The organism is Pelagerythrobacter marensis, assembly GCF_036700095.1.
Classification (GTDB): Bacteria; Pseudomonadota; Alphaproteobacteria; order Sphingomonadales; family Sphingomonadaceae; genus Pelagerythrobacter; species Pelagerythrobacter marensis_A.
Map to the genome: position 1 here is coordinate 1,930,928 of NZ_CP144918.1, position 111,712 is coordinate 2,042,639.

Consider the following 111,712-nt stretch of genomic DNA (forward strand, 5'->3'; position numbering starts at 1 on the left):
GCGAGATCGGGCGGGCTTTCCAGAAGCGCTTTCAGCGCGGTCTCGCCATCCGAATAGAGGCGCGTGGCGTATCCTTCCGCTTGCAGCGCGATCGATACGGTCGTCAGGATATTGCGATCGTCGTCGACCAGGGCGATGATCGGTTCTCCGCCCGCCTGCGAACGCTCTGCTTCGGCCATTTCGCCTCCGTGATCAGGGTCCAACTGGAACGAGCCGACGGTTAGACGCTTCCTGCGGTCGAGACAACGCACACCGCGGCGGCCGGTGTTTGACGCGGGCGCGGTGCGCGATTATGCGCTTGCGGACATTCCGTGCATTCGTATGCGAGCGACTCGCCGGTGCCGCCCCGCCACGGGGCCGCAGCCAGGCGCGATCAGGAGACCAAAGTGAGCATCCCGCTGTCCTACCCGCTTTCCGCCCAGAACATCGAGACCCGGGCAACCGTTCATGCCAACTTGTCCGCGGCCGAACTGACCGAACATGCCCTGAAGAACGGCGAAGGGCGCCGCGCCAAGCACGGGCCGCTGGTGGTCGAAACCGGCAAGCACACGGGGCGCAGCGCGAAAGACAAGTTCATCGTCCGCGATGCGGAGACCGAGGATACGGTCTGGTGGGACAACAACGCCTCGATGACCAGCGAGCACTTCGCCGCGCTCAAGGCCGATTTCCTGGCCGCCCTGGCGGACAAGGACACGCTCTATGTTGCGGACCTGTTCGGCGGCTCGCAGCCGGAATACCGGGTCAACGTGCGAGTCATCAACGAACTGGCCTGGCACAACCAGTTCATCCGCACGCTGCTTGTCCGCCCGACGGAGGCGGAGCTGGAAGGCTTCGTGCCCGAATACACGATCATCGATCTGCCCAGCTTCCAGGCCGACCCGGAGCGGCACGGATGCCGCAGCGAAACGGTCATCGCGGTCAACCTGAGCGAGAAGCTGATCCTGATCGGCGGCACCAAATATGCCGGCGAGATGAAGAAGAGCGTGTTCGGCGTTCTCAACTACTTGCTGCCGACCAAGGGCGTGATGCCGATGCATTGCAGCGCCAATATCGGCCCCGATGGCAGGAGCGCGGTGTTCTTCGGCCTTTCGGGCACCGGCAAGACCACGCTTTCCGCCGACGCAAGCCGCACGCTGATCGGCGACGACGAGCATGGCTGGTCCGACACCGCCGTGTTCAATTTCGAAGGCGGTTGCTATGCCAAGATGATCCGCCTCGACCCGGAAGCCGAGCCGGAAATCTACGCCACCACGCGCATGGAAGGCACCGTGCTCGAAAACGTGGTGATGGACGAGGACGGCGAGATCGACCTCGACGACAACACCCTGGCCGAGAACACGCGCGGAGCCTACCCGCTCAGTTCGATTCCCAATACCTCGGAAGAAAACCTGGGTCCGCCGCCGTCGAACGTGATCATGCTCACGGCCGATGCCTTCGGCGTCCTCCCGCCGATCGCGCGGCTGACGCCCGACCAGGCGATGTACCACTTCCTGTCGGGCTATACCGCGAAAGTCGCGGGGACCGAGATCGGGGTGACCGAGCCCGAAGCGACGTTCTCGACCTGCTTCGGCGCACCCTTCATGCCGCGCCATCCCAGCGTTTACGGCAATCTGCTGAAGAAGCGCATCGCCGAGGGCGGGGTACAGTGCTGGCTGGTCAACACCGGCTGGACGGGCGGCAAATACGGCGTGGGCCGGCGCATGCCGATCAAGGCGACGCGCGCGCTGCTCAACGCCGCGCTCGACGGAACGCTTGCCGATGCGGATTTCCGCCGCGATCCCAACTTCGGTTTCGAAGTCCCGGTCAGCGTGCCGGGGGTCGACGACGGAATCCTCGATCCCCGTTCGACATGGGCGGACAAGGACGAATACGATCGCACCGCGAAGAAGCTGGTGCAGCTGTTCATCGACAATTTCGCGCCCTTTGCCGACCATGTCGACCAGGGCGTGCGCGATGCGGCGCCGTCCACGCCTGTGGCCGCCTGACCGGCTTTCAACGCATTCACGGTTGGAGAGGAGAGCCCCCGCCCGGGAAACCGGAGCGGGGGCCTTTCGTTTCGCAGCCGCTCGGGTACAATCGGGGCGAACGGGACAACCTGCAGGAGAACGACGATGGCGCTTTTCGATCAGCTGCTCGGCGCGGCGCAAAATCATCCCACGGTGAAGAACATGGCGGACAAGCTCGGGATCGACGCGAGCCAGGCCGAGCGTGCCATCGCCGCGCTGGGCGAAGCCCATCACCAGGACGGCAATACCGTCGATCTCGCTGCGCAGAAGACCGGCCTCGACGCGGGCATATTGCAACAGGTGGTCGAGCAGATCGGCGGCGAGGGATCGCTGGCCCGGTTCACCCAGATCCTCGATCAGGACGGCGACGGGAACCCGTTCGACGATATCGCCGGCTTCGCCGGCAATCTGTTCGGGAAGAAATAAGCGCCGATCGGCGCCGGCGGGTCGGTCAAGCGAGCGAAACGAAGCTGTCGATCACCCGCTTGGTGCCGGCTTGCTCGAACTCGATTTCCAGCCGGTTGCCTTCCTGGTCGGTCACGATGCCGTAGCCGAACTTGTCGTGAAACACGCGCTGGCCGACCGCGATGTCGGTGCGGGGTTTCGCGGCGAAGCTGGCGGCGCTGCGCGTCGTTTCGCGTAGCCGCCTGGGGCTGGCGTCGTAGCCGGTCGAGAGGGCGCGCTGCCAGCCCGGGCCGCGCGTTCCCGCGCGCTCGGGTCGGTTCGTGGCGAGATGCGCGAACGGATCTTCGTGCTCGCTCATGCCGGCGCGCCACAGGGAGGCGCCGCCGGTCAGCGTGGTTTCCTCCTCGATATGGTCGGCGGGCAGCTCCCCCACGAAGCGGCTGGGAATGCTGCTGGTCCACTGGCCGTAAATCCGCCGGTTGGCGGCGTGCAGGATCGTGCAGCGGCGCCGCGCCCGGGTGATCGCGACATAGGCCAGGCGCCGCTCTTCCTCGAGGCTCGCCAGCCCACCTTCGTCCAGCGCCCGCTGCGAAGGGAACACGCCTTCTTCCCAGCCGGGCAGGAAGACGTTGTCGAACTCCAGCCCCTTGGCGGCGTGGATGGTCATGATGGTGACTTTCTCGCGGTCGTCGCCGGCCTCGTTGTCCATCACCAGGCTGACATGTTCGAGGAAGTCGCCAAGCGTCTCGTATTCCTCCATCGCCCGCGCGAGTTCGGACAGGTTCTCCAGCCGCCCCGAAGCCTCCGCCGTCTTCTCGGCCTGGAGCATGGCGTTGTATCCTGTGTCTTCCAGCACGGTGCGGAGCAGCTCTGCCGGGGCCACCTTTTCGGCCTGCTCGCGCCAGGCGAGGAACTGGCGCATGAGGTTGCCGATCGCGTTCGCGGCCCGCGCCGGCAACTCGTCGCTGTCCGCCAGCTGCAAGGTAGCGGCCGCCAGGGGCAGCCCGGTGCGGCGAGCGTGCTGGTGCATCTTCTCCAGCGTCTTCGCGCCCAGGCCCCGCTTGGGCTGATTGTATATCCGTTCGAAAGCGAGATCGTCCTGCGGCTGGGCGATGACGCGCAGATAGGCGAGAGCGTCGCGGATCTCGGCGCGCTCGTAGAACCGGAATCCGCCGACGATGCGGTAGTTCAGGCCGATCTGGATAAAACGGTCCTCGAACTCGCGAGTCTGGTATTGCGCGCGCACGAGGATCGCGATGCGATCGAGCGGGGCGCCCTCGCGCTCCAGCCGTTCTATCTCCTCGCCCACGCGGCGCGCTTCCTCGGGCGCGTCCCACACACCGATCACGCGCACTTTGTCGCCGCTGTCGACTTCGGTCCACAAGCTCTTGCCGAGCCGCTGGCTGTTGGCGTCGATCAGGCCGGATGCGGCGGCGAGGATGTGGGGGGTGGAGCGGTAATTCTGTTCCAGCCGGACGACATGCGCGCCAGGAAAATCCTTCTCGAACCGCAGGATATTGGCGACTTCCGCACCGCGCCACGAATAGATCGACTGATCGTCGTCCCCGACCACGCAGATGTTCTTGCGCTCCTGCGCCAGAAGGCGGAGCCAGAGATACTGGACCTGGTTGGTATCCTGATACTCGTCGACCAGGATATATTTGAAGCGCTGCTGATAATGCGCGAGCACCTCGCGCTCCTGCCGGAAAATGTTCAGCATGTGCAGCAGCAGGTCGCCGAAATCGCAGGCGTTCAGGGCTTTCAGCCGCGCCTGATATAGCCGGTAGAACTGCTGCCCGCGGCCGTTGGCATAGGCTTCGTTCTCGATCGCATCGAGATCGTCGGGATTGAGGCCGCGATTCTTCCACCGGTCGATCAACCCGGCGAGCTGGCGCGCCGGCCAGCGCTTCTCGTCGACGTCGTTGTCGACGATCAACTGCTTGAGCAGGCGAAGCTGATCGTCGGTGTCGATGATCGTGTAGTTCGATTGCAGGCCGACCAGTTCCGCATGGCGGCGAAGCATCTTCGCCCCGATCGAATGGAACGTGCCCAGCCAGGGCATCCCTTCCACCGCTTCGCCCAGATGGTGCGCCACACGTTCGCGCATCTCGCGCGCGGCCTTGTTGGTGAAAGTGACGCAAAGAATTTCGCTCGGCCAGGCGCGCCGGGTCGCGACGAGATGTGCGAGGCGTGCGGTAAGCGCCGCGGTCTTGCCCGTGCCGGCGCCCGCCAGCATCAGAACCGGTCCCTCGGTGGTCAGAACGGCCTCGCGCTGCGGCGCGTTAAGTCGCGCGGCATAAAGGGGAATTTCGCCGCCGGCGGCAGCTTCCTGAGCGGTTTCGAGAGGGGGCATGGTCGCGTGAACAACTAGAGAACGCAGCCGCACGGCGCAAGGGGGAGGGCGGAACCCCGTTCGATCTGCAGCGTAGGAGGACTGACACGAGCAGCAGGAGAATGCCCGATGCGAACCACGATCTTGACGGGTGTCGCCGCGCTTGCGCTGGCCCTACCGGCCGCCGCGCAGCAGACGAATGCCGAGGCCCGGGCCGAAGCGAGCATCGCAATGGATGCGACGCAGCAATCGGCATACGACGGCTGGCCGGCGGATCGGCAGGCGGCATACGATCGCTGGCCGGCGGACATTCAGGACTATTACTGGACGCTTGATCCCCGGCAGCAGCGCGGCTGGTGGGCCTTGACCGACGAGCAACGCGCGCAAATCCATGCGATGACTCCCGACCAGCGCACCGCCGCCTGGGCGCAGATCGCCGCTCAGATGTCGGGAGGGGCGAGCACGCCGCCGCCCGCTTCCCCTGCCAGCGCTTCGGCGAGCGCTGCCGGCGCGGGAAACATGCGCTTCGTTGCAAGCGAGATGGTGCAGAACGTTCCGGCGCCCAAAGCCGAATATCCCATTTGCTCGCGCGAGATCCAGGACGGTTGCATCAACCCGCGCGAGGCGGGCAAGAATTACGGCAATGTGCCGCTGGATTACTGGCCGGGCCGCCCTGCGAGCGAGATCGACGGTCCGCTGCCGGCGAAAAAGCCGAACGACTGAAACGCCGCGAGGCGATCGTTTCCCACTTCAGGAACCGTCGGCAAGGCGCAGCAGAGTCAGCTTCGCCTTGCCGACCCGCCGTTCCGTTTCCGCGATCAGCCCCTTGACCGCGACCGTCTCGTCGGCGCCGGTTTCGACCGCTATCCAGGTCGCGCCCCCGATCCAGCCCAGGCGGAGCAAGCGATCGAGCGCAACCGCGCCCGCGCCGGTGCCATAGGGCGGATCGAGCAGCAGGAGGTCCTTCGCCGCGTCGGCAGGGCCGAGTGCCATCACCGAACCCGCGCGAACTTCGCTCCGCCCACGCGCCTCGAGCGCGGAGATGTTGCCCCGGATCGCCTGGAGCGCGTCCTGCTCCTGCTCCACGAACAGGCAGTGCGCGGCCCCTCGCGACAGCGCCTCCAGCCCGAGCGCACCCGAACCGGCGAAGAGATCGGCCACCCGCAGCCCGGCGAAATCGCTGAGACGACTGGCCAGCATCGAGAACAGCGTTTCGCGCGTGCGATCCGCGGTGGGCCGGGTGGCGTCGCTTTTGGGCGCGGCCAGCCTGCGTCCGCGCCATTCGCCGGCAACGATCCTCATGGCTTGCGCTTCAGGCCGCTGCGGAAACGCTCGACCTCTTGCTTGGGGATTTCGACCGCCTGCCCGCGCGGCAGGTCGCCGATCGCGAAGGGGCCGTATCCGGTGCGGATCAGGCGGCTGACCTGAAGTCCCAGGTGTTCGAGCACGCGGCGGATTTCGCGGTTCTTGCCTTCGGTAATCGTCAGCTCGATCCACTGATTGCGGCCGGTGCGCCGTTCCATGTTCGCATCGATCCGGCCGTAGCGGATGCCGTCGATCGCGATCCCGTCGATCAGGCTTTCGAGTTGCGCCTGCGTCACCTCGCCGAACGTGCGCGCGCGATAAGTGCGCGGAATGCCGCTGGCGGGCAGTTCCATCGCGCGCTTGAACTCGCCATCGTTGGTCAGCAGCAGCAGCCCTTCGGTATTGAGGTCCAGCCTGCCCACCGGCATCACCCGTCCCGCGTCTTTCGGCAGGGCATTGCGAAGCGCGGTGTAGATCGTGGGGCGCCCTTTCGGATCGTGTTCGGCGGTGATCAGTCCCGTCGGCTTGTGGAACGCGAACAGGCGCGTGCGGTCGGCCTTGCCCACCGGCTTGCCGTCGACCGTCACGCCGCGCAGCGTCGGTATGATCGTCGCGGGGGTTTGAAGGACTTTGCCGTGCAGCGAAACGCGGCCGTCGGCGATCATCCGCTCCACCTCGCGCCGGCTGGCGACGCCCGCGCGCGCGAGCAGTTTGGCGATGCGTTCGCCTTCGGGCTTCTCGTCCTGTGCCATCGCGCGCGCCTACGCCCTCAGTTCGCCGCGCGCAACGCTTCCTCGACCGTTTCGTGGAACCGGCGGATGCCGCCTTCGAGGGTGCCGAGCGTAAGCGCGGGAACCGCGCCCGTTGCCAGGCCCTGCTGCCCCAGTTCGGCCGCGCGGAAGTCTTCGCCGGCGAAGACTCCGCCGTCGAGCAGCGCCCAGCTCCGCTCCCAGTGATCGCGTGCCTTGTCTGTGGCGGGGGGCTCGGGGATGAGCATGAAATCTTCCACCAGCGTCCGGTCGTGCCCCTGGGGCATCATCGTCATGACGTTGATGTAGTCGGGGCTGGGGATGATCAGCGCGCCGGGGATCAGCTGGTAGGCGAACGTGACCACGCGGCGCAGCGCGGCCATGTCGGTCAGATCGACCGCTTCCATCTCCTCCAGCCGGCCCACCGCGGAGCGGGCATGCGGCCCCACCATGTCGCCCGAGGTCACCCCGTCCTTGAAGAACGGCCCGATCGTCTGCGCGTGGAGCCGGGTGACGTGGTAGCTTTCGAGGAAGGCGTCCATGATGAGCTTCCAGTTCGCCGCCACCGCGTGGGTCTTGCGGCGGAACAGCACGTGGTCGCCCATGCCCAGCGCATCGAAATCCTCGCCCAGTTTCTCCGCATAAGCGAAGTCGGCGGTTTCTTCCTGCGGGCAGAACCAGATCAGTCCGCCGGTCTCGCGGCAGGGCAGTTCGATCAGCCCCATCGCGCCCTTGTCGAGGCCCGGGAACGTGTCGGGCCGGGGCAGGGCGAGCAGGCGCCCGTCCACCGAATAGGTCCAGGCATGGTAGGGGCAGACGAGCCGCTTCTGGCACAGCGGTTCCCCACCCTCGACCAGGCGCGTCCCCCGATGGCGGCAGACGTTGAGGAAGACATGCGCCTTGCCGTCGCCGTCGCGCGTGATCAGCAGCGGGCGGCCGGTGGCATCGTGCGGCACGGCCATCCCGGGATCGGGGAGCAGCACAGAGGGGGCGAGGATCTGCGGCAGGCGATCGTAGATCGCGCTTTTCTCCCGCACGAAATAGTCCGGGTCGGTGTAAACGCCGGCGGGGACTTGCGTCACACCCGCCTCGGCCCGGCTTTCCCCGCTTGCGATGGCCCGCGCCAGCGCCAGCATGCCTTCGGTCGGCCGCCGCGCGGGATGTTTGGTGTCGATAGTTGCCATGGCGCCTGTTCCTCGCCCTTTCCCGGCGCTAGTGTCGCAAAAATTCGGGTTCAACGGAAGGACGTTAGGGAATGGCCGGGGTCGCAGAGGAAAAAAGGAAAATCTCCGCCTGGCGCGCGCTCGGTATGGCCCTGGGCAATCGCAAGACCGGCTTCATGCTTCTGTTCGGTTTTGCCAGCGGGCTGCCTTTCGCGCTGTTCCTGGGCACGCTGTTCGCATGGTTGACCGAGGCGGAGGTCGATCTCGAGACGATGGGCATCTTCTCGCTGATCGGCCTCGCCTACGCGTTCCAGTTTTTGTGGTCGCCGCTGATCGACAAGGTCAACATCCCGGTCCTGCGCCGGCTCGGACGGCGCAAGCAATGGATCGTTCCGATGCAACTGGCGCTGGGCACGATCCTGATCACGATGAGCCTGCTTGAACCGCAAACGCAACTCGGGTGGTTCAGCCTGCTCGCCGGGATCGGCGCCTTCGCCAGCGCGACCCAGGACATCGCGATCAATGCATGGCGCATCGATGTCGCCGACGAGCGCGCAACGATCGACATCCTCTCGTCGGTCTATCAAATGGGCTACCGTCTCTCCTCGCTCGTCGGAGGCGCATTGGGCCTGATCATTGCGGCGCGGATCGGCTGGCCCGAAACCTACGCCCTGATGGGCGCGATCCTGCTCGGAGTCGGCTTCATCGGCCTGTGGGCGCCCAATGCGAACGAGAACGCAGCCGATGTCGCGATCGAGAGCGAGCAGCAGATCCGTGCCTTGCGGCAGGCGGGTGAGCTGGAGCCTGCGATCCGCAACCGGGCGCTGGCGGTCGTGGGTCTGCTCTGGGCGGGTGCGATTGGCGTCGTGCTGGCCTTCATGGTCATGTCGCTGAGCTATGCCCCGGAAGATCGCCCCAATCCGACCGAGTTCACGCTCAATATCGGGCCGTGGATCATCGTGGCAACGATTGTCCTGCCTGCCCTGGTCGCAGGCTGGCTGGCGTCCAAGAAGCACCGCGGCGAGCATTTGCTGGAAGTCGACGAGCGGCCCGCGACAGGCGGCGCTTATGTGCTCGACCATCTCTATCGTGCGCTTGTCCTCCCGCTTGTCGAACTGGTCGGCCGGATGGGGTGGTCGCTGGTGCTCATTTTCGCGGTCGTCCTAACCTATCGCATCTGCGATGCGATCTGGGGCACATTCGCTTACCCGTTCTATCTGGGCGAGCTGCAGTACACGAACGATGACGTGGCTTTCGCGTCTAAGTTTTTCGGAGTGGGGGCCATTATCGCCGGGCTGGCGCTGGGCGGACTTATGCTCACCGTGATCGGGCGCATGGCGACGCTCCTGATCGGCGGAATCCTCGCTGCGCTGACCAACCTGCTCTATGCCGACATGGCGATCGGCGGGCACAATATGCAGGCTTTCAGCGATGCGATCGGCTTTACCTATCTGATCGAGCAGGTGCCGGGGATCGGGGATGCCGACCTGGCCAAGCTGACGATCACCATCGGCTTCGAAAACCTTGCCATCGGGATCGCCGGGGCGGCCTATGTCGCCTGGCTATCGTCCATTGTCTCGAAAAAGTTCAGCGCTGTGCAGTACGCGTTGCTCTCGTCGCTGACGCTGCTGGTGGGCACGCTGGGGCGCGGTGCGCTGGGGGAGATGATCGAGGAGCAGGGCTATTTCGACGTCTTCGTTCTCACGACCTGGATCGGCCTGGGGGCTGCTGTGCTGGTCTGTTTCGAATGGTGGCGCCAGAGCCGTATGAAGGGAGATGCAGGAGTCATCGCGCCCGAGGCGGGCCAGGTGGCGGCGCCTGCCGAGTGAGCTTGCAAGCAGGCGCCTAGTCCGGCCATTCGCCGTTTAGCCGCAGGACTTCGCCCGCAAGGTAAAGCGATCCCGCGATCAGCACCGGCAGGCCATCGCCCGGAACGGCGGCGAGGGCGCTCGGCACGTCGGGGGCGGCGCGGGCGTTTCCGCCGAACGCTTCGGGCGGATGGTGGTCGTGGCCGGGCACCGGCACCACGGTGAGGCTGGCGAGATTGTCGCTCAGCGGCCCGGTCAAGGCACTGGGGTCTTTCCCCGCGATCATGCCGAGGATCAGGTGCAGGCGCTGCCCGGCGAAATGTTCGGCCAGGATCGCGCCCGCGCTGGGGTTGTGCCCTCCGTCGAGCCAGACCTCGCGCGCTCCCGCCAGCGGGCCGTGGGCGAGGCGCTGAAGGCGCGCGGGCCAGTCCGCGGTGCGTATGCCGCTGGCAAGCGCCTCTGCGTCGATCCGCACGGCGTCCTGATGACGCAGCATGGCCACGGCCAGCGCAGCGTTCTCCGGCTGATGCGGCCCGGCCAGGGCGGGAAGCGGGAGGGTGAGCGTTCCGAGGCTGTCCGAATAGCGCAGAGCTTTGCCCTCCAGCCGCGCCTGCCAGTCGCGCCCGCGCATGGCCAGCGAGGCGCCCGCGCGCTGCGCGGCGCGCACCACTTCCTCTGCCGCTTCGCCGGGGTAGGCCTGGGTCACGAGCGGAACGCCGGACTTGGCAATGCCTGCCTTTTCGAACGCAATCCGCGCGAGCGGCCGGGTCGGGGTGCCGTCCTCGGGCGCGAGCAGGAATCGCTCGTGGTCGATCCCCAGCGCGGCAATGCCGCAGGCCGCCGGGGCGGGGATGACATTGGTGGCATCGAACCGTCCGCCCAGGCCCACCTCCACCACGCAGGCATCGGCCGGGACGCGGGCGAACTCGGCAAAGGCCGCAGCGATGGTGACTTCGAAGAAGCTCGGCGCGAGGTCCTCGCCCGCGTCGAGCACCTCTTGCAGCAGCGCGGCCAGGCGCGCATCGCCGATCAGCTCGCCCGCCACGCGAATGCGTTCGTTGTAGCGCACGAGGTGCGGGCTGGTGGTTGCATGGACCCGCAGGCCCTGCGCTTCCAGCATCGCGCGCAGGAAGGCGCAGGTTGAGCCCTTGCCGTTCGTCCCGGCGACGTGAAATACCGGCGGCAGCGCCAGATGCGGGTCGCCGAGGCGCGAGAGCAGCGCGCGAACGGTGTCGAGCCCCAGCCGCCCCTGCGGCACGCTGAGCGCCGCGAGCCGGTCGAGCTGGGCCTGCACTGCCGGATCGGAGGACGAGCCGAAGTCCTTCATCGCTCTGCCCCGGTCTTACCGGATCAGGCGGCCGCCTTCGGCTGGAGATAGTCGAGCAGGCTCGCCAGCGTCCGTTTCAGGTCGTGACGTTTTACCACCATGTCGACCATGCCGTGCTTGTGCAGGTATTCGGCGCGCTGGAACCCGTCGGGCAGCTTTTCGCGAATCGTGTCCTGGATCACGCGCTGGCCGGCGAACCCGATCAGCGCGCCCGGCTCCGCGATATGCACGTCGCCCAGCATGGCGTAACTGGCAGTGACGCCGCCGGTCGTGGGATCGGTCAGCAGCACGATATAGGGCAGCCCGGCGTCCTTGAGGCGGCGCGTCATCACCGTCGCCTTGGGCATCTGCATCAGGCTGAGGATGCCTTCCTGCATCCGCGCGCCCCCGGCGGCGGTGGCGACGATATAGGCGCACTTGCGTGTCAGCGCACGCTCGGCCCCCTGGCAGAAGGCCGTGCCGACGGCCATGCCCATGCTGCCGCCCATGAAGCCGAAATCCTGCACGCCGACGACCGCCGGATGTCCTTCGATCACGCCCGATCCGACGGTGAAGGCGTCGCGGTGCGGGTTTTTCGCCCGCGCCTGTTTCAGCCGGTCGGTGTATTTCTTGGTATCGCGGAATTTCAGCGGATCTTCCGCCACTTCGGGCTGTGGCAGGACCTCGTAGCCTTGGTCGAGCAACTGCCGCAGCCGCTCGTCGGCGCCGATCCGCCCGTGGTGGCCGCAGCGCGGGCAGACCTTGAGATTGTCCTCGTATTCCTTCGTGAACAGCATTTCCGAGCAGCCGGGGCATTTGACCCACAGCGTTTCCTCGGTCGAGCGCTTGGCCACGAAAGGCAGCGAATTGCGTACGCGGGTGAACCAGTTCATGGGCCGGGCCTTAAACCGAAATCGAGCGAATGACAGCCCCCTCCCGTTCGCAGGCGGGGGATCAGCGGGCGGCGCGGATCGCTTCGCAGAGCGCCGAGGTGAGCTTGCGCAGATGCTCGGGCGCGTCGCTGCCGTGTTCGCCCACGAGTTCGACAAGGGCCGATCCCACGACGACGCCATCGGCAACCCGGGCGATAGCCGCCGCCTGCTCCGGCCTGCGCACGCCGAAACCGACCGCCACCGGCAAGTCGGTTGCGGCCTTGAGCCGTGCCACGGCCTCTTCGATGCTCGCCTGTGCCGCCTGCTGCTTGCCGGTGATCCCCGCGACCGAGACGTAGTAGAGAAATCCGTCCGACCCTTCGAGCACTCGCGGCAGGCGCGCGGCGTCGGTGGTCGGGGTGGCGAGGCGTATCGGGGCGATTCCGGCAGCGCGCAGGGCGGGGCCGAGCGCATCGTCCTCCTCGGGCGGGATGTCGACGCAGATCACCCCGTCCACGCCCGCCTCCTTCGCGGCCGCGGCGAACCATTCCGGCCCGCGTCGGACCATCGGGTTGGCATAGCCCATAAGCACCAGCGGCACGTCGGGGTGACGCTGGCGAAACGCGCGCGCGATGCCCAGCACGTCGGCGGTCGTCGTCCCCGCGCCGAGCGAACGGATGTTCGCCGCCTGGATCGCGGGGCCGTCGGCCATCGGATCGGTGAACGGCATCCCCAGCTCGATCACATCCGCGCCGCCCTCGACCAGCGCGTCGAGATTGGCCGCGGTGTCGCCATCGCCCGCGGTGAGGAAGCAGACAAGTGCGGGATGGGGTTTGGAGAAGGCGGCGGGGAGGCGGGTCATTCCTGCGCTCCCCTCTCCCCGACCCTCTCCCCTGAAGGGGAGAGGGAGTCGGTTGCGCCATTCAAAGCCCTCTCCCCTTCAGGGGAGAGGGTTGGAAGAGGGGGAGAATGCAATTCGTCGATCACTTCGCCAAGATGCTCCAGCACGCCCTCCATATTCGTCGTCACATCCGAATTCGCGAACCGGATCACACGATACCCCCGATCTTCCAGCATCCTTGTCCGTTTCGCGTCGTAGCCCGCCTGAATCGCATGAGTGTCGCCGTCGATTTCGATCACCAGCTTCGGATCGTTCGCAGCGAAGTCGGCGATAAAGCCTTCGATCACCTTTTCCCGCCGGAACTTGACCCCGCGAAAACGCCCTGCGCGCCATTCCGACCACAGTGGCAGAGCGGGTTCGGGCATGTCCTTGCGCATGCTTCTCGCGTTCCTGAGCAGTTCGGCCTCTCGCATCGTCCCCTCTCCCAACCCTCGCCCCTCAAGGGGGAGGGCTAGATTTCCACTCCCAGCCGCTCCGCCACGGTGAAGATGTCCTTGTCGCCCCGTCCGCAGAGGTTGGCGAGGATCACGCTGTCTTTCGGCATTTCCTTCGCGCGCCTGGCCACGGCAGCGATGGCGTGGCTGGGTTCGAGCGCGGGGATGATACCCTCGGTGCGGCAGAGGAGCTGGAAGGCGTCGAGCGCCTCCTCGTCGGTGACCGCGGTGTACTCGACGCGGCCTGTGTCCTTGAGCCAGGCGTGCTCCGGCCCGATGCCCGGATAGTCGAGGCCGGCGCTGATCGAGTGCCCCTCGGTAATCTGGCCGTCCTCGTCCTGCAGCAGGTACGTGCGGTTGCCGTGGAGCACGCCGGGAAAGCCGCCGAGCAGGCTGGCGGCGTGTTCGTCCCCGTCGAGGCCGTGCCCCGCCGCCTCGACCCCCAGCATCTTCACGTCAGGGTCGTCGAGGAAGGGGTGGAAGAGGCCAAGCGCATTCGAGCCGCCGCCGATCGCCGCCACCAGCAGGTCGGGCAGGCGCCCGGTGCGGCCGAGCATCTGCTCGCGCGCTTCCTTGCCGATCACGCTCTGAAAATCGCGCACCAGCTCGGGATAGGGGTGCGGGCCGGCGGCGGTGCCGATGATGTAGAACGTGTCGTGGACGTTCGCGACCCAATCGCGCAACCCCTCGTTCATCGCATCCTTCAAGGTCGCGCGGCCGCTGGTGACGGGCACCACCTCCGCGCCGAGCAGCTTCATGCGGAACACGTTGGGCTGTTGCCGGGCAACGTCGGTCGCGCCCATGTAGATCACGCAGGGCAGCCCGAAGCGCGCGCAGACGGTGGCGGTGGCGACCCCGTGCTGGCCGGCGCCGGTTTCCGCAATGATGCGCGTCTTGCCCATGCGGATCGCCAGCAGAATCTGCCCGATGCAATTGTTGATCTTGTGCGCGCCGGTGTGGTTGAGTTCGTCCCGCTTGAACCACACTTGCGCGCCGCCGAGCGCCTCGGTGAGCCGTTCTGCGAAATAGAGTGGCGAGGGGCGGCCGACATAGTGTTCGAGCAGGTCGTCGAACTCCGCCTTGAACGCAGGATCGGCCTGAGCCGCGCGATATTCGCGCTCCAGCTCGAGCACGAGCGGCATCAGCGTCTCGGCGACGTAGCGGCCGCCGTATTCGCCGAAATGCCCGCGCGAATCGGGCATCTGGCGATAGCTGTTCGCGGGCGGCGGCACGGGATCGGATTTGCCCTGGTTCATCGTGATCAGCCGCTTGTCACAGGGGCGCGGTGCTGTCTACCCGAAGTGTCGGCGGACCGATGCCGGCACTGCACGCCGATTAACGAGCCCGGACCGCGGCGCAGAAGGCGGCGATCCTGCCCGGGTCCTTCTCGCCCGGAGCGCTCTCGACTCCCGTGGACGTATCGACCAGAGGCGCCCCGGTCGCCCGGATCGCTTCGCCGACATTGCCGGGCGCCAGCCCGCCCGCCAGCCCCCACGGCATGGCGCCGGCATATCCGGCGAGCAGCGACCAGTCGAATTTCAGCCCCATGCCGCCGGGCAGCGCGCCTTTCGGCGTGCGTGCGTCGAACAGGATCAGATCGGCTGCCTCGCGGTACTCCTCGGCACGGCCGATATCGGCGGCAGAGGAGACCGCGATGGCTTTCCATACGGGCAGGCCGAAGCGGGCGCGCACTTCCGCCGCGCGAGCGGGCGTTTCGCCGCCGTGAAGCTGGACCGCGTCGAGCGATCCGGCCTCGATCCCCGCGGCCAGGAGTGCGTCCTCGGGGTCGACGAAGAGGCCGACTTTGCCGATCCGGGCGCCTGCATGGGCAGCCAGGGCACGCGCGGTTTCGGGCGCGAGGTTGCGCGGGGAGGGGGGATAGAACACGAACCCGCAGTAATCCGCCCGGGCGGCGATCGTGGCGTCGAGCGCTTCGCGGGACGTCAGCCCGCAAATCTTGATTTTCGGCGGAGACATTGCGGCCTAGAGCGTGGCCTCGATCGCCCGCGCGGCGGCGACCGGATCGTCGGCGCGGTTGATCGGGCGGCCGACGACGAGCACGCTGGCCCCATCGTCGCGCGCCCGGCGCGGCGTGACGACACGCTTCTGGTCGCCGATCCCGTTGTCCGCCATGCGCAGACCGGGGACGACGAAGAAACCGTCCTTCCACTGCCGGTGCACTGCGGCGACTTCGTGTCCCGAGCAGACGATCCCGTCCAGCCCGGCGGCCTGAGCCAGTTCGGCCAGCCGCAGAACGTGGTCGTGCGCTTTCCCCGCCACCCCGGTCTGCACGAGATCGCGATCGTCCATGCTGGTCAGCATGGTGACCGCCACCACCCGCGTGCCGTTCCCGGCCGCGGCCTTGGCATCTTCCATCATCGCGCGGCCGCCGCTTGCGTGAACGGTGACGATGGCGGGTTCGAGCACGTGGATCGCCTGCATGGCGCCGGCGACGGTGTTGGGTATGTCGTGCAGCTTGAGGTCGAGGAAGATCGGCAGGCCGAGATGCGCGATTTCGTGCACCCCGTGATGGCCGTGCGCGCAGAAGAATTCCAGCCCCAGCTTGATCCCGCCGATATGCGCGCGAACCCTCTCCGCGAGCGCTTTCGCGGCGTCGAGTTGCGGCAGGTCCAGGGCGAGATAGACCGGGTTGCTCATAGAGTGTCTTTGGGCCGCTCCGTCGTTTCCCCGGCGAGCGAGCCGGAGTCGGCATCGTGCGTCGGTTCGGCCGGCGGCGGCACGGCCGCGGCATTGGCCACCGCCGTGCGGTGGGCCGTCTCCAGCGAGCTGATGCGCCGGTTCAGCCGCCATTTCGATCCCTGATGAAGCAACCACATGGGCAGCAGGCCGAGCAGGAAGGCGACGATCACGAGGGCAGGGATCTTGGTTTCGAGCACGAGCCCCTGCCAGATCTTCACTTCCACCGGAGTCCAGTTGAATGCCGAGAAGACCAGCAGCGCGGCCAGCAGCAGCACCCAGATGACGGTTCGTACGATTTGCATGGTCGGTTTCGCTCCCCGTTGCAGGCCCTGCAACCCTAGTCGCGATGCGATTGCAAGGGAAGTCCATGGACTTGCGCACAGCCTGCGCGACGGCGCGAGATGCGCGCCGCCGGGCCAATCAGGATGCCGCCGCCGCCTCTGCAGCCTCGCGGTCGCGCTGTGCGCGGCTGATCTTCCGCGCAGCCGTTTTCAACTGCCCGCAGGCCGCATCGATATCCCGCCCGCGCGGGGTCCGCACCGGGGCCGAAATGCCGGCTTCGAACACGATATCCGAAAAGCGGCGGATGCGTTCGGGTGTCGAGCATTCGTAGGGCGCGCCGGGCCAGGGGTTGAACGGGATCAGATTGACTTTCGCCGGCAGCCCGTATTCCCTGATGAGCCGAACCAGCTCGCGCGCGTCGTCGTCGCTGTCGTTCTTGCCTTTCAGCATGACGTATTCGAATGTGATGCGGCGGGCGTTGGAGGCGCCGGGATAGGCGGCGCAGGCGGCGAGCAGTTCCTCGATTCCGTACTTGCGGTTGATCGGGACGATTTCGTCGCGCACCTCCTTGGTCACCGCATGGAGCGAAACCGCCAGGTTGACCCCGATTTCCTCCCCGCACCGGCCCATCATCGGCACGACGCCGCTGGTGGACAGCGTGATGCGCCGCTTGGACAGCGCCAGACCGTCGCCGTCCATCACCAGCCGCAGCGCATCGCGCACGTTGTCGAAGTTGTAGAGCGGCTCGCCCATGCCCATCATCACGATATTGGTCAGCAGGCGGCCGTCGGCGGTATATTCGGCTTCGTCCTCGACCTCCGCCACGTCCATCCGTCCCTTCGGCCATTCGCCCAGGGCGTCGCGTGCGAGCATGACCTGGCCGACGATCTCGCCCGGAGTCAGGTTGCGCACCAGGCGCATCGTGCCCGTGTGGCAGAAACGGCAGTTAAGCGTGCAGCCGACCTGGCTGGAAACGCACAGCGTGCCGCGGTCCGCATCGGGGATGAAGACCATTTCGAACTCGTGCCCGTCGGCAGTGCGCAGCAGCCACTTGCGCGTGCCGTCGCTGGAATGCTGCGCCTCGACCACGTCGGGGCGGCCGATCACGAACCGCTCCGCCAGCCAGGGGCGCATCGTCTTGGCGATGTCGGTCATCGTCTCGAACGCGGTGGCGCCGCGGTGATACAGCCAGTGATAGACCTGCTTCGCCCGCAGCCTGGCCTGGCGCGGATCGAGCCCGGCTTCCGCGAACAGCTCGGCGATGCGCGTTCGCGGCAATCCGATCAGGTCCACGCGCCCGTCCGCACGCGGAGTAATGTCGCGCGCGACGGGAACGGGGTCGACTTGCCCCGGAATGCTCATCAATGCGGTATCGGCCATGGCAGGGCGGCATATAGGGCGCCGGCGCGCGCATGGCAAAGGGATGCGGCCGATTGCGCCGAATGTTCCGGCATGGCGGGAAGAAAATCGCGGGTGGACCGGCCAGCGCTTCGGGTTCCCATACGTTCGTCGATGAAATCGCGCGGTTTGTCGACAAATATGTGGCTGAAAAGCCACATGAACTTCGTTGTATCAGGTTCATGAAACCGTATCGATCCGCGTGCCGTTTGCGTGGTCCAGGCGGGCGGCCAGAGGGCCGTTCGCCGGACAACAACGGAGTACTTATGAAATACGCAATCGCACTCATCGCCACCGGATCGCTCATGGCGCTTGCCGCCCCGGCGATGGCGCAATCGACCGGAGATTCCACCTTCACGGGGCCGCGCATCGGCGTGACCGGCGGTTACGACGTGACCGGCGCCGGCAGCTCTGTCGACGACGACACCAATGACGATAACGACCAGTCGATCGACGGCTTCGCCTATGGCGTTACCGCCGGCTACGACTTCGATATCGGCGGTGCCGTTCTGGGCATCGAAGGCGAATACACCGATTCGACGGCCAAGACCGAATTCGACGACGGCGACTTCCAGGGCTTCGGTTTCGGCAGCGTGGATGCCGGCCGCGATCTCTACGTCGGCGCGCGTATCGGCGCGAAAGTCGCCCCGGATGCCCTGCTCTATGCCAAGGGCGGGTATACCAATGCCAAGCTCAACATCCTGTCGAACGACGGCGAGACCGAGACGGACCGCGATTTCAAGCTCGACGGCTGGCGGATCGGCGCGGGTGCGGAATACGCGATAAGCCCGAACACATTCGTGAATCTCGAATATCGCTATTCGAACTACGAGGACGCGAACATCGAAATGGGTGACGGTTCGACGACGCCGAACTTCGACGTCGATACCGACCGTCATCAGGTCATGGCCGGCGTGGGCATGCGCTTCTGATCCGGCACATCGTCACCGAGTGGGAAGGGCGGGGCTGCGGCCTCGCCCTTTTCGTATCGGCGTCCGATACGCGCGCAGCCCACGGTCGCCGCGTCCATCGCGGTGGCTGCCCCTGTAAGATCGTAGCTGTCGGAAAAACGCCGGTTGCGGCTGTCGGTGGCGGATACCGTCATCCGGCCCGCGGCGCGCATGGCGGCGACGATTGCCGCATCCATCCGCTTGTCGCGCGCCCAGGCATCGCCGCCGCCGCCGGTGAGCGAGAAGCGCTGTTGCCCCACGCGCAGCACGATCCTGGCATCGGGTGCGAGCTTGCGCGACAGGCGAAAGTGGATCTGCCCGCGAATCCGCCGCCGCGGCCAGGTGCCGACACTGGCGAAAGCGCGATAGTCGGCCGATCGCCCGCTCGCCATCGGGCGCGCAATGGCATAGCAGCGCGGAACGCCGGGATCGCGAAATGCGGCCCAGTTGGAAAAGACGCCCAGACTGTCGCGGGCCGCCAGCGGAGCGGCGAGAGCCAGCAGCGCCAGCGCCAGCGTCAGGATCGCGGCTCTAGGGAGGTTTTCATTGAGGCGGGCCGGTGTCGCATCGGCCCTGCTGAAAACGACTCTAGTCATAGGCGATGGCGACCACTTCCCATTCCTTTTCGCCGCCCGGCAGGCGCACAGTGCGCACATCGCCCACCGCCGCGCCGCGAAGGGCTCGCGCCATCGGGCTGGACCAGCCGATCCGCCCGGCGCCGGCGTCTTGTTCATCGTCGCCCACCAGAGTCACGATCTTGCGCCGGTCGTCTTCGTCGGCAAGCTCGATCCGCGCGCCGAAGAACACGCGGGACCTGTCCGTCTGCTCGGCGGGATCGATCACCCGCGCCGCCTTCATCCGGCGGGCGAGATGCGCCAGTTCGCGGTCGATCTCGCGCATGCGCTTGCGGCCGTAGATATAGTCGCCGTTCTCGCTCCGGTCGCCGTTGCCCGCGGCCCACGAGACGATCTCGACGATTTCCGGTCGTTCGACCCCCAGCAGGCGGTCATAACGCGCCTTGAGCGCACTATACCCGGCCGGGGTGATCGGGTTCGTCTTGGCGGTTGCGGGCATGAGCGGTCACTAGCCGAACGGGCGCGGCGGCGAAAGCGGGGGGAACGGGCGGGCTCAGCCCGGCGTCGATTTGCCGAGGAACTGGCTGACGCCCTTCGGTTTCCCGTAACGAACGCGGTCGGGGTACATCGCCTCGTAAACCACGGCGTTTTCGATCACGCGCTGGACGTAGTTCTTGGTTTCGAAGATCGGGATTTCCTCTATCCAGCGCAGCCAGTCGACCGATCCGTTGCGCGGATCGCCGTTGGCGCGCAGCCACTTGTTCACATTGCCCGGCCCCGCATTGTAGGCCGCGATCGCGAGCGGGTAGCTGCCGCCGTAGTAATCCATCATGCGCGCGAAATAGGCGTCGCCCAGGCGGATGTTGTACTGCGGATCGGCAGTCAGGTTGCCGTAGTCGTAGCTCATCGACAGCATTCCCGCCTGTTCGCGCGCGGTGCCGGGCATCAACTGCATCAGACCGCGTGCGCCGGCGTGGCTGATGCGATCCCGATCGAACTCGCTTTCCTGGCGTGCGATGGCATGAACGATGGTGAAGTCGGTCCCGGCCGGTTGCGCGACCACGGGGAAGCCGATCCGCTCGAAACCCGCGATTTCCTTCTCCGGAGCGGTCCGGCCGATCACCACCGCAAGCTCGGGCAACCGCAGTTCTTGCGCCAACTCGGCGACCAGTTGCATTTCGCCCGCATCGTCGGCCCAGCTTGCAAGCTCGGTGAAGAAATACCGCTCCGTGCGCCAGTCGCTGCCGCCCTTGGCCAGTTCGCGCACCGCGAGCGCGAGGGGGTTGGACCGGAAGGCCGCGCGCTGTTCCGCAGTCGGATGGACCGGTGTGGCATCGCCGAAGTCGGGCGTCGGACGGCCCAGTCGTTCGAGCGCCAGCAAACCGTAGAAATATTCGGGATATTGCGCTGCCATCAGCCAATAGCGTTGCGCCTCGGCGGCATTGCCGGCCCGGTGGGATGCCAATCCGGCCCAATAAAACCCCTTGGACCGTGTCTGCGGGGTACGGGCCGCGGCGCCATAGCGATAGAACAGCGGCGCTGCGCCGTTGCCGTCGCCCATGGTCCACAGCGCCTTCGTGCCGCCGAGCCACATCAGCGACGTGTAATCGTCGCGCAGGCGATAGCTCATGCCGGAAATATCGGCTCCGGGTGCGAAAAGATCGTCGACCTTGGCTGCGATCTGTGCCGCGGGTCGTGCCGGTGCGCCGCGGGCGATACGCAGCGCCTCTGTCACGTAATCCTGCGCGTCGAACGGCTGGCCGGCGAACGGGGGCCGGCCGGCGAGCAGGTCGATCGCCTGCGGCAGCCGGCCGCTGGTGCGATAGTGCCGCGCGAGGTTGTAGACATAGCCCGGATCGCTGCGCGCCTGGGCCGGGACCGGAAGCCCTGCCGAAGCGGGATCGGTGCCCTGAAGAATCGACAGTCGCGCCATTGCAAGGTCGCGATAGGCGGGGGAAACCTGGGGCATGTGCCGCGCCGCCGCCTCCGCCTTGCCCTGCCACAGCAGCGCGGCCATGCGCGCGTCGTGATCTTCGGGCGTGAAGCGCGATCCGAACAGGCCGAGCAGGTAGGCTTCCGCCGGCGTGCTCATGTCCCCGCCGCGCCACGCCTCGCGTGCCGTCTCGAACGCTTCGGGGCGCTGGAGACCCGCCAGGGCGAGCGCGTAGCGGGCTCGCGCCGGATTGCTGAGGGGCGGATTGCGATCGAAATAGGCGACCAGCGATTCCGAACTCGGTGCGCCGCGTTCCAGCGCCTCCTCCGCCCGGGCGCGAATCAGGTCCATGCGCGGAAACTCGGGAAAGGCGAGGGCAAAGCCGGCGTAGGAATCGAAATCCATCTCGTCGTTCGAGGTCAGGAATTTCCACCGTTCGACCGCTTGCCCGATCTGCGAAGGCACGGTCGCGACCAGTTGCTGGCGCGCGCTGTCGACTCCGTCCGGCTGTGCCACCAGAGGACCGGAGGCGGACAGCACGGTGCTCGCAAGAAAGGTCAGTCCGTACAAGGAAATACGTGTCATGCTGGACATGTTGCCCCCGGTCTCCTTATCAGGCCCTGAATAACCGAAATCCCAGTGCCGGTTTCGCCCGGCGTGTAGGGCAATGGCAAGGATGCAGACAATGTTCTCGGGTTCGATTCCGGCTCTGGTGACTCCTTTTCGCGACGGAACGTTGGACGAGGCGGCGTTTCGCCGTCTGGTCGACTGGCAGGTCGAAAACGGGAGCAAGGCGCTGGTCCCCTGCGGCACGACCGGGGAAGCGTCGACCTTGTCCAATGCCGAACATCACCGGGTCATCGAAATCTGCATCGAGCAGGCCGCCGGGCGGGTGCCGGTAATCGCGGGCTGCGGCAGCAACGATACCCGCAACGCGCTGCTGCACATGAATTTCTCGCGCAAGGCGGGCGCTGCCGCCGGGCTGTGCGTTGCGCCGTATTACAACCGGCCTGGTCAGGCCGGGCTGATCGCGCATTTCAGCTATCTGGCCGAAAACTCGGACCTGCCGATCGTGCTTTACAACGTGCCCGGGCGCACTGTCACCGATATCGAGCCGGAAACGGTCTGCGCGCTGGCCAAGCGCTATCCCGACCGGATCGTGGGCATCAAGGACGCGAGCGGCGACCTGTCGCGCGTGACAGATCATCGGATCGGGATCGGCAAGGACTTCTGCCAGCTTTCGGGCGACGACGAACTTGCCCTGCCGGCCAATGCCGCAGGCTCCGCCGGCTGCATCTCGGTCACGGCGAACGTCGCCCCCGCGCTCTGCGCCGAATTCCAGCAGGCCTGTGCCGACAACGACCTGGTGCGCGCGCGCGAGCTGAACGACCTGCTCTATCCGCTGCATTATGCAATGTTCGAAGATGCCAGCCCGGCACCGGTCAAATATGCGCTCAGCCGGGTGCACGACTGGATCCTGCCCGATGTGCGCCTGCCGCTGGTGGAATGTTCGGACCATGCGAAAAAGGCGGTGGACGAGGCGCTCGAGCACGCGGGTCTTATCTGATGCGGGCCGCGCTGATCGGCCTTGCAAGCGCGATTGCGCTGGCCGGATGTGCCACGGTTTCACAGCCTTCGCCCGATACGCTCGACGCTGTGGCGGCGGACTATCTCCTGCTCCAGCTCACCATCGGTGAGAAGGAAGACGGGTATATCGACGCTTACTACGGCCCGGAAGCGGTGCGGGCGCAGGCCGTGGCCGATGCGCCCGGCCAGTCGCTGCCGATGCTGGAAGCGCGCGTCGCGGCCTTGAAGGCGCGGGCGAGTGCATTTGCCGACGATGGCGTGGACGGCATCGCCTTGGAAGAACGGCGAGCCCGCTTCCTGGCCGCGCAGCTCACCGCGGCCGGCACGCGGCTGCGGATGATGCGCGGCGAAACGCTGTCGTTCGCTGACGAGGCGGAGGGGCTGTTCGGCGTCCGGTCCGATCTGCCGCCGCTTGCGAGCTTCGATCCCCTGCTGGCGCGGATCGAGCGCCTGGTGCCGGGCGAGGGCCCGCTGTGGCAGCGGATCGACACGTTTCAGAAGCGCTTCGACATACCTGCCGACCGCGTGCGCCCGGTGATGGAAGCCGCGATTGCCGAGTGCAAGCGGCGCACGCGCGAACATGTCGCGCTGCCCGAAGGCGAGAGCTTTGCGCTGGCGCTGGTGACCGACAAGCCGTGGAGCGGCTACAACTATTACCAGGGCAGCTATCATTCGAAGATCGAAGTCAATATCGACCTGCCGGTGCGGATCGACCGTGCAATCGAACTCGGTTGCCATGAGGGATATCCGGGGCACCACGCGTTCAACGCGCTGCTCGAACGCGAATTGGTGAACGGGCGCGGGTGGCAGGAATTCTCCGTCTATCCGCTCTATTCGCCGCAGTCGCTGATTGCCGAGGGGTCGGCCAATTACGGGATCGAGCTCGCTTTTCCCGACGAGGAGGACGTGGCCTTTACGCGCGACGTGCTGGCGCCGATCGCCGGGCTCGAAGGGCTCGACGTCGCCCGCTACATCGCCTTGCGCGACGCGATGGCGGACCTAGCCGCCGCGCGGTACACGATCGCCTCGCGCTACCTCTCCGGCGAGGTGGATGCGGACGAGGCCCTGGCGCTCCTCCAGCGATACCAGCTCGCTTCGCCCGAACGCGCCCGGCAATCGCTGGCGTTTATCGATACCTACCGCAGCTATATCATCAATTACGGGCTCGGCCGCGACATGGTGCGGGCCGCGATCGAGGCGGGCGAGGCGGACGAAGACTTGCGCTGGAGGCGGATGGAGCGCCTGTTGAGCGAACCGGTCCTGCCATCGGACCTGGTCGCAATGGCGGGCGAGGAGACGTAACGCACGGCTGAATCGGCGCGCGGGGCTTTTCGATACCGCTTCGAGCGCCTACATGGCGCGGCCTTATGGCTCGCCCCAAACCCGCCACGTTCGACAAGCAGAAGACCGTCGCCGAGAATCGGCGCGCGCGGTTCGACTATCATATCGAGGACAAGTTCGAAGCCGGCCTCGCGCTCCAGGGCACCGAGGTCAAGGCCTTGCGGGCGGGCGAAGCCTCGATCGCGGAAAGCTATGCCGAGGTGCGCGACGGGGAAGTCTGGCTGATCAATGCCAACATCCCCGAATTCAGCCACGGCAACCGCTTCAATCACGAGCCGCGCCGGCCGCGCAAGCTGCTGCTGCACGCGCGTGAGATCGAGCGGCTGTTCGGTGCTGTGGAGCGCAAGGGAATGACGCTGGTTCCGCTGTCGGTCTATTTCAACGCCACCGGCCGGGCCAAGGTCGAACTGGCGCTCGCAAAAGGCAAACAGGCGCACGACAAGCGTCAGACGATCAAGGAGCGTGACTGGAAGCGCGACAAGGCGCGCCTCCTGCGCGAAAATCGCTGATTGCCGCTGCGCGCGTTCACGCTCTGGCCATTCGCGACACGCTACCCATATCGCGCGCCATGACCGGTTCGCCACATTTCACAGCGACGGACTTGCCCTCGGGGCGCGCCGTGCCCATTGCGATTGCAGGACGATGACCGGCAAGCCTTCCAAGACCTTTCTCGCCGACTGGCTGCGCAAGCACATGCCCACGCGCGAGGCGATGGCGCGCAACAAGTATCTTGCGCCGATCGCGCATCGTTTCCTTACGCCCGAATTGTGGCGCTTCACTCGCCGTTCGGTGCCGCGCGGAGTGGCGCTGGGGCTGTTCGCGGCCTTTATCGTGCCGGTCGGGCAGATATTCCTCGCGGCCTTTCTCGCCCTGCCGGCACGCGCCAACGTTCCTTTGTCGGCTCTGGTAACGTTTGTCACCAATCCTTTCACGCTGCCATTCTGGCTGCTGGTGGCGAACAAGGTCGGCCGTTTCGTTTTGAAAGTCGACGCGGTCACTGTCGGTTTCGCGAACGACGAACTGGCCAGCGGGCGCTGGGCGTTCGCAATCGATGCTTTCCAGGTCGCCGGGGTCACGGCCTTCGGTTTTGTCGTCCTCTCGGTCTTTTCCGCCGCGCTCGGCTATCTTCTGTCCAGCGTGGTCTGGCGCATGATGGTCGCGCGCAGGCGGGCGCGCCGTTTGCGCCAGATGGAATTGCGGCTCGACCGGCGCCTCGGGACGCGCGAAGGGTGACGGCGCGCGAAGACGCGGCCGGCATCGCGCGGGTGCCGCTGATCGCCGCCATCGCCGCCGCCCTGGTGGTGAGCACGGGCCTGGTCTGGCTGATCGCGGGCGACCGTTCGCTTGCGCTCGGCTACGGAGTGGGGCTCGCCGCGCTGATGGCCGCGGGCTATGCCATTTCGCGTATGCGGCAGGTGCCGCGCGAGGAGCCCTTCGCCCAGCCCGACTGGTCGGTCACCGTCGCGGCCATCGAGCAGTCCGATACGGCGATCGCGGTGACCGACCGGGCGAACCGTCTGGTTTGTGCCAATTCGCTCTATGCCGACTGGTTCGGCATATCCCGGGCGCCGCCCAATCTCTCGCTCGATCGCGAATCGCTGGAGCGGATGGTGCGCGCCGCGCGCGAGGCCTGGCGCGACGGACGCGGCCTTGCCGAACCGCTGGCGCAGGAAGATGCCCAATGCACCTGGCGGGGCGAGGCCGAGCGCGTCGGGCGCGGCGGGGATTACCTGGTCTGGCGGTTCACGGCGTTGAAGCTGGAAGACCCGGTGGCACGGGTCGGCGAATGGATTTCCGGGCCGCTCGGCGCATTCCTGTCGAACTCGGGAATAGAGGCCGCGGTGATCGGCACCGACGGAACGATCCGCGCGGTCAGCGCCGGCTTTGCCGAACGGGCGACCGGCGATCCGGCGGCGACGCTGGCGGGGCAGGATTTCGTCGCCCAGCTGCGTTCCGACGACCGCGACCGGATCTATTTCGCGCGCGAAGGGCGGCGCGGCACGCCGCAGATGCTGGTCCAGGTCGCGCTGGGCGATCCCGAGGATGCGCGCCCGGCGCGCGCCGACGAGGTTCCGTCGTTGATGCTGCTGGTCGACAGCGGGGTCGGGATAGGCGGCGGCTGGGAGGGCGGCGGCAATGTCGCCGCCACGCCGCAGCTCGAGGCTCTGCTGGGCGCTCTGCCGTTGGGCCTGGCGATGACCGATCGCGACGGACGCCTCCTCTTCGCCAACGACGCCTTCCTGCGCGCCGTCGCGTTGGAGGAGGGCGGGCTGCCTCCGTTCCCCTCCGATCTGGTGGTGCGCGAGGACAAGAGTGCGCTGATCGACGCCGTGCGCCGGTTTGCGCGCGGTCCGGCGACGAGCGGCGACATGGCTGTGCGGCTGATCCGCCAGCCCGACGAGCCGGTTTCGCTGGGGCTGGCCGGCGTGCGCGGCCTGGGCGAGGCGGCGGTGTTGCTGAGCCTGGTCGACACGACCGAGGAAACCCGGCTGAAACGGCAGGTCGCGCAGGCGACCAAGATGCAGGCGGTGGGCCAGCTTGCCGGCGGCGTGGCGCACGATTTCAACAACGTGCTGACCGCGATCATCGGCTATTGCGATCTCATGCTGCTGCGCCACACGCCGGGCGACAGCGATTACGACGATATCCAGCAGATTCGCGCCAATTCCAATCGCGCGGCCAGCCTGACGCGCCAGTTGCTGGCCTTCAGCCGCCAGCAGACGCTGCGCCCCGAAGTGCTGCAGGTGCCGGACGTGGTGAGCGAAGTCAGCCAGCTGCTGAAGCGGCTGGTGGGCGAGAAGATCGCGGTCCGCGTCCACCACGATCGCGATCTCGGCCCGGTCCGTGCCGATCCGCAGCAGCTGGAGCAAGTGATCGTCAATCTGGCGGTCAACGCGCGCGACGCGATCCATTCGCGCGGCGACGGCACCGGCAAGCTGACGCTTGCAACCCGCCGCGTATCCGCCGCCGACGTGCGCAAGATGGGGTCCGACATCATCCCCGTGGCCGACTATACGGTGCTGGTGGTGCAGGACGACGGGGGCGGGATCCCGCAGCATCTGCTGGGCAAGATCTTCGAACCGTTCTTCACGACCAAGGAGCAGGGCAAGGGCACGGGGCTGGGGCTTTCGACGGTCTACGGCATCGTCAAGCAATCGGGCGGGTTCATTTTCGTGGACAACGTGACCGGGCCCGACGGTACGGCCCAGGGTGCGCGCTTTACCATCTATCTGCCGGTCCACCGCGGTGCCGAACCGCGCGAGGTCCGCGAGGAGACTGCTTCGGCAAGCGGCTGGTCCGCCGGCGGGCGGGTGCTGCTGGTGGAAGACGAGGACATGGTTCGGGCGGTCGCCGAGCGCGCCCTGTCGCGCGCGGGATATACCGTCACTGTGGCTTCGGACGGCGAGGAAGGGCTGGCCGCGGTCGCCAACGGCGGGGAGTTCGACCTGATCGTGTCCGACGTGGTCATGCCGGGCATGGACGGGCCGGCCATGATCCGCGCGGTCCGCAAGGTGCGCCCGGACCTGCCGGTCCTGTTCATGTCCGGCTATGCGGAAGAACACTTGCGCGGCGAGATCGATGTCGCCCACATGCACTTCATCGCCAAGCCGTTCAGCGTCCAGCAGATCAGCGACGAGGTGTCGCGCGTTCTGGCCGAAAGCCGGGCCGGAAAGCCGGCAGATTCCGCCTGACAGGCCCGACCAGGGCGGCTAGCCTCCCCGTGGGAGCCCTTCGGCCGGGTGCCGGAGCTGGCAAAGGGAGACTGCATCGATGCTTCGCACTTTTGCCGCCTGCAGCGCGCTGTCCTTCGCCGTTGCCGCGCCCGCCGGGATGGCGCAGGACACGACCGAGCAAACCGCGCAGGGCGACGTTTCGGTCACCATCTACAACAACGGCCAGGCGCTGGTGCAGGACGTGCGCCAGCTGCCGATCGCGCAGGGGCGGAGCCGAATCGCCTTTCCCGACGTCTCGGCCCAGATCCGCCCCGAGACGCTGAGCTTCAATGCCGACGGGGCGGCGATCATCGAACAGAATTTCGATTTCGATCTGCTCACGCCGGCCAAGCTGATGGAAAAGGCGATCGGACAGACCGTCACGCTCGTCCGCACCAACCCGGCGACCGGGGTGGAAACGCGCGAGCGGGCGACGGTGCTGTCGACCGCCGGCGGCGTCGTGGTGCGGATCGGCAACCGGATCGAGGTGCTGCGCGACGACGGCTTGCCGGTGCGCGCGGTGTTCGACCGGGTGCCGCCCAACTTGCGCGCGCGGCCCACGCTGTCGGTCACGGTGGACAGCGCGCGGGCCGGCACGCGCCCCGCCGCGATCCGCTATCTCACCCGCGGGCTCGACTGGTCGGCGGATTACGTCTCGCTCTACGACGAGGCGAAGGGCACGATCGACATGCAGGGCTGGGTCACGCTGACCAACGACACCGGCACGACCTTCCACTCGGCCGATACGCTGCTCGTTGCCGGCAATCCGGGCGGGGGAAGCGGCCGCCCCGGCAGCCGGCGGCCGGAGCCGGTGCGTGCGCCGGGCGGCATGGTGCGCCCCGGCACCGAAAGCGCGGGGCGCGAGCGGGTCGGCGATTTCTACCTGTATCCGATCGATGCGCGCACGACGATCGCGAACAACCAGACCAAGCAGGTGAGCTTCCTCGACGTGCAGGGCGTTCCGGCGCGCAAGATCTACGCCCGCACCGTCGGCTGGCTGGCGAGCGACGACGCGCCGGTCAACGTGTCGAGCGAGATCGCGTTCTCGTCTTCGCGCGACGGCGGGCTGGGCGACGCTCTGCCCGCGGGCACGGTGCGCTTCTACCAGCGCGACAGCCAGGGCAATGCCCAGTTCATCGGCGAGAACGCGATCGGCCATACGCCGATGGGCAGCGAATTGAGCCTGCGGACCGGCGATGCGTTCGACATCTTCCTCCAGGCCGAAGTCGAAAGCCGCGAAACGATCACCGCCGCGGAGTGGGAGCGCAGCGCGCGCTATCGCGTGATCCGCGACGGCGAAGTGGTCGAGCGGGTCGATGTCGAGCGGCCGAAGAGATTTTATCGCACGACGATGCGCTACACGCTCTCCAATGCCAAGGCGGCGCCGGTCGAGGTCGATCTGGTGCAGGCCGGACTCGATCGGGGCTGGTGGAGCAACGATTATCGCATCGTCAGCGAAGACCTGCCCGGGCAGCAGCTCAATGCCGACCGGCGCAAGTGGACGATCCCCGTTCCTGCCGAGGGCGAGCGCGCGTTCCGCGTTACCTACGAATCGCGGTTCTGAGCGGGCGGGCGGCGATGCGGCGTGCCGCGATCCTTTTCGCGCTGGCGATGCTGCCGGATGTCGCCGGGGCGCGCCAGGCGGTCGATGCCTCGGCGCCCGAAACGCTCGCGGTCACCGTCTATCGCGACCCCGGCCGCGGCGACGGCGAGGACATGGACCGGGATTGGCCGCAAGGTTTCGCGATGATCAGCGAGACGCGCACGGTCACGCTGCCGCCGGGCGAGAGCACGGTGCGCTTCGAAGACGTTGCCGAGGGGATGGTCGCGGTCAGCGCGATCGTCACCGGGCTGCCCGGCGGAACGATCGAGAAGAACCGCAATGCGGAACTGCTGTCGCCCGCCGCGCTGGTCAACGGCACGCTGGGCAACCGGGTGACGATTACCCGCACCAACCCCGCCACCGGGGAGGCGCGGAGCGAGCGGGCGATCGTGCGCACCCGGGCCGACGGCGGCCTCGTGCTGCAGACCGGCGAGCGGTTCGAGGCGGTACGCTGCGCCGGCCTGCCCGAAACGCTGACTTTCGATCGCGTGCCCGCCGGGCTTTCCGCGCAACCGGTGTTCTCGATCGACACGCGCGACGCCACTGGCGGCACTTACCGGATCGTGCTGACCTATCTCGCCTGGGGGTTCGACTGGCAGGCGAACTATGTCGCCACGCTGGGGCAGGGCGACGGGCGGGGCGGGGTCGATCTCGCACTGACCTCGTGGCTTACGCTGCTCAACGACAACGGCCAGTCCTTTCCCGATGCGGAGTTGATGGCGGTGGCAGGCACGCTCAATGTCGAAAGCGATTTCCAGGCCCTGGCCGACCCGCCGCAGGCGGAGCGGTTGCGGCTGACCTGCTACCCGCTGGGCAGCACCGCGAAGGGGACCCCGGCCCGATATCCTCCGCCGCCTCCGCCGCCCGCTCCCCCTCCGCCGGCAATGGCGGCGATGGCGGACGGCGCGATCATGGTCACGGCAGCACGCCGCGAGGAGATGGCGGTGATGGCGGGGGAGGAGGAACTCGGCGACCTCAAGCTCTATCGCGTGCCCGAACCGATCACCGTCGCAGCCAAAGGGCTGAAGCAGGTGGCGTTCCTGCACAAGGAAAGGGTCGAGGGCCGCTTTCTCTATCGGATCGCCTGTCTTCCGGGGCAACTGCCCGACGGTTTCCACCCGGCCGCGCGATTGCTGGAAACGGTGAACGACGAGGAACACGGCCTGGGCGTCGCCCTGCCTTCCGGCGGCGTGGCGATTTTCGAACCGTCTCCGCGCGGGCCGCTGCTGGTGGGGGAGGAGAACCTGCGCGACCATGCGAAAGGGCAGGATGTCGAGATCGCGCTCGGCACCAGTCCGCAGGTCCGGGCCGCCTGCCGTCGCACGAGCGAGCACGACCCGGGCGAAGCGCCGCGCAAATGGACCCGGATGGAAGCCGAAGTCGCCAATGCCCTGCCGGTTCCGGTCACGCTGCGCATCGGGCTGGGGCGGAGCGCGCAATGGGAAGCGCGGGGCACGAACGCGGCCCGGGTCCGCGACGGCATGCGCGAGATCGAAACGACAATTCCCGCCAATTCGGACAGGATAATCCGCTGGCGCGTACGCCGGTCGGGCGATTGACGGTCTTCAAGCCCCTGAATTTTCGCCGTTTGGACATTGCTCGAAAAAAGATGCGTTCCACACTTGTTCTTGCGGAACAAATCGAATACAACGGGCTCCGGTCGATAACGGGCGCGAAGCCCTAGGCAAGCGAAGGAGGCCATGCGATGGCGGCGGAACTGAAGCTGGTTGAGAAGGAAAGCAACGTGGACCGTCAAAAGGCACTCGATGCCGCGCTCGCGCAGATCGATCGTGCGTTCGGCAAGGGCTCGGCGATGAAGCTGGGCCAGAAGGAAGCGATGCAGGTGGAGGCGATCTCTACCGGATCGCTGGGACTCGATATCGCGCTGGGCGTCGGCGGCTTGCCGAGAGGCCGCGTGATCGAGGTCTACGGGCCGGAAAGCTCGGGCAAGACCACGCTGGCGCTGCACGTCATTGCCGAAGCGCAGAAGAACGGCGGCACCGCGGCGTTCGTCGATGCCGAACATGCGCTCGACCCCGTCTATGCCAAGAAGCTGGGCGTCGATATCGACGAACTGGTCGTGTCGCAGCCCGATACCGGGGAGCAGGCGCTGGAAATTACCGACACGCTGGTGCGATCCAATGCGATCGACGTGCTCGTGGTCGATTCGGTCGCCGCGCTGGTTCCGCGGGCTGAGATCGAGGGCGAAATGGGCGACAGCCATGTCGGCCTGCAGGCCCGGCTGATGTCGCAGTCGCTGCGCAAGCTGACCGGTTCGATCAGCCGTTCGAAGACCATGGTGATCTTCATCAACCAGCTGCGGATGAAGATCGGCGTGATGTACGGCAACCCGGAAACCACCACTGGCGGCAATGCGCTGAAGTTCTACGCCAGCGTGCGGCTCGACATTCGCCGGATCGGGCAGATCAAGGATCGCGACGAGATCGTCGGCAACTCGACCCGGGTGAAAGTGGTCAAGAACAAGGTCGCTCCGCCGTTCAAGCAGGTCGAATTCGATATCATGTATGGCCAGGGCATCTCGAAGATCGGCGAGATTCTCGATCTCGGGGTCAAGGCCGGGATCGTCGAGAAATCGGGCAGCTGGTTCAGCTACGATTCGATCCGCATCGGCCAGGGCCGCGAAAACGCCAAGCAGTATCTCAAGGACAATCCCGAAGTTTGCGACAGGTTGGAAGCCGCGATCCGCGGCCGGACCGACGAAGTCGCCGAGGAGATGATGACGGGTCCGGACGCGGACGATTGATCCATCGCCTCAAGCGGGTGCGCGCTTGCATCCGGGAAAACGGAAAACCGGCGTGTGTCTTTAGAGGCCCGCGCCGGTTTTTCTTTGTCGCGGGACCGCGGCCGGGTTAGCAGGCCGGGTCGACGGCAGCCGGCATGGCGAGCGGCTTTCCGCCCTTTCCGTGCCACAGGTTGGGAGCAAGCACAGGCGCATGACGGACAAGCTGGAATGGGAAGGGCGCGCCGGGCGCAGCTGGGCGAGCGAATGGCGCCGCACCGATCGCAGTTTTGCGGCGCTCACCGAACGCTTGCTCGACGCCGCTCTCGACCGGCCTTTCGTGCGCGCGCTCGATATCGGCTGCGGGGCGGGGGAGGTGTCGCTCGCGCTGGCCTCTCGTCGATCCGAAGCGCAGGTCGTCGGCGTCGATGTCAGCGAGGAATTGCTGGCCGTGGCCCGCCGTCGCGGCGAAGACGCGGGCAATGTCGCGTTCGAACTGGGCGATGCCGGCCAGTGGTCGCGCCCCGGTTTTGCGCCCGACTTGCTCGTTTCGCGCCACGGGGTGATGTTCTTTCCCGATCCGGTCGCCGCGTTTTCCCATCTCGCCGCGATCTCCGCGCCCGGCGCCGATCTCGTTTTCAGCTGTTTTCGCCCCGCGGCGGAAAACGCCTGGGCGAGCGGTCTGGCATCGCTCCTGCCCCCGGGAATGGGCGCACCCCCGCCGCCCGGCCAGCCCGGCCCCTTCGCCTTTGCCGATCCGGCCCTGGTCGGCGATATCCTGACCCGCGCAGGCTGGCGCGATCCGACGTTCGACGCCGTCGATTTCCCTTATGTCGCGGGCGAAGGGAGCGATCCGGTGGAAGATGCGCTGTCCTATTTCCTCGTCATCGGCCCGGCCGCGCGTGCATCGGCGCAGATGGAGGCGGCGGAGCGCGCGGATTTCGTCGCGCGGTTGCGCGCCTTTCTGGCCGAACGGGTCGAGAGCGGACGCATTGCGTTCGCCGGTGCCGCCTGGCTGGTCCGCGCCCGGGCACCCGCCTAGCTCTTCCCCCCTCGGCCGCAGTGCCGCGTTCCGGCACCGCCCCGGGGATCGCCGGGCTTAATCCGCTTGTCGCGCGGTGCGCCAGCAACTAACTGCGCTGGCATGACCTCGACCAACGACATACGCCGGTCCTTCATCGACTATTTCGCCGGCCACGGCCACACCGCGGTGCCCAGCGCGCCGCTGGTGCCTTACAACGATCCCACGCTGATGTTCGTCAACGCCGGGATGGTGCCGTTCAAGAACGTGTTCACCGGGCTGGAAACGCCGCCCGGACCGACCGCGGTCAGCAGCCAGAAATGCGTTCGCGCCGGGGGCAAACACAACGATCTCGACAATGTCGGCTATACCGCGCGCCATCACACGTTCTTCGAGATGCTGGGCAATTTCTCGTTCGGCGATTATTTCAAGGAACAGGCGATCGAACATGCCTGGACCCTGCTGACGAAGGAATGGGGCCTGTCGGCCGAGCGGCTGACGGCAACGGTTTTCCATACCGACGACGAGGCGTTCGACCTCTGGCGCAAGATTTCCGGTCTGCCCGAAGACCGGATCATCCGCATCGCCACCAGCGACAATTTCTGGTCGATGGGCGAAACGGGCCCCTGCGGACCGTGCAGCGAAGTGTTCTACGATCACGGCGACCATATCCCCGGCGGACCGCCCGGCTCGCCCGACGAGGACGGGGACCGGTTCATCGAGATCTGGAACCTCGTGTTCATGCAGTTCGAACAGTCGGCCGACGGCACGCGCGCCGATCTGCCCAAGCCGAGCATCGACACCGGCATGGGGCTGGAGCGGATCGCCGCGGTCATGCAGGGCGTGCACGACAATTACGATACCGATACCTTCCGCGAACTGATCGCGGCGAGCGAAAGCCTGACCGGCGTTGCGGCCGAAGGCGACCGCCAGGCGAGCCACCGGGTGATCGCCGATCACTTGCGTTCCAGCGGGTTTCTTATGGCGGACGGCGTCCTCCCGTCGAACGAGGGGCGCGGCTATGTCCTGCGCCGGATCATGCGCCGCGCGATGCGCCACGCGCACCTGCTGGGCGCCGAACAGCCGCTGATGCACCGCCTGGTGCCCGCGCTGGTGACCGAGATGGGCCAGGCCTATCCCGAGTTGCAGCGCGGCCAGGCGCTGATCGAGGAAGTGCTGGAGCGCGAGGAAACGCAGTTCCGCCGCACGCTGGAAAAGGGTCTGCGCCTGCTCGACGAGGAAACCGCCGGGCTGGGCGAGGGCGGGGAGCTGGAAGGCGAAACGGCGTTCAAGCTCTACGACACTTACGGTTTCCCTTACGACCTGACCGAAGATGCCCTGCGCGCGCGCGGCATCGGGGTCGATCGCGCCGGCTTCGAGGCTGCGATGGAGCGCCAGAAGGCCGCCGCGCGCGCGGCCTGGAAAGGCTCGGGCGAAGCGGCCGATGGCGAGCTGTGGTTCGACATTGCCGAGCGCGAGGGCAGCACGGAGTTCACCGGCTACACGGCGACCGAGGGCGAGGGGCGGGTCGTTGCGATCGTGCGCGACGGAGCCGAAGTGTCCAGCGCCGCCGCGGGCGAGGATGTGATCGTCCTCACCAACCAGACCCCGTTCTATGGCGAGAGCGGCGGCCAGTCGGGCGACGCGGGAACGATCTTTACTCCCGAGGGGCTGAAGATCGCGGTTTCCGATACCTCGAAGCCGCTCGGCCGCCTCCACGCCCATCACGGGCGGATCGAGAGCGGCGAAGTGGCCGTGGGCGACAGCGTGCACATGACGGTCGATGCCGAGCGGCGCGACCGGATTCGCGCCAACCATTCGGCGACGCACCTCGTCCATGCCGCGCTGCGCAACCGGCTCGGCAGCCATGTGACGCAGAAGGGCTCGCTGGTCGCGGCCGAACGCTTCCGTTTCGACTTCTCGCATCCGCGCCCGCTCAGCGCCGAGGATATCGCGGCGGTCGAGGCCGAGGTGAATGCGGAAATCCGGGCCAACGAAACGGTCCAGACGCGCCTGATGAGCCCGGACGAGGCTGTCGAGGCGGGCGCGCTCGCGCTGTTCGGCGAAAAGTACGGCGACGAAGTGCGCGTGCTGTCGATGGGCCGCAAGGGCAAGGGCGACGACGGGAAGGAACGCAACTATTCGGTCGAGCTGTGCGGCGGCACCCATGTCCGCGCCACCGGCGACATCGGCCTGTTCCGCATCGTTTCCGAAAGCGCAGTGTCCTCCGGCGTGAGGCGAATCGAGGCACTGACCGGCGAGGCCGCGCGGCAATGGCTGGTCGGGCGCGAAGAAGCGCTCAAATCGGTTGCAGGCACGCTAAAGACGGCCCCTGACGAGGTGGAGGCGCGGGTCGCGGCCCTGGTGGAGGAGCGCAAGCGGCTCGAGCGGGAGCTGGCCGATGCGCGCAAGCAACTGGCGCTCGGCGGCGGCGGCGGAGCGGGCGCGCCGGCGCAAGGCGCGGCCGAGGAAGAAGTCGCGGGGGTGAAGTTCTCCGGCCAGGTGCTCGATGGCCTCGACGCCAAGGAACTGCGCGGATTGCTCGACGAGGCGAAGAAGCGCCTGGGTTCGGGCATCGCCGCGGCCGTGGCGGTCAACGGCGGGCGCGCCGCGATCGCCGTTGCCGTCACCGACGACCTGACGCCGCGTTACGACGCCATTGCGCTGGTGCGCCGGGGCGTAGAGGCGCTTGGCGGCAAGGGTGGGGGCGGCCGCCCCGACATGGCGCAGGGCGGCGGGCCGGACGGGTCCGCAGCCGGGGCCGCGATCGCCGCGGTCCGCTCCGCTATCGAGGAAGCGGTTTCGGCCTGAGCGCCGCCCGCAGCGCGATCACCGCCGCAAGTTGCTCGAATTTCGGGTTTCGGGCTCGCTCCCGCGCGGCAGGTTGCGCCCGCCGGTGTCCGCGGGACGTTCGGCGTCGCGGCCTTTGCCGGACTTGCCGCTGCCGCTGACATTCTGCGGCTTGAATTTCTCCTCGTTGGGGATCGGTTTGGTCGGATCCTGGTCGCTCATGCGAAATCTCCTTCGGCCCACCAACGAACGGAAGGCGCAAGAGTTCTTGCGTCGGTCGCGGGATCAGGTCGCTTCGACCGGGCCGGTCCGCAGCTTGGGCTTGCGCTCCAGCGCGCCATCCTTCTGGATCTGCTCGCGCAGCTCGTCGCGCTTCTGGTGGATCGAGGCGATCACCGGCCCCATCGCCACCCCGATATCGACCAGCACCGCTTCCGAAAGCTGGAGCGAGCTTTCCAGCGTCTCCGGCACGGCATGGCTGGCACCGGCGCGATAGAGTTCGGCGGCATGGATCGAATCGCGCGCGCGCGCGACGATCAGCAGGTCGGGATATTGCTTGCGCACTTTCGCCACCAGCCGCTGCGCCAGGACCGGCTCGTCCATCGTCAGCACCAGCGCCTGCGCGCTGTCGAGGTTCAGCCGCTGCAAGGTATCGCGGCGGGAAGCATCGGCGAAGATGGCGTAGTAGCCTTCGCGCTTCGCGCGCGCGACGAGATCGGAATTGGAATCGAGCGCGACATAGGGCTTTTCGTGGACCTTGAGCATGTCGGCCACGAGCAGCCCGACACGGCCGGCGCCGACGATGATGACCCGCGCTTCGCCGTCGGGTTCGGCCGGCACGTCGGGCACGCCGTCCACCCGGCGGGCGATCGCGCGGCCCAGCTTGGCCAGGATCGGCGTGATGGTCAGGCCGATGGCGGTCACGATCTGCCAGAACTGTGCCGTGCCGGGCTGGATCAGCAGCGCCGAGCTGGCCGCAGTCAGCACGATCAGCGTGGTTTCCGACGGGCTGGCCATCAGCACGCCGGTTTCCGCCGCGGTGCCGCGCCGCGCGCCCATCATCCGCAGCAGCACGCCCGTGATCAGCGCCTTGAAGCTGAGCACCAGCACCACCGCCAGGGCGATCGCCCCCAGGTTGTCCCAGATCGTGGCCAGGTCGATGCTCATGCCCACGGTGATCAGGAACACGCCCAGGGCCAGGCCCTTGAACGGTTCCATGATCGTCTCGATCTCGCCGTGGTATTCGGTTTCGGCGATCAGCAGGCCAGCGATCAGCGCGCCGACGATGGGCGACAGGCCGACCATCGCGGTTGCCAGGCTGGCGCCGATCACCACCAGCAGGCTGGCGGCGAGGAACAGCTCCGGGCTCTTGGTCCGGGCCGCCTGGGCGAACAGGCGGGGCAGGGCGATGCGCCCGACGATCAGCAGCACGGCGACCACCAGGCCGCCCTGCCACAGCGTATCGACAAGCCCCTCCCACCCTTCGGCCTGGGCATTGGGGGCCATCGCGCCGAGCATGAAGATGATCGGCACGATCGCGATATCCTCGAACAGCAGCATGGCCAGCGCCGCGCGGCCCACCGGGCTGTGGGTGCCCGAAATTGGCAGAACGATCGCGGTGGAGGACAGCGCCAGCGCCAGCCCCAGCCCGATCGCGCCGGTCCAGTACTGCCCCATCATCGACAGCGCGACCGCCAGACAGCTGCCGATTATCAGCAGTTCGAGCGCGCCGAGACCGAAGACGAGTTTTCGCAATTGCCACAATCGGTTGAACGACAATTCGAGACCGATTGAGAACAGCAGGAGGATAATTCCGAATTCCGCGAAAGGCTCCAGCCCCTCCGGGTCGCTGATCGTTACGTGCCCCAGCCACGGATATTCGTAGACCAGCTTGCCCAGCCCGAAGGGGCCGACCGCAATGCCGATCAGGATGAAGCCGATCACCGGGGTGATGCGAAACCGCGTGAAGACCGGAATGACGATCCCGGCCGCGCCGAGGATCACCAGTGCATCCGATAGCGCGGGAGTGGGAGCGATTTCGCCTGCCATTGTCTCGTCCTAAACCGACCTGGCCGCGATGTCACGGCGCCAGCGAGCCGGCGGCTGCATTCGTCCGGCGCCGGCCTGCCGTCAGCCGCCGCCGACGGTGTGCGGCCCGAGCGGCTCGCGCCGGGGCCGCGGCTTGCCGGGGTGCTTGCCGGCCTCGTCCCATTCGATCCGGTAGAGGTCGAACCGCCGGTCGGCGAGATTGCGCACCGTCCCTTCGGCGCGCGCCCACGACAGGTCGGCCAGGTTGATGTCGCTGATCGTCAGCGTTTCGACATTCTCGCTCGCCTCCGCCGCGATGCCGTCGCGCGCGAAGGGGAAATCGCACGGCGTCAGGATGCAGCTCTGCGCGTACTGGATATCCATATTGGCGACATTGGGCAGGTTGCCGACATTGCCCGACAGGACGACGAAGCACTGGTTCTCGATCGCCCGCGCCTGCCCGCAATAGCGCACGCGCAGATACCCCTGGCGGCTGTCGGTGCAGAACGGGACGAAGATGATCCGCGCGCCTTCGTCCGCCAGGCGCCGGGCCAGTTCGGGAAACTCGCTGTCGTAGCAGATCAGGACCCCGATCGGACCGCAGTCGGTCGGGATGACGTCGATCGAATCGCCGCCGCGAATGTTCCACCAATAGCGCTCGTTCGGGGTCGGGTGGATCTTCTCCTGCTCGTGCACCGATCCGTCGCGCAGGCAGACATAGGCGACGTTGTGGATGTCGTCGTCGTCCATCCGGGTGGGGTGCGACCCGGCGACGATGTTGATGTTGTAGCGCATGGCCATGTCCGACAGGTCGGTCTTGAGCCGCGGCGTATATTCCGAAAGCCGGGCGATGGCCTCGACCGGCGACAGCACTTTGTCCTCGAAACTGAGCAGCTGGAGCGTGAACATTTCGGGAAAAACGATGAAGTCCGATTCGTAATCGCTTGCGACATCGACGAAATATTCGATCGCGCGAAGAAATTCGGCATAGTCGGAAACGGCCCGCGCCTGGAGCTGGCAGGTCGCCACGCGCACCGCCTCCACCCCGCGCGGCAGGCGCTTCTTCACCGGCTGGTCGCGCTCCACGTAGGGATTGTGCCAGACCATCATCACCGCGTTGGCTTCGGACTTCTTGTCCTCGGGCAGATAGCCGCGGATGATCCGTTCCGGCTCGAACCCGTTGGCGAGCTGGAAGCGCAGGACCGGATCGTGCAGGCGCCCGGCCACGACCTGTTCGAGATAGTCCTCGGGCCCCTCCACCTTCCGCTTGCTGCGGCGATAGTTCGGCATTCGCCCGGCGAAGACTATTCCCGCCAGGTCGCGTTCCTCGGCGAGCGCGCGCCGTTCTTCGTAGAGGCGCCGGCCGATGCGCACGCCGCGCACTTTGGGATCGACGCACATCTCGTAGCCATAGAGCCAGTCGCCGGTGGGATCGTGCCGGCTGCCGAAGCCGTTGCCGGTGATTTCGTCCCAGGTGTGCTCCTGGAATGCCAGCGCCTCGGCGATCTGCATCGTCGCGCAATATCCGACGACCTCCTCGTCGAGCAGAGCGACGAAACAGCCTTCGGGGAAATTGTTGATCTGCCCGCGGATCTCGCCGTGGGTATAGGCGGGCATGTCGTCATAGACGCGCCGCACCAGCGCGGCGATCCCGCGAACGTCCTTCGCCCGCGCGTTGCGGATTTCGAGCCGGCGCTTGCCGAACCGTTCGGGCGCCTTGCGGCGTACTGGCTGCTTTTTGCGTGTTGTCACTGCCAAGCTCCGATCTTCGCGCGACAAACCCCCTCCCGCACGCGGGAGGGGCGAGAGACCTGGCGGCGCGAAGCGGCGCCCAGTCGCAGCGGGGTGGGTCTTGCGGAACGCTTGCCCACCCCCGGCCCCTCCCGCAAGCGGGAGGGGGGAACAATCACTTCCAGTTCGCCATCTCGGTTTCGAGATTGGTCACGATCGCTTCGAAGAACTGCTCGGTCGTCAGCCAGTTCTGGCCCGGGCCGATCAGCAGCGCCAGGTCCTTGGTCATCTGGCCGCCCTCGACCGTGTTGATGCAGACTTTCTCCAGCGTTTCGGCGAAGCGCACCACGTCGGGCGTGCCGTCGAACTTGCCGCGGTACATCAGCCCGCGGGTCCAGGCGAAAATGCTGGCGATGGGATTGGTGCTGGTCGCCTTGCCTTCCTGGTGCTGGCGATAGTGGCGGGTGACGGTGCCGTGCGCGGCTTCGGCCTCCACGGTCTTGCCGTCGGGCGTCATCAGCACGCTGGTCATCAGGCCGAGCGAGCCGAAGCCCTGGGCCACCGTGTCGGACTGCACGTCGCCGTCGTAGTTCTTGCAGGCCCAGACGAACTTGCCGCTCCACTTGAGCGCCGATGCAACCATGTCGTCGATCAGGCGATGTTCGTAAGTGATGCCGGCTTCGTCGAACTTGTCCTTGAATTCGTTGTCGAACACTTCCTGGAACAGGTCCTTGAAGCGGCCATCGTACTTCTTGAGGATCGTGTTCTTGGTCGACAGGTAGACCGGCCAGCCGCGATCGAGGCCGTAGTTCATCGAAGCGCGGGCGAAGTCGCGGATCGAATCGTCGAGGTTGTACATCGCCATGGCGACGCCCGAGCTGGGGAATTCGAACACGTCGATATCGATGTTCTCGCCGTTTTCCCCTTCGAACACCAGCCGCAGCTTGCCCTTGCCGGGGATCAGCGTGTCCTTGGCGCGATACTGGTCGCCGAAGGCATGGCGGCCCACGACGATCGGATCGGTCCAGCCGGGGACCAGCCGCGGCACGTTGTCGATCACGATCGGTTCGCGGAAAACCACGCCGCCCAGGATGTTGCGGATCGTGCCATTGGGGCTGACCCACATCTTCTTGAGCCCGAATTCCTCGACCCGCGCCTCGTCCGGCGTGATCGTGGCGCACTTCACGCCGACGCCGTGTTCCTTGATCGCGTTGGCCGCGTCGATCGTGATCTGGTCGTCGGTTTCGTCGCGCTTCTGGATCGACAGGTCATAGTATTTCAGATCCACGTCGAGATAGGGAAGGATCAGCCGCTCGCGGATCCATTCCCAGATGATGCGCGTCATTTCGTCGCCGTCGAGTTCGACGATGGGGTTCTTGACCTGGATTTTCTGCATGTCTGCCCTGTCTGTTTCCTGGGAAGCTGTCGGATGGATTTGCGCGGGCTTTAGCAGAGGAGGGGGAGGGTGCAAGGGAAGCGCGGGGCGGCGCGTGCGGCCTGCGCGATCCGGCCGGGCGCGGCGCATGGGCCGGACACGAAAAAGGCGCCGCTTTCACGGCGCCTTCTTGCGATTTGCAGCCCGGGCCGGCCCCGGTTCGATGGTGGGCGTAGGAAGAGTTGAACTTCCGACCCCTGCGATGTCAACACAGTGCTCTACCACTGAGCTATACGCCCGATCCATCGGTGGGCCGCAACGTGCGGCAGGCGCGCCATCTAGCGACTGGCCCGGCGCCGCGCAAGCCCTGAATAAACGTGCTCAGACGGTGGCGTGCAGGCGGTCTTCGAACACGCGTTCCACTTCCAGCACGAGGTCGCGCAAGTGGAACGGTTTCGACAGCACTTTCGCCTGCGGCTGGTCGCGGCTGGCCTTCAGCGTGACGGCGGCAAAACCGGTGATGAACATGACCTTGGTGCGCGGGCTGATCTCGTTGCACCGCTGGGCCAGCTCGATCCCGTCCATTTCCGGCATCACGATGTCGGACAGGAGCAAGTCGAAGTGCTGCGATTCGAGCAGTGGAACGGCCTTCGTTCCGCGATCGACCGCCACCACGTCGTATCCGGCATTGTGCAGCGCGCTGGCGAGATAGTCGCGCATGGCCTCCTCGTCTTCGGCGAGAAGGATTCTGAGGCGGTCGGTCGTGGTCATGCCCTCGGCCCTATCGCAGCCCGCTTAAGAAATCTTTCGCCGCGTCGAGACTGCCCTGCTTTGACACAGGATCGTCAATTGTCGACAAGGGGCGGCATGAACGGTCAGCGATCTGCGTCGGATCCGGGGGGCACCGTGTTCGGCGGGGCGATCCCGGGAACCGGCGCGGGCGAGCCCGCTTTCGAGCTGCACTTGCCCGCGGACACGCCGATTCCCGTGCTCGTGGCGGCTCCGCACGCGGGCAGGGTCTATCCGCCGGACCTGTACGAATATATGCGCGATCCCGGATACAGCGCGCCGCGGCTGGAGGATCGCCATGTCGACATCCTGGCGCGCGAGATCGCCGCGGCCACCGGCGCGGGCCTCCTCGTCGCCCATGCACCGCGCGCCATGCTCGACCTCAACCGTGCCTGCGACGACGTCGACTGGTCGATGGTGCGCGGGCCGGCGCCCGGCCCCGTGCGCCATTCGCTGCACAACCGGCGGTCGCGCAGCGGGCTGGGGCTGGTGCCCCGGCGGCTCGGCGGGCTGGGTGAAATCTGGAAGGGGCCGATCGCACGGGCCGAACTGGACGCGCGGATCGCGCAGATCCATCGGCCCTACCATCGGGCGCTGGCCGGCGCGCTGGATAGCCTGCGCGACCGCTGGGGGGCGGCGCTGCTGCTCGATCTGCATTCGATGCCGCCGCTGAGGCCCAGGGTTCCGGGCGATCGGCCGGCGGAATTCGTCGTCGGCGACCGCTTCGGCGCGGCCTGCGATCACGCGCTGTCGGCGCAGGCCCTGGCCTACCTGGCGCGGTGCGACCGGCGCGCGGCGCACAATCGCCCCTATGCCGGCGGGTATATCCTCGATCGCCATGCCGCCCCGCGGCGCGGCCTGCACGCCATCCAGCTGGAGCTGTGCCGCACGACCTATCTCGACGCGGCTTTCGCCGAGCCTTCGGCGCGGGCGCCGGCGATCGTCCGCCTGCTGACCGGCCTGGTGCGCGAACTGGGCGATGCGGTCGCGGCGCTGGGGCGCGGCACCGCGCAGCCGCTGGCCGCCGAATAGAGTCGTTTTCGGCAAAGTGAAGCGGCACCGGCCCGCACCCCCACCCGGCCACCCAACGGCAGGGTATTCTATGGGTGGCCGGGTGGGGGTGCGGGCCGGTGCCGCTTCAGCCTTTTGCCGAAAACGCCGCTAGGTTTCGCCGACCGCCCGGCCGAGCCTTTCGCGCAGCCGCAGGACGGCCGCGGGCCGCATTTCGAAGCTGTCGCGCCAGGCCCGGTCGAGCCTTGCGATTCGGGCATGGAGTCTTTCGCTGGTGCGGATCAGGTCGCAGATCTGCGCGGGGAGGTAGCAGAGATTGTCCGGGTCCGCGGGCCGGTCGGGCGGCAGCGTGCCGTAGCGGCGCAGCTGGAACTCGCTCATCTCGCCGTTGAAATGCGCGCGCCGGTTGAGCAGCCAGGCCAGCGCATGCATCACCCTGGTGGTGGTGCGCAGCCCCTCCACCGACAGGGCAATGCGCGCGAAATCGTGTTCGTGCTTGGGCAGGCAGCCTTGCGACAGGTCGAACGTGGCGCGGACTTCGTCCGCCAGCAACAGCGCCTCTTCGTAAAGCGCCTCGATGATCGTCCGGCTGATATCCGCATGCGTGCCCATCGCGGCATAGCGCTAACGCAGCGGCGCGCGCGCCGCCAGTCGTCGCTTGCGGGTTATCCCACGCCGGATGGGCGTGTCTCGTGCCGGGACGGCGCATTCGGGCCCCAGTCGCCGCGCTCCGCCGGGGGCGGTTCAGGCGATGATGTCGGGCAACAGCTCGTCCTCGATCGCGGCGATGCGGTCGCGCAGGCGCAGTTTCTGCTTCTTGAGCCGGGCGATCTGGAGCTGGTCGGTCGAACCGGCCGCGCGCAAGGCCTCGATCGCGGCATCGAGATCGCGGTGCTCGACCCGCAGGGTCGCCAGCCGTTTGCGCAGTTCCTGCTCGTTCATCCGGGCCCGCTCCGCCGCCACTTCGGTTCGACGCGCCTGTGCCCGGTCTTGTCGAAATGCGCAATCTCGGGGCTTCGCAAGCGCGTGCGGATGTGGTTCTATAGTCGAACGCGGCTCGTCCGCGAAGACGAGTCGCTGTCCTCACGGTGTTCAACCAAAGGAGAGCCCGATGGTATCGTCTCACGTCAACGCCCTGCAAACCAAGCACGCCGGTCTGGAGCAGCGCTTGCGCGCCGAGCTTAACCGGCCATCACCCGACGCGGCGACGATTCAGGCGATCAAACGGCAGAAGCTCAGGATCAAGGAAGAGCTGTCGGCCATCTGAAAACGACCGGCGTCGGCGACCGCGAAACGCGCCGACGCCGCAATTCGGCAACGAACCGCGTTTCCCGGCGCGCGCTTTTGGTATAGGCGACTTGCATGAGCGCAGCCGCCGCAGCCCGCCGCATCCTTACCCGCCTGCACGAGGTCATGGCCTCGCGTCTGCACGCGCAGGGCAAGCTCGATCAGGTCGTCGACATCATCGCCGACTCGCTCGATAGCGAGGTGTGCTCGATCTACCTCCTGCGCGAGGGGATGCTGGAGCTTTTCGCGACGCATGGCCTCAATGCCGAAGCCGTTCACGTCACGCGCATGGCGATCGGCGAGGGGCTGGTCGGCACGATCGCGGAAAATGTCGAAACGCTGAACCTGGCCGAAGCCAAGGCGCACCCCGATTTCCAGTACCGGCCCGAAACGGGGGAGGAAAAATTCCATTCCTTCGCCGGGGTGCCGATCGTCTATCGCGAACGGGCGGTGGGGGTTCTGTGCGTGCAACACGTCGACCCCCGCCGGTACGAGGATATCGAGATCGAGGCCCTGCAGACGACCGCGATGGTCCTGTCGGAGCTGATTTCGAACAACGAGTTGATCGACGAGGAGGAAGCCCGCGGCCTCACCCCCGCCGATACCGGGCCGGCCACGATTTCCGGCCTGCCGCTGGTCAAGGGGCTGGCCAGCGGCGTGGCCGTCTATCACCAGCCGCGGATTACGATCGACCAGGTCATGGCCGACGATATCGAGGCCGAGCGCCAGCGGGTCTATCGCGCGTTCGACAGGATGCGCGACCAGATCGACAGCCTGGCGGACCGGGCGGAGTTCGGCGTCGGCGGCGAACACGAAGAGGTTCTCGAAACCTACAAGATGTTCGCTTACGACGAAGGGTGGAGCCGGCGGATAAACGAGGCGATCGATGCCGGGCTGACGGCGGAGGCCGCGATCGAGCGCGTGCAGCAACGCACCCGGATGCGTATGCGCGAGATCGACGATCCGTTGCTGCAGGACCGGATGCACGATCTGGAAGACCTCGCCAACCGGCTGCTGCGGATCGTGTCGGGCCAGATCGGGACCGCGGCCAGTCAGGGCCTGCGCGGCGATGCGATCCTGATTGCCAGGAACCTGGGGCCGGCCGAATTGCTCGAATACGACCGGCGGCGGTTGAAGGGCGTGATTCTGGAAGAAGGATCGCTGACCGCGCACGTCGTGATAGTGGCGCGCGCGATGGGCGTCCCCGTGCTCGGCCGGGTGCGCGGCCTGCGCGGTATGGTGCAGGAAGGCGATCTTGTCCTGCTCGACGCCGACAACGGCAATGCCGTCGCTCGCCCGGCGCAGCAGGTGGTCGAAGCGTTTCAGACGCGGTTTGCCAAATCACGCGAGCGGCAGGCGCTCTATGCCGAGCTGCGCGACGTCGAACCGTTCACCCGCTGCGGGACCCGAATCGAAGTGATGATCAACGCGGGGCTGCGCGACGACATTTCCGCCCTCCCGCTGGTCGGCGCCGACGGGATCGGCCTGTTCCGCACCGAATTCCAGTTCCTCGTTTCCGCCACTTTGCCGCAGCGCGAACGGCAGTTCCGGCTCTATCGCGACGTGCTCGACGCGGCCGGCGATCGCCCGGTGATCTTTCGCACGGTCGACATCGGCGGCGACAAGGCGCTGCCGTATTTGCGCGAAAGCGAGTTCGAGAACGACGAGAATCCCGCGATGGGCTGGCGCGCGCTGCGCCTGGCGCTCGAGCGGGAAGGGTTGCTCAAGGTCCAGGCGCGCGCCCTGCTCGAAGCGGCAGCCGGCCGGGCGCTCTACGTCATGTTTCCGATGGTCAGCGAACCGTGGGAGTTCGATGCGGCGAGGGCGGTGTTCGACAGTCAGCTTGCGCATTTGCGCCGCAAGAAGAAGCTGTTGCCGGAAGCGATCCGCTACGGAGCCATGCTCGAAGTGCCGGCGCTCGCCGAAGTTCTCGACCAGTTGCTGCCGCGCATCGCCTTTCTCTCGGTCGGGACCAACGACCTTACCCAGTTCCTCTTCGCGGCCGACCGGGCCAATCCCAAGCTCGCCGAACGCTACGACTGGCTGAGCCCGGCGATCCTGCGGTTCCTTCGCCGCATTTCGCTGGCCACCGCAGGGAGCGGGGTGGATCTCGGCGTATGCGGCGAAATGGGCGGGCGCCGGCTGGAGGCGCTTGCCCTGCTCGGTCTCGGGTTCCGCCGGCTCTCGATCACGCCGGTCGCGGTCGGCCCGATCAAGGAACTGGTGCGCCAGGTCGATCTGCGCGAACTGGAAAAGGCGATGCAGGCCTGGCTCTCTGCCCCGCCGCCGGACATGCGCGCCGCGATCACGGCCTGGGCCAGCGAGCGCGGCATCGAAACCGACTGACCCGTCGCGCGCCTGCGCCGATCCGTCGCAAAGGCCGGCGGCGCAATCGTCCGGCGCTTGACAGGGTGGCGCGGCGGCCCTTGTCGGGTTACAACCAAACGGGCCGCAAAATATCGGGTATTCTAGAGACGGCATGTCGGACGAAACACATGAATCTCCGGGCGAACTGCCGCTGGAGGGCGCTGGGCAACGCCTCCGCCGTGCGCGCGAGGAAGCGGGCCTGACGGTCGAACAGGTCGCTGCCGAAACGCGCATTCCGCTGCGACACCTCGAAGTGATCGAAGCCGGCGATTTCGAGGCGCTGCCGGCCCGCACTTATGCAATCGGTTTCTCGCGCACATATGCCAAGGCGGTCGGGCTCGATCCGTCCGACATCGCGCGCCAGGTGCGCGAGGAAACCGGCGCCGCCCGAGTGCACGAGCCGGTGCGGAGCAGCAGTTTCGAACCGGGCGATCCGGCGCGCGTGCCGACGCGCGGGCTGGCCTGGCTGAGCGCCCTGGCCGCGCTGTTGCTGATCGCGGGCGGGTTTGCCTATTTCAGGGACTATTTCTTTCCCGGGGCCGGCCCCGGGCCGATCGCCGTGCCGCAAGAGGCCGACCGTGCATCGCAGCAGGCCGATGCGGGCCGCGAAGCGCCCGCGCGGCAGCCGGATGCCGCGGCGGGGCCGGTCGTGTTCACCGCGCTGGAAGACGAAACCTGGGTCAAGTTCTACGATGCCAACGGCGACCAGCTGATGCAGAAGCGGATGGCGGAGGGCGAAACCTACACCGTGCCTGCGGATGCGGAAGGGCCGCTGATCTGGACCGGACGGCCCTATGCCCTGGCCATCACCGTCGGCGGGCGCAGCGTGCCCAAATTGTCGGAAGTCGACGAAATCGTGCGCGACGTGCCGGTCAGCGCGGAGGCGCTGCTGGCTCGCGCCGAAGCGGCGGAGGCGGACGATGAAGACGCAGGCGAAGGCGCGTAAGCCGTGTAAAGTTTCCCCCGGTTTACCTGTCGTGCGCCTCGACAGCGGGGGCCGATTGGGGCAAAATTTACCATCATTCAGGCGCCATTCGGGAACGGGCTGCCTGATTTGGGGGGCGCTGGACAGCGCAGTTTGAGGGACAGGAGCGACTTACCATGACCAGCCGCACGGGGCGTGCAATTCTTGGCGTACTGGCAATCGTAACGGTCGGGGCCGGAACGGGGCCGGCGCTGGCGCAGGATGGCAGCGCCGAAGCGCGGCTGCGCAAGCTGGAGGCCGAAGTGCGGGCCTTGCAGCGCACCGTCTTCCCGGGGCCGGAGGGGCGCTTCTTCCAGCCCGAGATTTCGGGGGCGAGCCAGTCGCGGGCCAATGCGGGGCAGACGCCCCCGGCCATGCCCTCGACCACGGCGGTGACCGACATTCTCGCCCGTCTCGACGCGCTGGAGGCGCAGATTCAGTCGCTCACCGCCCAGACGGAAAGCAACGCCAACGCGCTCGGCCAGCTGGAAACGCGCCTCGCCGCGCTCGAGGTGACCGGCGGCGCCGCGGCCGGGCAGGGCGGCGGATCGACGGCGGCGCAGGACAATCTTTCCGCGATGACCGGCGGCGCTTCCACGCCTGCGGCCGCCACACCGCCGCCACCGCCGCCGCCCGCAGCCGGGCCGACGGCGGCGCGGCTTGCGGCGGTCCAGGAAATTGCCAAGCCGCAGACCGACGATCCTGGCGACGACGAATACTCGTACGGCTTCCGTCTCTGGGACGCGGGGTTCTATCCCGAGGCGCAGCAGCAACTGGCGCTGTTCGTCGAGAAATATCCCGATCACTGGCGGACGACTTATGGCCGGAACCTCCTCGGCCGGGCCTATCTGGATGCGGGCAAGCCCGAAGAGGCCGCGCCGTGGTTCCTCAGGAACTATCAGGCCGACAAGCAGGCGGCGCGGGCGCCCGACAGCCTGCTCTATCTTGCCGAGGCGATGATCGCCATCAAGGATACCAGCCGCGCCTGTATCGCGCTGGCCGAATTCGCCGAGACCTATCCGGCGATCGCGACCGGGCGCCTTTCGGATCAGTATGAAGCGAACCGGCGCAAGGTGAGCTGCAATTGATAGACCGGTCGATTCCGACAGCCTGACGCGCTTCACGGCCGATCTGGCAAACGTCTGGCCCGACCAGGGGACCGGGCGGCTGGGCGTCGCGGTCTCCGGCGGCCCGGACAGCCTGGCATTGTTGCTGCTCGCGCACCGGGCGCTGCCGGGCCGGGTCGAAGCGGCGACGGTCGATCACGGGTTGCGGCCCGAAAGCGCGGCAGAGGCGGCGATGGTCGCCGATGTCTGCCGCGAACTCGGCGTGAGACATGCGACTCTGCCGGTTAGCCTGGACCGGGGAAACGTCCAGGGGCAGGCGCGCGCGGCGCGCTATTCCGCCCTGACCGGCTGGCTGGGCGAAAGGTCGCTCGACGCGCTGGCCACGGCCCACCATGCCGACGATCAGGCCGAAACGCTGCTGATGCGACTGAACCGCGGCAGCGGCCTGCCCGGGCTGGCAGGCATCCGTTCCGCCACGCTCCTGCCCGACAGGACGCATTTCGTTGTCCGTCCCCTGCTGGAATGGCGCCGGGCCGAACTGGCCGCGCTGGTGGAGGCGGCGGGGCTGGAGGCGGCGGACGATCCCAGCAACCGCGATCCGGCCTACGACCGCGCCCGCATCAGGCAAGCGATCGAGGAGGCCGACTGGCTCGATCCCGTGGCAATCGCGACAAGCGCGCGGTTGCTGGCCGAAGCGGAAGAAGCGATCGAGGCCATGCTGGCGCACGAATTCCAGGTCGCCGTCGCGACGGAGGACGGGTGCGTGCGCTATCGCCCGGGCGGCCCGCGCCTGATCCGTCACCTTGCGGTGGAACGCATCTTCGGCATGTTTGCGAAACATCCGCGCGGCAGCCGGATCGCCGCGCTGGTGAGCGCTCTCGAAGGCGGGGGGAAGGGGAACCTTGCAGGCATTCTCGCCCGCGCGGAGGGGGATTGCTGGATCTTCAGCGAGGAGCCCGCCCGGCGATCGGGCTGATCAGATAATGGCTTCGCCCATCTGCAGCGTCTCGCCGCGGGTGATGATCACCTTGTCGCCCTTCTTCGCCACTGCGAACAGACGGCTGGCCAGTTCGTCCGGGATCGCGATGCACCCGTGGCTGGCATAGCCGTTTTCCACTTCGGAACCGCCGTGGATGGCAATGCCGTCGTGCGTCAGGCGCAGCGTCCACGGCATCGGCGCATTGCCGTATTTCTCCGAGACGTTGTGCCGTTCCTTGGAAAGGATCGGGAACGTCCCCACCGGCGTGGGGTGCGCGTCGGTCCCCAGCATGGCCGCGGCGGCGCCGATCTCGTAGCCGTCTCGGAAGATCGAAATCACGCGCGCTTCGAGATCGACCGTGATGACCAGCGGCCCCGGTGGAACGCCTTCGTCGTCCCAGTGCCATTCGCCATATTTGATCGGGCCGTCGATCGGCAGGATCCGCTTGACGACGAATGCGTCGGCTTCGGTCGCGGAGGCTGATTGAGGAGCCGGTGCGGAAGCGCTTCCGGCCGTCCCATCGCTCGCGGCAAGCGTCGCCGACGCCTTGCCTTCGGCCGATTTCCCGTCGTCCGCTTCGGCCAGCGCCGCCTCGTCGACCGGGATCGCCGTTTCGAGCGATACGGGCGCCGTGTCGCGCGTTTCGCTGCGGGGCCATAACCCGCTCGCCAGCATCGCACCGCCGAACAGGAGAACGACTGCGGCGGTCGCGCCGCCGATCCATTTCAGCATCGGGTTCATGGCAGGCGATATGCCGGCCTCGTGCGTGCCATGCCAGTCCCGCGCGCGAAGCGTCCCGTCGGGGGACGCGCTGTGCGGGGAGGTTAACGCCCCAGACCGGCGGCCTGCCGCGCGAGCTGCTCTATCGCCGAAGGGTCGGGCGTGCCGCGCGGCGCGACCCAGCTCCCGCCGACGCACAGGACCGGATCGAACGCGAGCCATTCGGCGGCATTGTCCGGCCCTATGCCGCCGGTCGGGCAGAACCGGCAGGGACCGAACGGCGCCGCCAGGGCCTTGAGAGCCGGCAGCCCGCCGGCGGCCATGGCGGGGAAGAACTTGAAATGCGTCAGCCCCAGGTCGAGCCCGCGCATGATGTCGCCGGCATTGGCGATCCCGGGAAGGAACGGCACGTTGCGATCGATCGCCGCGCGGCCCAGCGGCTCGGTCAGGCCGGGGGATACGATGAACTCGCTGCCTGCGCGCAGGGCCTGGTCCAGCTCATGCTCGTTGGTCACCGTCCCGGCGCCGACAATCGCGCCGGGGACCTGCTTCATCGCCGCGATCGCCTCCAGCGCGGCGGGCGTGCGCATGGTCACTTCCAGCACCGGCAGTCCGCCCGCCACCAGCGCCCGGGCCAGCGGCACGGCGTCGGCCACGTCGTCGATCACGATCACCGGGATCACGGGGGCGGTGTTCATCAGGGTGGCGATATCGGTCATGGGTCAAAGTCCTGCTGTGGCAAGCATGGCCGATCCGCCCTTCTCGGCGCTGTCGGCGAAATTGCGGAACATGGCGAACAGTTCGCGGCCGGTCCCGGCCTCGGGTGCCGGTTCGGGCGCGGGTTCGCGGGCGTCCAGATCGGCCTGGGTCGAGATTTCACCGCTTTCCGCGCAGATCCGCACCACGTCGCCGTCGCGCAGGCGTGCCAGCGGGCCGCCGCCGAGCGCCTCGGGCGTGCAATGGATCGCCGCCGGAACTTTGCCGCTGGCGCCCGACATGCGTCCGTCGGTGATCAGCGCGACGCGATACCCGCGATCCTGCAGCACCCCCAGCGGCGGTGTCAGCTTGTGAAGTTCGGGCATGCCGTTGGCGCGCGGCCCCTGGAAGCGGACGACCGCCACCACGTCGCGATCGAGTTCGCCGGCCTTGAAGGCTTCGGCGACCTGGCGCTGGGTGTCGAAGACGCGGCACGGCGCCTCGATCGTCCAGCGGTCGCGTGCGACCGAAGACGATTTGAAGCAGGCGCGGCCGAGATTGCCCTGAAGCAGCCGCATCCCGCCGTCCGGCTGAAACGGGTCGGAGACCGGACGCAGCATGGCGCGGTCGCCGCTGGGGCCGGGATTGCGCCAGACCAGCGCATCCCGATCCAGCCCCGGTTCCAGCGCATAGCCCGACAGGTCGTCCGCGCCGACGGTCAGCACGTCGCGATGGGCGAGCCCGGCCTCGAGCAGTTCGCCGATCACGTAGCCCATGCCGCCGGCGGCGTGGAACTGGTTCACGTCGCCCGCGCCGTTGGGATAGACATGCGCGAGCAGTGGAACGGCGGAAGACAGTTCGGCGAGGTCGTTCCAGTCGAATACGATCCCGGCGGCGCGGGCCATCGCCGGAATGTGGATCGCATGGTTGGTCGATCCCCCGGTCGCGAGAAGGCCGACGGCGGCATTGACGATCGCCTTTTCGTCCACGCAGCGGGCGAGCGGCCGGTAATCCTCGCCGTCCTGCCCGATCGCCGCGACCCGATGCACCGCCTCGCGGTCGAGTGCCTGGCGCAGCTTCGTGCCCGGCTGGATGAAGGCGGCGCCGGGGATATGCAGGCCCATCAGCTCCATCATCATCTGGTTGGAATTGGCCGTGCCATAGAACGTGCAGGTGCCGGGCGAATGATATGACCCCAGCTCGCTTTCCAGCAGTTCCGCGCGCCCCACCTTGCCTTCGGCATAGAGCTGGCGGACGCGCTGCTTTTCCTTGTTGGGGATGCCGCTCGGCATTGGACCGGAAGGGACGAAGATGCAGGGCAAGTGGCCGAAACGCAGCGCGCCGATCAGCAGGCCGGGCACGATCTTGTCGCAGATGCCGAGTGTGAGCACCCCGTCGTACATCGCGTGGCTCAACGCGACACCGGTGGACAGGGCGATGACGTCGCGGCTGAACAGGCTCAGCTCCATGCCCGTTTCGCCTTGTGTCACCCCGTCGCACATCGCCGGGGTGCCGCCGGCGACCTGGGCCGTGGCCCCGACCTCGCGGGCATAGATCTTGAGCCGTTCGGGATAGCGGCCATAGGGCTGATGCGCCGACAGCATGTCGTTGTAGGCGCTGACGATGCCGATATTCGGCCCCCGGTTGGCTTTCAGCGCTTCCTGATCCTCCAGCGCGCCGGCATAGGCGTGGGCGAGGTTGGAGCACGAGACGCTGCTGCGATCGGGCCGGTTGTCCGCCTCGCGCTGCATCAGCTCGAGATAGCCGGAGCGGGTCGCGCGCGAGTTTGCGATCACCCGCTGGGTGACGCGGTGAACGGTGTCGTGGAGGGTCATGCGAGCCTCCTTTCCCAGGTTTGCGTTGTTCGGGCTGTCGAGCGGCTATTCATGCCAGGTCACCCCGTCGCGCTCGGCCAGGGCGATCGCGGCGCTCGGGCCCCAGCTGCCGGCCGTGTAAGTGCGTGGCTTCAGGCCCTGCTCGCTCCATCCGGCGCGGATCGCGTCGATCCATTCCCACTGCGCCTCCACCTCGTCGCGGCGGACGAAAAGCGTCTGGTCGCCTTCGAGCAAGTCGAGCAGCAGTCGTTCGTAAGCGATGCGGCGCACGGCGCCGGAGAAAGCGTGCGGCATCGCGATGTTGAGCGGCACGCTGCGCAGGCGAATACCCTCGCGGTCCAGCCCGGGGACTTTGGCCATCAGCGACAGGGTGATATTCTCTTCCGGCTGAATCCCGATCACCAGCTTGTTGGCCTGGACTTTCGCGCCCTTGCCTTCGAAAATCGAGTGCGGGATGCAGCGGAACTGGACCACGATCTCGGTCACCCGTTCGGGCATCCGCTTGCCGGTGCGCAGATAGAACGGCACGCCCTTCCAGCGCCAGTTGTCGACGTGGGCCTTGATCGCGACGAACGTTTCGGTGTCGGAAACCTGGCCCAGTTCCTCGTCGTAACCGGGCACCGCCTCTCCCTGGATCGCGCCGGCGCGATACTGGCCGGTAACCGTTTCGCCTTCCGCGACCGCGCGCAGGCTGCGCAGGACCTTGACCTTCTCGTCCCGCACTGCGGTCGCATCGAAGCTGCCCGGCGGTTCCATCGCGACCAGCGCCAGCAACTGCAGCATATGGTTCTGCACCATGTCGCGCAGCGCGCCGGCGTCGTCGTAAAAGGCGACGCGTCCTTCAAGGCCGACCGTTTCCGCCACGGTGATCTGAACGTGTTCGATATGCGCGGCGTTCCACAGCGGCTCGAACAGGATATTGGCGAACCGCAGGGCGAGCAGGTTCTGCACCGTCTCCTTGCCCAGATAGTGATCGATGCGGAAAATCCGCTCTTCGGGAAAGGCCGCGGCGACCGCATCGTTGATCTCGCAACTTGTCGCCAGATCGGTTCCCAGCGGCTTTTCGAGGCACATGCGCACGTTCGGCCCGTCCAGCCCGGCGTGCTGGAGGCCGCGAATCGTGGGTTCGAACAGGCTCGGCGCGGTGGACAGGAAGATCGCGAGGCCGCGGGCGGGCTCTCCGACGCGTGCGGCCAGTTCCTCGTATCCCTCGAGTGTGGTGGCGTCGAGCGGCTGGTAGCTCAGCCGGTTGAGGAAATCCGCCATGCCGCCGCGCCGGTTGGCGGGCAGATATGTCTCCAGCGCCTCGCGCGCGAAATTGCGGAATTCGCCGTCGTCGAGGTCGGATCGTGCGGTCCCGACGATCCTGAGGTCCTGTGCCAGGAGCCCATCGTGATCGAGCGCGCATAGCGACGGCAGCAACATGCGCTGCGCCAGATCGCCCGTGGCGCCGAACAGGACCAGTCGATCCGCGGTGAAGCTCATGCGTCGATGCCTTTCGCTCGTCGCCTGCTACCTAGGCAGGCCGGTTCTCGCGCGCCAGTGTGCCGCATACATATTCAGCCTTGCTTGCGCTTTGCCGCGCTCTTGCCGATAGGGGGCGATAATAGGCGAGAGGTCAATGGATACGCGAACGAAAAGGCGGCCGACGTCGATCGACGTGGCGGAACGGGCCGGCGTCAGCCAGTCGACCGTTTCGCGCGCGCTCGCAGGGTCCGAAGTCATCACCGAGGCGACCCGGGCCCGGGTTCTGCGCGCGGCGGAGGAAATCGGCTATTTCGTCGACGAACGCGCCGCGCGGCTGCGGCGCGGATCGACCGGAACGATTGCGGTCGTCGTCATCTGCCGCCCGGGCCAGAGCGCGGCGGACATCAATCCCTTTTCCTACATGCTGCTCGGCAGCGTCTGCCTTGCCGCATCGGAACGGGGGTTCGAGACCCTGGTTTCGTTCCAGGCGCGCGAAGAGGACCTGTTCGGCCATTACGAGGAACGCGGCTGGGCCGACGGACTGGTGGTGATCGGCACGACCACCAATCGCACGGCCTGGGACTATTTCCGCAAGCTGGAAAGCGCGGATCGCAATGTCGCCTACTGGGGTTCGCCGTTCGAGGATCTCGAGTGGGTGCGGTCGGATAACCGCGCGGCCGGGCGGCTCGCGGTCGAACATCTGCTTGCCCGGGGCTACCGCGCGCCGTGTTTTCTGGGCGCAATCGATTCCTCGCAGCATCAGTTCGCCGAACGTTACGAAGGCTATTGCGAGGCGATGCGCGAGGCCGGGCTGACGCCCTGCCTTATCGCCACGCGCGAAGGCGCCACGCGGGAGGAGGAGGGCGAGGAAGCCTGCGCCCGATATCTCGCCGGTGGCGGCCGGGGCGACGCGATTTTCGCCGCTTGCGACGCCATGGCGCTCGGCGCGCTGGAGGAACTGGCCCGGCGCGGGGTTTCGGTCCCCGAGGAAATCGGGCTGGTCGGGTTCGACGATCTGCCGGCCACCCGTTTCAGCCGACCGCCGATCACCACGATCGCGCCCGACGCCGCTGCCGCCGGGGGGCTGCTGATCGACGCCGTGCTCGGCAACGGAGAGGACAGGGGCCAGCAACGCCGGCGGGTGCCCGTGTCACTGTCGCCGCGGGGAAGCACCGCGCGCTAGTTTCGTTTTCGGTGCCGCTCCGTCGAAAGGGTCACCCGTGCGCGCCGAACTCGTTGGCGATCGCGGTGGCGATCCGCAGGTTCAGCGCGTGGGCGCGTTCGATGGGGGCGATGAATTCCGCCTCGATCGCGGCATAGCCATCGGCGCCGTGATCGGGATAGTCCGACGGTTCTTCGAGCACATAGTCCGAAGGGCCGGGGAACCGGGTCGGGAAGGCGCGGCGCAGTTGCGCCAGGGCATCCTCCACCCGCAGGGTCAGGACCATCTCGATCACGTCGCGGCGGCTGATATCGTTGGCCCGGCTGAAGGCCGGCACCGACACCGCGCGCAGGAACATGTGCTGCAACAATGTCAGGCGCAGGGCCTGGAGCACGCCGATGCGGCGCCGCACGTCCTCGCGGTTTTCGACCGGCGCCTCGTCCGGCAGCAGGTCGAGCAGGCGGTGCAGTTTCAGCGCATCGATCCTCAACCGCGAGGCCAGGCGGCGGAACACGCCGGCGCGGTCGTCCTTGACCAGATATTCGGCCAGCGCGGCACACGGTTCGGACAGATCCCGCTCCGTCCCGCGGTAGGTCCGACTGGCCCAGTAAGCGGAGTTGTACAATTCCCCGAAAGCGGCCACGGTCTTGATGCTGGCCAGGGCGTTGGAGGCACGGACCAGGCGGACCATCTGGCGGCCCCGCGCGCTTTCCGCCAGCAGTGCGGCAATCTCTTCGCGGTTGCTCTCCGCCGCGCTGCCGAAGCCGGCGATCACGTTGACCGGGTAGCCGAGCTGCTGGAGGATCGCGTTGTGCGGAATCGCCCGGATCTGGCGCAGGCTCATCTCGCGATCGGCCGATATGTCCGATTGGCGGCGCGAGACCCGGCTGCCGGTGGCGTTGAGAAGGCCGAGGCCGAAGGCCGTGACCGCGCGCGAATAGGTCGCGCTCTCCAGGTGCTCGTTCTGGTGGTCGCGGATCGCGCGATAGAAGTCGAGGCTGAGATCGGTCCGGCGATAGAACGGATCGGCCGGCGCGCCGGCGTCCGTTTCCGCCGGGCGCAATTGGGCGATCCGCGTCAGCGTGGCCAGCGCGAGGTCCGGGTTGGCGAAGAACAGGTAACCGTCGCCGCCCTGGAAGCTGACTTCGGGTTCGAGCCGGATGCCCGCGCGGGCGAAACGGCGCCGGGTCCACGGGCTCAACGGCCATTCGAGCCGGTCGGCAAAACCTCCCGGATGGGCGCCGCGGCCCATCGATTCCCCGTGGGTGTTGAAAATCAGGGCCGCGACGTCGGTCAGCCCGTTGGCGGCCATCGCCTCCGCCAACCGGCCCTGGAGCCGCTCGATCGCCAGGCTCGCGGGGATCTGGCCGACGAACCGGCCCGCGTCGGAAAAGCCGGTCTGAATGCACACGCGCCCGCGCCGGCGGGCATAGTCGCGGTAGATGTCCTCCGCCAGCAACGCATCGAGGAAACGGCCGCCGTGCTCCAGCGCGGTTTCGGTTTCGAACAGGGGGGAAACGTCGACTTTGTCCTCGATCCCGAACAGCCGTGCGAAATAGAGCGCGGACAGCACCGTGGCAGGCTGTTCGCATTCGGCGATCAGCATGCGGATCGGTGCATCGGCATCGATATGGCGCAGGATCTGCGCCATCGCGAGGAACTGGCGGATCGCGGTGGAGCTTTCGATTGCCAATGCGGCGAAATTGCTGCGCAGGGGCCTGGCCTGCGCGATCAGCTCGCGCAGCGTGCCGAGCGCGCCCTGGCTGGCAAGGTCGAGCGTCTGGCCCGCTTCGTCGAGCCGGCGCCGGATCGCATTGTGCAATTGCTTGGCGTTGACCCGGAAATGGATGCCGCCCATGCCCAGCCCGTCGGCGCGCATGGCGGCGGCCAGCGTCCTGAGCGCGATCGCGCGTTCGCCATCGCTGTCGCCATCGCGCGCCTCCGCCTCCAGCCGGTCGACGATCGGGGTCAGCGACAGGAGTTTCGCCGGGTCGTCGGCCGTCAGCCGGTTGGCGGCGGCCGAAAGCCTCTCGGGATCGTCGAGCGGCTCGGCAAACATACGGGCGCATTCCGCGGTGTGCGTCTGGGCCGAGCGGAGCGTGTCGAGCAGCGCGTGCCCCTCGTCGATTGCCGCCAGGCTGTCGGCATAGCGGGCAAGGCGCTCCGCCTTTTCCGCCAGCCGAAATCCGATCGAGGTGTGCCAGCCGATGTCGGTCCGCCCGTCCATGTCGTAACCGACCCAGGTCGCGAAGCGGAAAGGCAGCGGCGCGAAGGCGTGCCACTGTTCGGGCCAGCGCTTGCGCGCGGCATTCAGCAGCCGGGCCACGATCCGGTCGCGCGCATCCTGGCCGCGCGCCATGGCGGCCATCGCCTGCCGGTGTTCGAAGGTGAGGGTGATCGCGGGACGCTCGGCGGGGAGGGCGCATGCGCTTTCGTCGATCTCGCCCTCGCTGGCGGCGGCCGATGCGACCGCTTCGGACTGTGCGGGGGCGAGCAGAAAGGTCGGGTGGGCGGTAAACACCGCGTGCAGCTGGGGGCTTTCCCAGTTTGCACGGAAGGTGTCGAAATCGCTGGCGTCGAGGCAGGCGTCGAGCGCGGCCTCGTTGTCGCGGGGGGCGACCGGGGCGACCAGCCGCCGCAAGCGCCCGGCGCGGGTCATCAACGCCTCGCACTCCAGCTCCGCAATCAGGCTTTCGATCGTCGCGAGGTCGATCTTCCCGCTCTCCAGCTCGCGCGAGAGGTCCAGCGCGAGCTGGAAGACCGGGTTGAACAGCGGCGTTTCCTGCGTCTGCCGGTGCAGCGATCCGAGGTGTTCGATGAGTTCGGCCACGGTCTTCATGCCGTTTCTCCATGTTCCGCGACGAAGGCCGCCGCCGCGCCGTAAAGCCCGGGCTGGGGGTGAACGATGAGCTTGACGGGAATTTCGGCCATCAGCCCGGCGAAGCGCCCCTTGGCCCGGAACCGTTCGGCAAAGCCCGAGGCGGGGAGCGTATCGCGGATGCGGTATCCCAGCCCGCCGGCGATCACCACTCCGGCGAAGCCGCCCTGTGCCAGGGCCATGTCGCCGGCGACCGAGCCGAGCGAGAGGCAGAAGCGGTCCACGGCGGCGGCGGCGAGGCTGTCCTCGCCGCTCGTTCCGCGAGTCCAGATCTCGACATCGTCGCATTCGGCCACCGTGCGCCGCTCCATGGCTGCCAGAGTCTGGTAGATGTCGACGATCGCCGGGCCCGAGACCACGCGCTCGACGGAGACCCGCCGGTGCCGCCGGCGCAGGCGCGCGAGGATCGCGTCCTCGATCGAATCGAGCGGGGCGAAGTCGACATGGCCGCCCTCGGTCGCCTGGACGCGGTACCGGTCGCCCGAGCGCCACAGATGGGCAACGCCCAGCCCTGTGCCCGGGCCCAGCACGGTAATCGTGCCTTCGCTGCCCAGTGGCTCGTCGGGCCCCGTCAGGTGGAGGAACTGATCGTCCGGCGCTCGGGCCACCGCATGGGCCACCGCGGCAAAGTCGTTGACGATGGTGAAGCGCGCGACGCCCAGTTTCGATTTGACCAGTGGCGGGCGGATGACCCAGGGGTTGTTGGTGAAGCGGATGATGTCGTCGCTCACCGGTCCGGCGATCGCCATGCTGACCGCATCGGGCAGCGAGCCGCCCTGGCGTTGGCGGAAATCTTCCCAGGCGGTCTGAAAACTTGCGTGGTCTTCGGTGTGGAGCGTTTCGGGCTCGCTCAAGGCTATCGCCCCGTCGGCGTCCACGGTCGCGATTGCAAATCGCGCATGCGTGCCGCCGATGTCCACCACGACGAGTTCCATCGCTATCCTCCCGGACTTGCCCCTCTGCGGCCTGCTAGCAGCCCGATCGCGCCGTGCCCACGCATCGCATACATATTCACTCCCCTGCGCGCCCATTGTGTGCGTGCGGGTCGGGACGGCGCTCGACCGAGACCGACTTCTCGATAAAGTCGGCCGGGCCGAAGCTGGTCATGAAACTCACGTCCGCCGCGTCGCGCCCGACACCGATCTTCACGATCTCCTCCGCCCGGGCCATCTCCGTCGCATCGACCAGAAACCAGGCTCCGCCGCCCGGGGTGGTGGGATCGGTCAGGAACACTTCGGCCACGGCGTGAAAGTCCTGCGGGGTGACATCCGGTGCGAAACAGCTGACGAAGCGTGCCGGAATGCCCGAGGCCCGGGCGAGCATGACCATGACATGCGCGTAGTCGCGGCAGATACCGCGCCGTTCGATAAAACTGTCGAGCGCCGTCGTATTGGAGGTGCTCGACCCCGGGGCGTAAGTGAAACCGTTCGCGATCCAGTCCCGGATGGCCGCGATCCGGGCGCCGCCGTCGACCGATCCGAACTCGGCCTCCACGAACTGCTGGAAACGATCTGCCGGGCAATAGCGCGAATCGAACAGGTACTGCACCGCCTCGCCGGGCAATTCGTGCGGGCGCAGGCGTTCGAGCCGGGCGACGTCCGCCGGCATGCGCTCGACCGCCACCGTCGCGGTGTAAGTCACGTCGTAGCGGCCTTCCGCGCGAATCCACACGCGTTCGCCGATCGCGTCCTGCGCCGGGATGCGTGCGAAGTGCTCGCCCTTCGTCACCCAGGTATCGGTTTCGAGCAATCGCTGCTCGGGGATCATGGCCGCTTCGAACTGCAGCAGCACGTCGGTCGGCTTGTCCATCTGGAAAGCGAATGCGAGATCGATCGATATGGGCATACTCCGCCAACGCGGCGGAGCCGCGGTTGTTTCGGGCCCGCGGTGCCGAGCGAATTGCCACTGCCCGAACTGTAAGGCACAAAGGCCTGAATCGGGGAGGAGGAGCATGAAATTTCGTGATATCGCGATCGCCGCGCTCGTGCTCGGGGCCGTGCCTGCCACGGCGCAGCAAGCGAGCGAAGCGACCGGAACGGCACGCGACTATGGCGCGATGAGCGATGCGGAACTCGAAGCGGCGCTGGAGGGGCTCGGAGACGCCTGGATCGACCGGTGCGAAATCAGCGAGCCTCTGCTGGCGGAGCTAAGCACGCGCCCGGCGAAGGAGGACTACCGGTCGGGCATGCTGCTTGCGCGAATGGCTTGCGCCGACAGACAGGGGGCCTACGAACGCGCTGCCGATGCCTTGGCCGAGTACGAGAAGGACTTCGATCCGCTGTCCTTTCTCGGTCTGGGGTTCTACCTCGATTCGCGGCGCGACGATGCCGCCTCCGCGCTCGCTCGCCTCGAACGCTTTGCGAACACCGCCACCCACGAAACGGCCGAGGCGCTGAATATTGACGGGTTACAAGCTGCCGCAACGCTGGCGCGCAAGCACGGCCGCGAAGATGCGTTCGAAGATCTGGCCTTCCGCCTGTTCCAATCGCCGTTGTACGCCAGCGTCTCCGGCGAGGTTCAAAGCGGCATTGCCTACTGGGCGCTGGTACCCGCGATTCGCGCGAACGACGAAGCCCTGATCGACGAGGCTCTGGGACAGATACGCAATCCCACCTCCTATCCGGACTTTCTGGCGCTGCGCGAGTATGAACCCGCATGGCCGCAGATCGAGCGTCGGGTCGGCGAACATTTCACCGCCATCACCGAGGCATTTCGTCATTGGGCGGCAGCACGCTACGAGAACGCGCCCCATGATCGCGATCGCTTCTCCGACGCTGCACATGCGCTCTATTTCGACGGCCGGTTCGAAGAAGCTGCTGCACTTGCCCGCAAATGGCGGGAGCGTCCGGACGCTTTCGACACTATCGAGGAAGGCGATGCCTGGGCGCTCAACATCGAAGCCTATGCACTCGATGCGCTGGGCCGGATTGCCGAGGCCGACGCCGTGTTCGACCGCCTCGCCGAACTGCCCGCGGACGAAAATCCCTGGGTGGTGAGCTTCGTGATCAATCGCGGTTCCCGGCTGGTCGGGCAGAGGCGTTTTGCAGAAGGGCTGGAAGCTGCGCGCCTCGCGCGCGAAGTGGCCGAGGAACACGGCAATACGTATGCCAGAATGCTTGTCGCACGCGATCATGTCTGCGCGCTTCACGAGCTTGGGCGGGGTGAGGAGGCCGGGGCCGACCTGGCCTATTTGCGCGAGAACCGTGTCGAGAGGGTCACTCTGGTGGTTCAGGCGCTGCTGTGTGCCGGCCAGCGGGACGAGGCGCTCGCCATGCTGATCGACGGGATCGGCGACGAGCGCACACGCGCCGGTGTGATCATCGGGCTTCTGCCCGAGGAATACGATCTTTTCTACACGGCGTCGCTTCTTCCCCGGCCGCGCGATCTTCTTGCCACGAGCCGGGAGCTGCGCACTGCCTACGAGCGCTGGGCGCGCGAGATACCCGACACGTTCGTGCCTGCGGCGTCGCGCAAGCGGGTGCCGCTCGACCGCGCGCGCTGACAGCTGTGCTCGCCTGGTTCAAGGTTCCCCCGCAACGTGCAGCGCGACCTCGCGGCGGTGGGGGCGGGTGCGGTGTTCGGCGAGGAACAGGCCCTGCCAGGTGCCGAGCATCATCCGCCCGCCGGAGACCGGTATTGCCTGACTGACGCCGGTGAGCGCGGTCTTGAGGTGGGCGGGCATGTCGTCCGGCCCCTCGTCGTCGTGATCGTAGTGCGCGCCTTGCGGTGCGATCCGGTCGAGCCAGCGCAGAATGTCGCTCTGCACCGCGCGGGCGGCGTTCTCGTTGATAAGCAATGACGCCGAGGTGTGACGGCAGAACGCGGTAAGCAGGCCGGTCTCGATCCCGGTGGAGGCGAGCCAGTCGGCGACCTCGCGAGTGATCTCCGTCAGACCGGGTCCGCGGGTGTCGAAGGCAAGCGTGGTGGTGTGGTGCGGCATCGCTCCCATATAGGCGCCATGGGTTTGCAGCGCGACCTTTTCGCCCCCGAAGGGCAGGCGGCGGCACTGCCGGTGCCCGGTATGCTGCTGATCGAGGATGCGATCGGCGCGGCGGAGGAGCGCGCGTTGGAGGTGCGCATCGATGCCGCCCCGCTCGCGCCGTTCCGGTTCGGCCAGTGGCGCGGCAAGCGGCTGACCGCGAACTACGGCTCCGCCTACGACTACCGGCGCGGCAGAGTGACCGAGGCGCCGCCGCTGCCCGAGTGGATCGACAGCCTGCGCGCGCGTCTCGCGCCGCTCGCCGACCGCGACCCGCACGATTTCGGGCAAGCGCTGCTCATCCGCTACGATCCGGGGGCGGGTATCGGCTGGCACCGCGACCGGCCGCAATATGGCGAAGTGCTCGGCCTCTCGCTTTCCGCGCCTGCCGTCCTGCGCCTGCGCCGCCGCACGGAGCAGGGGTTCGAACGGCGCAGCGTCGACCTGCCGCCGCGCTCGCTCTACCTGCTTAGCGGCGAAGCCCGCGCGCTGTGGGAGCATTCGATCGCTCCTATGGCTGCGACCCGTCGTTCGGTGACGCTGCGGACTCTCCGCTGAGGCCGGGCTGCTAGAAGTCGACCGAAACCGAGGCGTTGATCGTGCGCGGGCGGCCCTGGAGCACGGCCGTGCTGAAGGTATCGAAGCCCGAGGCCCAGTAACGCTTGTCGGCCACGTTATCGACTGTCAGCCGCAGCGTGACCGGCGTGTCGCCCGCCGCGATGACATAGCGCGCACCAAGATCGAACACGGTCCAGTCGTCCAGGCGCAGTGTGTTCGCCGTGTCGGCCCATTGCTTGCCGGTGTGCGTCATGCGGCCGGTCAGCGTCAGGCCGGGCACGAACGGCGTGTCCCATTCGATGTTGGCGTTGGCGGTAAAGCCGGGGACGCCCGCGACTTCCGCGCCGCTCTCGAGTTCAGCGTCGATGGTGGAAAGGCCGGCGATCAGCCGCAATCCTTCGACCGGTTCACCATTCACCGTGAACTCGATCCCGCGATGCCGCTGCTCGCCGATATAGCCGTAGCGCTGCGTGCCGTCGGGTTCGGTGATCGTGCCGTCGCCCGGCCGCTCGATCTGGTAGAATGCCAGTCCGGCATAGAGGAACCGGCCCAGCGCCAGCTTGGCCCCGGCCTCGTATTGCGTGGATTTGCGGGGGGCGAGCACTTCGCCGCGATTCTCCAGCGCATCCTCCAGCGGGGCGACGGCGCCCTGCTGCAGCGCCTCGATCCGGTTGGCGTAGAGCGAGACGTAAGGCAGCGGCTTGAACACCACGCCGACCACGGGCGTGATCGCGTCCTTGTCGTAGACCGTATCGAGCTGGCCGTTGGCGGCGAGATAGTTCTCGACATGGATCGTCTGCATGCGCAGGCCGCCGGTGATCAGCATGCGCTCGTCCCACAGGCCGATCGTGTCGGAGGCGAAGGCACTCCACAGGCGGCTCTTCACGATCGGGAAGGGATCGTCGAGGTCGCCGCCGGGGTTCCACGGGGCGACTGTGGAAGGCGGCAGCGCCACTTGCGGGGTGTCGTAGAGGTTGGTGGCAAACTCGTCCCGGAAGTCGAAGGCGTTGCGGTTGGTCTGCCAGTTCGCGCTGCCGCCGAAATTGAACTCGTGCGTCACCGTCTCGCCCAGGTTGACCCGGATCCCGGCCTCGGCCGCCTCGTTATTGTCGGTGCGCGGTACGATCAGTCCGGCGCCGGTGGCCTCGCCGGTTGCGGCGTCGGCCAGGGTGATGCGGCTGTAGATGCCGTCCTCGCGCCCGTCGCGGGCACCGGCGCGCGCGTAGAGCAGCGCGTTGTCGGCAACGTCCCACTCCAGGCTCAGCGTGCCGAAGACGTCGCGCATCTCGGTATAAGTGAAATCCTGCGCGTAGTTCGCATCGGCTTCGGGCACGCGGGGGATCGCCGTCAAACCCGTGCCCAGCGTCACCTTGGGTCGCAGCGATTCCACCCGCACGTTCTGGTAAGCGAGGTCGAGAGCGGCGCGGAAATTGCCCCCGTCGTAATCGAGCGCGCCGCCGATCACCTGCGTCCGCCGGTCCTCGCGCTCGACCGAGGTTTCGCCGTCGCGGTAGGCGCCGTTGACGCGCAGGCCCCATTCGCCGTTCGCCCCGAACCGGCGCGAGACGTCGAAGCTGCCGCCGAAGTGCGCGTCCGAGGTATAGCCGAGCGTCGCGCGCGTCAGCGGGTCGAAGCCGGCGCGTTTCAGCTTCAGGTTCACCGATCCGCCCAGGGTCGAGCCGCCCGGTGCCGCGCCGTTGAGGAAGGCGCTCGAACCGTTCAGGACCTGCACGCTGTCGTAAAGCTCGGGCGCAACGATCTGGCGCGGGGCAATGCCGTAGAGGCCGTTCACGCCCACGTCGTCGCCGAACAGCGCGAAGCCGCGGATCACGAACAGTTCGGAGGCATTGCCGAAGCCGTAGCTCGTGCGCACGGTCGGGTCGTTGTCGAGCACCTCGCCCAGCGTCAGCGGCTGCTGGTTGAGGATCAGCGATTCGTCGAAGCTGCGGATCGAGAAGGCGAGGTCCGCCGCGTGCTTGTTGCCCAGCACGCCGGCGTCGCCGCCGTTGGTTATCTCGGTCGCGTTCGCGCGCTGGGCAGTGACGACGATCTCGCCGGATTCGTCCTGCGCCAGAGCAGGGGCGGCGGCAACCGCGCAAAGGGCAAGGGCCGACGCCATCGGGATGCAACGAGCAATCATGTCAGGTCTTTCTGTATCGGGAAGGCAGCCCGCGCCGGCGCCAGGCGGCGCCGAGGGCGAGGAGAGGAAGCGAAAGGAACAGCCAGGCGGCTGCATCGCGCAGGCCGTCTCCGGTGAGGCCGAGAACGAGCCCGGCCCCGCTGGCGGCGAAGATTGCCGCGGGAATCGCGAAGACGCGCGCCGGCCCGCGCGGCGTTCGGCGTTGCAGCGGGCGTCTTGCCGGGATCACGCGAGCCGCCCTTCCGCGCCGCCGTCGATTTCGGCCACACGCCGCTCGATCGCGCCGGGGCTGCGGCGCCACCAGAGCAGCACACCGGTCCACAGGACCCAGATCGTCGCCAGCGTCAGCAGGGCCCAGACGATCTTGAGCGGCAGCCCGCCGTAATCGCCGAAGTGCAGCGGCTTGGACATCATCAGCGCCTGATTGAGCGCGGGCATGGCGCGCGCATCGACCAGTTCGCCGCTTGCGGCGTCGATCAGCGCGGGGGTGAGCAGGTGCTGGGTCAGCGGCCGGTCGCCCTGGAAGAACATGGCATAGTGGCGCGCGGTGCTCCATCCGCCGCCGGGGAAGGCGATGAACTGCGGACTGCGGCCGGGCAGCACCGCCTGCGCCCGCGCCATCGCGGCGTCGAGCGAGCCGTAGTCGGCCGGCGTGACGGCCTCGGCACCGCCGTGCTCGGCGGTCATCGCGGCCAGCTCGCCTTCGCGCCAGGCGTCGGTCAGCGGATCGGCGAAAGCGTTGATGACGCCGGTGCCGCCGACGACCAGTGCCCAGGCGAGGATCACGATCCCGCCGAGGTTGTGCTGGTCGAGCCGCCCGACGCGGCGGCTGCGGTCCATTCGCAGCGTGCCGAACCGCAGCCGGCGCATGAACGGCGCGTAGAGCACCGTGCCCGAGATCAGCGCGACGACGAACAGCGCGCCCATCGTGCCGAGCAGCCACATGCCCGGCTGGCCGAGGAACATGTCGGTGTGGAGCCGGAGGAGGAAGTCCATCACCCCGCCGCCCGGCGCCGGACCGAGCGAGTCGCCGGTGGCCCGATCGAAGAACAGCAGCGTCATGTCCGCGTCCGCCGCGTCGGGTGTCGGGCCGGTGGTGACGGTCAGCAGCGGGCTTTCCTGGCTGAAGGCCATGAACAGCGGCACTTCGCCCGGCCGCTCGGCCAGCGCGGTTTCGAGCATCGTGTCGAGCGGCACGCCGCTCTCCGCCGAGGGCGGGCCGGGCAGGGTGGTTTCGTAATCGATCCCTTCCAGCGCCTCGATCTCGTCATGGAAGATGAGCGGCAGGCCGGTCGCGCAGAGCATGAGCAGGAACACCGTGGGCACGATGCTGCTCCACTTGTGCACCAGATACCAGGCCCGGATCGTGCTGCGACGCATGGGCCGCCGCCTATGCGGAGCCGCCGCGAAGGTCAAATGACAATCAATTGCAATAGCGGCGGGGCGACCTTCAGGCCGGAACGGCGTAGAGGTCGTGCGCGTCGGCGTCCTCGACCAGCGCGTCGACGAAATCGCCGGGCCGCAGATCGGGGGAGACATTGCGCAGGAAGACCTGGCCGTCGATCTCGGGCGCGTCGGCCTGGCTGCGCCCGGTGGCCCCGATATCGCCGTCCGCGTCGGGTTCGCCCACTTCGTCGACGATCACCGGCAGGGTGCGGCCGATCCTGGCGGCGAGCTTGGCCGCGCTGATCCGCTCGGTCACTTCCATCAGGCGGGCGTAGCGCTCTTCCTTGAGCGATTCGGGCACAGGGTCGGGCAGGGCGTTGGCGGCGGCGCCTTCGACCGGCTCGAAGCGGAACGCTCCCACCCGGTCGAGCTGCGCCTCCTCCAGCCAGTCGAGCAGGTAGCGGAAATCCTCCTCGGTCTCGCCGGGGAAGCCGACCACGAAGCTCGAGCGGATGGTGAGGTCCGGCGCGATCTGCCGCCACTGGCGAATCCGATCGAGCACTTTCGCTTCGTTCGCCGGGCGCTTCATAGCCTTCAGCACCCGCGGGGCGGCGTGCTGGAAAGGAATGTCGAGATAGGGCGTCAGCAGGCCCTCGGCCATCAGCGGGATCGCCGCGTCGACGTGGGGGTAGGGATAGACGTAGTGCAGCCGCACCCACGGCACCTGCCCTTCCGGCGTGCGCAGGGTGCCCAGCTCGCGCGCCAGGTCGGTCATGTGCGCGCGAACCTCGCGCCCGTGCCACTGGCGGCTCTCGTGCCGGATATCGACGCCGTAGGCCGATGTGTCCTGGCTGATGACCAGCAGTTCTTTCGTGCCCGCTGCGACCAGCTTCTCCGCCTCGCGCAGCACTGCATCGACCCGGCGGCTCGCCAGCTTCCCGCGCAGTTGCGGGATGATGCAGAAGGCGCAGGAATGGTTGCATCCTTCGGAAATCTTCAGATATCCGTAATGCCGCGGGGTCAGCTTGATCCCCGCCTCGTCGAAAGCGGCCTGGGGGATCAGGTCGACATAGGGGCCCTGGGACGGTGGGGCCGCTTCGTGGACGGCTTCGACGACGGCCTCATACTGATGCGCGCCGGTGACTGCGAGGACGGCGGGATGCGCGGCCCGGATCGCGTCGGCATCTTCCCCCATGCAGCCGGTGACGATCACCCGACCGTTTTCGGCTATGGCTTCGCCGATCGCTGCCAGGCTTTCTTCCTTTGCGCTGTCGAGGAAGCCGCAGGTGTTGACGAGCACCACGTCCGCCCCGGCATAATCGGCGCTCATCGCGTAGCCGTCGGCGCGCAGGCGCGTGAGGATGCGCTCGCTGTCGACGAGCGCCTTGGGGCAGCCGAGGCTGACCATCCCGATCTTCTTCTGATCGGGGATCGACGAGATGGTGTGGGTGGACATTTCGCCGCGCCCCTACACGCGCGCGGCGCTTTGCGCTAGCAGGGAGAATAAACGAAGGAGAAGGCACCTTTGGGTCCGGTAAACTGGATTGGAGTGATCCTGGCGACGCTGGCCGCCGGCCTGCTCGCGCTCGGCTGGTTCGGGCCGATCTTCGGAATGGCCAAGGCGCGCGAGGTCGCCGCCGGCAAGATCGCGGTGCGGCGCCGGCCGGAACAGGTGGTGGCGATCACGGGCAGTCTCCTGTTCGTCAGCGCGGCGATGATGGGACACATGTTCGCCCGCGTCGGCGGCGCCGCGCTGGCGGAAAAGCCGTGGCTCTATTTCATGATGTCGGGCGGGCTGGCCGGCGCATTCGTCATCCCCGCTCTGCTGATCAGCTACAGCCATATCCGGGTCCCCACGCGAGTCGCGCTGATCGACGCGGGGTACTGGCTGGCCGCCTATCTGGCGATGGGCGGCGTGTTCTGGCTGCTGGGCTGAAAATGCGCTAGGCCCGCCGGGGGTCGCGCAGTTTTGGGGGAGGACGTGCGATGCTGTTCGAAGTCAACTGGCTGGCAGTGGTGCTGGCGGCGCTTGCGGGATTCGTCGTCGGCGGAATCTGGTACGGCCCGATCATGGGCAAGCGCTGGATGGGCGCGGTCGGGATTACCGAGGAAGAGATAAAGCAGAGCAACATGCTGCTGATCTATGGCGGCGCGTTCGCCTTTGCGCTGCTGGCGAGCTGGACCCTGGCGCACACCTTCGCGACTTATGCGCAGGACCTGTCGGTCTTCATCAAGGTGCTGACCGCCTTCGGCGTGGCGCTGGGCTTCATCGTTCCCGCGATCGGGACGAACTATCTGTTCTCGCAGAAATCGAAGGTGCTGTTCTTCATCGACGCGGGATACTGGCTGCTGTTCTATATCGCGATGGGCCTCGTTCACGCCTATCTGCCCTGAGCGCCCGCAACCGGCGGTTCTCAGGACCACCGGCCTATCGAAGAGGGGGGAGGCATCTCTTCCCCCTCCGTCATTCCCGCGAAAACGGGAATCCAGGCTCGCGCGCGCCGAACATCCGCCGAACACCCAATGTCGATCCGCCCTAGCTCTCGCCGTTGGCGGTCGGGCGGATTTCGACGATGATGTCGCCCGCCTGCAGCGTGCCTGCCTCGTCTTCCCAGAAGCCGCGGGCGCCGCCGTCGCGGTAGATCCGCAGACCCCGGCCGCCCGTCGCCAGCCGATCGAGCGGTTGACCGACTTCCTCGGGCAGGACGGCGCGTTCGACCAGGTGAACCCGCCCGGTAACCGACGCGAGATCGGCCATGTATTCGGCGATATGCGTGCCCTGCGCGCTGCCGGCCAGCAGCAGCCCGGTGAAGCGCACGGGGTTGATCACGTTGTTGGCGCCCGCCTGGCGCGCAAGCAGCTCGTTGTCCGCGGCGCGCACGACCACGCTGATGGGAATCTTCGGCGCCAAATGGCGCACGGTCAGCACGATCAGGATCGAGGCATCGTCGCGTCCCGCCGAAACCAGCACGGTCTGCGCCTCGGTAATGCGCACCGCCATCAGGCTTTCGTCGCGGGTCGCGTCGGCCGCCATGACGTTGCAGCCGAGCGCTTCGGCTTCGGCCAGGCGCTCTTCGCGGGTATCCATGACCACGATTTCGCGCGGGTCGGTGCCGCGTTCGATCAGTTCGCTGACGGCTTCCGAGCCGGAGATGCCGAAGCCGAGAACCACGACGTGGCCGGACAGTTTTTCCTGAATGCGGGCCATGCGCCATTTCTCCCAACTGCGCCTGATGATGAAATGATACGCCGCGCCGACGAAGATGAAAATCACGGCGAAGCGGATCGGGGTGACGATCACCGCCTCGACCAGCCGGGCGCGATCGCTGATCGGGGCGATATCGCCGAAACCGGTCGTGGTGATGGAAATCATCGTGAAATAGACGACGTCGAGGAAGGAAACCTCGCCGTCGAGATTGTCGACCAGCCCCTCGCGATCCCACCAGTGGATCATGATCACGATGAATACGAGCGAGAGCGCCAGGCCGATGCGAATGAACAGGTCGGCCCACACGGGAACCTTGAGCGCGCGCCGGAGGGGCTGGAACCGCCCGGTGCGGCTCGTGCGCCGCCGCCGGCCCCGGTCCATGCGCGAGAAACGGTCCCAGATCACGGCCGATCGTTTCCGCGGAAATGCTCCTGCGGATCGAGCCTGGCGCCGTCCTTGCGAATCTCGAAATGCAGTTCGGCCGTATCGGGCTCGCTCGCGGCGCCGGCGATTCCGATCCGCTCGCCGCTCTTGACCACGTCGCCGGCCTGCACGGTGATCCGGCCCAGATGGCCATAGGCGCTGCGCCAGCCGTTGCCGTGGTCGATCACCACCAGCCGCCCGAAGCGCGGATCGCTCCCGCTCGCTTCGACCACGGTGCCGCTGGCCGCGGCGCGGACCATGTCGCCCGGGCGGACGGCATAATCGATCCCGTCGTGTCCGCCGCCGTCGGGGCGCAGGGCATATCCCAGCCGCACCCGGCCGTCGTGCGGCGGACGGAAATAGGGCCTGGCGGGCGCGGGGGCGGAGGGCGGCGCCTTGAGAACGGCGGGAACGATCAATCGCTGGCCGGGGCGGATGCGATAGGGCGGCTCCAGCCCGTTGGCGACGGCGATCGTGTCGAACGGGACGCCGTGACGCAGGGCAATGGCAAAGCCCGTGTCGCCCGGTTTCACGGTATAGGTCCGCTGGCGCGGGATCGCCAGTTTCTGCCCCGGCCTGACGACATAGGGTTCGTGCAGCCCGTTGGCGGCGGCGATGACCGAGGCCGGAACGCCCGCGCGGTTGGCGATCCCGTTCAGCGTCTCGCCTTCGATCACGACGTGCTCTGTCTCCGTCGCCGGGTCGGCAGCGGCGAGCAGCAGGGGCACCGCAGCGATCAGGGCGAAGCGGGTCATTCGCTGTAGCGCTCGCCCAGTTCGCCCAGCGAAGCATGGTGGGTAAGGTCGAGCTGCAGCGGCGTCACCGAAACATACCCCTCGTCGATCGCTTCCAGATCCGTCCCATGGTCGAGCGTGTGTTCAATCGCCTCCAGCCCGAACCAGTAATACTTGTAGCCGCGCGGGTCACGCCCTTCGACCACGGTGCCGCGCGAATAGTCGTGGAAACCCTGCCGCACGGCGCGGATGCCGCGTATGTCCTGCGGCTTCAGGGCCGGGAAGTTGACATTGACCAGCGTGCGTTTGGGCAGCGGCGCGTCGAGCAGCGGGGCGAGCACGCGCGCCCCCCATTCGCGCGCCGCGGCAAAAGGCACGTCGTCGCCCATGCCCTCGCGCGCATAGACCTGGCTCAGCGCGATCGAGCGGATGCCCGCCAGCGCGCCTTCGATCGCGGCCGAAACGGTCCCGGAATAGGTGATGTCGTCGCCCAGGTTGGCGCCGCGGTTCACCCCCGAAAGGATCACGTCGGGCGCCCCGTCCATCACCGTGCGCAGGCCCATCGTCACCGCGTCGGTGGGCGTGCCGGTGACCGAAAAGCGCCGCTCGTCGTGCTTGCGCAGGCGCACCGGGCGGGTCAGCGTCAGCGAATGGCCGGTGCCCGACTGCTCTTCGTGCGGGGAGCAGATCCAGATATCGTCGGAAAATTCGCGCGCGATTTCCTCCAGCACCTTGAGGCCGGGGGCGTAGATGCCGTCGTCGTTGGTGAGGAGAATTCTCATATGCCGCGTCTTTCGATCCCTGTCCGTCGCGCCGAAGCGCAGTCAGCCCCTCGACGAGGCCCATATAACCAATTAGGTTTCTCTTGTCAAGAAAAATCTACCAAACCGGTTTCAAGCCATCGCCGTTTCGAGAGCGTTGCGCAAGCGGGCGCGGCTAGGGCTCCAGCCGCTTCGCGCCGCCCATCCAGGGGCGCAGCACTTCCGGCACTTCGACCGAGCCGTCTTCCTGCTGGTAATTCTCGAGCACGGCGACGAGCGTGCGGCCGACCGCGAGGCCCGATCCGTTCAGCGTGTGGACGAACTCGGTCTTCTTCGATCCCTCGGGGCGATAGCGCGCGTTCATCCGCCGCGCCTGGAAATCGCCGCAGTTGGAGCACGAACTGATCTCGCGCCACGCGCCCTGGCCGGGCAGCCAGACTTCGAGGTCGTAAGTCTTGCGCGCGGTCGCGCCCATGTCGCCGGTGCAGAGCAGCATCTTGCGATAGGGCAGGCCCAGCGCCTCCAGCACGTCTTCGGCGCAGCGCGTCATCCGCTCGTGCTCGGCATCGCTGTCCTCGGGCCGGACGATGCCGACCAGTTCGACTTTCTCGAACTGGTGCTGGCGAATGAACCCGCGCGTGTCCTTGCCCGCGGCGCCGGCTTCGGAACGGAAACAGGGCGTCAGCGCGGTCATGCGAATCGGCAGGGCATCGTCGTCGAGGATCCGTTCGCGCACGGCATTGGTCAGGCTGACTTCGGCCGTGGGGATCAGCCAGCGCCCGTCGGTGGTCTGGAAATTGTCTTCGGCGAACTTGGGCAGCTGGCCGGTGCCGAACAGCGATTCCTCGCGCACCATCAGCGGCGGCGCGCATTCGGTGTAGCCGTTCTCCGCCGTCTGCCGATCGAGCATGAACTGGCCGAGCGCCCGGTGCAGCCGCGCCATCTGGCCGCGCAGGAACGTGAAGCGCGCGCCCGCGATGCTGGCGCCGGTTTCGAAATCCATGCCCAGCGCAGGGCCGAGATCGGCGTGCTCCTTCGGCTCGAACGCGAATTCGCGCCGCTCGCCCCATTGCGACAGCTCGACGTTGGCGCTCTCGTCCGCGCCTTCGGGCACGTCTTCGGCGGGCAGGTTGGGCAGGCGGGCGAGGGCGTCGTTGAGTTCGGCGGCCAGGGCGCGGTCTTCGTCCTCCAGCGCGGGCAGGGTCTGCTTCAGCTCGGCCACTTCGGCCTTGAGCGTTTCCGCCCGGTCCCTGTCGCCCTGCGCCATCGCCTGGCCGATCGCCTTGGAGGCTTCGTTGCGGCGGCTTTGCGCCTCCTGCATCCGGGTGGTCACCGCGCGGCGTTTCGCATCGAGCGCGATAAGGTTTTCGGCGACAGGCTCCACTCCCCGCCTGGCAAGGGCGGCGTCGAAGGCTTGCGGATCGTCGCGGATCAGGCGGATGTCGTGCATGGCGCGGCCTATGCCCGACCGCCGCGACCATTTCCAGAGGCGTTCGGGGAACGCGACCCGGCCCCGGGGGTAGACATGCAACGGATCGATTGGCAGCGAAGGGCGCGCCAAGTCCGCAGCCGGGCGAGAGAATTGACCAATCCGACTATCCGTCCTCCACGACGAACTCCGTTTATTGACCTGCTCGACCTTGCGATCCGCGCCGGACGGCGGGTGGGCGCGGTGGCTCCGGCCCGGCTGGAGAAGGCCCATCTGCTCGAACGGGCGGCGGAGGCGACCGGGCTCGACGATTTCGGCGACCCCTGGTTCGAACGGCCGATGGACGTCCTGCTCGATGCGATCGCCGACGAGGCGCGGCTCAACGCGGCGGGCGATTTTTCGGCCATGCAGCAGTTCCACCATGTCCTGCGCGATCGCTTGCTGGCGCAGATGTGGTTCAAGCGGCATCCCGAGATTCTCGCGCGCGCCATGCCGCGCCCGGTGGTGATCGTGGGGCCGATGCGTTCGGGCACGACCCGCATGCACCGCTTGCTCGCAAGCGACCGGCGTTTCAGCCACATGCGCAGCTTCGAAACGATCAGCCCGGTGCCCCGGCCCGATTTCGAGGAGGTTCTGGAAGGGCGCAGGGAAGATTTTCGCCCCGTCCTCGCCCGCCGGATCATGCAGGTCGCGCGCCTGGCCAACCCGCGCACGCTCTCGATCCATCCGACCGGCCCCTGCGAGCCGGAGGAGGAGCTGGGCCTGCTGGTCGCGAGCATGTGGGGCATGAAGCACGAGGCGCAGTGGCATGTTCCCGGCTACGGCCGGTGGTGCGAGGGGGAAAGCGCGGTTCCCGCCTATCGCCACATGGCCGATCTCCTGCGGCTGGTCGGCTGGTCGCAGCAGGCGTCGACCCTGCGCCCCTGGATACTCAAGACCCCGCAGCACATGCTGGACCTGCCGGCCCTGCTGGAGGTGTTTCCCGATGCGCGCCTGATCTTCACGCACCGCGACCCGCTCAAGGTCGTCGGCAGCGCGGCCTCGCTCGCCTGGAACCAGACGATCATCTATTCGGACCACGCCGACCCCGCAGGCATTGGCCGCGAGTGGCTGCACAAGACTTCGCTGCAGGTGGAACGGATGCGCGCCGCGCGCGCGTCGATCCCCGCCGGGCGGATGATCGACGTGCAGTACGAAGACATGGAGCGCGACTGGCGCGGGACGATGGAGCGGGTTTACCGCTTCCTCGGTCTCGACATCGCGCCGGCCATGCCGCGAATGGAAGATTACATGCGGCGCGCCGGCGCGCTCAAGCGGCGCCCGCATGCCTATAGCCTGGAAGAGTTCGGACTCACCGCCGGCGACGTGCTCGACCGGCTGGGCGACTACGCGCGCGCCTTCGACGTGCCGATCGAAGGCGAAGCGCCGGACGAAGCTCCTCGGCGCAGGCTGCGCGTGTCCTGATCGTTCCGCACAAAAAGGGCCGGGGCGCCCGGCCCCGGCCTTTCGTATCCCTGCCGGATACCGCCGGTCAGTATTTGAGCGTGGCCGTCACGAAGACCTGCCGCGGATTGCCGTAGAACGCCGTCAGCGTCCCCTCCGGCCCGAGCGTCGGGATCGGCTGTCCGTTGGCCGTCTCGATCTCCCCCGTTGTCGGGTCGGTCGCGACGAAGGTGTAGCCCGAGGTCTTGTACTGCTTGTCGAACAGGTTCCTGCCGTAGAGCCCGATGCTCCAGCGGTCGCCCGGCGCGGTATAGACCACGCTGGCATCGACCAGCGCGTAGCCGCTCTGGTCGAGATAGGGGTTCGGGATCTCGAACTGATAGGTCTTGCTGCGATAGGAAACCGTCGTGCCGAGATAGAGATCGCCGCTGCCCAGCGGGGCGGTATAGCTTGCCGTGCCGCTGGCGGTCCATTTGGGCGTGTTCTGGACTTTGCGGTGCTCGGCCACATCGGTCGGGGTATTGCCGATATTGGTGATATATTCGTCGTACTGCGCATCGATATAGCCCAGCGATCCCGACAGGTTGAACCCGCCGCCCAGCCGCGCGCTCGCCTCCAGCTCCAGCCCCTTGAACGTCGCCTTGCCGGCGTTGGACACGACCCCGCAGAACGACGGCGTGGGTTCGGGCGGCTCGCCGACCATGATCGTGCAGGCGACCGATCCGGGGATCTGTACGTCGGTGTAGTCGGCATAGAATCCCGCCACCGCGACATTCAGCCGGCCGCCCATCAGGCTGCCCTTGTAGCCGATTTCGTAACTGTCGACCTGTTCGGGCGCGAAGCTGAGGAACTCGGCGATTTCCTCGTCGGTCGGTGCGCCGGGCGTCGCCGCCGGGGCATTGCTGCCGACACCGCGCGGATCGAACCCCCCGCCCTTGAAGCCTTGCGAATAGCTTGCGTAGATGTTGTGATTGGGCGTCGGCATGAAGCTGATCGAAGCGCGCGGGGTGAATTTCCTGAACTCGCGGCTGCCGTCGAAATCGGTGCTCGGCGCCCCGAAAGGCACCCCCGCACCGCCGAAAATCGGCGATCCGCCGCCGAGGTAGTTCTGCCGCAGGATCGAAGCGGTGCGTTCGTCCCAGGTGTAGCGGCCGCCGACCGACAGGCTGAGCCGTTCGGTGAGGTCGTAGGTGAAATCGCCGAAGATCGCGTAGGTCTCCGTATCGACCTCCGCCGCCGTGTACGCGGTCAGGCCGGCGAAGGTGGTGAAGATGCGCACGTCGAACAGCGTATCGGCCGAGGCGTCGAGGTAGTAGAGGCCGAGCAGCCCGGTCAGCGGTCCGCCGTCATCGTAGAGCAACTGGAATTCCTGGCTGATCTGTTCGTTGTAGTAAGCGCCGGGCACGTCGAGATCGACCGCGGGCAGGGCGTCGAAGTCGATCGGGCCGATGCTGTCGTCCTTGCGCCACGCCGATATGGAACGGAGCGTCAGGCCGGCGCCCAGATCGGCCGAAATGTTCATCGACAGGCCATAGGCCTCGACATCCTGCCGCGGATCGTCGAGCCCGCCGCGCGTATCGTAGACATCGTCGAGCACCGGCGCGCCGGAGACGAGGCCGGGGATCAGCCTGTGCCCGCCGCGCTGGAGGCTCTTGTCGCGGGTGTAGTCGCCCGAAATGCGGATCAGCACGGGTTCGCCGTGCCCCCCGATCTCCAGCGAGGCACGCCCGGCCCAGATGTCCTTGTTGTAGTTTTCCGTGCCCAGCGTGAGATTGTCGCCGAAGCCCCCGCGTGAAAGCCGTGCAACCGAACCGCCGATCCGCACGATATCGCCCAGCGGCGCAGAGGCGCTGATCACGGCTTCCGCCTGATCGTATGTGCCGTAAGTCGCACGCGCCTTGAAAGAGAATTCCTGCGGCAGCTGGCTGGTCACGTATTTCACCGCGCCGCCGATCGTGTTGCGGCCGTAAAGCGTGCCCTGGGGACCGCGCAGGACCTCGATCCGTTCGACGTCGTAGATGTCGAGCACCGCGGCCTGGGGCCGGTTGAGGTAGACGTCGTCGAGATAGATGCCGACCCCCTGCTCGAACCCCGAAACCGGGTCCTGCTGGCCGATGCCGCGGATAAACGCCGACAGGGTGGAATTGGTCGCGCGCGAGCTTTCGAGTGTCACGTTCGGCACCGACTGCGCGATGTCGGTAATGTCGAGCGCGCCGCGTTCCGCCAGCTGTTCGCCGGAGAACGACGAGACCGCGACCGGAACGTCGATCAGCCGCTCCTCCCGCCGGCGGGCGGTGACGACGATCGTGTCCGCGCCGGTGGCCGGGGCGGCTTCTTCGGGGGGCGCGCTTTCGCCCGGCTGCTCCTGCGCGGATGCCGGAGCCGCCGCTATGGCGCCCGCGGCGACGCCGCCCAGCAATAGGGCGGAAAGCTGCATTTTCGGCCTGGTCATTTCATCCTCTCCCGATCGTGTTTGTTCCCCTGATATTGAAACATGAACCATCTTTCAAGTTTGCTCTTGCCGCATCGCGCTTCGGCCCCTAGCTCTGCGGGCCATGGACACGGGGAAGACAGCGACGCCCGGCGATGCCGGCAAGGAACCGCGGACCGAACGGGGGCGGCGGACATTGCGAAAGCTGCTCGATGCCGCGGCGGCCGAATTCGGTGAAAGGGGGTTCCACGAAACCTCGATCAGCGGCATCACCGCGCGGGCGGGGACGGCGCTGGGCAGCTTCTACACCTATTTCGATTCCAAGGAGGCGATCTTCCAGGCGCTCGTTCGCGATATGAGCGAGGCGGTGAAGCGCGCGGCGCGCGAGGCGCTGGCGGAGCCGCTGCCCGCGCTCGAGCGGGAGCGCCGGGCGCTCGCCGCCTTCCTGCGCTTCGCCGCGGAGCACAAGGAAGTCTATCGCATCATCGACGAGGCGGAGTTCGTCGATCCCGACAGCTATCGCCAGCATTACGAAACCACCGGCGCCCGCATCCTGGAGCGCCTGCGCGAAGGCGCGCGGCAGGGCGAGCTGCGCGGCGACCTGGAGGAAGCCCACGCCTGGGCGATCATGGGAATGAACGTCTTTCTGGGCCTGCGCTACGCCGTATGGGGCGACGGCGCGATGCCCCCCGATCGGGTGGCGGCCCTCGCCAACGACCTGCTGGCGCGCGGCATTGCCGCGGAACGGTGATCGTTGCCCGAAGGGGGAATGGCCGGTCCGGCAATGGTGGGCGCGGCAAGGATTGAACTTGCGACCCCACCCGTGTGAAGGGTGTGCTCTACCACTGAGCTACGCGCCCGCCGGAAGGCCTTTGGCAAGGCTGCCTCGACGGCAGGGGCGCGCCTTTGCCATGCAGCGGCGCGCTTGGCAAGCGGCCTGTGAAGCGCCGTTCGTGCGCCCCGTCGGTCGAGCCCTCGTCGGTCGAGCCCGCGTTAGTCGAGCAGCCTCGCGATCCGTGCCAGCCACCCGCGCCCGCTCGCCGTTTCGGTCCGCTGTGCGGCCGAGGGCGGGCATTCGAGGCAATAGGCCTGCATTCCCTGCGCCGACAGCAGCCGTTCGAGAATGCGGCCTGCCTGGGCCAGCCTGAGCTGTTCCGCGCGGGCGACCGCCGCGAACAGGTCGCCGCCGCCGGGCGCGCGCTCGCCTGCGACCAGCTGGCGGATCAGCGAGTCGAACGGTTTGGTTTCGCTACCGAGATACTCGACGTGCCAGTCGCCGTCTTCCAGTTCGGCCTGGGTCGCGGCCCAGGCCAGCGCATCCTGCAGCCCGCCGTACTGATCGACGAGGCCGATCTGGCGGGCGGTGCCGCCGTCCCACACGCGCCCCTGGCCGATCCGGTCGACCTGCTCGGTCGACAGCTTGCGCGATTCGGCGACGCGGGCGAGGAAATCGCGATATCCATCCTCGATAGAGCTTTGCAGGATGGCGTCGATTTCAGGGGTGAAGCCGCCGATCAGGTCCGGCTGGCCCGACAGCGGGGTGGTGCGCACGCCATCGGCGTGGATGCCCCAGTTGGCGGCCGTGCCTTCGAATGTCGGGATGACCGCGAAGATGCCGATCGAACCGGTGATCGTCTCCGGCTCGGCAAAGATCCTGTCGGCCGGGGTCGAGACCCAGTATCCGCCGCTGGCGGCCACGTTGGCCATCGAAACGACGACCGGAATGTCCTTCGCCTTGTGGCGCAGGATGGCCCGGCGGATCTCCTCCGACGCGGTGACCGATCCTCCCGGCGAATCGACCCGCACGACCAGCGCCGCCAGGTCTTCGTCGAGCGCGTCGAGCAAGAGGTCGCGAATGCGGTCGCCGCCGGCGGTTCCGGGGCCGGCATCCCCGTCCACGATCTGCCCGGCAATGGTCACGACGCCGATCTTGCGCCCCGGCCGATCGGGTTCGGTCTCCGCCAGCCACGGTTCGAATTCGGTATGCGCGAAGGTGCCCGGCGTATCGTCCCACGAATCGGCGCCCGCTATTTCGGCCACGCGCTCGCCGAACTCGGTCTTGCCGCCCAGCCGGTCGACCAGGCCCGCGCTCATCGCTGCGCTGGCGAGGTCGCCCTCGCTCGCGGCGACCCATTCGACCGCATTCTGCGTGATCCGGTCGAGCTGCAGCTTGGGCCGCGCCTTCTTGACGTTGGCCTGCCATTCTTCCCACAATGCACCGTACAGCGCCTGATAGTTTTCCCGGGCCTCGGGCGACATGCCGCTGCGCGAATAGGGTTCCACTGCCGACTTGTATTCGCCGACTTTGTAGATCCGGGCGTTGACGTCCAGGTTTTCCAGCAACTCGCCGAAATAGAGGTTCGATCCGCCGGGGCCGGCGATCACCGCGCCGCCCATCGGGTCGACCCAGACCTCGCTCGCGTGCGAGGCCAGCATCATCGCGTCGTCGCCATAGAACAGCGCATAAGTCAGCACCGGCTTTTCCGCCGCGCGCGCGCGGTCGAGTGCGGCGCCGATATCCTGCAAGTGGACCTGGCCCCCGCCAAGGAACGAGGTGAGATCGAGGACGATCGCCTTGATCCGATCGTCTTGCGCGGCGGCGTCGATCGCGTGGACCAGATCGCGCGACTGATATTCGCCGATCGGCGGTTCGCCCGAAAGCAGCACCCCGATGGGATCGATCGGGGCTTTCTCTTCCACCACGACGCCGTCGAGCTGAAGCAGGAGCGCGCCCTCGCGCACTTGCGCCGGGCTGGGCCGGGCGGTGAGAATGGCGTAAAGCGCCATGAAGAACAGGAGCAGGAAGACGAGGCTGAGGCCGTCCTTGATCCCAACCAGCAACCGCCAGACCTTGCCTGCAAAAGCCATCGTTCGAACAACCCCCGGATAAGTTCGCCAGGCGGCCAACGTAGTGCGGCGGGGGCCGGCGATCCAGCCGAAAGGATGCGAGCGGCCGACACAGGTCGACGAAGGGCGCGGCGGACACGCGAAACCATTGCCAGCGGTGCCCGTGCCCCCTAAGGGCATGGCTTCGATGGCATCGACCGGCACCCATGATACACCGGGCCGCTTTCCGGCGGGGGCGCGGGCATTCCCGCACCGCGACCTGACCGGCATCGCGCAGCTGGAACGGCACGAGATCCTGTTCCTCCTGGCCGAAGCCGAACGCTGGGTCGAATTCAACCGGCGGGCGGACAAGCACTGCGACGAACTCGCCGGTCTGACGATCATCAATGCGTTTTTCGAAAATTCGACCCGGACGCTGCTGAGCTTCGAGATTGCCGGCAAGCGGCTGGGGGCCGACGTCGTCAACATGCACGCCGCGCAGTCGAGCGTGAAGAAGGGCGAGACGCTGATCGACACCGCGGTCACGCTCAATGCCATGCGCGCCGATGCGATCGTGATCCGCCACGGATCGAGCGGCGCGGTCGATCTGATCGCGAGCAAGGTCGATTGCCCGGTCCTCAACGCCGGCGACGGGCAGCACGAGCATCCGACGCAGGCCCTGCTGGACGCGCTCGCGCTGCGTCACGCGCTGGAGGACCGGGGGGAGGGGAGCGAGGATTTCACCGGCCTGACGGTGACGATCTGCGGAGACATCCTGCACAGCCGCGTTGCGCGCTCCAATGTGCTTTGTCTGCAGGCGCTCGGGGCCTCCGTGCGCCTTTGTGCGCCGCCCGCGCTGATGCCGGCCGGAGTCGAGGCGCTGGGGGCACAGCCGTTCCACGATTTCGACGCCGCGCTCGAGGGGGCGGACGTGGCGATGATGCTGCGGCTTCAGACGGAACGGATGAGCGGCCAGTTCATCCCTTCGGCGCGCGAGTATCATCACCTCTACGGCCTTACCCGCGAACGGCTCGACCGGTGCGCACCCGATGCGCTGGTCATGCACCCCGGCCCGATGAACCGCGGGGTGGAGATCGACAGCGACGTGGCCGATCTGATCGACCGGTCGATCATCACGCGGCAGGTCGAAATGGGCGTCGCGATCCGCATGGCCTGCCTGGACGTACTGACGCGGCGCGCGCGTGCGGTGCCGGGCTGGAACGACGGGCAGTGGACATGAGGCAGATGCGGCCGATCACGGTGACCGGCGGCAGGCTGGTCCTGCCCGACGGCGTGCGGCCCGGCGCGCTGCGGATCGTCGACGGGACGATCGCGGCCGTGGGCGAAGTCGCGCCGCAAGACGGCGACGAGACGCTCGACGCCGGCGGCGCGCTGGTCGCCCCGGCGCTGGTCGATCTGGGCGTCTTTGCCATCGACAAGCCGGCGTTCCACTTCGGCGGCATCGCCCGCGCGGCGCTGATGCCCGACCAGGCGCCGCCGCTCGATTTGCCGAGCCGGGTTTCGCACCTGGCGAAAAGCGGCAAGCCCGATTTCTGGGTTCACCCGCTGGCCGCGGCGACGCGGGGGCTGGAAGGCCGCGAACTGGCGGAATTCGCGCTGATGAAGGAAGCCGGCGCCCGCGGCATTGCCACCGGCCGCCGCTGGATCGCCGATTCGGGCGTCATGCTGCGGCTGCTGCAATATGCCGCGATGCTCGATCTCGTCGTGGTCACCCATGCGGAGGACGCCGCGCTCGTCGGATCGGCCGCGGCGACCGCGGGGGAAATCGCCACGCGCCTCGGCCTTCCCGCGGCACCGGCGGAAGCGGAGGCGCTGGCCGTTGCGCGCGATGTCGCGCTGGCGGAGATGAGCGGCGCGCGGCTCCATTTCCGGCAGCTGACGACCCATGCCGCGCTCGATATCGTGCGCGCGGCCAAGGCGCGCGGGGTGGCGGTCACGGCGGGCGTCACTCCGGCGCATTTCATGCTCTCGGACCTTGCCACCGCGGATTTCCGCACGTTTGCGCGCCTTTCGCCGCCGTTACGGTGCGAATCCGACCGCCGGGCGGTGATCGAGGCGATCGCCGACGGCACGATCGATGTCATCGCATCGGGGCACGATCCGCGTGGGCCGGAAGACAAGCGCCTGCCGTTTGCCGATGCCGCCCCGGGCATGGCGGGGGCGGAAACGCTGCTGGCGATGACGCTGACGCTCGTGCGCGACGGGGTGATCGATGTGCCGCGCGCCTTCGACCTGCTGGCGCGGGCGCCGGCGCGTCTGCTCGGCGTTGCGGCCGGAGAGCTGCGCGAAGGCTGCGAGGGCGACGTGGCTGTGATCGACCCGGACAAGCCGTGGGTCGTCGATCGGCGCAAGATGGAGGCGACGGCGGGCAACACGCCGTTCGACGGGCAGCCGGCACAAGGCCGTGTGCTGGCCCTGCTGAAGGGCGGCATGAGGCCTTAGAATTGTTTCCGGGGCCGCTTCAGCCTTGCTGAAAAGGCCTTCGGCGGGTCGGAAGGGATGGCCGGCGCGGAGCGATTGTCAGCGGCGCGCCATGCGGACACCGTCGCCGGTCGCGCCGGGCAAGGGCCGGCCTTCGGCCCAGGCAATGCATCCTTCGCCGCGCGCCTTTACGGTCGAGCACATCGAGCGGGCTTCCGCCGACTCCAGCCCCCCGGCCGAGACGCGATAGTATGTCTTTCCGCGCACGCGGGCCTCGGTAATGACCATGCGATAGCGGTCGAGGTTCGGATAGGTGCTGGCATATACGCCCCAGGCGCGGCGCGCGCCTTCGCGGCTGGAGAACGATCCGAGCTGTACCAGATGCCCGCCGTCGACGTCCTTCTTCGCGGGCGTGGGGGCCTTTTCGGCCGCCGCGCGGGCCGTGCCGCGCGCGGGCGCTTCGACGCCGTAGCGGGCAGGCATTTTCTGCACCACGGGTTCCGAAATGAAGGCGATTACGCTCTCGGTGATCTGGGCGGGCGTTGCGCCGGACGGTGCCGGAGCGGCAAAAGCGCTTTGCACGTCGCTCGGCGTTTCGACCCGGGTCGGCGCGACTGCCAGTTGCGGCGCGGGCTCGGCAGGCGGCAGTTCGGCCGCCGCATAGGCCACCTGCGCCCCGGAAGCCTGCTTCGGCGCAAGCTCGCCCGAGGGAGGGGCCAGCGCGGCCGCCTCGGCAGCGAGCTGTTCCGAGCCGGGATTGTTGTCGAGGGCGAGCGCGATCGGCTGGCCGGGATCGCGCACCACCGGCGCCCCCAGCAGCCTGGCGACCCGCGCCTGGTACATTTCGGGCTGGACCGCCTGGGCCCATTCGCCGATCCGCTGATCGATCTGGTCCGGCGGAACGTCCTCGGCGGCCATCAGGCGCGCGGCGCGCCAATTGCCCTGAAGGGCATAGGCATAGGCCAGGTTCTGCCGCACCTTGGCGGTGTTCTGCCCCCCGCGCAGGGCATTCGCGAGCACGTTAGCGCCCCTCTCGGGCTGTCCCGCAAGGGCGAGTGCAAGGCCCAGATCGGCGGGATCGAGATCGTCGCGCCAATCGTCGAGCACGGCGAGGGCCTTGGGATAGTTGCCCACCGCGATTTCGGCGAGGACGTAGCTGAGCGCCGTGCGCGGCGAATTGTCGCCCAGCGACATCGCGTCCTGAAAGCTGGTGGCGGCAGACTGGAAACGCCCGGCCTTCAGATAGGCGGCGCCCAGGACGGCGCGGTACTGCCGGTTTCGCGGCTCGGCCCGAACGGCGGCCTCGGCATGGGCGACCGCGGTGCCTTCCTTCCCCTTTTCCAGCGCTGTCTGCGCCTTGGCCGCAGACAGGTCGGCGCGCGGCGCGGACTGGGTCGTGCAGCCGGTAAGCGCCGTGGTCGCAAGCGCGCTGGTCAGCGCGAGGGCGACGAGGCGACGTGTCTTGACAGTCCGGGTCATGGATTTCTTCCCCACGTTCATCACTGCCGCTCGATCCGGGCGGCAAGATCATCGAGTTCGGGCATGGCGACGAGCATGGCATCGAGCGCTTCGGTCACGATCTGCTGCGCGCTGCGATTGCGCAAAGTGCAGGCCAGCCGCAGCTTCAGATGCCGCTCCGCATCGAGCCGCAGGGTGAAGGCGGCGCGCTTCCCGCGCGCGAGCGCCGACCGGCGCGGAGCAGGCCCGTCGGACCGCTCGATTTCCGCGCCCAGACGCCGGGCGGCTTCGTCCTGCTGCTTGCGAACCGGCGATTCCACCGGGGCGGGATCCTTCGGGGCGGGCCCACGCTCGCCGTCGATAGTGCCGGCATCGGCGGGCTCGGGCGTGCCGAGCTGATCCTTGGCCTCGTGGTCGATCTCGCGGGCCTCGGCCGCGGTGGCCGGATTGGCGGGAGCGGGGGTGAGCTGCAGCACGTCGGCCTCGCGCGGCTCTTCGCCGCCATCGGGGCCCATGTCGTTCCAGCCCAGATCCTCGATCCGTTCCGCCGTCGCGGCTTGCCCGGCGATCAGCGCCGACTGCGGACGCATGGCGGGGCGCGCGCCGCCCTTGCGGGCGAGCAGCGAGGAATTGAGGGAGGCGAAGTTGGCGTCGCTCATGGCTCGGTCGCGATCCTACTGTGCCACCCGGCGGCCGAAGCCTCCGGCAGGCCGGTAGACCCCGGCGGCGGGCGAGACGGCGTTGGGCGCCGCGAAGACGGTGCGGCGGAAGTTCTTTTCCAGCCTGTCGGCGACATAGTTCCACAGCGCGGTGACTTCGGCGGCGCTGCGGCTGTCGGGATCGACTTCCATCACGGTGCGGCCGTCGATCATCGAGGCGGCATAGTCGGTCCGCTGATGCAGGGTAATCGGCGCCACCGTGCCATGCTGGCTCAATGCCACCGCCGCTTCGGAGGTGATCTTGGCTTTCGGCGTGGCGGCGTTGACCACGAAGACGAGCGGCTTGCCGGCACGTTCGCACAGGTCGACCGTCGCGCCGACCGCCCGCAAGTCGTGCGGGCTGGGGCGCGTCGGCACCACGATCAGTTCGGCGACGCCGATAACCGACTGGATCGCCATGGTGATCGCCGGCGGCGTGTCGATCACCGCCAGCTTGAATCCTTGCTGGCGCAAAATCTGGAGGTCGCTGGCGAGGCGCGCGACCGTCGTTTGCGCGAAGGCGGGATATTCGGCCTCGCGCTCGTTCCACCAGTCGGCGAGCGAGCCCTGCGGGTCGATATCGATAAGCACCACCGGCCCGGCACCGGCGCGCTGAGCTTGCACGGCCAGGTGACCGGATAACGTGGTCTTGCCCGATCCCCCCTTTTGCGACGCCAATGCCAATACTCGCACAGGCTGGTCCCCCTGCTGTTCCTGTCCTGTCCACCGCCTGAAAGCGGGTCGGATAGGCAGATCGCAGGATACCCCTAATTTAAGGTTAACGGACGTCCGGCTCGGCAGTGGCGATACGAGAGATATTGGTTAGAAACCCTTTGCTAACGGACTGTTCACTATGTCAGGCTCTCGCCAGAGGAAATCGGGGACCCGCCGATCATGAAGATCGCACACAGATTGCAGACGTTTGCCGCGGCCGCCGTTCTCGCCGCTGCTGTGGCGACACCCGCGCTTGCCGACGTCAAGGCAGGGGTCGATGCGTGGAGCCGCGGAGACTTCGCTGCGGCCGTGCGCGAATGGCGCGAGCCGGCCGCGCGGGGGGACCCGGATGCGCAGTTCAACCTTGCCCAGGCCTATCGCCTGGGACGGGGGGTCGAGCGCGATCCCGCCCAGGCGGAGATTTTCTACGCCAAGGCGGCGGCACAGGGTCATATCAAGGCTGCGGACAATCTCGGCCTGATGCTGTTCCAGGCCGGGCGCCGGGAAGAGGCGATGCCCTATGTGATCGCTGCGTCCGAGCGCGGCGATCCGCGTGCCCAGTATCTGCTGGGCCTTGCCCATTTCAACGGCGACCTGGTGGAGAAGGATTGGGTCCGGGCCTACGCCCTGCTCACGCTCGCCAATGCCGCCGGCTTGCCGCAGGCGAGCCCCGCGATCCAGCAGATGGACGACTATATTCCGCTCGCCGACCGGCAGGAGGCGCAGGTCCTCGCGCAATCGCTCAAGCGCGACAGCGATGCCGCGCGCGCGCAGCAACTGGCCGCTGCGGATCTGGCGCTGGGCGGTGAGACGACCGGCGCCGCGCCGCCGGCACCTGTGCGGGAGGCGCCGTCCCCGGCCGTTCCCACGACCTCGGGCCGGGTGCCGGCTCCGATCGCCAGCACTGGAATTTCGCCCTCGATCGCCGCCGCGCAGGCCGCGATCGAAGAGGCAAGCCGCATAACCGGCACCGGCAGCCCGGCGGAAGCCGGCGCCGACTATGCCCGGCCGCGCGCCGCGCCTTCTCCGCCGCCGCAACAGCCGGCTCGGGCGTCGGCTGCTCCCCCGTCCAGCGGGCCGTGGCGCGTGCAGCTGGGCGCATTTTCCGTCCCCGGCAACGCAGACCGCCTTTGGCGCGATCTCTCCGGGCTGGAGGCGCTTGCCGGCAAATCGAAGATCCTCGTTCCGACCGGGCGGCTGACCAGGCTCCAGGCGGGAGGATTCGCCAGCCGCGCGGCGGCACAGGCGGCTTGCGCCAGCCTGAAAGCGCGCGGCCACGCCTGCCTCGTGACGCGTTAGAGTCGTCCTCTTTGAGACGGCACCGGCCCGCACCCGAGGCGGTGGCCGGAACGGATTTGCGCTGTTCCCCGCACCATCGTCAGCTAGTATGGCGGCGAGCTTGAGGGGGGAACGATCGATGACGGACGGGCAGAGCGTGGCGGGAAGCGGCGCGCCGGATCAGGCCCCGGTGGCACCCGCGAAGGCGGGCGAGCGGATCGCGAGCCTCGATTTCATTCGCGGCATTGCGGTTCTCGGCATTCTGGCGGCCAATATCGTCGCCTTCGGCCAGCCTTTCGCGGCTTACATGTATCCGGCGGCCTTTGCAGTGCCGCATGGCGAAGCGTCGAACTGGTTGTGGGTCGCGCAGTTCGTGCTGATCGATGGCAAGATGCGCGGCCTTTTCACCCTGCTGTTCGGGGCCGGGCTGGTCCTGTTCATGGACAAGGCCTGGGCACGGGGGCGGACCCGCTGGCTCCAGGTGCGGCGCCTGTTCTGGCTCGGCCTGTTCGGGCTGATCCACTTCTTCCTGATCTGGCGCGGCGATATCCTGTTCTCCTACGCCGTCTGCGGGCTCGTGGCGGTCCTCTGCCTCAAGTGGTCGATCAAGACGCAGCTGGTCGTCGGGCTTCTCGGCTATCTCGTCGGCGCGTTGCTCTATCTCGCGATGATCGGCCCGACCTACTTCGTCGCCGACACCGAACTGGGCGAGCATGCCGCTTTCGCCGAAATGCGCGCGGACCTGGAGCGGGGCAAGGCGACGGAACTGCAGAACGGCCACCGCGAGCTGGAGATCATTTCGGACGGGCGCTACGGCGATTTCGTCGCGAACAACGTGACCGAGCATGCAAGCGACCTGTCGTTCTACATCATGCTGTGGGTGATGGAGACGCTGCCGTTGATGCTCGTCGGCATGGCGCTCTACCGCCTCGGGCTGTTCAGCGGCGGTTTCGATCCGGCACGACAGCGGCGATGGGGCTGGATCGGCCTGATCGGCGGCGGTCTCCTGACGCTGCCGATCGCGCTCTGGGCCAAGGCGACGGGGTTCACCTACTATGCGACTCTCGCGGCCTTCGTCGGCTTCTCGCCGTTGCCGCGGCTGGCGATGGTGCTCGGTCTCGCCGCACTGCTGGCGCTCTGGGGCGCGAAGGCGCGCGGCTGGCTGGCCGTGCGTCTGGCAGCGGCGGGCAGGGCGGCCTTTACCAATTATCTCGGCACTTCGCTCGCGATGATGCTGGTGTTTCACGGCTGGGCCGGGGGGCTTTACGGCGAACTCGGCCGCCCGGCGCTCTATCTCGTCGTGCTGGGCATGTGGGTTCTCATGCTGGCCTGGTCGAAGCCCTGGCTCGAACGGTTTCGCTACGGCCCTCTCGAATGGCTCTGGCGCTGCCTGACGTATGGGCGGGTGTTCGCGCTGCGGCGATGACAGGGGTTGCTATTGCGAAGACTTCGCATAAATTGGCGACTGCGAATCACTCGCAGGAGCCGAAATGTACGTCTGCATCTGCAATGCCATCAGGGAAAGCGACCTGCGCCGCACGGCCCGGCGTTGTCCCGGCGATGCGGAGGCGATCTATGCCGCGCTGGGCAAGCGTCCCAATTGCGGCCAGTGCCTCGACGATGCGGAAGACATCCTGGCCGAAGAGCGCGAAATGGCCTTCCTTCCCGCCTGCGCGGCCTGATTTTCCAAGCTAACGCTAATCGCTCGCAAATGGCGGAATTCCGCCATTTTTTGGGCTGTCACCCTTGCTATCGGAGCCCTCGAAGCGCATAGCTTCTTGTGCATTTCGGATCGATGGAGGCGCCCCGTGAAAGGCGACGCGAAAGTCATAGAGTTCCTCAACAAGGCACTCACCAACGAACTCACGGCAATCAACCAGTACTGGCTGCATTACCGGGTCCTGAAAGACTGGGGCGTCGAGCGTCTGGCCGATTACGAACGGCATGAATCGATCGACGAGATGAAGCACGCCGACATTCTTGCCGAGCGTATCCTGTTCCTGAACGGCCTGCCCAACTTCCAGGCGATCCATAAACTGAAGGTCGGCGAAACGGTCGAGGAAATCCTCAAGGCCGACCTTGCGATGGAGCACGAGGCGATCCCGCTGCTGCGCGACGCCATCGAACATTGCGAGAGCGTGCGCGACTACGTCAGCCGCGAGATATTCGAACGCATCCTCGAAAACGAAGAGGAGCATGTCGATTTCCTCGAAACGCAATTCGACATGATCGCGCGGATGGGCCTGCAGAACTACGTCCAGTTGCAGAGCAAGCCGGCCGACGACGAGGACTGATCGCGGGCGCCCCGGCGCGCCGGCTCAGCGCTTTTTCTTCCGTGCTGGCCGAACGCCGCGGGCGGCCAGCCGGGTTTCGAGCAGGAAGAAACCCAGGCCGATGATCAGCAGCACCATCGTCAGGACCCACGCCATCGCCGTTATCGTGCCGATCTGCGGTTTAATGTAGGCGCTGATGAACAGCAGCCCGATCACCACGCTGATCACCGCGGCCGAGGCGGTCGAGAACACGACCGCCTTCTGCGCGTGCCGCCGCCGCTGGCCCAGCCACGGCAGCTCGCTGATTTCGACCTCGCCCGCCTTGCCGTCCTCGATTCTGCGCTCGATCCGTTCGATCCGCTCGGCGATCCAGATCATGCGCGACATCATGACATTCATGATCGCGCCGATACCGCCCAGAAGGAAGGCAGGCGCGAGCGAGAGCTGCACCATTTGCTGCACCCGCGGGGTGCTGGCCGTGCGTTCGAGTATCTCGATCGCGAGGCCGCCGCCGGAGGAAAGCAGGTCGATCATCACTCGCTCTTATACGGATTTTTCGGACTCTTGAGTACCACCCGCACCGGTACTGCGTCGAAACCCAGCTCTCGCCGGATGCCGTTCACCAGATAGCGTTCGTAGCTTTTCGGCAACATGTCGAGCCGGGTCCCGAACACCACGAAACGGGGCGGGCGCGTGCTGGACTGCGTGATATAGCGCAGCTTGATTCGCTTGCCCTTGGGCGCAGGCGGCGGGTTGGCTTCCAGCGCATCGTCGAACCAGCGGTTGAGCGCTGCCGTCGGCACTCGCTTGGACCAGCTTGCGCGAAGCTCGAACGCAGCGGCGAGCATCGTGTCGAGCCCCTTGCCGGTCCTGGCGCTGACCGCGAACAGCGGCAGCCCGCGAACTTGCGAGAGGCCTTCGTCGAGCGCGCCGCGGACGCCGTTGAACAGCGACGAGGCGTTTTCGGCGATGTCCCACTTGTTGATCGCCACCATGAGCGCGCGGCCTTCCTGCAGCACCATGTCGGCAATCTTGAGATCCTGATGCTCGAGCCCTTTTGTCGCATCGAGCAGAAGAACCACGACTTCCGCGAAATCGACCGCGCGCCGGGCATCGGCGACGCTCAGTCTTTCCAGCTTTTCGGTGACGCGCGCCTTCTTGCGCATTCCGGCGGTGTCGATCAGGCGAATTTCGCGCACGGTTCCGCTCGCAGGGTCGGTCCAGTGCCAATCGACCGCGATCGAATCGCGTGTAATCCCGGCTTCCGGGCCGGTCAGCAGGCGATCTTCGCCCAGCAGCCGGTTTATCAGGGTCGACTTTCCGGCATTGGGCCGCCCCACGATGGCAAGCTTCAGCGGGCCGAGGTCCGCTTCGTCCTCGCTCGCCGTCTCGCCGCTCTCGGCCTCCCGACCGGGATCGCCATCCTCGCCGTCGTGCGCCTGCGACCCTTCCGCCTTGTCGCCGATGATCGGCCAGAGCGCGCCGAACAGATCGGCCACCCCTTCGCCGTGCTCGGCCGAGAGGGGCACCGGTTCGCCGAAGCCGAGCGACCATGCTTCCAGCACGCCGGCTTCGCCTGCTTTGCCCTCTGCCTTGTTCGCCACGGGCACGACAGGCAATGTCTGGCTGCGCAGCCAGCGCGCGATTTCTTCGTCGAGCGGCGTCAGGCCGGCGCGCGCGTCGATAACGAACAGTGCCGCATCGGCGCCTTCCAGGCTGATCTCTGTTTGCCGGCGCATGCGGCCGGGCAGGGTGTCGGGATCGTCGTCTTCCCATCCGGCGGTATCGACGATCGTGAATTCCAGCCCTGCGATCACGGCATCGCCGAAGCGCCGGTCGCGCGTCACCCCGGGCTGGTCGTCGACGAGCGCCAGCTTCTTGCCGACGAGGCGATTGAACAGCGTCGACTTGCCGACATTGGGCCGGCCGATGATGATGACGTGGGGTTTGCGGGTCATACGCCAGGGCAGGTGGCGGCTATCGCGGCGCTTGGCAAGCGCGGCGGAGCAAAGGTTAATATCCATTAACCATGTTGCGCAGCATCACGTTAAGGACGAACCGGCAATTCCTTGCCGCATGAGGATACTTTTCCTGATCTGCGCTGCGGCAGGCCTGTGCGCGCTCCATGCGCCGGCCCAGGCGGACTCCAGCGCGTCGTTCGGCGTTGGCGCCAGCGCCGGGGACGGCAAGGAACTGCCGCCTTATCTCCAATGCGTCCCTTATGCACGGCAGCGTTCCGGCGTGCAGATATACGGCGATGCCCATACCTGGTGGGATCAGGCCGAAGGGCGCTATCGACGCGGGCACGAGCCGCGCGTCGGCGCGGTCATGACCTTCGTGCCGCATGGCAGTATGCGGCTGGGTCACGTTGCGACCGTGAGCCGGGTGATCGACCGGCGCACCGTGCTGCTCGATCATGCCAACTGGTCCCCGATCGACGGGCGGCGGGGGCAGATCGAGCGCGACGTCAAGGCGGTCGACGTGTCGCGCGACAACGACTGGAGCCGGGTTCGCGTCTGGTACGATCCGATCGACGGCCTGGGAACGACGCCCTGGCCCGTCCACGGATTCATCTATTCGGACAAGCCCGATCTGCCGGCACAACGCCTGGCCCGCGCGCCGCGTCAGGCCGAATCCCAGATCTCGGAAGGGGCGGTCGCCGCTCGATCGCGCGCGCCGGCCTCGGCCACGCCGTCGCGAGCTTTCCTGAACGCGTTTGCCGGAATGGCGCCAGCGGCACCTCGGCAGCCTGCATCGACGGTTTCGAGAGGCGCCCCTCAGCGCAAGGCGCTTCCCAGGCGCAAGGAAGCGCCTGCCGCTGTTCGCAGCGATCCCATCGCGGCGGCTCTTGCGCGGTACGGCAACTGAACCGATTCAGGCGCGCGCAACCGGCGCGTCGTCGCCGAGATCCTCGTACCAGGCCTCCACCGGACCGGTGAGCTTGAGCGTCAGCGGCTGACCCTTGCGATCGACGGTCTTGCCGGCCTGCACCCGCACCCAGCCACCGGAGATCGAGTATTCTTCGATATCGGTCCGAACGCGGCCCTTGAACCGAATGCCGACGCCGCGCTGCAGCTTCTCGGCATCGAAGAATTCGCTTCGCGGATTGACCGAGAGACGGTCGGGCGGGGTATCGGTGTCATGTTCGTCGCTCATGCCGAGCGCCCTAGTGCGGTGCGCAGATGCCCGCAATAATCAATCGAAGTTCGGCGATCGGACGGCGCCCGGTCAATCCGGTGGCGGCGGGGTTTCGATCGGCCCGCGATCGGGCACGTCGGTGTCCGGGCTGGGCGGATCGATCTCGTCCGGATCGCGCATGGGATCTTCCATCGGCGGGCTGTCGGGCGGGGTTTCCGGCGGCGATACGGGTTCGATTCTGTCGGGGGCCGGATCGGGCTGGGTGGCCATGGTATTTTCCTCGCTGGGGTTCGAAGGGGGAACGCCGTGCGGGGGCCTTGCGTTCCATGGCCGGGACCGTCGGCAATCGCGACGCTTGCCCTTTTCGGCCCGCCCTTCTAAGGGCGCTCCCCTGTTCGTGTGGGTTTCCCACGCGCGGCTTCGTTCGGGTTGCGGGCGTGGCGGAACTGGTAGACGCGCTGGTTTTAGGTACCAGTATCGAAAGATGTGGGGGTTCGAGTCCCTTCGCCCGCACCAGTCCTCCGGCCCGGCGTCCCTTCGATAAAACGCGATTTCGAAAAGGCTTAAGTTCGCATCATGCAGATCAAAGAGACCACCAGCAAAGGCCTCAAGCGCGGTTACGAGGTGACCATTCCGGCCAAGGATATCGAGGCCCGCGTCGACGCCGAGGTGAAGAAGATCGCCCCGCAGGTGCGGATGCCCGGCTTCCGCCCCGGCAAAGTGCCCGCCAATCTGATCCGCAAGATGCATGGGGAAAGCGTCCACGCGCAAGTCGTCAACGATGCGATTCGCAGCTCGGTCGACGATCTCATTCGCGAGAAGAACCTGCGGCCGGCGATGCAGCCGAAAGTCGAACTCGCCGAAGGGTACGAACAGGGCAAGGACGCGGTGCTCGAAGTGGAGATGGAGGTTCTGCCCCAGATCGACACGCCGGAAACCGACGGCCTGTCGCTGGAACGCCTGACCGTTCCCGTCAGCGACAAGGCGGTCGACGAAGCGCTGGAGCGGATTGCCGGCCAGCAGAAAAGCTACAAGGACGCGGCCAAGACGAAGAAGGCCGCTGAAGGCGACCAGCTGATCATCGATTTCACCGGTTCGATCGACGGTGTCGAGTTCGAAGGCGGCAAGGCCGAGGATGCGCCGCTGGTGATCGGGGCGGGACAGTTCATTCCCGGTTTCGAGGAGCAGCTCGCCGGAGCCAAGGCCGGCGACGAGAAGACCGTTACCGTAACCTTCCCCGAAGACTATCCGGCCGAACACCTTGCGGGCAAGGAAGCCCAGTTCGCCGTGACGGTGAAGCAGGTGAAGGTCGAGGACGAGACGAAGATCGACGACGCGTTCGCCAAGAATCTCGGCCTCGAGAGCCTCGACAAGCTGAAGGAACTCCTGCGCGGCCAGCTCGAGCAGGAAACTGCCGGGCTCACCCGCACGCAGATGAAGCGCCAGCTGCTCGACCAGCTTGCGGCAGGGCATGATTTCGAGGTTCCCGAAGGCATGGTCGATGCCGAATTCGAACAGATCTGGGCCCAGCTTCAGCAGGAGGCCGCGCGCGACGAGGATCCGGCCAAGGCGCTCAAGGAAATCGAGGCCGAGAAGGACGATTACCGGCGCATCGCCGAACGCCGGGTGCGCCTCGGCCTGCTGCTCAGCGAGATCGGCCAGAAGAACGGGGTCGAGGTCAGCCAGCAGGAAATGAGCATGCTGGTCCAGCAGGCCGCGCAGCAATATCGCGCCGAGGACCGAGAGCGGTTCATGCAGTATATCCAGTCCGAGCCGATGGCGGCGGCCCAGCTGCGTGCACCGCTTTACGAGGACAAGGTGGTCGACTTCCTGTTCGACAAGGCCGAAATTACCGAGCGCGAAGTGACGCGCGAGGAGCTGGAGGCTGCGATCGAGGCGGACGAGGACGCTGCCGAAGCGAAGCCCGCGGCGAAGAAGAAGGCCCCGGCCAAGAAGACCACCGCCAAGAAGGCCCCGGCCAAGAAGGCGGACGAGAGCGAGGCCGCAGCCAAGAAGCCCGCAGCGAAGAAGGCCCCGGCGAAGAAAGCTCCGGCTGCGAAAGGCGACGAGGCAAAGGCTGCGGAGAAGAAACCGGCTGCCAAGAAGGCGCCTGCCAAGAAGGCACCCGCCAAGAAAGCTCCGGCGAAGAAAGCCGCGGCCAAGTCCTGAAGTCTGTCAATCGATTTCCACGGTCGGAAGGGCGGCGGGCGACAGGGTCCGCCGCCCTTTTTCGAATCTTACTCCGACCGGTCGGTCGCGTCGTCTTTCCTGTTTTCGAGTTTCTCGAGCGCGGCTTCGGGCGACAGGGCGAACATTTCCGGCGCGCTGCCGACGTGGATATGCTCGCCGCGCCGCTCGATCAGGGTAATGAGCGGCCCCGACACCACCCCGTGCACGAGGATGGATACGAGGATAACGAAGCTCGCGGTCGCCCAGAGGGTGCTCAATCCGGTGAAATCGGCGTGGGTTTGTCCGTAAGCCATATAGTAGATCGAACCGATCCCGCGCACGCCAAGGAAAGCCAGGGCCAGTTTCCCGGCAAGCGGCAGGTTCGACAGGCTTTCCGCACAAAGTCCCGCCGCTGGCCGGATCACGAAAATCAGCGCCAGGCCGACCAGCGCCGCGGGCCAGGTCAGCGCATCGAGCACGCCGCTGGCCAGCATGGCGCCGAAGCCGAACAGCACGATGACCAGCACGATCTGTTCGATCTGATCGATGAAGTGGTGGCTGATCTTGTGATAGCGGCTGGCGTTTTCCCGCTGGCGCGTGGTCACTGCGCCCACGAACACGGCGAGAAAACCATAGCCGCCGACAAGCTCGGCCGCGCCATAGGCGAGCAGCAGCGTGCCGAGAACGATCAGCCCTTCGCTGGTCGAGTAGGGGGGAGGACGCTCGCGGTCGACGTCGGCGATGGACGGGTCGGCCTCCCGCTCGAACACGAACCAAGCGCCGGCCCGTCCGATCGCCCAGCCCATGGCGATCCCGGCCGCAATGCGCCAGACGAGATCGAGGGCCACCCATTCGAGCGTCCAGCTGCCCAGTGCGGTCATCCCCACAGCCGCGATCGCCAGATAGGTGAAGGGAAACGCGAGCCCGTCGTTCAACCCCGCCTCTGCAGTCAGGCTGAAGCGCAGGTCGTGGCGCTGGTTCTCGCCCGGCGGGCCGACCTGTACGCTGCGTGCCAGGACCGGATCGGTCGGCGCGAGCGCCGCGCCCAGCAGGATCGCGCTGGCCGGGGCGAGCCCCAGGGCCCACCAGCCGAGAAATGCCACTGCCGCGACCGTCAGCGGCATGGCAATGGCCAGCAACGGCCAGATCTGGCGCCAGTTCACCCAGCTCACCGGCCTGTCGATCGCAATGCCCGCTGCCATCAGCGACACGATGACGATGAATTCGGTGATGTATTCCAGCGTCAGGGCGTCGAAACCGTCTTGCGCCGGGTTGATCGCCGGAAGCCCGAGCGGCAGCGACCAGATCAGGTAGCCTGCGGCAACATAGACGATCGGGACCGAAAGCCAGTATCGGCCCAGGTGCCGCTCCAGCGGCACGGCCAGAATCAGGGCGAGCCCGAACAGGACGAAAAGAAAAATTCGCGGATCGAAGATCACTCGTCGTCTCGCTACCGCCTCTGGGCGGTCATCGGCGCAAGAGACAGCAGCATTCCAGCCGCCGGGAGCGCGGGAATTCGTTTCATGGGCGGCACTTTGCCATCGCCGGGGGACAAAGCAAGCGAATCGACCGCGTGCCAGCCGGTTTCCCGCGGCAAATTTGCCGGCCGAAGGTTAATGCCCTTGAACATCGCGCCAGCTATCGCGACATAGCCCGTCGCACTTCTGACGAGAGGAATTTTTGCATGATCGACCTGTTCGGCACCGATGCCCACGCTTCGCAGGGGCAGTTCACCCGCGATCCGGTGACGGGCGCGCTGGTGCCGGTGGTGGTCGAGCAGACCAGCCGGGGCGAGCGCAGCTTCGACATTTTCAGCCGCCTGCTGCGCGAAAGGATCGTGTTCGTGACAGGGCAGGTCGAAGACGGGATGGCATCGCTGATCGTCGCACAGCTGCTGTTCCTGGAAAGCGAAAACCCGTCGAAGCCGATCAGTATGTACATCAATTCGCCCGGCGGCGTGGTGACGGCGGGCATGGCGATCCACGACACGATGCAGTACATCAAGCCGCGCGTTTCCACCGTGTGCGTGGGGCAGGCGGCTTCGATGGGCAGTTTTCTGCTGGCTGCGGGCGAGCCGGGCATGCGGATCGCGCTGCCGAATGCGCGCATCATGGTGCACCAGCCATCGGGCGGCGCGCGCGGCATGGCCAGCGACATCGAGATTCAGGCGCGCGAGATCCTGCGTATCCGCCAGCGGATGAACGATCTCTACGTCAAATACACCGGCCAGAGCCTTTCCGATATCGAGAAGGCAATGGACCGCGACACCTTCCTCGAAGCCGACGAAGCGATGAAGTTCGGCATCGTCGACAAGGTGTTCGAAACCCGGCCCGAAAACGAGGAGCCGGGCGAGGAATCGGGTTCCGGCGGCGGGCCGGAGTAAGGCCGGCGCCGGGGTTCGCCCCGGCGTGGGACACAACCCTGGCATTCGGACCACATTGCCGCTTCAGCCTGTGGCAACATGTAAATGCTAGGCCCGATATGTTGATTAATGACCATCCGGCTTTAGAGTCGGTCGAATCCGATGCGATGTGCGCATCGGGGTTCGGGAATTACGGGAATGACCAAGTTGAGCGGAACCGATAGCAAGTCCACGCTGTATTGCAGCTTCTGCGGCAAATCGCAGCACGAGGTGAGGAAACTCATCGCCGGACCCACCGTGTTCATCTGCGACGAATGTGTCGAGCTGTGCAACGACATCATTCGCGAAGAGACCAAGGCCGGGCTGACGGGGCGCAAGGAAGGCGAAGTCCCGACGCCGAACGACATCTTCGCGACTCTGAACGACTACGTGATCGGGCAGGACCGCGCGAAGCGCGTGCTTTCGGTCGCGGTCCACAACCATTACAAGCGGCTGAAGCATTCGGGCAAGGCCGGCGACGTGGAACTGGCCAAGTCGAACATCCTGCTGGTCGGTCCGACCGGATCGGGCAAGACGCTGCTGGCGCAGACGCTGGCGCGCACGTTCGACGTGCCGTTCACGATGGCCGATGCGACCACGCTGACCGAAGCCGGCTATGTCGGCGAAGATGTCGAGAACATCATCCTGAAGCTGCTGCAGGCCAGCGATTACAACGTCGACAAGGCGCAGCACGGCATCGTCTATATCGACGAGATCGACAAGATCACCCGCAAGGCGGAAAACCCCTCGATCACCCGCGACGTATCGGGCGAGGGCGTGCAGCAGGCGCTGCTCAAGCTGATGGAGGGCACCACCGCCTCCGTCCCGCCGCAGGGCGGCCGCAAGCATCCGCAGCAGGAATTCCTGCAGGTCGATACGACCAATATCCTGTTCATCTGCGGCGGCGCCTTCGCGGGGCTGGAGAAAGTCATTGCCGACCGGCTTCAGAAGCGTTCGATCGGTTTCGGCGCCCATGTCGCCGACCCGGACAAGCGCCGCGTGGGCGAGCTGCTCGAAAAGTGCGAGCCGGAAGACCTTCTCAAATTCGGACTGATCCCCGAATTCGTCGGTCGCCTGCCGGTGATCGCCACGCTGCGCGATCTCGATATCGACGCGCTGGTGAAGATTCTCAGCGAGCCGAAGAACGCGCTGGCGAAACAGTATCGCAAGCTGTTCGAGCTTGAGGACGTCGAACTGACGTTCACCGAAGATGCATTGCGCACGATCGCGGAGAAGGCGATCCAGCGCAAGACCGGCGCGCGCGGACTGCGTTCGATCGTGGAAGGCATCCTGCTCGATACGATGTTCGACCTTCCCGACATGGAGGGCGTCAGCGAGATCGTGATCGATCGCGACGTGGTCGAAGGCCGCAAGGAGCCGATCCGCGTGCTCGGCGGCGAAGAAAAGGAAGAAGCGGCCTGACCGGGGCCGCCGGGCAGCCGCTATCGCTGCCCCCATCGATCGGCCCGCTGCGGCCGACATAGCCTGTAGAAAGGCGTTCGAGGCGCGGCACACGGCTGCGCGACGGGCCGGCGGCATACACCGGCCCGCCTGTTGATGCGAATACGAGGAATTTCATTCATGGCTACCAACGCACATCTCGCCGCGAAGCTTCTGCGCGACGCGAGCGGGTTCTTCCGCAATGTCGGTGAGCAGAACCCCCCGCTGCAGCAGCAGATGGAAGACAATGCGCAGGTTTACGACCAGGTCGCCGAACTCGTCGAAAGCGACCCGAACGGCGAGCTGCCGGCGCAGGAAGAAGGCGCCGCCGGTAACGAACAGGCCCAGTAACCGGGGCGCCAAGGCCGTTGCGACGTCAGCCGCCTGCCTGCACCTTGGTGGCGGAATTGCCGCCATCGGCCCACAAGGCGCTGCCGACCACGAAGCTCGACAGATCGCTGAGCAGGAACAGGGCGGCATTGGCAATCTCTTCCGGCTGAGCGATGCGCCGGACCGGGTGCAGACCGGCGGCCCAGGCCCTGGCCTCGTCGGTTCCGGCGGCCGGCGTATCGGTTCCACCCGCCATCAGGGCATTGGCCCTGATGGCGCGGTGGCCGTAATCTGCGGTGATCGATTTCACCAGGCCGCCCAGACCGGCCTTGGCCGAGCCGTAGGCGCCCATTCCGGGCATTCCGACGCTCGATCCGACAAATGTGCTGGTGAAGACAAGGCTGCCGCCGCCACCGGCCAGCAGTGCGGGAACTTGCGCGCGCGCCGCCAGAAACGCGGCGGTCAGGTTCACGGCCACCGTTTCGTTCCACTCGCTCTCGGCAAGCTCGGCCAGCGGTTTCATCGCACCGACAATGCCGGCGTTGTTGAACGCGCCATCGAGCCGCCCGTATCGTTCCAGCGCAGCCTCCACGGCGCGTGCGTGGCATTCTGCGGCGGTGACATCGCCTGGGCAGGAGATCGCCTCTCGGCCCCGCCGGGCGATCTCGTTTGCGACCTCGTCCAGCATTTCCGCGCGGCGGGCGACGAGGACGAGCCGCGCGCCCTGCGCTGCGAAGAGCCGCGCGGCTGCCCGGCCTATGCCCGAACTCGCGCCGGTGACGATGATCGTTTTGTCGGCAAGCAATGACATGCGGGTCTCCTTCACTTCTGGATGAGACCCTCGTCTAGTCGCGGCCCGGTGCGGGCCGCTTCCCGTTTCGTGCGGGCGAACTCAGGTGCAGTCGGCGCAATGGGCGTCGGCTTCGGTTTCCACCTGCACGGTGGCATGGCCGATACCGAACTTGTGCTCGAGTTCGTGGGCTATCCGGTGCAGGAACGCATCGCCGGGATGCCCGCCGGGCATGACCAGATGGGCCGTCAGCGCGGTTTCGGTCGTGCTCATCGGCCAGATGTGAAGGTCGTGGATCGCCTCCACGCCGGCCAGCTGACCGAGATAGCCGCGCACATCCTCCTCGGCGATCCGGTCGGGCACTGCCAGCAGGCCCATCTTTACGCTGTCCTTGAGCAGCCCCCAGGTGCCCCAGCCGATCACCGCCACGATGGCCAGGCTGGTCAGCGGATCGACCCAGTTCGCCCCGGTCAGCAGGATCGCCACGCCGGCGATCACCACACCCAGCGAAACCAGCGCGTCGGCGGCCATGTGCAGGAAGGCGCCGCGAATGTTCAGATCGTCATGACGGCCGCGCATGAACAGCATGGCAGTGCCGGCATTGATGACGATCCCGATGCCGGCCACCACGATCATCGTCGTGCCTTCTACCGCAGCCGGCTCGGCGAAGCGGCGGATCGTTTCGAACAGGATCGCGCCGATGGCCACCAGCAGCAGGCCGGCATTGGCCAGGGCTGCAAGGATGGTCGAACTCTTGAACCCATAGGTGAACCGCCCGGATGCGGGGCGTTTCGCCGCAGTCGCCGCGGCCCAGGCGAGCAGCAGGCTCAGCACGTCGGACAAGTTGTGCCCGGCATCGGCCACCAGCGCCATCGACCCGGAAAGGAACCCGTACGTCGCCTCGATCAGGACGAAGGCGCTGTTGAGCACGACCCCGATCGCGAACGCGCGGCCGAAGTCGGCCGGCGCGTGGTAATGGCCGGCCCCGTGTCCGTGCGCCGAATGGCTGTGCGAATGGGCCAGAGCGCGTTCCTCCCGATCTGTCGCCGATTCCCTAGCGCGCAGGCAATGACGGTTCAAGAAAATATAGTATTATCAACAGGGTACAAAATAACATCAAAGCGATCGATGGGATTCGACCCTATTCGTAAACGCACGCGTCGAGCCCTTCCCGCCGCACTACGCCCATTCGCGCGGCGATGGTGTTGCCGTAACGGCGCGTGAAGCCGGTCGGATTGACCACCGAACGCTTCTTGGGCAGCGGCAGGGCGGCGGCCATGCGGGCTGCCTGGGTGCGCGTGAGGCGTGCGGCGGAATGGTTGAAATATCGCTGCGCCCCGGCTTCCGCGCCGTAGGTGCCGATGCCGGTCTCCGCGACGTTGAGATAGACCTCCATGATCCGCCGCTTGCCCCAGATCTGCTCGATCAGAAATGTGAACCATGCCTCGAACCCCTTGCGAACGTAGCCGCCGCCCTGCCACAGGAAGACATTCTTCGCCGTTTGCTGGCTGATCGTCGATCCGCCGCGAATGCGCCCACCTTCGGCGTTGCGCGCCATGGCCTGCTCGATCGCCTCGCGGTCGAAGCCGTCGTGGCTGCAGAACTTGCCGTCCTCCGCCGCGATCACTGCCGTGACAAGATTGCGGTCGATGTTCGACAGCGGCTCCCAGTCCTTGGTTATGCCGTTGGGGTCCATCAGCATCGTGGCGGTCACCGGAGGGGGAACGAAGCGATAGATCAACACCAGCGCCAGGCTGAGGCCGACGAACCACAGTATCAGCTTGACGAGGAGCGTCAGGAACCAGCGCATGTGGCGAGCGGATAGGATGTGCGGCGGCCGCGTGCAATCGTCTTACTTGCGCGCGTCGAACGCGGCGCGGGCGGCTTCGATCCTGTCGATGTTCCGTTCGGCCCAGTGCCATACGCCGCAGAACGCTTCGGCAAGATCGTGGCCGAGGTCGGTCAGGCGATATTCGACCCGCGGCGGAACCTCGGGATGGACGGTGCGTATCACCAGCCCCTCGCGCTCCATCTGGCGGAGCGTCTGGGTCAGCATTTTCTGGCTGATTCCCGGCACGGCGCGGCCGAGCGCGCTGAAACGCTGCTCCCCGCCTTCCTCCAGGGCTTCGAGGAGGAGGAGAGTCCATTTGTCCGCCACTCGACCGATCGTTTCATCGACCAGTGCATCGATCCGCGGATCCGGATGGTAGCGCGTGCACTGCGGCTTCTTCATTTCTTTCCTTCTGGTAACTATCGCACTTCGTAGTGCCTGCTTTTGACCGGGAAATTACGAACTAGATTGATGGGGCTTTCCAACTCAAGCAGAGAAAGGTTCCCCCATGAAGACCAGCGGCAACACGATTCTTGTCACCGGTGGCGGCACCGGGATCGGCCGCGAACTCGCGCGACGCTGGCACGATCTCGGCAACACGGTGATCGTGGCCGGGCGCAGCGAGGCTTCGCTCGCAGAAACCGCCGAAGGCCATGCGAACATCCATGCGATGACGCTCGACGTCTCCGATCCCGCCGATATCGAACGGTTCGCACGGGAGATCGTGGCCCGGTTTCCCGCGCTCAACGTCCTCGTGAACAATGCCGGGATCATGCACTACGAAGACGTGACGACGAAGCGCGATCTCTCCGATGCGGAGGCGACTGTCGTTACGAACCTGCTCGGCCCGATCCGGTTGACCGATGCGCTTGTCGATCACCTCAAGGGGCGGGCCGATGCGGCGATCGTCAACGTCACTTCGGGGCTCGCGTTCGTGCCCATGCCCAAGGCCGCGACATATTCGGCGACCAAGGCGGCGATCCACAGCTATACGATCTCGCTCCGGGCCAAGCTGGAAGGGCAGGTCGAGGTGATCGAACTCGCGCCTCCCGGGGTGCAGACCGAACTGACGCCGGGCCAGTCGACGCGCGAAGGCTATCTGCCGCTCGACACGTTCATCGATCAGGTCATGGCGCAGTTCGAAAGCGGCGATCCGCCGGCCGAAGTGTTCGTCCCCAACTCCTTGCTGCTGCGCAACGCGGAGAAGGAGGGGCGTTTCGAGGAAGCTCTGGCGATGATTTCCCGCATCTGATCGCAGGCCGCCGGTGTAAGAAACGGGGCGCAAAGGTTCGGCCCTTTGCGCCCCGTCTTCGTGTATCGCGCGTAGCGCGGCGCCTTATGCGACGCCCGGCAGCAGCCTTTCGCCGGCGATGCGCTGCATGGCCTTCTGCAGCTTCTCGAACGCGCGCACCTCGATCTGCCGAATGCGTTCGCGGCTGACGTCGTAGACCTGGCTCAGTTCCTCGAGCGTCTGCGGGTTTTCCGTCAGCCGGCGTTCGGTGAGAATGTGCTTCTCGCGATCGTTGAGGCTGGCCATCGCCTCGACCAGCATTTCGTGGCGCACGTCGGCCTCTTCGGCGTCGGCGACCGTCTCGTCCTGCAGCGGGCGCTCGTCGGTCAGCCAGTCCTGCCACTCGCCCGAGCCTTCCTCCCCGCCGCGCATCGGCGAATTGAGCGAGCCGTCGCCGCCCATCATCATTCGCCGGTTCATGTTGATCACTTCCTGCTCGGGAACGCCGAGATCGGTCGCGATCTTTGCCACGTCTTCGGGACGAAGATCGGAATCTTCGTAAGCGTCGAGATTCTTCTTCATCCGCCGCAGGTTGAAGAACAGCTTCTTCTGCGCCGCGGTGGTGCCCATCTTCACGAGCGACCACGAGCGGAGGATGAATTCCTGGATCGAGGCCTTGATCCACCACATCGCGTAAGTCGCGAGGCGGAAACCGCGATCGGCCTCGAACTTCTTGACGCCCTGCATCAGGCCCACATTGCCTTCGGAAATGAGGTCGCTGACAGGCAGACCGTAACCACGATAGCCCATCGCGATCTTGGCCACGAGCCGCAAGTGGCTGGTCACGAGCTGCGCCGCCGCCTCGGGATCGTCGTGCTCCTCGTAACGCTTGGCGAGCATGTATTCCTGCTCCGCCGTCAGCACCGGGAACTTCTTGATTTCGGAAAGATAGCGGTTGAGGCTCTGCTCACCGCCGAGCGTGGGAATGCTCAATGCCTTGTTGTTGCTCACTTTACCCTGACCTTTCTCGTGTCGACCGCGCGAGCCGGGGCCCCTGCCGGGCACCCCGTGGTGCGGGCCACGTATTCGCATATAGGACGCAAAGGGGGCGGGTTGAACCGCATTTCATCGATTTCAACGAGTGGTTTCGTCGATGAGTTCCCGCATGTCGGCGGGCAGTTCGGCGCGGAAATCCACCCTCTCGCCGGTAACCGGATGATCGAATCCGAGCGATGCGGCGTGGAGCGCCTGCCGCGCGAAGCCGAGCTGCCTGAGAAGCGGGCGGAGAGCCGCAGGTGTGCGTCCATATACAGGATCACCCAATAGAGGATGGCCGATTGACGAACAATGAACGCGCACCTGGTGGGTCCGACCGGTTTCCAGCCGGCATTCGATCAGGGCGCATGCGTCGAGCAGCTTCACCGTGCGGTAATGCGTGACGGCATGCTTCCCCCGCTGCGAACCGGGGGGCAGCACGGCCATTTTCTTGCGATTGGCATCCGACCGTCCGATCCTCCCCGAAACCGTTCCCGCCGGCGGGTGCGGATGGCCCGCGCAAACCGCGAGATAGGTCCGGGCGATCGAATGATCGGCGAACTGGCGGGCCAGCCCCTCGTGCGCGGCATCGGTCTTCGCCACGACCAGCAGGCCGGACGTGTCCTTGTCGATGCGGTGGACGATCCCCGGGCGAACGACGCCGTTGATCCCCGACAGGCGGCCGCGGCAATGGTGCAGCAGCGCGTTGACCAGCGTGCCGTCGCGATTGCCGGCTGCCGGGTGAACGACCATGCCCGCGGGCTTGTCGACCACCACCAAGTCGTCGTCCTCGAACACGATGTCGAGGGGAATGTCCTGCGCTTCGGCGGCCAATGGGGCGGCCGGCGGCACGTCGATCGCGAAGGCGGCGCCCTGTGCCGCCCGGGCCGAGGCGCTGTGCGCGGCCACGCCGGCCACGGTAACGCGGCCTTCGCCGATCAGCGTCTTGACCCGCTCTCGCGAAAGGCCCGACGCTTTCGCCAGCGCCCTGTCGAGGCGCTCGCCGCCCTCCAGCGTGCCCGCGATACTTCCGCCGGTGAATTCCCTGCCAGACATGCTAGAGCCATGCGTGATGATGGTGGAAGTCACAATAGCGGTGATCGAACGCATTTTGGACGAGGCGGCGCTGGCGCACCCGCGCGAATGCTGCGGTATCCTGCTGGGCGAAGGCGGAACCGTCCGCGCGATCGAACCGGCCGCGAACGTCCACTCCGCGCCCGAGCGGCATTTCGAGATCGACCCGCAGACGTTGATCGATGCATACCGGGCCGCGCGCGCCGGCGGGCCAGGTGTCGTGGGCTATTATCACTCGCATCCGGCCGGTCCGGCGCGCCCATCTTCGGTCGACCGCGCGCTGGCGGTGCACGACGGCCGGGTCTGGGCCATCGCCGCGAAAGGCGAGGTGCGGTTCTGGCGGGACGACGAAGCGGGCTTCGAACCGCTTTCCCTGCGAGTCATAGATCGGTAAGGCTCCCTGCCGGGGCATTAACCAAGCCATACGGGGCAAGCTTTTCATCCCATGACCAATTCCGACGCCATCGACCTCGCCACTATGCTGTGTTCGCGGCTGTGCCACGATATGCTCAGCCCGGTCGGGGCCCTGTCCAACGGCCTGGAGCTGCTGGCGGAGGAGAAGGACCCCGAAATGCGCCAGCGCTGCTTCGAGTTGCTGGAACAGAGCGCGCGGATCAGCGCCGACAAGCTGAAGTTCTTTCGCCTCGCCTACGGCGCCGCGGGCGGTTTCGGCGACGAGGTGGACGTCGCGGAGGCGCGGTCGGTGGTCGATGCGCTGGTGGGCGATGCCAAGCGGATCCAGGTCAACTGGGCGCTTTCCGAAACGCGCCTGCCCAAGCCGGTGGTGAAAGTCCTGCTCAATTTCGCGCACATGGGCATCGACGCGCTGGTGCGGGGCGGCACGCTGGATATCGGGGCCGAAATCCGCGACGGCGCGAGCGAAATCGTGGTCCGGTCTGCGGGGACGAAAGTGGCGTTCGACGAATCGATCGGTGCCGCGCTGGAAGGCAATCTGCCGCGGGAGGAGCTGTCGAGCCGCACTGCCGCGGCGCATATGCTCTATCTGTTGGCCGATCACGCACGCGGCGGCCTGCAGTACAAGCTGACCGGCGAGGCCCTGGTGCTGGGCGCCGTGCTGCCCAACGGCTGACATGGACGAGCTTGTCCACCACGAACGGCCTTCGCCCAACTGGAACGAGCGGACCTTGCCGGTTTCGATGGTGGTCATCCACTATACCGAAATGGAAAGTGCGCAGGCTGCGCTGGAGCGGCTGTGCGATCCGGGGGCCGGGGTCAGCGCGCACTATCTGATTTCGGAAGCCGGCGAGGTTACCCGACTGGTGCCGGAGGAAAAGCGCGCCTGGCATGCCGGCGTCGCCTATTGGCGCGGCCACAAGGATGTGAATTCGGCCAGCATCGGGATCGAACTCGACCATCCCGGGCACGGATTGGGCTATCGCGCCTTTGCCGAGCCGCAGATCGCCGCTCTGGTGCCGCTGGTGGCGCGGATCGTGAAGCGATACGACATTCCCCGTGCCAATGTGGTCGGCCATTCGGACGTGGCCCCGGCGCGCAAGATCGACCCGGGCGAGCTGTTTCCATGGGAACGCCTCGCCGGGTACGGCCTGTGCCTGCCCCGGCCCCGCAAGCTGGAGCGTGGCGATCCGTTCGACAACGACGCGGCTTTCTACCTCGCGCTCGAGCGGTTCGGATACGACGTGACCGATGGCCGCAAGGCGGTTGAGGCGTTTCAGCGGCGCTGGCGGCCCGAAAGGATCGATGGCGAGATCGACGGCCAGGTTCGGGCCATCCTGTTCCAGTTGCTCTTGGATCGCGACCGGGGACACGCTAGATAGGCGGGGCCAGGGGGCCGGGCAGCCGCGGACGCGCAAGCGTCCGAGGAAAGTCCGGGCTCCACGAAACAAGGGTGGCGGGTAACGCCCGCCGGGCCGGCGCAAGCCGGTTCAGGGAAAGTGCCACAGAGAGAAGACCGCCGACGGCCCGGAAACGGGCCGGGCAAGGGTGAAAGGGTGCGGTAAGAGCGCACCGGGGTTCCGGCAACGGCGCCCGCACGGCAAACCCCACCCGGAGCAAGGCCGAATAGGGGCGGCGCGCTCGCAAGAGCAGAGGTGTTTCGCCTCGACCGCCCGGGTTGGCTGCTCGAGCGCACGGAGCGATCCGTCGCCTAGATGAATGGCTGCCCTCGCGGGGCCGGTCTCTCCCGAGGAAACGAGGGCGGGATACCGCCCGCGAGACAGAACCCGGCTTACAGGCCCCCTGGCATTCTATCCCCGCCCCACGCTGACATAAGTGAAGCCGGCCGCGCGCATGTCGTCGGGCTTGTAGATGTTCCTGAGATCGACCAGCACCGGCGCATTGGCCAGCGCCTTCACGCGGGCGAAATCGAGCGCGCGGAAGGCATCCCATTCGGTCACGATGACCACGGCGTCGGCACCGTCTATCGCCTCGTAGGCGCTGGCGCACATGCGCACTTCCGGCATTAGCGGCGCGGCCTGCTCCATCCCTTCGGGATCGTATCCGGCGACGTCGACCCCGGCATCGGCCAGCGCCTGGGCGATCGCAATCGCCGGGCTGTCGCGCATGTCGTCGGTATTGGGCTTGAAGGTCAGGCCCAGCAGCGCGACTTTCTTGCCGCGTGCGGCGTCCACGCCGCCCAGTGCCTCGATCACCTTGCGGCCCATCGCGCGTTTGCGGGTGTCGTTGGTTTTCACCACCGCCTCGACGATGCGCACGGGACTGTCATAATCTTCGGCCGTTTTGAGCAGCGCCAGCGTGTCCTTCGGGAAGCACGAACCGCCGTATCCCGGCCCGGCATGGAGGAACTTGGGCCCGATGCGGTTGTCCATGCCGATGCCGCGGCTGATGTCCTGCACGTTGGCGCCGACTTTCTCGCACAGATCGGCCATTTCGTTGATGAAGGTGATCTTCGTCGCCAGGAAAGCGTTGGCGGCATATTTGATCAGCTCGGCGCTGCGCCGGCTGACGAACAGGATCGGCGATTCGTTCAGGAACAGCGGGCGATAGACTTCGCGCATGACCTCGCGCCCGAATTCGTCCTCCGCCCCGATGACGATGCGATCGGGACGCTTGAAATCGCCGATAGCGGCGCCTTCGCGCAGGAATTCGGGGTTCGACACGACGGAGACGCGGTGCGTGCAGCCGGTTTCGGCAATGATCCGTTCCACTTCGTCCCCGGTGCCAACGGGTACGGTGGACTTGGTGACGACGACCGCATCGTTCGCGAGCTTCTCGCCCACCTCGCGCGCGACCGCGTGCACGAAGGAAAGATCGGCATGTCCGTCGCCCCGGCGGCTGGGGGTGCCGACGGCGATGAACACGGCCTGCGCACCCGCGATTCCCGCGGCGAGATCGGTGGTGAACGACAGACGCCCGGCCGCCGTGTTGTTTTCCACCAGCGCGGCCAGGCCCGGTTCGTAAATCGGCATTATGCCTTCGCAAAGACGGTCGATCTTCGACTGATCCTTGTCGATGCAGACCACTTCGTGGCCGAAGTCGGCAAAGCAGGCGCCGGAAACAAGGCCGACATAGCCCGAACCGACCATCGCGATTTTCATCGTAAACTCTCCATTTCACAAACCGATAGATCGCCGTCATCGTCGGTCGCCTGGATATAGCGGCGCGATTGCCCCTCCAGCACCAGGGCGGTCAGCTTGCCGGTACGATAGGCGCCGGTATCGATACCGATGCGATTGTCGCATTCCTCGATCTCGGGGCAGATCGTATGTCCGTGAACGACGACATGCGAATGGCGCCCCGAATACTTCAGAAACCGGTCGCGGATCCACAGCATGTCATGGCGCGACTGTTCCTCCAGCGAGACCTCGGGAAGAATTCCGGCGTGCACGAACAGGTAGTCGCCGATGACGATGTATTCCTCTGCCGCGGCCAGGAACTCGCGATCGGCGGCGGGCACGGTCTCGTGCATCAGGGCCTGCAGCTCGTCGAGCGTGCTGTCGTTGTAGCGCTTGCGCGGGACACCGTAACTGAGCAGCGTCTCGCGCCCGCCGTGTTTCAGGAAATGCCGCAGCAGGCGCCGGTCGCCGAAGGATTCGAGGAACATCTCCTCGTGATTGCCGGCGAGGATGCGGGTCGGGCGGCGCGCCTGGAGTTCGCGCGCGCGGCGCACGACGCCGGCGCTGTCCGGGCCGCGATCGACGAGATCGCCCAGCAGAACGATGGTCGTCTGCGCCGGACCTGCCGCTTCGTCGTCGCGCTCGATCGCGGCGATCAGTTCGTCGAACAGGTCCAGCCTGCCGTGGATGTCGCCGATGGCATAGACGCGCTGCCCCTCCGGCACGGCCGGGGCCGGAAGCCTGGTGCGGCTGCGGAAGATCTTGCGTAAAGGTTCGAACATCGGATTGCTTCGGAACGTGAACCCGCCGCCGATAGGGCAGCGGCCCGCGCGCGGCAACCGGTGTCTGCGTGCGGCGCGGCCACACGACTGGTGCATGAAATCAACAGTACGATGGCTGAATCGCGGTTGAGGAAATATTTCTTGTGCGGTGCAGCACCATGCTGCACGATTGTTTCGCGTCCGCAAGAGTGTGCTCGACAAAGCGAAGCACCCGGCGGACCGGCAGGTGGGACGAAGCACAACTGCAAACGCAAGGAAGTTTGTCATGCTCACGTCCATCCGCGGCCTTGCGGCCGCAACCTTTCTTACATCCACGGTCATGGTCGCTGTGCCCGCACAGGCGCAGGACCGGGCCGATCCCCCGGCGGCGGTGGAGGTGTCCGGCAATGTCGCGATCACCAGCGACTATCGCTTCCGCGGGGTTTCGCTGTCGGGCGGCGATCTCGCCATCCAGGGCGGCATCGACCTGACGCACGCAAGCGGGTTCTACGTCGGCACCTGGGGCAGCTCGATCGACGATGGCGGGACCGATCTGCTCGGCGATGTCGAGCTGGACCTTTACGGCGGCTGGAGCGGCGAAGTATCCGACGGAGTGACGCTGGATGTCGGTCTCCTCTATTACATGTACCCGACCGAGGGGCTGGGCGCCGATACCGACTATTTCGAACCCTATGCCTCTGTCGCGTTCACTCTGGGGCCGGCCGAGGCCACGCTCGGTGCTGCCTACGCCTTCGACCAGGACGCGCTGGGCGACAGCGACAACCTCTACGTCTATACCGACCTGGGCATCGGCATTCCGAATACGCCGATCAGTCTCAGCGGGCATCTCGGCTATACCGACGGGGTGCTGGCGCCGCCTGCGCTTGCCGGCTCGACCGACGAGAGCGGGTTGGACTGGGCGCTGGGCGCCAGCGCCACGGTCCTGGGCGGGCTGGAGATCGGCGTTACCTATGTCGGCACCGAAGGGCCTTCGGTCGACGGCCTGACCGACGATGCCGTGGTGGCAACGCTGGGCATGAGTTTCTGACGGGGGGAGCATGGGGCGCCCGGCGAAGGGCGGCCCGTGCCTCGCCTTGCGGCGGCGCGTCAGTCGAGCGAGAAATCGATCGTGGTGACGACGCGGACCTTCTTGTACGGCGTGTCGGACACGCCCCAGCCGCCGGCGTCGCCATCGCGCGCCTCGATCGAGAAATAGCCCTGGGTCGCGTGGCGGATGGTACCCACGTCGGCACCGCTGTCCTTGGCAAATTGCTCTGCTGCCGCGCGGGCATCGCGGGTGGCGTCGGCCACCATTTCCGGCTTGATCGCGTCGAGTTCGGTGAAAGTGTAGGATATGGCCGATCCGTCTTCGAGCACCACCCCGCGACGGACCAGTTCCACCTGGCGCCTGGCCGCGGTCTGGGCGCGCTCGATATCCTCGGTGCGCAGCGACAGCCGCTGACGGACCGTGTATCTGCCGACCCCTTCGCTGTCGGTGTAGTAATTGACGTTCACGCCGGTCGGCTGGAGCGCTTCGGCCGGGAAGCCCAGATCCTCGAAAAACGCCTCTATCGATGCGGTGTCCCGGTCGACGCCGGCCTGGGCGCTCGCCAGATCGGTCGCGGTCGAGGAATAGGAAATCGTCCAGGTTGCGAGGTCCGCAGTCACCTCGCGTTCGGCAAGCCCGCGCACAGTCACCGAACGGTCGGCATGTTTCGCGCGGACCAGCCCGTCGCCCAGCAGGAAGCCGCCTGCGACAAGGCCCGCGGCAACGATCGCCGCACTCGCCAGCCACCCCCGGATTTGCGGTTCGCGCCAGAATGCGGTGGAGGTCGGCGAGGGGGACACGCTATTGTCGGTCATGGCAATCCTTCCCAGATGCGCGGGTGAGAAATGCTGCAGATAAGTCTGTCGCGATGAACCGTGCTTTAATATCGATGAATGGAGTTCAAGGGTAAATGGTCAAGTTCCTGCACACTATGATTCGCGTTTCCGATATCGACGAAACGCTGGCCTTCTTCCGCCTGATCGGGCTGGAGGAAGTGCGTCGATTCGATAACGAGAAAGGGCGTTTCACGCTGGTTTTCCTCGCCGCACCGGGCGAGGAAGGCGTGGCCGAGGTCGAGCTGACGTACAATTGGCCGGCCGAAGACGGCAGCGCACCGGAACAATATACCGGCGGGCGCAATTTCGGCCATCTCGCCTACCGCGTCGACAACATTTACGAGACCTGCCAGCGGCTGATGGACGCCGGGGTCACGATCAATCGCCCCCCGCGCGACGGGCATATGGCATTCGTCCGCTCGCCCGACGGCATTTCGATCGAACTGCTGCAGGACGGACACCTGCCGCCGCAGGAGCCCTGGGCCAGCATGGAAAACACCGGGACCTGGTGACAGACCCCGGCTGCCGGGGCCTGGTCAGTTCTCCCTGGCCAGGCCCTGGATATCGCCGGGATGCCGGGTCGTCATCCGCAGGATGGCGTAGCCGAGTACCGCCGAGCAGGCAGAGCCGAGCAGGATGCCGATCTTGGCTTCGTCGATCAGCAGGCGGTAGCCGGGGAAGGCCAGTTCCCCGATGAAGAGCGACATCGTGAAGCCGATCCCGCACAGGATCGACACGCCCCAGATCTCCGGCCAGCTGGCCCCGTGGGGGCGCGGCGCGAAGCCGATCTTGTCGGCGGCGAAGATGGCGGCGACGATCCCGACCTGCTTGCCCAGGAACAGGCCGGCGGCAATCGCCAGCGGGAGAGGCGCGAAGACGCCTTCGACGCCCAGGTCGGACAAGTCCACTCCGGCGTTGGCGAAGCCGAACACCGGGACGATCAGATAGGCGCTCCACGGCGCCAGCCCGTGTTCCAGATTCTCCAGCATCGTATCGTCGTTCTTGCCCCGCATCGGGATGGTCAGCGCCGCGACGACCCCGGCAATGGTCGCGTGAACGCCGGAGTTGAGCACGAAGAACCATAGCGCGACCGCCAGAAGCAGGAACGGGACGACCGTTTTCACCCGCATGCGATTGAGCGCGAGCATGATCCCGACGATCACGATCGCGCCGATCAGCCAGGTCAGCTTGATTCCGGCGGTATAGGCGATCGCGATAATCAGGACTGCGCCGATATCGTCGACGATCGCGACGGTGAGCAGGAACAGCCGCAGGGATGCGGGCACCCGGTTGCCCAGCAGGCCCAGAACGCCCATTGCAAAGGCGATGTCGGTCGCGGCGGGTATCGCCCAGCCCTGGACCAGTTGGGGCGCCTCCCCATGAACGAAAAACAGGTAGACCGCCGCCGGAACCACCATTCCCGCGACGGCCGCCAGGACCGGCAGCCGCCGCTGGCTGGCGGTGCTGAGCTGCCCTTCGATCCATTCGCGTTTCACTTCCAGTCCGACGACGAAGAAGAATATCGCCATCAGGCCGTCGTTGACCCACAGATGCAGCGTGTCGAGCTTCGGCACGGGCGTAAAGGCCAGCCGGCCGTGGAACAGCTCGTGATACTCGTGCGCA

General features: G+C 66.9%; 105 protein-coding genes, 3 tRNA genes and 1 other RNA gene (2 of these 109 cut by a window edge). 47 read left to right on the top strand and 62 right to left on the bottom strand.

Annotation, left to right across the window (positions count from 1 at the left end; all coding sequences use genetic code 11):
- Positions 1-179, bottom strand: partial view of a response regulator transcription factor gene (locus V5F89_RS09130; RefSeq protein WP_338445344.1) — the start only. 568 nt of this gene lie to the left of the window's left edge; 179 of the gene's 747 nt are visible here — the first part of the coding sequence; its start codon is at positions 177-179; the stop codon falls past the left edge of the window.
- A gap of 207 nt (positions 180-386) precedes the next feature.
- On the opposite strand from V5F89_RS09130, the gene V5F89_RS09135 reads away from it, so the two are divergent.
- Both V5F89_RS09135 and V5F89_RS09140 read left to right on the top strand, forming a co-directional pair.
- Positions 387-1,985, top strand: coding sequence for a phosphoenolpyruvate carboxykinase (locus V5F89_RS09135; protein WP_338445345.1), 1,599 nt, complete (start codon positions 387-389; stop codon positions 1,983-1,985).
- A 126-nt stretch (positions 1,986-2,111) separates the two neighbouring features.
- Positions 2,112-2,432: a hypothetical protein gene (locus V5F89_RS09140; RefSeq protein WP_338445346.1), complete on the top strand. Its 321-nt coding sequence runs from the start codon at positions 2,112-2,114 to the stop codon at positions 2,430-2,432.
- Positions 2,433-2,457: 25 nt separating this feature from the next.
- Here the strand turns inward: V5F89_RS09140 and V5F89_RS09145 are convergent, their stop codons facing one another.
- Positions 2,458-4,764 (bottom strand): ATP-dependent helicase, encoded by a 2,307-nt coding sequence (locus V5F89_RS09145; protein ID WP_338445347.1) that lies wholly within the window; start codon positions 4,762-4,764, stop codon positions 2,458-2,460.
- A gap of 108 nt (positions 4,765-4,872) precedes the next feature.
- Here V5F89_RS09145 and V5F89_RS09150 point away from each other — a divergent pair, with 108 nt between their 5' ends.
- Positions 4,873-5,466 (top strand): hypothetical protein, encoded by a 594-nt coding sequence (locus V5F89_RS09150; RefSeq protein ID WP_338445348.1) that lies wholly within the window; start codon positions 4,873-4,875, stop codon positions 5,464-5,466.
- Between the two features lie 27 nt (positions 5,467-5,493).
- Here the strand turns inward: V5F89_RS09150 and rsmD are convergent, their stop codons facing one another.
- The 3 genes from rsmD to V5F89_RS09165 are packed head-to-tail and all read right to left on the bottom strand — an operon-like array spanning position 5,494 to position 7,981.
- Positions 5,494-6,045, bottom strand: a complete 552-nt coding sequence (gene rsmD, locus V5F89_RS09155; protein ID WP_338445349.1) for a 16S rRNA (guanine(966)-N(2))-methyltransferase RsmD — start codon at positions 6,043-6,045, stop codon at positions 5,494-5,496.
- Positions 6,042-6,800 carry a pseudouridine synthase gene (locus tag V5F89_RS09160; RefSeq protein ID WP_338445350.1) on the bottom strand — a complete coding sequence of 253 codons (759 nt, stop codon included), beginning with the start codon at positions 6,798-6,800 and terminating at the stop codon, positions 6,042-6,044. Before V5F89_RS09160 ends, rsmD begins: the two co-directional genes overlap by 4 nt.
- Before the next feature lie 17 nt (positions 6,801-6,817).
- Complete coding sequence (locus V5F89_RS09165; RefSeq protein ID WP_338445351.1) at positions 6,818-7,981, bottom strand: aromatic ring-hydroxylating oxygenase subunit alpha; 1,164 nt, start codon at positions 7,979-7,981, stop codon at positions 6,818-6,820.
- Between the two features lie 71 nt (positions 7,982-8,052).
- On the opposite strand from V5F89_RS09165, the gene V5F89_RS09170 reads away from it, so the two are divergent.
- Entirely contained in the window at positions 8,053-9,789 is a 1,737-nt protein-coding gene (locus V5F89_RS09170) for an AmpG family muropeptide MFS transporter (RefSeq protein ID WP_338445352.1), read from the top strand.
- A gap of 16 nt (positions 9,790-9,805) precedes the next feature.
- Here the strand turns inward: V5F89_RS09170 and V5F89_RS09175 are convergent, their stop codons facing one another.
- The 9 genes from V5F89_RS09175 to rlmN all read right to left on the bottom strand — a co-directional run bounded on the left by V5F89_RS09175 (position 9,806) and on the right by rlmN (position 17,643).
- Positions 9,806-11,095, bottom strand: a complete 1,290-nt coding sequence (locus tag V5F89_RS09175; protein ID WP_338445353.1) for a folylpolyglutamate synthase/dihydrofolate synthase family protein — start codon at positions 11,093-11,095, stop codon at positions 9,806-9,808.
- Positions 11,096-11,118: 23 nt separating this feature from the next.
- Positions 11,119-11,967: an acetyl-CoA carboxylase, carboxyltransferase subunit beta gene (gene accD / locus V5F89_RS09180; RefSeq protein WP_338445354.1), complete on the bottom strand. Its 849-nt coding sequence runs from the start codon at positions 11,965-11,967 to the stop codon at positions 11,119-11,121.
- A gap of 61 nt (positions 11,968-12,028) precedes the next feature.
- Positions 12,029-12,808, bottom strand: a complete 780-nt coding sequence (gene trpA, locus V5F89_RS09185; RefSeq protein WP_338445355.1) for a tryptophan synthase subunit alpha — start codon at positions 12,806-12,808, stop codon at positions 12,029-12,031.
- A complete protein-coding gene (locus V5F89_RS09190) occupies positions 12,805-13,224 on the bottom strand; it encodes an endonuclease domain-containing protein (RefSeq protein WP_338445356.1) in 420 nt (139 codons plus the stop codon). The genes trpA and V5F89_RS09190 overlap by 4 nt, the downstream gene beginning before the upstream one ends.
- 74 nt (positions 13,225-13,298) lie before the next feature.
- Positions 13,299-14,537: a tryptophan synthase subunit beta gene (trpB, locus tag V5F89_RS09195; protein WP_338445357.1), complete on the bottom strand. Its 1,239-nt coding sequence runs from the start codon at positions 14,535-14,537 to the stop codon at positions 13,299-13,301.
- A 79-nt stretch (positions 14,538-14,616) separates the two neighbouring features.
- Positions 14,617-15,258: a phosphoribosylanthranilate isomerase gene (locus V5F89_RS09200; protein WP_338445358.1), complete on the bottom strand. Its 642-nt coding sequence runs from the start codon at positions 15,256-15,258 to the stop codon at positions 14,617-14,619.
- 6 nt (positions 15,259-15,264) lie between these two features.
- A complete protein-coding gene (gene pyrF / locus V5F89_RS09205; protein WP_338445359.1) occupies positions 15,265-15,939 on the bottom strand; it encodes an orotidine-5'-phosphate decarboxylase in 675 nt (224 codons plus the stop codon).
- Positions 15,936-16,283 carry a DUF1049 domain-containing protein gene (locus V5F89_RS09210; protein WP_338445360.1) on the bottom strand — a complete coding sequence of 116 codons (348 nt, stop codon included), beginning with the start codon at positions 16,281-16,283 and terminating at the stop codon, positions 15,936-15,938. The genes pyrF and V5F89_RS09210 overlap by 4 nt, the downstream gene beginning before the upstream one ends.
- Before the next feature lie 118 nt (positions 16,284-16,401).
- Complete coding sequence (gene rlmN / locus V5F89_RS09215; protein WP_338445361.1) at positions 16,402-17,643, bottom strand: 23S rRNA (adenine(2503)-C(2))-methyltransferase RlmN; 1,242 nt, start codon at positions 17,641-17,643, stop codon at positions 16,402-16,404.
- A 284-nt stretch (positions 17,644-17,927) separates the two neighbouring features.
- Between rlmN and V5F89_RS09220 the strand changes: the two genes are divergently transcribed.
- Positions 17,928-18,593 carry an outer membrane protein gene (locus V5F89_RS09220; RefSeq protein WP_338445362.1) on the top strand — a complete coding sequence of 222 codons (666 nt, stop codon included), beginning with the start codon at positions 17,928-17,930 and terminating at the stop codon, positions 18,591-18,593.
- On the opposite strand, the gene V5F89_RS09225 is transcribed toward V5F89_RS09220, so the two are convergent.
- The 3 genes from V5F89_RS09225 to V5F89_RS09235 are packed head-to-tail and all read right to left on the bottom strand — an operon-like array spanning position 18,560 to position 21,704.
- Positions 18,560-19,207 carry an invasion associated locus B family protein gene (locus V5F89_RS09225; protein ID WP_338445363.1) on the bottom strand — a complete coding sequence of 216 codons (648 nt, stop codon included), beginning with the start codon at positions 19,205-19,207 and terminating at the stop codon, positions 18,560-18,562. The two genes, V5F89_RS09220 and V5F89_RS09225, sit on opposite strands and share 34 nt — an antisense overlap.
- Complete coding sequence (greB, locus tag V5F89_RS09230; RefSeq protein WP_338445364.1) at positions 19,200-19,685, bottom strand: transcription elongation factor GreB; 486 nt, start codon at positions 19,683-19,685, stop codon at positions 19,200-19,202. Before greB ends, V5F89_RS09225 begins: the two co-directional genes overlap by 8 nt.
- Positions 19,686-19,739: 54 nt before the next feature.
- Positions 19,740-21,704, bottom strand: a complete 1,965-nt coding sequence (locus V5F89_RS09235; protein ID WP_338445365.1) for a transglycosylase SLT domain-containing protein — start codon at positions 21,702-21,704, stop codon at positions 19,740-19,742.
- Positions 21,705-21,804: 100 nt separating this feature from the next.
- On the opposite strand from V5F89_RS09235, the gene dapA reads away from it, so the two are divergent.
- The 10 genes from dapA to alaS all read left to right on the top strand — a co-directional run bounded on the left by dapA (position 21,805) and on the right by alaS (position 35,935).
- Positions 21,805-22,686 carry a 4-hydroxy-tetrahydrodipicolinate synthase gene (gene dapA, locus V5F89_RS09240; protein WP_338445366.1) on the top strand — a complete coding sequence of 294 codons (882 nt, stop codon included), beginning with the start codon at positions 21,805-21,807 and terminating at the stop codon, positions 22,684-22,686.
- Positions 22,686-24,008: a hypothetical protein gene (locus V5F89_RS09245; RefSeq protein ID WP_338445367.1), complete on the top strand. Its 1,323-nt coding sequence runs from the start codon at positions 22,686-22,688 to the stop codon at positions 24,006-24,008. The genes dapA and V5F89_RS09245 overlap by 1 nt, the downstream gene beginning before the upstream one ends.
- Positions 24,009-24,073: 65 nt before the next feature.
- Positions 24,074-24,556 carry an SsrA-binding protein SmpB gene (gene smpB / locus V5F89_RS09250; protein ID WP_338445368.1) on the top strand — a complete coding sequence of 161 codons (483 nt, stop codon included), beginning with the start codon at positions 24,074-24,076 and terminating at the stop codon, positions 24,554-24,556.
- 133 nt (positions 24,557-24,689) lie between these two features.
- On the top strand, positions 24,690-25,280 hold the full coding sequence (locus V5F89_RS09255; protein ID WP_338445369.1) for a DUF2062 domain-containing protein: 591 nt from the start codon (positions 24,690-24,692) through the stop codon (positions 25,278-25,280).
- A complete protein-coding gene (locus V5F89_RS09260) occupies positions 25,277-27,739 on the top strand; it encodes a hybrid sensor histidine kinase/response regulator (RefSeq protein ID WP_338445370.1) in 2,463 nt (820 codons plus the stop codon). The genes V5F89_RS09255 and V5F89_RS09260 overlap by 4 nt, the downstream gene beginning before the upstream one ends.
- A gap of 79 nt (positions 27,740-27,818) precedes the next feature.
- Positions 27,819-29,324, top strand: coding sequence for a DUF4139 domain-containing protein (locus tag V5F89_RS09265; RefSeq protein WP_425334345.1), 1,506 nt, complete (start codon positions 27,819-27,821; stop codon positions 29,322-29,324).
- A gap of 14 nt (positions 29,325-29,338) precedes the next feature.
- A complete protein-coding gene (locus V5F89_RS09270) occupies positions 29,339-30,922 on the top strand; it encodes a hypothetical protein (RefSeq protein ID WP_338445371.1) in 1,584 nt (527 codons plus the stop codon).
- 146 nt (positions 30,923-31,068) lie between these two features.
- The gene (recA, locus tag V5F89_RS09275; RefSeq protein ID WP_338445372.1) at positions 31,069-32,127 is read left to right on the top strand and encodes a recombinase RecA; all 1,059 of its coding nucleotides are present in this window, start codon (positions 31,069-31,071) and stop codon (positions 32,125-32,127) included.
- Between the two features lie 190 nt (positions 32,128-32,317).
- Positions 32,318-33,145 carry a class I SAM-dependent methyltransferase gene (locus V5F89_RS09280; protein ID WP_338445373.1) on the top strand — a complete coding sequence of 276 codons (828 nt, stop codon included), beginning with the start codon at positions 32,318-32,320 and terminating at the stop codon, positions 33,143-33,145.
- A gap of 102 nt (positions 33,146-33,247) precedes the next feature.
- Complete coding sequence (gene alaS, locus V5F89_RS09285) at positions 33,248-35,935, top strand: alanine--tRNA ligase (protein ID WP_338445374.1); 2,688 nt, start codon at positions 33,248-33,250, stop codon at positions 35,933-35,935.
- Between the two features lie 18 nt (positions 35,936-35,953).
- Here the strand turns inward: alaS and V5F89_RS09290 are convergent, their stop codons facing one another.
- The 6 genes from V5F89_RS09290 to cpdR form a co-directional block, all read right to left on the bottom strand.
- Positions 35,954-36,136, bottom strand: a complete 183-nt coding sequence (locus V5F89_RS09290; RefSeq protein ID WP_338445375.1) for a hypothetical protein — start codon at positions 36,134-36,136, stop codon at positions 35,954-35,956.
- Between the two features lie 63 nt (positions 36,137-36,199).
- The gene (locus V5F89_RS09295; RefSeq protein WP_338445376.1) at positions 36,200-37,963 is read right to left on the bottom strand and encodes a cation:proton antiporter; all 1,764 of its coding nucleotides are present in this window, start codon (positions 37,961-37,963) and stop codon (positions 36,200-36,202) included.
- 81 nt (positions 37,964-38,044) lie between these two features.
- The gene (locus tag V5F89_RS09300) at positions 38,045-39,559 is read right to left on the bottom strand and encodes a bifunctional GNAT family N-acetyltransferase/carbon-nitrogen hydrolase family protein (protein WP_338447549.1); all 1,515 of its coding nucleotides are present in this window, start codon (positions 39,557-39,559) and stop codon (positions 38,045-38,047) included.
- Between the two features lie 289 nt (positions 39,560-39,848).
- Positions 39,849-41,069, bottom strand: a complete 1,221-nt coding sequence (locus tag V5F89_RS09305) for an NADP-dependent isocitrate dehydrogenase (RefSeq protein WP_338445377.1) — start codon at positions 41,067-41,069, stop codon at positions 39,849-39,851.
- A gap of 203 nt (positions 41,070-41,272) precedes the next feature.
- Positions 41,273-41,347 (bottom strand) — tRNA-Val (locus V5F89_RS09310).
- A gap of 82 nt (positions 41,348-41,429) precedes the next feature.
- The gene (gene cpdR / locus V5F89_RS09315) at positions 41,430-41,819 is read right to left on the bottom strand and encodes a cell cycle two-component system response regulator CpdR (protein ID WP_338445378.1); all 390 of its coding nucleotides are present in this window, start codon (positions 41,817-41,819) and stop codon (positions 41,430-41,432) included.
- Between the two features lie 96 nt (positions 41,820-41,915).
- Here cpdR and V5F89_RS09320 point away from each other — a divergent pair, with 96 nt between their 5' ends.
- On the top strand, positions 41,916-42,869 hold the full coding sequence (locus tag V5F89_RS09320; protein WP_338445379.1) for an N-formylglutamate amidohydrolase: 954 nt from the start codon (positions 41,916-41,918) through the stop codon (positions 42,867-42,869).
- Between the two features lie 129 nt (positions 42,870-42,998).
- Here the strand turns inward: V5F89_RS09320 and V5F89_RS09325 are convergent, their stop codons facing one another.
- The gene (locus V5F89_RS09325) at positions 42,999-43,460 is read right to left on the bottom strand and encodes a DUF1465 family protein (protein WP_338445380.1); all 462 of its coding nucleotides are present in this window, start codon (positions 43,458-43,460) and stop codon (positions 42,999-43,001) included.
- A gap of 132 nt (positions 43,461-43,592) precedes the next feature.
- Positions 43,593-43,790 carry a YdcH family protein gene (locus V5F89_RS09330; RefSeq protein ID WP_338445381.1) on the bottom strand — a complete coding sequence of 66 codons (198 nt, stop codon included), beginning with the start codon at positions 43,788-43,790 and terminating at the stop codon, positions 43,593-43,595.
- A gap of 169 nt (positions 43,791-43,959) precedes the next feature.
- Between V5F89_RS09330 and V5F89_RS09335 the strand changes: the two genes are divergently transcribed.
- The 5 genes from V5F89_RS09335 (at position 43,960) to tilS (ending at position 49,509) form a co-directional block, all read left to right on the top strand.
- The gene (locus tag V5F89_RS09335; RefSeq protein WP_338445382.1) at positions 43,960-44,115 is read left to right on the top strand and encodes a YdcH family protein; all 156 of its coding nucleotides are present in this window, start codon (positions 43,960-43,962) and stop codon (positions 44,113-44,115) included.
- Positions 44,116-44,210: 95 nt separating this feature from the next.
- A complete protein-coding gene (gene ptsP, locus V5F89_RS09340; protein ID WP_338445383.1) occupies positions 44,211-46,481 on the top strand; it encodes a phosphoenolpyruvate--protein phosphotransferase in 2,271 nt (756 codons plus the stop codon).
- 133 nt (positions 46,482-46,614) lie between these two features.
- Complete coding sequence (locus V5F89_RS09345) at positions 46,615-47,448, top strand: helix-turn-helix domain-containing protein (RefSeq protein ID WP_338445384.1); 834 nt, start codon at positions 46,615-46,617, stop codon at positions 47,446-47,448.
- A gap of 155 nt (positions 47,449-47,603) precedes the next feature.
- A complete protein-coding gene (locus V5F89_RS09350) occupies positions 47,604-48,554 on the top strand; it encodes a tetratricopeptide repeat protein (protein ID WP_338445385.1) in 951 nt (316 codons plus the stop codon).
- 121 nt (positions 48,555-48,675) lie between these two features.
- Positions 48,676-49,509, top strand: a complete 834-nt coding sequence (gene tilS / locus V5F89_RS09355; RefSeq protein WP_425334346.1) for a tRNA lysidine(34) synthetase TilS — start codon at positions 48,676-48,678, stop codon at positions 49,507-49,509.
- Here the strand turns inward: tilS and V5F89_RS09360 are convergent, their stop codons facing one another.
- The 4 genes from V5F89_RS09360 to zwf form a co-directional block, all read right to left on the bottom strand.
- Positions 49,510-50,253: a L,D-transpeptidase family protein gene (locus tag V5F89_RS09360; RefSeq protein WP_338445386.1), complete on the bottom strand. Its 744-nt coding sequence runs from the start codon at positions 50,251-50,253 to the stop codon at positions 49,510-49,512.
- An 83-nt stretch (positions 50,254-50,336) separates the two neighbouring features.
- Positions 50,337-50,951, bottom strand: a complete 615-nt coding sequence (gene eda, locus V5F89_RS09365; protein ID WP_338445387.1) for a bifunctional 4-hydroxy-2-oxoglutarate aldolase/2-dehydro-3-deoxy-phosphogluconate aldolase — start codon at positions 50,949-50,951, stop codon at positions 50,337-50,339.
- A gap of 3 nt (positions 50,952-50,954) precedes the next feature.
- Entirely contained in the window at positions 50,955-52,763 is a 1,809-nt protein-coding gene (edd, locus tag V5F89_RS09370; RefSeq protein WP_338445388.1) for a phosphogluconate dehydratase, read from the bottom strand.
- Positions 52,764-52,808: 45 nt separating this feature from the next.
- Positions 52,809-54,248 (bottom strand): glucose-6-phosphate dehydrogenase, encoded by a 1,440-nt coding sequence (gene zwf / locus V5F89_RS09375; RefSeq protein ID WP_338445389.1) that lies wholly within the window; start codon positions 54,246-54,248, stop codon positions 52,809-52,811.
- A gap of 136 nt (positions 54,249-54,384) precedes the next feature.
- Here zwf and V5F89_RS09380 point away from each other — a divergent pair, with 136 nt between their 5' ends.
- Complete coding sequence (locus V5F89_RS09380) at positions 54,385-55,413, top strand: LacI family DNA-binding transcriptional regulator (RefSeq protein WP_338445390.1); 1,029 nt, start codon at positions 54,385-54,387, stop codon at positions 55,411-55,413.
- A gap of 31 nt (positions 55,414-55,444) precedes the next feature.
- Here V5F89_RS09380 and V5F89_RS09385 read toward each other — a convergent pair whose 3' ends face one another.
- The 3 genes from V5F89_RS09385 to V5F89_RS09395 all read right to left on the bottom strand — a co-directional run bounded on the left by V5F89_RS09385 (position 55,445) and on the right by V5F89_RS09395 (position 60,115).
- The gene (locus V5F89_RS09385) at positions 55,445-58,231 is read right to left on the bottom strand and encodes a phosphoenolpyruvate carboxylase (protein WP_338445391.1); all 2,787 of its coding nucleotides are present in this window, start codon (positions 58,229-58,231) and stop codon (positions 55,445-55,447) included.
- Entirely contained in the window at positions 58,228-59,205 is a 978-nt protein-coding gene (glk, locus tag V5F89_RS09390) for a glucokinase (protein WP_338445392.1), read from the bottom strand. Before glk ends, V5F89_RS09385 begins: the two co-directional genes overlap by 4 nt.
- Positions 59,206-59,281: 76 nt before the next feature.
- A complete protein-coding gene (locus tag V5F89_RS09395; RefSeq protein WP_338445393.1) occupies positions 59,282-60,115 on the bottom strand; it encodes a transglutaminase family protein in 834 nt (277 codons plus the stop codon).
- 106 nt (positions 60,116-60,221) lie between these two features.
- Here V5F89_RS09395 and V5F89_RS09400 point away from each other — a divergent pair, with 106 nt between their 5' ends.
- Positions 60,222-61,772 carry a hypothetical protein gene (locus tag V5F89_RS09400; RefSeq protein ID WP_338445394.1) on the top strand — a complete coding sequence of 517 codons (1,551 nt, stop codon included), beginning with the start codon at positions 60,222-60,224 and terminating at the stop codon, positions 61,770-61,772.
- An 18-nt stretch (positions 61,773-61,790) separates the two neighbouring features.
- Here the strand turns inward: V5F89_RS09400 and V5F89_RS09405 are convergent, their stop codons facing one another.
- Entirely contained in the window at positions 61,791-62,210 is a 420-nt protein-coding gene (locus V5F89_RS09405; protein ID WP_338445395.1) for a secondary thiamine-phosphate synthase enzyme YjbQ, read from the bottom strand.
- Positions 62,211-62,228: 18 nt separating this feature from the next.
- On the opposite strand from V5F89_RS09405, the gene V5F89_RS09410 reads away from it, so the two are divergent.
- Complete coding sequence (locus tag V5F89_RS09410) at positions 62,229-62,807, top strand: alpha-ketoglutarate-dependent dioxygenase AlkB (RefSeq protein ID WP_338445396.1); 579 nt, start codon at positions 62,229-62,231, stop codon at positions 62,805-62,807.
- Between the two features lie 10 nt (positions 62,808-62,817).
- Here the strand turns inward: V5F89_RS09410 and V5F89_RS09415 are convergent, their stop codons facing one another.
- The 4 genes from V5F89_RS09415 to rimO all read right to left on the bottom strand — a co-directional run bounded on the left by V5F89_RS09415 (position 62,818) and on the right by rimO (position 67,789).
- The gene (locus tag V5F89_RS09415) at positions 62,818-64,947 is read right to left on the bottom strand and encodes a TonB-dependent siderophore receptor (RefSeq protein WP_338445397.1); all 2,130 of its coding nucleotides are present in this window, start codon (positions 64,945-64,947) and stop codon (positions 62,818-62,820) included.
- Position 64,948: 1 nt separating this feature from the next.
- Positions 64,949-65,176: a hypothetical protein gene (locus V5F89_RS09420; protein WP_338445398.1), complete on the bottom strand. Its 228-nt coding sequence runs from the start codon at positions 65,174-65,176 to the stop codon at positions 64,949-64,951.
- Positions 65,173-66,327 (bottom strand): PepSY-associated TM helix domain-containing protein, encoded by a 1,155-nt coding sequence (locus V5F89_RS09425; protein ID WP_338445399.1) that lies wholly within the window; start codon positions 66,325-66,327, stop codon positions 65,173-65,175. Before V5F89_RS09425 ends, V5F89_RS09420 begins: the two co-directional genes overlap by 4 nt.
- A 70-nt stretch (positions 66,328-66,397) precedes the next feature.
- Entirely contained in the window at positions 66,398-67,789 is a 1,392-nt protein-coding gene (gene rimO, locus V5F89_RS09430; protein WP_338445400.1) for a 30S ribosomal protein S12 methylthiotransferase RimO, read from the bottom strand.
- A gap of 69 nt (positions 67,790-67,858) precedes the next feature.
- Here rimO and V5F89_RS09435 point away from each other — a divergent pair, with 69 nt between their 5' ends.
- The gene (locus tag V5F89_RS09435) at positions 67,859-68,269 is read left to right on the top strand and encodes a DUF1761 domain-containing protein (protein ID WP_338445401.1); all 411 of its coding nucleotides are present in this window, start codon (positions 67,859-67,861) and stop codon (positions 68,267-68,269) included.
- Between the two features lie 50 nt (positions 68,270-68,319).
- Positions 68,320-68,727: a DUF1761 domain-containing protein gene (locus V5F89_RS09440; protein ID WP_338445402.1), complete on the top strand. Its 408-nt coding sequence runs from the start codon at positions 68,320-68,322 to the stop codon at positions 68,725-68,727.
- Between the two features lie 142 nt (positions 68,728-68,869).
- On the opposite strand, the gene V5F89_RS09445 is transcribed toward V5F89_RS09440, so the two are convergent.
- The 4 genes from V5F89_RS09445 to serS all read right to left on the bottom strand — a co-directional run bounded on the left by V5F89_RS09445 (position 68,870) and on the right by serS (position 72,909).
- Complete coding sequence (locus tag V5F89_RS09445; protein WP_338447551.1) at positions 68,870-69,922, bottom strand: potassium channel family protein; 1,053 nt, start codon at positions 69,920-69,922, stop codon at positions 68,870-68,872.
- A gap of 20 nt (positions 69,923-69,942) precedes the next feature.
- The gene (locus V5F89_RS09450; RefSeq protein ID WP_338445403.1) at positions 69,943-70,719 is read right to left on the bottom strand and encodes a M23 family metallopeptidase; all 777 of its coding nucleotides are present in this window, start codon (positions 70,717-70,719) and stop codon (positions 69,943-69,945) included.
- Positions 70,716-71,480 (bottom strand): 5'/3'-nucleotidase SurE, encoded by a 765-nt coding sequence (gene surE, locus V5F89_RS09455; RefSeq protein WP_338445404.1) that lies wholly within the window; start codon positions 71,478-71,480, stop codon positions 70,716-70,718. The genes V5F89_RS09450 and surE overlap by 4 nt, the downstream gene beginning before the upstream one ends.
- Before the next feature lie 154 nt (positions 71,481-71,634).
- Positions 71,635-72,909 carry a serine--tRNA ligase gene (gene serS, locus V5F89_RS09460; protein WP_338445405.1) on the bottom strand — a complete coding sequence of 425 codons (1,275 nt, stop codon included), beginning with the start codon at positions 72,907-72,909 and terminating at the stop codon, positions 71,635-71,637.
- A gap of 132 nt (positions 72,910-73,041) precedes the next feature.
- Between serS and V5F89_RS09465 the strand changes: the two genes are divergently transcribed.
- Positions 73,042-74,352 carry a sulfotransferase gene (locus V5F89_RS09465; protein ID WP_338445406.1) on the top strand — a complete coding sequence of 437 codons (1,311 nt, stop codon included), beginning with the start codon at positions 73,042-73,044 and terminating at the stop codon, positions 74,350-74,352.
- A gap of 67 nt (positions 74,353-74,419) precedes the next feature.
- Here V5F89_RS09465 and V5F89_RS09470 read toward each other — a convergent pair whose 3' ends face one another.
- Positions 74,420-76,768, bottom strand: coding sequence for a TonB-dependent receptor (locus tag V5F89_RS09470; RefSeq protein WP_425334382.1), 2,349 nt, complete (start codon positions 76,766-76,768; stop codon positions 74,420-74,422).
- 118 nt (positions 76,769-76,886) lie between these two features.
- Between V5F89_RS09470 and V5F89_RS09475 the strand changes: the two genes are divergently transcribed.
- Positions 76,887-77,513, top strand: coding sequence for a TetR/AcrR family transcriptional regulator (locus tag V5F89_RS09475; protein WP_338445408.1), 627 nt, complete (start codon positions 76,887-76,889; stop codon positions 77,511-77,513).
- A gap of 34 nt (positions 77,514-77,547) precedes the next feature.
- Here the strand turns inward: V5F89_RS09475 and V5F89_RS09480 are convergent.
- Both V5F89_RS09480 and sppA read right to left on the bottom strand, forming a co-directional pair.
- Positions 77,548-77,622 (bottom strand) — tRNA-Val (locus tag V5F89_RS09480).
- Between the two features lie 133 nt (positions 77,623-77,755).
- Positions 77,756-79,630, bottom strand: a complete 1,875-nt coding sequence (gene sppA / locus V5F89_RS09485) for a signal peptide peptidase SppA (RefSeq protein WP_338445409.1) — start codon at positions 79,628-79,630, stop codon at positions 77,756-77,758.
- 166 nt (positions 79,631-79,796) lie between these two features.
- Here sppA and V5F89_RS09490 point away from each other — a divergent pair, with 166 nt between their 5' ends.
- Both V5F89_RS09490 and V5F89_RS09495 read left to right on the top strand, forming a co-directional pair.
- Positions 79,797-80,828 carry an aspartate carbamoyltransferase catalytic subunit gene (locus tag V5F89_RS09490; protein WP_338445410.1) on the top strand — a complete coding sequence of 344 codons (1,032 nt, stop codon included), beginning with the start codon at positions 79,797-79,799 and terminating at the stop codon, positions 80,826-80,828.
- Positions 80,825-82,051, top strand: coding sequence for a dihydroorotase (locus V5F89_RS09495; RefSeq protein WP_338445411.1), 1,227 nt, complete (start codon positions 80,825-80,827; stop codon positions 82,049-82,051). The genes V5F89_RS09490 and V5F89_RS09495 overlap by 4 nt, the downstream gene beginning before the upstream one ends.
- Before the next feature lie 78 nt (positions 82,052-82,129).
- Here V5F89_RS09495 and V5F89_RS09500 read toward each other — a convergent pair whose 3' ends face one another.
- Genes V5F89_RS09500 through V5F89_RS09510 form a run of 3 tightly spaced genes read right to left on the bottom strand, consistent with a single transcriptional unit; the run spans position 82,130 to position 84,879 of the window.
- Positions 82,130-83,509, bottom strand: coding sequence for an SPOR domain-containing protein (locus V5F89_RS09500; RefSeq protein WP_338445412.1), 1,380 nt, complete (start codon positions 83,507-83,509; stop codon positions 82,130-82,132).
- A gap of 20 nt (positions 83,510-83,529) precedes the next feature.
- Positions 83,530-84,147 (bottom strand): hypothetical protein, encoded by a 618-nt coding sequence (locus V5F89_RS09505; protein WP_338445413.1) that lies wholly within the window; start codon positions 84,145-84,147, stop codon positions 83,530-83,532.
- Between the two features lie 15 nt (positions 84,148-84,162).
- Positions 84,163-84,879, bottom strand: a complete 717-nt coding sequence (locus V5F89_RS09510; RefSeq protein WP_338445414.1) for a ParA family protein — start codon at positions 84,877-84,879, stop codon at positions 84,163-84,165.
- A gap of 201 nt (positions 84,880-85,080) precedes the next feature.
- Here V5F89_RS09510 and V5F89_RS09515 point away from each other — a divergent pair, with 201 nt between their 5' ends.
- The 4 genes from V5F89_RS09515 (at position 85,081) to bfr (ending at position 88,472) form a co-directional block, all read left to right on the top strand.
- The gene (locus V5F89_RS09515; protein WP_338445415.1) at positions 85,081-86,199 is read left to right on the top strand and encodes an SPOR domain-containing protein; all 1,119 of its coding nucleotides are present in this window, start codon (positions 85,081-85,083) and stop codon (positions 86,197-86,199) included.
- 118 nt (positions 86,200-86,317) lie between these two features.
- Positions 86,318-87,604 (top strand): DUF418 domain-containing protein, encoded by a 1,287-nt coding sequence (locus V5F89_RS09520; protein ID WP_338445416.1) that lies wholly within the window; start codon positions 86,318-86,320, stop codon positions 87,602-87,604.
- Positions 87,605-87,668: 64 nt separating this feature from the next.
- Positions 87,669-87,860 carry a (2Fe-2S)-binding protein gene (locus tag V5F89_RS09525; RefSeq protein ID WP_338445417.1) on the top strand — a complete coding sequence of 64 codons (192 nt, stop codon included), beginning with the start codon at positions 87,669-87,671 and terminating at the stop codon, positions 87,858-87,860.
- Between the two features lie 126 nt (positions 87,861-87,986).
- Complete coding sequence (gene bfr, locus V5F89_RS09530) at positions 87,987-88,472, top strand: bacterioferritin (RefSeq protein WP_338445418.1); 486 nt, start codon at positions 87,987-87,989, stop codon at positions 88,470-88,472.
- Positions 88,473-88,496: 24 nt separating this feature from the next.
- Here the strand turns inward: bfr and V5F89_RS09535 are convergent, their stop codons facing one another.
- Positions 88,497-88,985, bottom strand: a complete 489-nt coding sequence (locus tag V5F89_RS09535) for a DUF2721 domain-containing protein (RefSeq protein ID WP_338445419.1) — start codon at positions 88,983-88,985, stop codon at positions 88,497-88,499.
- Positions 88,985-90,409 carry a ribosome biogenesis GTPase Der gene (der, locus tag V5F89_RS09540; protein WP_338445420.1) on the bottom strand — a complete coding sequence of 475 codons (1,425 nt, stop codon included), beginning with the start codon at positions 90,407-90,409 and terminating at the stop codon, positions 88,985-88,987. Before der ends, V5F89_RS09535 begins: the two co-directional genes overlap by 1 nt.
- Positions 90,410-90,527: 118 nt before the next feature.
- On the opposite strand from der, the gene V5F89_RS09545 reads away from it, so the two are divergent.
- A complete protein-coding gene (locus V5F89_RS09545; RefSeq protein WP_338445421.1) occupies positions 90,528-91,319 on the top strand; it encodes a CHAP domain-containing protein in 792 nt (263 codons plus the stop codon).
- A 6-nt stretch (positions 91,320-91,325) separates the two neighbouring features.
- Here the strand turns inward: V5F89_RS09545 and V5F89_RS09550 are convergent, their stop codons facing one another.
- Together V5F89_RS09550 and V5F89_RS09555 are read right to left on the bottom strand one after the other, a co-directional pair.
- Entirely contained in the window at positions 91,326-91,607 is a 282-nt protein-coding gene (locus V5F89_RS09550) for a DUF3297 family protein (protein WP_338445422.1), read from the bottom strand.
- 72 nt (positions 91,608-91,679) lie between these two features.
- Positions 91,680-91,859 carry a hypothetical protein gene (locus tag V5F89_RS09555; protein ID WP_338445423.1) on the bottom strand — a complete coding sequence of 60 codons (180 nt, stop codon included), beginning with the start codon at positions 91,857-91,859 and terminating at the stop codon, positions 91,680-91,682.
- Between the two features lie 161 nt (positions 91,860-92,020).
- On the opposite strand from V5F89_RS09555, the gene V5F89_RS09560 reads away from it, so the two are divergent.
- Together V5F89_RS09560 and tig are read left to right on the top strand one after the other, a co-directional pair.
- Positions 92,021-92,105 (top strand) — tRNA-Leu (locus V5F89_RS09560).
- A 60-nt stretch (positions 92,106-92,165) separates the two neighbouring features.
- Complete coding sequence (gene tig, locus V5F89_RS09565; RefSeq protein ID WP_338445424.1) at positions 92,166-93,758, top strand: trigger factor; 1,593 nt, start codon at positions 92,166-92,168, stop codon at positions 93,756-93,758.
- A 68-nt stretch (positions 93,759-93,826) separates the two neighbouring features.
- Here the strand turns inward: tig and V5F89_RS09570 are convergent, their stop codons facing one another.
- The gene (locus V5F89_RS09570) at positions 93,827-95,197 is read right to left on the bottom strand and encodes a sodium:proton antiporter (RefSeq protein ID WP_338445425.1); all 1,371 of its coding nucleotides are present in this window, start codon (positions 95,195-95,197) and stop codon (positions 93,827-93,829) included.
- A 245-nt stretch (positions 95,198-95,442) separates the two neighbouring features.
- Between V5F89_RS09570 and V5F89_RS09575 the strand changes: the two genes are divergently transcribed.
- The 3 genes from V5F89_RS09575 (at position 95,443) to V5F89_RS09585 (ending at position 97,950) form a co-directional block, all read left to right on the top strand.
- Positions 95,443-96,141, top strand: a complete 699-nt coding sequence (locus V5F89_RS09575) for an ATP-dependent Clp protease proteolytic subunit (RefSeq protein ID WP_338445426.1) — start codon at positions 95,443-95,445, stop codon at positions 96,139-96,141.
- 177 nt (positions 96,142-96,318) lie between these two features.
- Positions 96,319-97,581 carry an ATP-dependent Clp protease ATP-binding subunit ClpX gene (gene clpX / locus V5F89_RS09580; protein WP_338445427.1) on the top strand — a complete coding sequence of 421 codons (1,263 nt, stop codon included), beginning with the start codon at positions 96,319-96,321 and terminating at the stop codon, positions 97,579-97,581.
- 159 nt (positions 97,582-97,740) lie between these two features.
- Positions 97,741-97,950 (top strand): hypothetical protein, encoded by a 210-nt coding sequence (locus tag V5F89_RS09585; protein WP_338445428.1) that lies wholly within the window; start codon positions 97,741-97,743, stop codon positions 97,948-97,950.
- A gap of 25 nt (positions 97,951-97,975) precedes the next feature.
- On the opposite strand, the gene V5F89_RS09590 is transcribed toward V5F89_RS09585, so the two are convergent.
- The 4 genes from V5F89_RS09590 to V5F89_RS09605 all read right to left on the bottom strand — a co-directional run bounded on the left by V5F89_RS09590 (position 97,976) and on the right by V5F89_RS09605 (position 100,952).
- Entirely contained in the window at positions 97,976-98,740 is a 765-nt protein-coding gene (locus tag V5F89_RS09590; protein ID WP_338445429.1) for an SDR family oxidoreductase, read from the bottom strand.
- Positions 98,741-98,821: 81 nt separating this feature from the next.
- Positions 98,822-99,742: a cation diffusion facilitator family transporter gene (locus V5F89_RS09595; RefSeq protein ID WP_338447552.1), complete on the bottom strand. Its 921-nt coding sequence runs from the start codon at positions 99,740-99,742 to the stop codon at positions 98,822-98,824.
- Positions 99,743-99,860: 118 nt separating this feature from the next.
- Positions 99,861-100,529: a monofunctional biosynthetic peptidoglycan transglycosylase gene (mtgA, locus tag V5F89_RS09600; protein ID WP_338445430.1), complete on the bottom strand. Its 669-nt coding sequence runs from the start codon at positions 100,527-100,529 to the stop codon at positions 99,861-99,863.
- A 42-nt stretch (positions 100,530-100,571) separates the two neighbouring features.
- The gene (locus V5F89_RS09605) at positions 100,572-100,952 is read right to left on the bottom strand and encodes a helix-turn-helix domain-containing protein (protein WP_338445431.1); all 381 of its coding nucleotides are present in this window, start codon (positions 100,950-100,952) and stop codon (positions 100,572-100,574) included.
- Between the two features lie 106 nt (positions 100,953-101,058).
- Here V5F89_RS09605 and V5F89_RS09610 point away from each other — a divergent pair, with 106 nt between their 5' ends.
- Positions 101,059-101,802 carry an SDR family oxidoreductase gene (locus V5F89_RS09610; protein ID WP_338445432.1) on the top strand — a complete coding sequence of 248 codons (744 nt, stop codon included), beginning with the start codon at positions 101,059-101,061 and terminating at the stop codon, positions 101,800-101,802.
- A gap of 84 nt (positions 101,803-101,886) precedes the next feature.
- Here the strand turns inward: V5F89_RS09610 and rpoH are convergent, their stop codons facing one another.
- A complete protein-coding gene (gene rpoH / locus V5F89_RS09615; protein WP_338445433.1) occupies positions 101,887-102,792 on the bottom strand; it encodes an RNA polymerase sigma factor RpoH in 906 nt (301 codons plus the stop codon).
- 123 nt (positions 102,793-102,915) lie between these two features.
- Positions 102,916-103,872 (bottom strand): RluA family pseudouridine synthase, encoded by a 957-nt coding sequence (locus tag V5F89_RS09620; RefSeq protein ID WP_338445434.1) that lies wholly within the window; start codon positions 103,870-103,872, stop codon positions 102,916-102,918.
- Between the two features lie 16 nt (positions 103,873-103,888).
- Here V5F89_RS09620 and V5F89_RS09625 point away from each other — a divergent pair, with 16 nt between their 5' ends.
- From V5F89_RS09625 to rnpB, 4 genes are all read left to right on the top strand, one after another.
- Positions 103,889-104,284 (top strand): M67 family metallopeptidase, encoded by a 396-nt coding sequence (locus V5F89_RS09625; protein WP_338447553.1) that lies wholly within the window; start codon positions 103,889-103,891, stop codon positions 104,282-104,284.
- 51 nt (positions 104,285-104,335) lie between these two features.
- Positions 104,336-104,980, top strand: coding sequence for a histidine phosphotransferase family protein (locus V5F89_RS09630; RefSeq protein ID WP_338445435.1), 645 nt, complete (start codon positions 104,336-104,338; stop codon positions 104,978-104,980).
- Position 104,981: 1 nt separating this feature from the next.
- Positions 104,982-105,686, top strand: coding sequence for an N-acetylmuramoyl-L-alanine amidase (locus tag V5F89_RS09635; protein WP_338445436.1), 705 nt, complete (start codon positions 104,982-104,984; stop codon positions 105,684-105,686).
- A 6-nt stretch (positions 105,687-105,692) separates the two neighbouring features.
- Positions 105,693-106,115: RNase P RNA component class A (gene rnpB / locus V5F89_RS09640), an RNA gene on the top strand.
- On the opposite strand, the gene V5F89_RS09645 is transcribed toward rnpB, so the two are convergent.
- Together V5F89_RS09645 and V5F89_RS09650 are read right to left on the bottom strand one after the other, a co-directional pair.
- Positions 106,116-107,426 (bottom strand): UDP-glucose/GDP-mannose dehydrogenase family protein, encoded by a 1,311-nt coding sequence (locus V5F89_RS09645; RefSeq protein ID WP_338445437.1) that lies wholly within the window; start codon positions 107,424-107,426, stop codon positions 106,116-106,118. It abuts the RNA gene before it with no gap.
- Positions 107,423-108,226 (bottom strand): metallophosphoesterase family protein, encoded by an 804-nt coding sequence (locus V5F89_RS09650; RefSeq protein ID WP_338445438.1) that lies wholly within the window; start codon positions 108,224-108,226, stop codon positions 107,423-107,425. Before V5F89_RS09650 ends, V5F89_RS09645 begins: the two co-directional genes overlap by 4 nt.
- Positions 108,227-108,491: 265 nt before the next feature.
- Here V5F89_RS09650 and V5F89_RS09655 point away from each other — a divergent pair, with 265 nt between their 5' ends.
- Positions 108,492-109,253: a TorF family putative porin gene (locus V5F89_RS09655; protein WP_338445439.1), complete on the top strand. Its 762-nt coding sequence runs from the start codon at positions 108,492-108,494 to the stop codon at positions 109,251-109,253.
- Between the two features lie 59 nt (positions 109,254-109,312).
- On the opposite strand, the gene V5F89_RS09660 is transcribed toward V5F89_RS09655, so the two are convergent.
- The gene (locus V5F89_RS09660) at positions 109,313-110,068 is read right to left on the bottom strand and encodes an SIMPL domain-containing protein (RefSeq protein WP_338445440.1); all 756 of its coding nucleotides are present in this window, start codon (positions 110,066-110,068) and stop codon (positions 109,313-109,315) included.
- A gap of 95 nt (positions 110,069-110,163) precedes the next feature.
- On the opposite strand from V5F89_RS09660, the gene V5F89_RS09665 reads away from it, so the two are divergent.
- Positions 110,164-110,601 carry a VOC family protein gene (locus tag V5F89_RS09665; protein ID WP_338445441.1) on the top strand — a complete coding sequence of 146 codons (438 nt, stop codon included), beginning with the start codon at positions 110,164-110,166 and terminating at the stop codon, positions 110,599-110,601.
- 24 nt (positions 110,602-110,625) lie between these two features.
- On the opposite strand, the gene nhaA is transcribed toward V5F89_RS09665, so the two are convergent.
- Positions 110,626-111,712 carry the 3' portion of a Na+/H+ antiporter NhaA gene (gene nhaA / locus V5F89_RS09670; protein ID WP_338445442.1) on the bottom strand. The gene runs 131 nt beyond the window's last position, so 1,087 of the gene's 1,218 nt are visible here — the last part of the coding sequence; its start codon lies off the right edge, out of view; it ends in the stop codon at positions 110,626-110,628.

Coding starts and splice junctions, on each gene's coding strand:
- V5F89_RS09140 (WP_338445346.1), top strand. CDS start 2,112: ATGGCGCTTTTCGATCAGCTGCTCGGCGCGGCGCAAAATCATCCCACG.
- V5F89_RS09145 (WP_338445347.1), bottom strand. CDS start 4,764: ATGCCCCCTCTCGAAACCGCTCAGGAAGCTGCCGCCGGCGGCGAAATT.
- V5F89_RS09150 (WP_338445348.1), top strand. CDS start 4,873: ATGCGAACCACGATCTTGACGGGTGTCGCCGCGCTTGCGCTGGCCCTA.
- rsmD (WP_338445349.1), bottom strand. CDS start 6,045: ATGAGGATCGTTGCCGGCGAATGGCGCGGACGCAGGCTGGCCGCGCCC.
- V5F89_RS09160 (WP_338445350.1), bottom strand. CDS start 6,800: ATGGCACAGGACGAGAAGCCCGAAGGCGAACGCATCGCCAAACTGCTC.
- V5F89_RS09165 (WP_338445351.1), bottom strand. CDS start 7,981: ATGGCAACTATCGACACCAAACATCCCGCGCGGCGGCCGACCGAAGGC.
- V5F89_RS09170 (WP_338445352.1), top strand. CDS start 8,053: ATGGCCGGGGTCGCAGAGGAAAAAAGGAAAATCTCCGCCTGGCGCGCG.
- V5F89_RS09175 (WP_338445353.1), bottom strand. CDS start 11,095: ATGAAGGACTTCGGCTCGTCCTCCGATCCGGCAGTGCAGGCCCAGCTC.
- accD (WP_338445354.1), bottom strand. CDS start 11,967: ATGAACTGGTTCACCCGCGTACGCAATTCGCTGCCTTTCGTGGCCAAG.
- trpA (WP_338445355.1), bottom strand. CDS start 12,808: ATGACCCGCCTCCCCGCCGCCTTCTCCAAACCCCATCCCGCACTTGTC.
- V5F89_RS09190 (WP_338445356.1), bottom strand. CDS start 13,224: ATGCGCAAGGACATGCCCGAACCCGCTCTGCCACTGTGGTCGGAATGG.
- trpB (WP_338445357.1), bottom strand. CDS start 14,537: ATGAACCAGGGCAAATCCGATCCCGTGCCGCCGCCCGCGAACAGCTAT.
- V5F89_RS09200 (WP_338445358.1), bottom strand. CDS start 15,258: ATGTCTCCGCCGAAAATCAAGATTTGCGGGCTGACGTCCCGCGAAGCG.
- pyrF (WP_338445359.1), bottom strand. CDS start 15,939: ATGAGCAACCCGGTCTATCTCGCCCTGGACCTGCCGCAACTCGACGCC.
- V5F89_RS09210 (WP_338445360.1), bottom strand. CDS start 16,283: ATGCAAATCGTACGAACCGTCATCTGGGTGCTGCTGCTGGCCGCGCTG.
- rlmN (WP_338445361.1), bottom strand. CDS start 17,643: ATGGCCGATACCGCATTGATGAGCATTCCGGGGCAAGTCGACCCCGTT.
- V5F89_RS09220 (WP_338445362.1), top strand. CDS start 17,928: ATGAAATACGCAATCGCACTCATCGCCACCGGATCGCTCATGGCGCTT.
- V5F89_RS09225 (WP_338445363.1), bottom strand. CDS start 19,207: ATGACTAGAGTCGTTTTCAGCAGGGCCGATGCGACACCGGCCCGCCTC.
- greB (WP_338445364.1), bottom strand. CDS start 19,685: ATGCCCGCAACCGCCAAGACGAACCCGATCACCCCGGCCGGGTATAGT.
- V5F89_RS09235 (WP_338445365.1), bottom strand. CDS start 21,704: ATGACACGTATTTCCTTGTACGGACTGACCTTTCTTGCGAGCACCGTG.
- dapA (WP_338445366.1), top strand. CDS start 21,805: ATGTTCTCGGGTTCGATTCCGGCTCTGGTGACTCCTTTTCGCGACGGA.
- V5F89_RS09245 (WP_338445367.1), top strand. CDS start 22,686: ATGCGGGCCGCGCTGATCGGCCTTGCAAGCGCGATTGCGCTGGCCGGA.
- smpB (WP_338445368.1), top strand. CDS start 24,074: ATGGCTCGCCCCAAACCCGCCACGTTCGACAAGCAGAAGACCGTCGCC.
- V5F89_RS09255 (WP_338445369.1), top strand. CDS start 24,690: ATGACCGGCAAGCCTTCCAAGACCTTTCTCGCCGACTGGCTGCGCAAG.
- V5F89_RS09265 (WP_425334345.1), top strand. CDS start 27,819: ATGCTTCGCACTTTTGCCGCCTGCAGCGCGCTGTCCTTCGCCGTTGCC.
- V5F89_RS09270 (WP_338445371.1), top strand. CDS start 29,339: ATGCGGCGTGCCGCGATCCTTTTCGCGCTGGCGATGCTGCCGGATGTC.
- recA (WP_338445372.1), top strand. CDS start 31,069: ATGGCGGCGGAACTGAAGCTGGTTGAGAAGGAAAGCAACGTGGACCGT.
- V5F89_RS09280 (WP_338445373.1), top strand. CDS start 32,318: ATGACGGACAAGCTGGAATGGGAAGGGCGCGCCGGGCGCAGCTGGGCG.
- alaS (WP_338445374.1), top strand. CDS start 33,248: ATGACCTCGACCAACGACATACGCCGGTCCTTCATCGACTATTTCGCC.
- V5F89_RS09290 (WP_338445375.1), bottom strand. CDS start 36,136: ATGAGCGACCAGGATCCGACCAAACCGATCCCCAACGAGGAGAAATTC.
- V5F89_RS09295 (WP_338445376.1), bottom strand. CDS start 37,963: ATGGCAGGCGAAATCGCTCCCACTCCCGCGCTATCGGATGCACTGGTG.
- V5F89_RS09300 (WP_338447549.1), bottom strand. CDS start 39,559: ATGCCCGCCTATACCCACGGCGAGATCCGCGGGCAGATCAACAATTTC.
- V5F89_RS09305 (WP_338445377.1), bottom strand. CDS start 41,069: ATGCAGAAAATCCAGGTCAAGAACCCCATCGTCGAACTCGACGGCGAC.
- cpdR (WP_338445378.1), bottom strand. CDS start 41,819: ATGACCACGACCGACCGCCTCAGAATCCTTCTCGCCGAAGACGAGGAG.
- V5F89_RS09320 (WP_338445379.1), top strand. CDS start 41,916: ATGAACGGTCAGCGATCTGCGTCGGATCCGGGGGGCACCGTGTTCGGC.
- V5F89_RS09325 (WP_338445380.1), bottom strand. CDS start 43,460: ATGGGCACGCATGCGGATATCAGCCGGACGATCATCGAGGCGCTTTAC.
- V5F89_RS09330 (WP_338445381.1), bottom strand. CDS start 43,790: ATGAACGAGCAGGAACTGCGCAAACGGCTGGCGACCCTGCGGGTCGAG.
- V5F89_RS09335 (WP_338445382.1), top strand. CDS start 43,960: ATGGTATCGTCTCACGTCAACGCCCTGCAAACCAAGCACGCCGGTCTG.
- ptsP (WP_338445383.1), top strand. CDS start 44,211: ATGAGCGCAGCCGCCGCAGCCCGCCGCATCCTTACCCGCCTGCACGAG.
- V5F89_RS09345 (WP_338445384.1), top strand. CDS start 46,615: ATGTCGGACGAAACACATGAATCTCCGGGCGAACTGCCGCTGGAGGGC.
- V5F89_RS09350 (WP_338445385.1), top strand. CDS start 47,604: ATGACCAGCCGCACGGGGCGTGCAATTCTTGGCGTACTGGCAATCGTA.
- V5F89_RS09360 (WP_338445386.1), bottom strand. CDS start 50,253: ATGAACCCGATGCTGAAATGGATCGGCGGCGCGACCGCCGCAGTCGTT.
- eda (WP_338445387.1), bottom strand. CDS start 50,951: ATGACCGATATCGCCACCCTGATGAACACCGCCCCCGTGATCCCGGTG.
- edd (WP_338445388.1), bottom strand. CDS start 52,763: ATGACCCTCCACGACACCGTTCACCGCGTCACCCAGCGGGTGATCGCA.
- zwf (WP_338445389.1), bottom strand. CDS start 54,248: ATGAGCTTCACCGCGGATCGACTGGTCCTGTTCGGCGCCACGGGCGAT.
- V5F89_RS09380 (WP_338445390.1), top strand. CDS start 54,385: ATGGATACGCGAACGAAAAGGCGGCCGACGTCGATCGACGTGGCGGAA.
- V5F89_RS09385 (WP_338445391.1), bottom strand. CDS start 58,231: ATGAAGACCGTGGCCGAACTCATCGAACACCTCGGATCGCTGCACCGG.
- glk (WP_338445392.1), bottom strand. CDS start 59,205: ATGGAACTCGTCGTGGTGGACATCGGCGGCACGCATGCGCGATTTGCA.
- V5F89_RS09395 (WP_338445393.1), bottom strand. CDS start 60,115: ATGCCCATATCGATCGATCTCGCATTCGCTTTCCAGATGGACAAGCCG.
- V5F89_RS09400 (WP_338445394.1), top strand. CDS start 60,222: ATGAAATTTCGTGATATCGCGATCGCCGCGCTCGTGCTCGGGGCCGTG.
- V5F89_RS09405 (WP_338445395.1), bottom strand. CDS start 62,210: ATGCCGCACCACACCACCACGCTTGCCTTCGACACCCGCGGACCCGGT.
- V5F89_RS09410 (WP_338445396.1), top strand. CDS start 62,229: ATGGGTTTGCAGCGCGACCTTTTCGCCCCCGAAGGGCAGGCGGCGGCA.
- V5F89_RS09415 (WP_338445397.1), bottom strand. CDS start 64,947: ATGATTGCTCGTTGCATCCCGATGGCGTCGGCCCTTGCCCTTTGCGCG.
- V5F89_RS09425 (WP_338445399.1), bottom strand. CDS start 66,327: ATGCGTCGCAGCACGATCCGGGCCTGGTATCTGGTGCACAAGTGGAGC.
- rimO (WP_338445400.1), bottom strand. CDS start 67,789: ATGTCCACCCACACCATCTCGTCGATCCCCGATCAGAAGAAGATCGGG.
- V5F89_RS09440 (WP_338445402.1), top strand. CDS start 68,320: ATGCTGTTCGAAGTCAACTGGCTGGCAGTGGTGCTGGCGGCGCTTGCG.
- V5F89_RS09445 (WP_338447551.1), bottom strand. CDS start 69,922: ATGGACCGGGGCCGGCGGCGGCGCACGAGCCGCACCGGGCGGTTCCAG.
- V5F89_RS09450 (WP_338445403.1), bottom strand. CDS start 70,719: ATGACCCGCTTCGCCCTGATCGCTGCGGTGCCCCTGCTGCTCGCCGCT.
- surE (WP_338445404.1), bottom strand. CDS start 71,480: ATGAGAATTCTCCTCACCAACGACGACGGCATCTACGCCCCCGGCCTC.
- serS (WP_338445405.1), bottom strand. CDS start 72,909: ATGCACGACATCCGCCTGATCCGCGACGATCCGCAAGCCTTCGACGCC.
- V5F89_RS09470 (WP_425334382.1), bottom strand. CDS start 76,768: ATGCAGCTTTCCGCCCTATTGCTGGGCGGCGTCGCCGCGGGCGCCATA.
- V5F89_RS09475 (WP_338445408.1), top strand. CDS start 76,887: ATGGACACGGGGAAGACAGCGACGCCCGGCGATGCCGGCAAGGAACCG.
- sppA (WP_338445409.1), bottom strand. CDS start 79,630: ATGGCTTTTGCAGGCAAGGTCTGGCGGTTGCTGGTTGGGATCAAGGAC.
- V5F89_RS09490 (WP_338445410.1), top strand. CDS start 79,797: ATGGCATCGACCGGCACCCATGATACACCGGGCCGCTTTCCGGCGGGG.
- V5F89_RS09495 (WP_338445411.1), top strand. CDS start 80,825: ATGAGGCAGATGCGGCCGATCACGGTGACCGGCGGCAGGCTGGTCCTG.
- V5F89_RS09500 (WP_338445412.1), bottom strand. CDS start 83,509: ATGACCCGGACTGTCAAGACACGTCGCCTCGTCGCCCTCGCGCTGACC.
- V5F89_RS09505 (WP_338445413.1), bottom strand. CDS start 84,147: ATGAGCGACGCCAACTTCGCCTCCCTCAATTCCTCGCTGCTCGCCCGC.
- V5F89_RS09515 (WP_338445415.1), top strand. CDS start 85,081: ATGAAGATCGCACACAGATTGCAGACGTTTGCCGCGGCCGCCGTTCTC.
- V5F89_RS09520 (WP_338445416.1), top strand. CDS start 86,318: ATGACGGACGGGCAGAGCGTGGCGGGAAGCGGCGCGCCGGATCAGGCC.
- V5F89_RS09525 (WP_338445417.1), top strand. CDS start 87,669: ATGTACGTCTGCATCTGCAATGCCATCAGGGAAAGCGACCTGCGCCGC.
- V5F89_RS09535 (WP_338445419.1), bottom strand. CDS start 88,985: ATGATCGACCTGCTTTCCTCCGGCGGCGGCCTCGCGATCGAGATACTC.
- der (WP_338445420.1), bottom strand. CDS start 90,409: ATGACCCGCAAACCCCACGTCATCATCATCGGCCGGCCCAATGTCGGC.
- V5F89_RS09545 (WP_338445421.1), top strand. CDS start 90,528: ATGAGGATACTTTTCCTGATCTGCGCTGCGGCAGGCCTGTGCGCGCTC.
- V5F89_RS09550 (WP_338445422.1), bottom strand. CDS start 91,607: ATGAGCGACGAACATGACACCGATACCCCGCCCGACCGTCTCTCGGTC.
- V5F89_RS09555 (WP_338445423.1), bottom strand. CDS start 91,859: ATGGCCACCCAGCCCGATCCGGCCCCCGACAGAATCGAACCCGTATCG.
- tig (WP_338445424.1), top strand. CDS start 92,166: ATGCAGATCAAAGAGACCACCAGCAAAGGCCTCAAGCGCGGTTACGAG.
- V5F89_RS09575 (WP_338445426.1), top strand. CDS start 95,443: ATGATCGACCTGTTCGGCACCGATGCCCACGCTTCGCAGGGGCAGTTC.
- clpX (WP_338445427.1), top strand. CDS start 96,319: ATGACCAAGTTGAGCGGAACCGATAGCAAGTCCACGCTGTATTGCAGC.
- V5F89_RS09585 (WP_338445428.1), top strand. CDS start 97,741: ATGGCTACCAACGCACATCTCGCCGCGAAGCTTCTGCGCGACGCGAGC.
- V5F89_RS09590 (WP_338445429.1), bottom strand. CDS start 98,740: ATGTCATTGCTTGCCGACAAAACGATCATCGTCACCGGCGCGAGTTCG.
- mtgA (WP_338445430.1), bottom strand. CDS start 100,529: ATGCGCTGGTTCCTGACGCTCCTCGTCAAGCTGATACTGTGGTTCGTC.
- V5F89_RS09605 (WP_338445431.1), bottom strand. CDS start 100,952: ATGAAGAAGCCGCAGTGCACGCGCTACCATCCGGATCCGCGGATCGAT.
- V5F89_RS09610 (WP_338445432.1), top strand. CDS start 101,059: ATGAAGACCAGCGGCAACACGATTCTTGTCACCGGTGGCGGCACCGGG.
- V5F89_RS09620 (WP_338445434.1), bottom strand. CDS start 103,872: ATGTCTGGCAGGGAATTCACCGGCGGAAGTATCGCGGGCACGCTGGAG.
- V5F89_RS09625 (WP_338447553.1), top strand. CDS start 103,889: ATGATGGTGGAAGTCACAATAGCGGTGATCGAACGCATTTTGGACGAG.
- V5F89_RS09630 (WP_338445435.1), top strand. CDS start 104,336: ATGACCAATTCCGACGCCATCGACCTCGCCACTATGCTGTGTTCGCGG.
- V5F89_RS09635 (WP_338445436.1), top strand. CDS start 104,982: ATGGACGAGCTTGTCCACCACGAACGGCCTTCGCCCAACTGGAACGAG.
- V5F89_RS09645 (WP_338445437.1), bottom strand. CDS start 107,426: ATGAAAATCGCGATGGTCGGTTCGGGCTATGTCGGCCTTGTTTCCGGC.
- V5F89_RS09650 (WP_338445438.1), bottom strand. CDS start 108,226: ATGTTCGAACCTTTACGCAAGATCTTCCGCAGCCGCACCAGGCTTCCG.
- V5F89_RS09655 (WP_338445439.1), top strand. CDS start 108,492: ATGCTCACGTCCATCCGCGGCCTTGCGGCCGCAACCTTTCTTACATCC.
- V5F89_RS09660 (WP_338445440.1), bottom strand. CDS start 110,068: ATGACCGACAATAGCGTGTCCCCCTCGCCGACCTCCACCGCATTCTGG.
- V5F89_RS09665 (WP_338445441.1), top strand. CDS start 110,164: ATGGTCAAGTTCCTGCACACTATGATTCGCGTTTCCGATATCGACGAA.